Origin of the sequence: Sinomonas sp. ASV322 (assembly GCF_030908245.1) — a bacterium.
Classification (GTDB): Bacteria; Actinomycetota; Actinomycetes; order Actinomycetales; family Micrococcaceae; genus Sinomonas.
This window is the reverse complement of the sequence record NZ_JAVFJJ010000002.1, coordinates 230,687-342,655: the sequence shown is the minus strand read 5'-3', so window position 1 is coordinate 342,655 and position 111,969 is coordinate 230,687. Positions and strand designations below refer to the sequence as shown.

Sequence of the window (111,969 nt, the reverse complement as noted above, 5' to 3'; positions counted from 1 at the left end):
GTGACCCTTGAACGGGTCGCGCGTTCGCCGTCGCCCCTCGGTCACCTTCTGTGCGGCGCGAGGGCGCGGCCGACGACGGCGGCCGCCACGAGCATGAGCACCGCGCCGATCGCTGCGGTCACCCCGACGCCCGAGTCGAACGCGCCCCGCGCGGACTCGAGGAGCTCGGTGGCGACGGGCCCCGGGAGGAGGGGAGCGGCGTCGACCGCCCCGCCGAGCGTCTCCCGTGCCCGCGCCGCGGCGTCGCTCGGAAGCCCGCCCGGCACGACCACGTTGAGGCGGTATGCCGCGGCGAGCACGCTGCCGAGGATGGCGGTCCCGAGAACTGCTCCGAGCTCGTAGGCGGTCTCCGAGATGGCGGAGGCGGCACCCGCCTTCGCGGGCGGGACGCTCGCGATGATGAGGTCGTTCGAGAGCGTCTCGGCGAGCCCCACGCCCGCGCCGACCACCGCGAAGCCCACGAGCAGCGCGGGCAGCGAGCCGTCGCGGCCGAACGCGAGCACGATCCCATAGCCCGACGCGTTGAGCAGAAGGCCCGTGACCATGACCGCGGGCGCCGAGAACCGCCCGGCGAGGCGGACGGCAGCGAGGCCCGTCGCGATCGTGAGAGCGAGACCGGGCAGCATGAGGAGCCCGGCCCGGAGCGGCGATTCGCCCACGACGAGCTGGAGATGCTGCGAGAGGAACAGCATGAACCCGACGAGGGAGAAGATGCTGAGCAGGTTCGAGGCGAGGCTCGCGCTGAACGCCGGCGTGCGGAAGAGCCGCATGTCGAGCATCGGCCGCTCGCGGCGCAGCTGCCGCCGCACGAACGCCCAGCCGGCCACGAGCCCTCCGGCGAGGATGAGCGCGGCGGGGGCGCCGCCGTCGTGCGCCAGCTCCTTGATCCCGTAGACGACCGCCGTCGCGGCAGCGATGACGAGGAGGATGCTCGGCGCGTCGATGGGCGACGGCGCGGGGTCGCGGGATTCGGGCACGAGGAACGGCGCAAGCACGAGGAGCGGGACGAGGGCCGGCACGGCCAAGAGGAAGACCGAGCCCCATGCGAAGTGCTCGAGGAGCGCGCCGCCCACGAGCGGGCCGAGCGCCGCGCCGCCCGAGTACGCCGCCGCCCAGATCGCGATCGCGAGGCGGCGCTCGGTGGCGTCGGCGAAGATGTTCCGGATGAGCGAGAGCGTCGCGGGCATGATCATCGAGCCGAAGATCCCGATGAGCGCGCGGGCCGCGATGAGCTGGCCGGGGTTCGTGGCGAAGGCGGCCGCCGCGGAGACGGCGGCGAAGCCCGTGGCGCCGATGAGCAGCATGCGGCGGCGGCCGAAGCGGTCTCCAATGCTGCCCATTGGGACGAGAAGTCCGGCGAGGACTAGCGCGTAGACGTCGACGATCCACAGGAGCTCGGTGCTGCCCGGCTGGAGTGCGAGGGAGATCGCGGGGAGGGCGAAGGCGAGCACGGTGTTGTCGACGGCGATGAGCAGCACGGGGAACATGAGCGCGGCGAGCGCGAGCCAGCGTCGCGCGATGCCGGGCTGGGCGGTGCCTGGCTGCGCGGTACGGAGCGCGGGCTGCGCCATCTGGAACACGGGGGACTCCTTTGCGTGGAATCGATTGCTCCGAAACTGTCGTTCTGAAGGGTCAAAACGACTTCTATGGAGCAGTCGATGAAATAACTGTACCGTCTGGACGGTTTAGTTACAACACCGCGTACAGTTTCCTTATGCCCAGACCGCCCAAGGCCCGCGAGGCCCTCGTCGCCGCGTATCGCGACCTCCTCGTCTCCGAGGGCGAACGCGCCGCGACCATGGACGCCGTCGCTGCGCGTGCCAGCGTCTCCAAGGGCGGGCTCCTGTACCACTTCAAGAGCAAGGACGCCCTCGCGGAGGCCCTTCTCGAGGCGCTGCGTGCCGCCGCAGAGGTCGATCGCGAACGCATGGCCGCGGATCCCGAGGGGCCCTCGCGGTACTTCGTGCGGACCTCGGTCAACTCGGGCACGGACATGGACGCGCTTTTCGTCGCGGCGATTCGGCTTGCCCGGGCCGGTCACCCCGGCGCGCTCGCGGTCCTCGAGGAGCTCGACGCCGCGTGGCTGGCCCTGATCCGCCGTGAGATCACCGACCCGGCCGTCGCCACCGCCGTCATGCTCATGGGTGAGGGGCTGTACCACTACTCGTCCCTGGCCGGGACGTGGCCCGAGCGCGCCTTCGGGACCTCGCTCGGGGAGCTGCTCGCCGTCGTCGACCGGCTGAGCGGGCGGAGGGCTTAGTAGTCCTGAAGACGGGCTACGTTCTCAGGCTGGTTCGAGCCCAGTCCTTTGAAGCTGACTTCGTAGCCGAGATCCTCAAGTGCGGCAATGGCTTCGGACGGGGCGTCACGTACGACGCTGCGTGTCTGGGTGCGCCTCCAGGATTCCCGGCCCGCTCGAAGGGCGGCTCGTGCCGCGTCTGGGTGATCGACGCCGAGCTCCGTGATCAGCATCTCCAACACGTCTTCCAGGCATGGGCGGAACCGATGGCCACCGAGCGGAAAATGAAGCTCATCGGATCGGGGCACTTGAGCGGTCTGCTGCCTGCGTCTTGCGCGGCCGGTTGAGTCTCCGCACCGCGCCATCACGTAAGTCAGGGCATCCCTGTGGGCGTGGACATGCAGATGCGCCGCCGGCACGCCGTCGTGCGTGGATCGCACGTACTCGAAGCGAAAGAGAGGCTCTCCTGCTGCGCGGGAGCCGGCGAAGACTTTGATGCTGGATTCATCAACCGCCAGGTATCGATCGTGACCATCCAGCCGGCATCGATACTCTACGGTCAGCGTGAGGAGCGGCTCGTCCCCGACCCTCAGTGCGATGCCCGTATTAGGCGACTGCCTTACCAGAAAACGTTCGCCCGCATCGCTGCTCAAAGACGTTGCTGCGAACGCAGCGATGCCGGGCACCACATCGCTAACGGTTTCCGTGAGGTCCTCGGCGAAGCGCTCAGCCTGAGCCTCGAGCGACGCTGAACTCAACGGCCGAGCAGGTAGTCGAGTCCCTCGAGTTCGTCGAAGAGTGCCAGCTCGCGGGCATCCAAGGAGTATGACTCGGCGCGTGCACGCAGCTGCTCTTCATCGCAGCCAACTTCGCCAATGATGGCGGCGCGCCGCGCTTCAGCTTCTGCAACGGACAGTTTGATGATCGTTACCGAGCTCACGTATCCCCCTCTGTGGTGGTTGTCGATGCTCTCATGCTAGGTGGGGCGTCCGACATTTTCTGAGACTTGAATCGTCGTGCTCATTTCGCCCTTGACCTTGACCTTGACGCAGCGTCAACTTCTACCCTCGAAAGGGCAAGGAGGAAACGCATGGACTGGAGCATTCAGGAAGTCGCCAGGCTCGCCGGGACGACGAGCAGGACGCTGCGCCACTATGGGAGCATCGGCCTGCTTGAACCGAGCCGCGTGGGCCACAACGGATATCGGTATTACGACGAGGAGTCGCTCGTGCGGCTCCAGCGCATCCTCCTGCTTCGCGAGCTCGGGCTGGGCTTGCCGGCCGTTGCGGAGGTCCTCGAGCAGCAGGCGGACCAGGCCGGAGCGCTGCGCACGCATCTCGCGTGGCTTCGGCAAGAGCAGGAGCGGCTCGCGCGCCAGGCGCGGGCCGTCGAGACAACCATTCAGCAACTCGAAGGAGGCGGCCAGCTCATGGCACAGGACATGTTCGACGGCTTCGATCACACGCAATACAAGGACGAGGTCGAGGCCCGCTGGGGCGCGAAGGCGTATGCCGACAGCGACACGTGGTGGCGCGGTCTCGGTGACGAAGGCCAGCGGGAGTGGAAGGGCCGCCTCGCGCGGCTCATGGAGGACTGGCGCGCCGCCGCGGCCAGCGGAGCCTCGCCCGAAGGCGACGCGGCCCAGGCACTCGCCGGTCGGCACGTCGCCTGGCTCCGCGATATCCCCGGGACGCCCGGATACCCCGGAGGGCCGGCGAAGGCCTACGTGCTCGGCCTCGCCGACATGTACGTGGCGGACGAGCGTTTCGCGGCCAACTACGGCGGCGCCGAGGGCGCGACTTTCGTGCGCGACGCCCTGCACGCCTACGCCGAGCGCGAGCTCTAGCCCGTGGTTGCGCCTGCGGCGAGGGGGCGCCCGGGGGGGGGGCCCCCCCGCGGGCGCGGCCCCCCCCCCCCGGGGGTTGGGGGGGGTGGCCCGGGGGGCGGGGGCCGGCGGGGGGGGCCCCCCCCCCGGCCGCCCCCCGCCACGGCCACGGGTTGTGCGAGAGGTGGCCACGGGTCGCCAGCAGCACGACGCGTGGCCAGATCTCACCTGACGCGTGGCCGAGCCCTGGGGGGGTCAGGTGCTGGCGCCCCCGGCGCGCCGCACCCGCCACCACCGCGGCGCGACCGCGATGAGGAGCCCCGCGACGGCGACGGCCGTGCTGAGGCCGAGGCCCGGTCGGAACACGTCGAGCATGGCGGCCGCCGAGGCGTGGCCGTCGTGCCCGCCCGAGCCCACGAGCGCCGTCGTCACCGCAAGCACGAGCGCCGCTCCCACCTGCGTGCTCGTCTGGATGAGCCCCGCGGCGAGGCCCTGTTCGGCGTCGTGGATCCCCGCGGTCGCCTGCACGTTGATCGACGGGAAGCCGAGCGCGAAGCCGACGCCCAGGAGGAGCACCGACGGGAGGATGTCGAGGGCGTAGGCCGGCTGCGTGCCGATCCGCAGGAACAGGATGTACCCGAGCGAGAGCGAGAGCAGACCTGCGACGACGAGGCGCGTGGCCCCGAAGCGGTCGATGAGCCGGCTCGCGAACGGCGCGCTGCCCGCCACCATGAGCCCCGCGGGAAGGAGTGCGAGGGCCATCGCGAGCGGTGCCCAGCCGAGAACTGACTGCAGGTACAGCGTCACGATGAACTGGAAGCTCAGGTAGGAGCCGAAGAGGGCGACGGCGGCGAGGTTGGCGCGCGCGACCCAGCCTTCGCGCAGGATTCCGAAGCGGATGAGCGGGTGCTTGACGCGAGTTTCGATCCATCCGAAGGCCGCGAGCACGGCCGCCGACGCCGCGAAGCCGCCGATCGTCTGCGCGGAGCCCCAGCCGGCGTCCGGCGCGGAGACGAGCGTGAAGACGAGCCCGAGCATGCCGGCCGAAAGGGTGACGGCGCCCCAGACGTCGTGCCCGCCGTCGCCCGCGGAGTGATCCCGAGGGATGAAGCGCAGGCCCAGGAGCACGGCCGCGACGGCGATCGGCACGGAGAAGAGGAACGTCCAGCGCCAGCTGAGCGCCGTCATGAGCCCGCCGACCACGAGCCCGAGCGAGAAGCCGCTCGCGCCGAACGTCGTGTAGATCGAGATGGCGCGGTTGCGCTCGCGGCCTTCGGCAAAGTTGGTCGTGATGATCGAGAAGCCCGTCGGCGCGGTGAACGCGGCGGCGAGGCCCTTGATGAAGCGCGTCGCGATGAGCAGCGTCGGGTCGCTCACGAGGCCGCCGAGGAGCGACGCCGCGGCGAACACGGTCAGTGCGATGAGGAAGATCCGGCGGCGCCCCAAGAGGTCTGCCATGCGGCCTCCCAGGAGCAGGAGCGAGCCGTAGCCCAGCACGTAGCCGGACACGATCCATTGGAGCGCGCCCGTGCCGAGGCCGAGCTCCCGGCCGATCGAGGGGAGCGCGACGCCGACCATCGAGACGTCGAGGCCGTCGAGGGCGAGGACGACGCACAGGGTCACGAGAAGGAGCCATTGCGCCCTGGTCCAACGGGCGTCACCGCTCGGCCCAGTGGCAGGCCGAGTAGAGGTCTGAGGGGAGGCCAAGTCGGTCAGCGTGGAAAGGTCTTGTGCCATGCCACGGACATTACATGACGCATCATTCAATGACAAGGAAAAAGATGATGTGGAATTAGATTCCGCGTCGAGGTAGAATCGGGGCATGTCCACGGAGGCCACACAGGAGCTCGTCGAGCAATGGCGGGCGCTCCAATGCGCCTATCTCAAGACCTCGAACGCGCTCGACCGCGAGCTGTCCTCACGCCACGGCATTGGCCTCAACGAGTTCGAGACGCTGGACCTCCTCGCCGAGCACCGCGCCGAGGGGTGCCGCATGAAGGACCTCACCCTGGTCTCGCCGATGACGCAGAGCGCGCTGTCGAAGATCGTCGACCGGCTCGAGAAGGCCGGCTACGTGCAGCGCGCTGCGTGCGCCGAAGATCGCCGATCGCTCTACGTGGAGCTCACCGAGGCCGGCGCTCACCTTCACGACGAGGCGGCCGGGACCCATCGTGAGCTGCTCGAGGCCAACCTCCCGGCGTAACGGGAGCTGGCCACGCGTCGTGTCGGGCGGGACGTGGCCACGCGGTCTGTCAGTGGTAGTGGCGCGGGTCCGCCTTGACCTTCTTCTGGGACTTGGCCGCTGCCGCCTCCCGCACGCGCTTCTGCTCCTCGCGCACGGCCGCCATGTTGGCGCGCTCGTCGACGAGCCACTGCGGCCGGTTCTGCAGGAGCTCTGAGATCTGCTCGGTGGTGAGCGCCTCGGAGACCCCGCCGCGCGCCAGCCCGCTGATCGTCACGTTGAGCTTCTGTGCGACGACGGGCCGCGGGTGCGGGCCGGACCGCCGCAGCTCCGCGAGCCACTCCGGCGGGTTCGCCTGGAGCTCGCTGAGCTGCTCGCGCGTCACCTCGCCCGCCTGGAACTCGGCCGGGGTCGCGGGCAGGTGCACACCCAGCTTCTTGGCGGCCGTGGCCGGCTTCATGGACTGAGGCTTGGGGGAAGTCATGGATCAAGCGTAGCCGGGCTACGCGTGCGCCTGGCGGGCAGCGCGCTGACGACGCCACCCATGGACCCCCTCATGACTTATCGGGCTACGGTTGACGCATGGATTCCGAGAGCCCCGTCCCGGCTGGTCTTCGTGTCGCCTTTGTCGCGGGAGTCTCGCCCGGCAAATGGTTCCGCCGGTGGGAAGAGCGCTTCCCTGAGACTCCGCTCGCCTCGGAGATGGTCGACGACGGCGCCCAGCTCGCCGCCGTGCGCGAGGGCCGCGCCGATCTCGCCTTCATCCGGCTCCCCGCGGACCGCGAGGGCCTCCACGTCATCCCCCTCTACGAAGAGGTGCCCGTCGTCGTCGCGCCGAAGGGGCACGAGATCCAGGCGTTCGACGAGGTGCCCTTCGCCGAGATCGAGGACGAGCTCTTCGAGTACGACGGCGGGGCCTCCGAACGCCTCGACCTCGTCGAGGGCGGGGCGGGCCTTGCGATCCTTCCCATGAGCGTCGTGCGCCACTTCAACCGCAAGGAGCTTCGCTACCGGCCCGTCACGGGGGTTCCGGGATACGAGGTGGGTGTCGCGTGGCTCCGTGACAACGAGAGCGAGACGGTTCAGGAGTTCATCGGGATCGTGCGGGGGAGGTCCGCGAGCAGTTCCCGCCAGGCCTCGGTCCAGCGCGACCAGCAGGAGGCAGCGAAGCAGCGACGCTCCGATCGTGCCTCGTCCCAGTCGGCCGAGGCCAAGGCCAGGAATGAGGCGAGCCGGGCCGCGAAGGCCGCCCGCTCAGGGAAGCCCGCGCGTGGTACCGGAAAGCCCGCAGGGCAGGGGAAGCCCGGTGCTGCGGGAGGCAGGTCGAGACACTCGGGCGCGGGCCGCCGTCGTCCGCGGTAGGGCCGGAGCAGAGCCCGGCGAGAGCTGACCACGCGTGGGGTGGAGGTGACCACGCGCTACCCGGCGGCGAGGGCTACGACGCCGTCGAGCGTTCCCACGAACACCCTCCCGCCCGAGAGCGTCGGGGTCGCGAAATGCGGCACGGGGCCGAGCTGCGCGTGCTGCCGGACGCTCCCGCTCGCGGGGTCGAGGGCGTAGAGGTCCCCGGTCTCGTAGTCGACGACCCACACCGCCCCGTAGCCCGTCACCGGCGAGCCGGCCGCGCGCACGGGAAGCCGCCAGCCGAGGTGGATTCCGGCCGGTGACACCGCGGTCACCTGCTGCAGCCCGCCGCGGCACGGGACATAGAGGGTCATGTCCGTGACTGCCGGGGCGCCGAACGCCCGGCAGACCGAGGCCTGCGCGAGGGCGCCGCCGATCCCTCCGAAGTGTCCCGCATCGAGCAGGTAGGCGGTCCCGCTCTTGCCGTCCGCGAACACGTAGGGCCCCACCCGGACGGGAGTGAGCGAGCCGAGGTCGGCGTCGCCCGCATTGTCTTGCCTCCAGGTGGACGGGGCGAAGAAGTCGATGCGCTCGAGCGAGGCGCTGAGCGCGAGGAGGGAATCGGAGCCGTCGTAATCGGTGGTCGAGGACCCGTTGCCCACTCCCACAAGCAGGCGCGAACCGTCCACCGTGGGCCCGCCGGGCGCCCAGATGCCGCCTTGACGGCGGGTCGGCACGACGTAGGCCTCGATGGGCCCGCCGCCCGTGGTGGGCACCGACAGCACCGTGCCGGTGTAGTCGGCGCAATCGCCGTAGAGCCCGCCATAGGCGATGTAGATGCGATCGTTCAGGAGGGCGAGGGCGGCGCGCTGCTGGTACGCGATCCGGTCACCGTGGGGCGGCTCGACCTCGCGCCGCACAACGAGCGAACCGTCGCCCGCGTCGACACCCACGAGTTCGTGGCGGCCGTCGGAGAGTTCCCCGACCGCGAACACGAGGTCTGTGGCGGCGTCGTACACGGGCGTTCCCGTGATGCCCAAGGGGTCGATGTTCCCGCACGGCAGCGCCGAGGCACGCATCGGAGCTCCGAGGTTGCGCTGCCACACGACCTGACCGTTTGTCGCATCGAGGGCATACACGGTGTTCGCTTCAGTCGCCGCGATCACCCGGCCGCGGACGACGAGCGGCTCGGCATAGACCGCGCCGTCGAGCCGCGCGTGCCAGGCGCTGCGGAGCTGGCCGAGCGTGTCGAGGGCGGGCGACGCCGGCCCCGCGCCCGTGCGGGCCGGGTCGCGGTGGTAGGTGGGCCAGTCGTCCGGCTCGAGAGGCCCCGGGGTGCGGGAGCCGGGGGCCGCGGTGAGGGGCGCGGGTGGGGTGGGCGGGAAAGCCGGGGTGGGCCCCGCCGTCGTCGGCCCGGTGCACGCGGCGAGTCCGGCGCAGGCGGCGACGAAACAGGCGACGGCGGCGGCCAGCCGAACCGGGCGCCCCGCCCGGCGTGGCCGTGTTCTCGTCATGGTCCCGTCCTCTCCGAGACCGGGGTGCTATCCCGCCTCGTGCTCGGGGCGCAGCGTGAGGGTCCAGACGTTGGCCCCGTCGTGCCGCTCGCACGTGATCGTCGTGAGGAGCTGTCGTGCGAGCGCGAGGCCGCGCCCCGCTTCGGCCTCGGGGCCGGGCATCTCGCCCGAGCCCTCGGGGATGATGGCCGGCCAGGCCCCGAGCTCGAAGAGGCGCGCGAGCAGGAGGTCGGCCCGCACCTCGACCTCGAGATCCAGCTGGACCTCGCCGCCCGGCGGGCGCGCGTGCTTGACCGTGTTCGTGACGACCTCGATGACTGCGAGCTCGAACGGGAGCCGGTCCCCGGGACCGATCACCATCGCGTCGATCCACATGCGGGCCAGCTCGTCCTGCACCGCGTCGACGATCTGCGGCGTGGCCGAACCGCGCACATGCCCTTCGGCGAGCAGGTCACGCATTCCGGTATGCATCCTCGACGGCGGGGTACGGGGTGAGGATCCGGTCGATGCTCGTGAGTTTGAGGACCATCTGCACCTGCTCTCCGACATTGGCGATCCGGAGGTCGCCCCCGGCTTGGCGGGCCGCCTTGAGGCAGCCGACGAGCGCCCCGAGCCCCGAGGAGTCCATGAATTCGGTCTCCCCGAGATTGAGGACGAGCAGCTTGTGCCCCGACTCGAGGGCATCCGAGACGGCGGCCTTGAGCAGGGGAGCGCCCACCATGTTGAGCCTCCCCTGCGCCGTGACCTCGGTGTAGCCTGCCCGTTCCTCGACGGCGAACTTCATCTTTCCTCCTCGCCCCCGGTCTGCGTGTGGAACCCCTGGTAGCGTGCCGCCCCGACGAGCACGCTCAAAAGTGTGAGATCGAACACCGCCCAGCCGACGTTGACAACGGTACCGACATCCGTGGCCAACCCAAGAATCCACCGCGCCGCGCCCACGATGCACGCGATGGCGAGGCCGGCCGCGAACACCCCCTGGGGCCACACGAGCCGGAGGGCGTGCCGGCCCGAGCGCTGGCGCTGGTTTTCCCGCTGACTTTCCTCCCGGGGTTTTGGCGTCACGACGAAATCGAGCGGGCGCCCGAACCAGACGTTCGCGGCCGCGGACGTGCAGGCTCGGATCCACGTCGGGAACAGCGCGAGGTTGTACTGCTGGCCTCGCCACGTGCGCGCGCCGTTGGCGACGATGAGGAACATCGCCTGATTCAGCACCATGAACGGGACGAAATGCGAGAAGAAGTCGACGTTGAGGGCCTGGACCGGGAGGACCCCTGCGAGCAGGTACACGAGCGGCCCCGCGAAGTACACGACCGCAGCGAAGCCCGAGAGGTAGCTCCACATCGTGCCGAAATACATGAGGCGCTGACCCCACGAGAGGCCTCGCATGGTCAGCGGATTCTCCTGGAGCATGACCTGCACCGTGCCCTGCGCCCAGCGCATGCGCTGCGAGAGCATCGAGGGGAGGTCCTCGGGCGCAAGCCCGACGGCGAGCAGCTCATCGTGGTAGACGCTGCGCCAGCCCGCTGCGTGGAGGCGCATCGACGTCGACATGTCCTCCGTCACGGAGATGGTCGAGAGCGGCATGATCGGCTGTGCCTCGTGGAGCCGCTCGACGCTGACCTGGTCGAGGACGTCCCGCACGGATTCGAGGGCGCCGAGCGGGGAGAGGTCGCGGGCCGCGAGGCGTTCGACGGCGGCGGCCAGGTCCGCGGGCCGCGCCTCGGCCCGGTGCCGGGCCCCGGATTCCGCGGCGATTCCTGCGCTGAATTCCGCGATGAGCGCCGCGGCGTCCGCCGTGACGAGCTCGAGATCCTGCGCGACGAGCGCGCGGACTGCGGCGTCGACGGTCGACTGGACGGCGAAGGTCGCGTCCCCGATCGACGCACCCGCCGCAAGCCGCCGCGAGCCCTCGGCGAGGGCCTCGTCGACGCTCGCGAGCAGCGCGGCGACCTTGGGATCCTCGGCGCCGGGCCGCCGTCGTGCGCTGTGGACCGCCTGCCGCCCCGCGACGAGCGCCCGGCGCACGCGACGCTCGATGTCCCCCACGTAGCCCGTGAGGCCGAGCTGCATGAGCGCCTCGCGGCGAAGGATGCCGTTCGAACCGCAGAAGAAGGCCGCGTTCCAGCCGTCCTTGCCCCGCTGGATGGGACCGTAGAAGAGCGGGGCCTGGCTCCCGAGGGGATCTGACTCGGGGACGTTGCCGAACCACTGGGGCGTCTGGACGAAGGCCACGCGGCGGTCGTTGAAGTAGCCGAGGGTGCGGTCGAGGATTTCGGGGGTGGGCACCTGGTCCGCGTCGAGGATGAGGATGAACTCGCCCTGGGTCTGCTCGAGCGCGTTGTTGAGGTTTCCGGCCTTCGCGTGGCGCGGCTTTCCGTGCCACTCTTCCCCGCGGGATACGTAGCCGACGCCGATCCGCTCGGCCTCCGCGCTCAGCGCGGTGCGGGCGCCGTCGTCGAGGATCCACGTGCGGTGGGGGTAACGGATCGCCTGGGCCGCGCTGACCGTCGTGAGCACGAGCTCCGGGTCTTCGTCGTAGGTCGTGATGAAGACGTCGACGCGCAGGCCCTCGGGCGGTGTGGGCGGGACGCGATGCGCGGGGACGCGCCACACCGTGATCGCGAAGAGGGCGACGTCGATGAGTGAGTACGTCTCCGCAACGACGAGCGGGAGGGCGATCCACCAGACGTCCCAGTTGACCGAGGCCTCCCACCGCCACAGGATGTAGTTCGCGCCGGTCAGGACCGTGAGGGTCGCGACGGCGCGGACTATAACGTGCCTCACCCCGTCCCCTGCGGGGAGGCGCCCGCAGGCGCGCGACGGACGACGATGACGGTCGTGTCATCCTGATTCGTCGAATCAAGGCTGATGACCGAGCTAACGGCCGCCGCGGCGTCCGGCGCCCCGACGATGGCCGCCGTGGCGGCATCGAGCGCCTCCTCGACTCGGGCGTACCCTTCGAGCAGCCCGTCGCTCAGGGCCACGAGGGTGCCACCGGGCTCGAGCCGGCCGTCGCGAGCCGTCCACTCGGCGCCCTGGAGCAGGCCGATCGGGGGCCCGGACGTCTCGAGCCGCTCCCACATGCCGTCCGGGTGGATGAGGACGCCGAGGCCGTGCCCCGCGTCGACGTACGTGAAATCGCCCGTCGCGGCATCGAGGCGTGTGTGGAGGAGTGTCACGAACGATCCGAGCCGGAGCAGGTCGGGCTCGAGCGCCCTCGCCGCCGTTCCCACGAGGGCCCCGGGCCCGTGATCGAGGCGGCCCGGGCGCAGCACAGCCCGGGCGGTGGCCGCGACGAGCGCGGCCCCCATGCCCTTGCCCATCGCGTCCGCCAGCGTGAAGGCGATCGAGGCGCCGTCGCTCTCCCAGTCGAAGAAGTCGCCGCCGACGCTCCGCGACGGGTGGCACGCGCCCGCGATGTCGTAGCCGGGCACATCCGGGGCGCGGTCCGGGAGGAGGCCACGCTGGACGCGTGCGGCCGTCTGGAGCTCGGTCTCTGGTGCCGCGGCTGCGCGCGGGCGGCGGAAGAGCGCCTCGACCCGCGCCTGGAGCTCGCGCGGGCTGAACGGCTTGGGGAGCACGTCGTCCGCACCACGGTCGAGCGCCTCGAGGCGGTCGGCCTCCGCGGCGCGCGCCGTGACCACGAGGATGTACGCGTTGCTGAACATGCGCAGCGTCCGGCATACCTCGAGGCCGTCGAGATCGGGGAGCCCGAGATCGAGGGTGATGAGGTCCGGCTCGATGCGGCGCGCGGCCTCAAGGGCCGGGTAGCCCGCGCCGGCGCTGGTGGCGTCGAACCCCTGGCGGCTGAGCGTCGCTTCGAGGAGGCGCCGGATGTCCGGATTGTCCTCGATGACGAGTGCGCGACGTGTCATGTTCTCCTTTTTACATGTCCGCTCCAGCATTTCCGAGGTCTGTGTCACAAACTTGTCTGGGGAATACAAAGAATGTGACTGGAGAGCCGTGGAAAAGCTTCTGGAGGTCCTGCTGGCGGGCCGGCGCCGATTCGACGGACTCGGCCCCCGGGGCCGGGTGATCCTCGCCCAGCTCCCCCTCAACATAACCCTTTTGCTCATCTACGTGGTCGTGACGCTCGCGGGCATCAGGCCCGTCTCCGAGGGCGCCTTTGCAGCGGGCCAGGCCATCGCCGTCGTCATCTTCGCTGCCTGCGCCGTGATCCCGTGGCGCCGCCTGCCCTCGTGGGCACCGCTTGCCATCCCCCTGCTCGACTTCGTTCCCGTCGGGCTGGTCCGTGCGGCGGAGACCCCGGTCCTCTCGGGGCTCGCCCTCGTCGCCGTGTTCCCCATCATGTGGCTTTCCGGGTCGGGGTATCGCCCACGGCTTGTCGTAGGGATCGGCGCGTTGGCATCGGTCGTCATGGTGTGGACGCCGCTCCTCATCGTCGGGTCGGCGGCTCCCCACTCGTTCATCGCGGAAATCGTCGCTCCGCTCATGCTCATCACGGTCGCCGTCGTGATCGCCGCCATGACATCGCGTGGCGTCGCGCAGCAGGCTCGCGTCGAGGAGCTCCTCGCGCGGAGCGAGACCCGCGAGCGGCTCCTCGACACGGTGCTCGAGACCGTCGACGTCGGCGTGCTCGTGATCGACGACCAGGGTGAGAACATCTTCCTCAATGCGAAGCAGCGCCAGCTCTACCTCGTCGCGCTTCCCGAGGGCCGCGCCTCGGCCCTCGAAGGTGATCTGCTCGTCTTTCGCGAGGGTGGCGAGCCCGTGGCCGCGGACGAGCGCCCCCTCGCGCGGGCCCGGTCCGGGGCCACCCTCGACCACGAGATCTTCCGGCTCGGGAACGGACCGGACGCGCGCATGGTCGCCATCTCGGCCCGCGAGTTCTCCGACCCCGCGGGCGCGCACGCGGGGATCGTGCTGGCGTCGTCGGACGTGACCGAGGTCGTGGCGGCCGTGCGGGCGAGGGACAGCTTCCTCGCGAGCATGTCCCACGAATTCCGGACGCCGCTCACGAGCCTCCTCGGCTACGCCGAGCTCCTCCAAGAGGATCCGTCCCTCAGCCCCGAGGCGCGTTCCGACCTTCAAGTCATGAGCCGGAACGCGCGCCACCTCCGGAAGATGGTCGACGACATCCTCGCCGCGTCGGTCGAGGGCACGACGGCGGAGGTTCCGCGCACAAGGCTCGACCTCGCGCGGCTCCTCACGTATGCGGCCGCCTCCGCGGCGCCCGACGCCGAAGGGAGGGGTATTGCCGTCAGCGTCGCGGCGGACATCGAACTCCCCGTCATGGGCGACCGCACCGGGCTCGTCCGAGTGCTCGACAACCTCGTCTCCAATGCGCTCAAGTACTCGGAATCCGGCACGAAGGTCGCGCTGCGTGCGTCGCGCGACGGCGACTGGGCCGTGTGCACGGTCGAGGACCAGGGCCTGGGGATTGCACCCGAAGACGTCCAGCGGGTCTTCACGCGGTTCCAGCGCAGCACGGCAGCGATCCGGTCGGGCATACCCGGGACGGGGCTGGGACTCGCGCTCGCAAAGGAGGTCGCCGTCCAGCACGGGGGCGAGCTCGAATGCGCGAGCGAGCTCGGCGTCGGGAGCGTCTTCACGCTGCGCCTGCCCATCGCGTCCGCTGCGCTCTAGCCCTCGCGGCACCCCCGGGCGTAGGGTCCGAGCTGAAGGGCGCCGCACGAACGCTGAGAACCTCTTCAGGAGCAGCAATGGGCATTGTTTCTTCGGGTTTCATGGGCCGCAGGAAGAGGGACGTCCCAGGACTCCCCCCGGGTCAGTACCTGACCGAGGACTTCCCCGTGCTCTCGGCGGGCCCGACGCCTCGGATCGAGCGCGACCAGTGGGTCTTCTCGTTCGCCGCGGACGGCAGCAGCCGGCATTGGGACTGGAACGGCTTCATGTCGCTCCCTCAAGAAGACATCCTTGCCGATCTCCACTGCGTGACGAGCTGGTCGAAGCTCGGCACGAGGTGGCGCGGGGTGCCCGTCGATGCACTCTTCGAGGGCGTCGAGACGGACGCGGAATACGCGCTCTTCCATTCCTACGGCGGATACACGACGAACCTTCCGCTCGACGACGTGCTGGGCGGCAAGGCGTGGATCGTCCATGAGTACGACGGCGGGGAGATCCCGCCCGAGCATGGCGGGCCGGCGCGGCTCCTGGTGCCACATCTGTACCTGTGGAAGAGCGCCAAATGGGTCAGCGGTCTCGAGCTCATGGCCGAGGATGAGCCCGGCTTCTGGGAGAGCCGCGGGTACCACCTCCACGGTGATCCGTGGCGTGAGGAGCGCTACGGGTGAGCGGCGCATGGAAGGCCGCCGACGTCGTCGGCCTTCGGGAGGAGACGACGACGGCGCGCACGATCCGCCTGCGCCTCCCCGCACCCGTCCCTGCCCTCGCGGGGCAGCACATCGACATCCGCCTCACGGCCCCGGACGGCTACCAGGCTGTCCGCTCGTACTCCGTCGCCGGGGCGACGCCCGACGGATTCGAGATCACCGTCGAGGAACTGCCCGACGGCGAGGTCTCCCCGTATCTCGTGCGGGATCTCGCCGTCGGCGATCAGCTCGAGGTGCGCGGCCCCGTCGGAGGCTGGTTCGTGTGGCGGGCCGAGGATTCCGGGCCGGTTCAGCTCATCGGAGGGGGCTCCGGCGTCGTGCCCCTTATGGCCATGGCGCGGGCGCACGCGGCCGCCGCACACCCCGCGCCGTTCCGGCTCCTCTATTCCGTGCGCAGCCCGGAGTCGGTGTTCTACCGCGAGGAGCTCGAATCGCTCGCGGAGCGCGAGACCTTCGACGTCACGTATGTCTACACGCGGAAGGCGCCCGACGGCGAGCCCGCGGGCCGGCTCGACAAGGGAACGCTCGCGCGGCACGTGCTCGACGGCGGCTCTGACCCGGCCGTGTTCATCTGCGGCGCCACCGGCTTCGTCGAGGCGGTCTCGGGCTGGCTCCTCGATCTCGGCCACGCCCCGGACCGCATCAAGACGGAGCGGTACGGGGGGATGGGAGGAACATCGTGAACGTGTGGACGGGCCAGCCCCGCGCGCAGGCCCTCGAAGACGACTACCTCGACGGCAACGCGCTCGCCGGCCCCCTGTCCGAGGTCTTCTCGATCGACATCACCGCCGCGCTCGGCACGTGCGGCGGTTGCGGGGCGGAGGGCGCCATCGCCGAGGCCCGGCTGTACGTCAACGCGCCCGCCAAGATCCTTCGCTGCCCGTCGTGCGGGGCTGTGCTCCTCCGTCTCGACGAGCGCGAAGGCCGGCTGATCCTCGACCTCAGCGGGTTCAAGAACGTCACCATCCGGCTCGAGTGAGATCTTGTCACAGGCCGTGGGCCGCGGCGTAGTCGTCCAGTCCGTCTGCCGCCAAGGCCGCGGCAACCTCCTCGATTCCGCCGTAGTCGGGGAGCACGATGGACTGGCCGCCCGCGGAGAAGCCCGTGCCGGCCGTGGGCAGGGTGAAGAACACCGCTGCGGCGGGATCGGTCCCGCGCAGGGCGTACGCCAGGGCCGCCATCGCGGTCGGGTCGAAGCCGGAGTCCACCGTGAGAACGGGCGAGGCCAGGGCGATGAGGGCGATCGCATTGACCGCATCGCGCGCCCTGCCCGAGCTGAGGATGAGGGCCATCATCGCGCGGACGAACGCCTGCTGGTTGCGCACTCGTTGATAGTCGCCGTCAGGGAAGGCATGGCGTTCGCGGACGAATTGGAGGGCGGCTTCCCCGTCCAACCTGTTCACGCCCTTCGTGAAGGTGTGCTGGGTCTCGAAGGTTGCCGTGTAGGGCACGGTTGAGGTGAAGGGCACTGGGACGTCGACGTCGATTCCGCCGACGGCATCGACGAAGGCCTTGAAGCCGCCGAAGTCCGTCATCACGTAATGGTCGATGTGGGTGTGCAGCAAGGATTCAACGGTGGCGACAACGAGCTTGGGCCCGGCCAGCTGAAGGCCCGCATTGATCTTCATGACGCCATAGCCCGGGATGTTCACCCAGTTGTCGCGCATGATCGAAATCCCGAAGACCTTGTGCCGGTCGGCCGGAATGTGGATCAGCATGATCGTGTCTGCATCTTGGGGCTCGTGTTCGCCGGTGGCCTCTTGGCGTTCCGTCGCCTCGCGCGCGCTTCCGGCGATATCGCTTCCGAGCACCAAGATGTTCATCGGCGTGTGAGGCAAGTCCGGAAGAGATGGGGGCGGTGGCGGCGGTGGAGGCGTGGGGGTTGGCGTCGGGGTTGGCGTCGGTGTCGCGCTCGGGCTTGGGCTCGGGCTCGGGCTCGGGCTCGTGGAACTGGGTGTCGCCGTCGGCGGGGCAGAGCGCTGTGAAGTGACGATGAACGTTGCGAAGACCGCGCCCCCGGCCAGGATGAGCGCTGCCGCGGCGGCGATCAGGCGCCGCCGAAGTCGGCTTCGTGCCGCGTCATCAGGGGGTTGAGCACCAGCTGCGTCGCTCATGGCGCCACCATGACATCAGTTCTCGCTGTGAGCAATGGTCCGTCGGCCGCGGTTCATGCCCCCGGAGAGGCGCCACTGATCTCCTGGAGGAGGGCATCGAGAATCGGGAGTTGGCCCGAGACGAGCTTCTCCCGCGCGTCGGGCAGCGCGAACCACGCCGCGTCGTCGATCTCGGGGAAGTGCTCGACGCGGCCCGATCCCTTGGGCCATTCGAGTGGGAACGTGTTGCTCTCGATGCGCTCGGGCGCGAAGTCCGCCTCGGCCGTGAAGACCGTGATGACCTTGCGCGACGGCTGGCGGAACTCGCCCAGCAGGCGGTACTCCGCGGACGGCGGCGCCGTGCCGATCTCCTCCGTGAACTCGCGGATCGCGGCCGCAAGCGGATCCTCGGGCTCGGCGAACTCGCCCTTCGGGATCGACCAGGCGTGGGCGTCCTTGCGGGCCCAGAACGGGCCGCCCATGTGCGCGATCCAGACCTCGACGCCCTCCGCGGCCGGGCTCGCCCCAGCGATGCGGCGGTACAGGAGGAGGCCAGCGCTGCGGACGGTCATGAGTTCAGGCTACGGCTGGCCGCGGCGCCGCGCCCCCGTCCGTTTCTTCCGCCCCGAAACCGAGTCGCGGCGCGACACGCCGCGGCGCCGACTGATTGGAACTTCGCAACCGGACGGGAGCGTGGCCAGACCCCGGCTCAGCCCCGCGCTGCCACGTGCCGCGCGGCCCGCCCCTCGACGCGCGCCAGCACGGCCCGCAGATGCTCGGCGCTCCGCCGGACGAACGCCTCGCCGTCGTACGGCTGCGCCCGGAACTCGGCGATGGTCGGCACCTCGCCCCGGAGCGCCCGCTCGTCGTAGTCGCGCGCGAGGCGCACCAGTTCGGCGACCTCGTCCGGATCGAGATCGGGGTGGAGGGCGCGCCACGTCTCGTCGGAGAGGCCGATCGGCATCTGCATCGTCGGAGCGGCCGGCTCGATCGACGCCCACAGCTCGGGGTTGTGCTCCCACAGGGTGCCCAATACGCCGTCCCAATCGATGACGCCGAGCCCACACGGCGAGAAGCTGCGGGCCAGCCCGAAGTCGGTGATCGCGAGGACGGAGTCGCGCAGGTGCGTGGCCCGGACATACGGCGCCGCGCGGCGCGTGGCCGCGATCGGATCCTCTCCTCGGGCGAGGACGTTCGCCGTGTCGAGGGTGATGCCCAGGACGTCGGGCCCGACTGATTCGACGAGCCGCACGACCTCGGTGGTCGTGATCTCCTCGTGCGTCTCGATGTTGATGTGCACGTCGAGGTCGCGGGCCGTCGGGGCGAGCTGGTGGAGGAACTTCTCGATCGCCATGAGCTGGTCGGGCCACGGAGCATCGGTCCGGAAGCGGTCGTTCGCGTAGTAGCCCGGAAGATTCGGCTTGTAGTTGCCGCACGCCGCCCACAGCTCCCCGCAGCCGGCCCCCTCGCGGCACGCCTCCATCATCCTCGCTATGCCCAGGGTGTAGTCCCCTTCGCCGAGAACCCGGACTTCGGGCGCCTCCGCCGCGGCGTAGGGGTTGACCTTCGCGAGGCCCATCTGGAGGTATAGGCCGAGGGCGTCCGCGTGCTGGCGTACTTCCCGCAGCACGCCGCGGTCGAGAGTGGGCGTGATGTCGAGGACGGTGCGGAAGTAGACGCCCTCCATGCCGAGGGAGGCGGCGTGGTCGAGGATCTCGAGCGGTGTGTGGTCTGCGGCGCCGGGGATCTTCCGGCCGTCGACTCCGATTTTCATCTCTTCTCCTTTGAAAAAGATCTGGGGCGAGGGTGCGCGGGAGCGGGTCCCGCCGTCGTCGTCCGCGCCTCTTCGCGGCGGGCGACTTCCGGACGACGACGGCGGGCTGGCCAGCGCGGCCTACCGGCCCCAGTCCGCGAGGCGGAAGTTGGGGGCGTAGGCGAAGTGCTTGACGTCAGGGCTTACGACGGCGGTGAACTTGGCCCGGTAGAGGATGATCGTCGGCGAGTTCTCAAGCCACTTCTGCACGAGGGCGTCGACGATGGGCTGCTGGGCCGCGGGGTCGGCCGTGGTGTTGAGCTTGTCGAGGAGCGGCATCGTGCCCGGGATGCAGATGTGCTGGTTGTTGGTCGCTGCACCGCACGTGAGCTTCTTGCGGAGCTCGTAGCCGCCGATCGGCGTGCTGTTCTCGAACAGCAGCGCGGACTGGTACTTGCCCTGGTTGAACAGCGTCGTGAAGTCCGCCGGGGGCTTCGCGTCGATGTTCACGGTGACCCCGATCTGCTGCCACGCCGACTGAAGCAGCGTGGCGATGTCGGAGACGCCCGGGGCCGTCGGGTTGATCATGAGATCGAGCGTCGGCGAGCTCACGCCAGATTCCGCGATGAGCTGCTTCGCCTTGCCGGGGTCGTAGGCCCTCGCGGGCTCGAGCGACGCGTTGTAGCCCGCCATCCCGGGAACGACCGGCCCGTAGTACGAGTCGCCGTAGCCGTACGCGACCTTGCTGATGATGTCGCTGTACGGGACCGCATAGGTGAGAGCCTCGCGGAACTTCTCATTGTTCGTGAGTGGGCCCTGGTAGTTCATCGACACGGTCACGGGAGTGGGGCTGTCCGCGGTGATGACCTTGCAGCACGACTGCGTGCTCAGGTTCTTCACCGCCTGCGGCGGGAGGCCCAGCGTGACGTCGGCCTCGCGGCTCTGCGCCTGCACCTGCAGAGTGGGTACCGCCGTGATGAAGTTCACGCGGACGGTCGGCTCAAGGGCGGGGGTCCCGTAATAGTTGGCGTTGCGCGTGAGCACCGCGTGGTTGCCCGGCACGTACTCGGAGAGGACGTAGGGCCCGCTGCTGCTGGCCGTGTGGCTCTGAAGCCACTGGTTGGGCGAGTTGGCCTGCACGCCGCCGTTGGCCTCGATTTCTTTGGGATCGTAGATCGAGCCGCGGCTCTGCCCGAGGCTGTAGAGGATCGCCGGGTACGGCTGAGTCATATGGATGACGACGGTCGTCGCGTTGGGTGCCTCGACTCCCGTGATGAGCGGGGGCTGAGTGATGCCGAGCTGGAGCGAGAGCGCGCCGCACGCACCGATCTTGAGCGTGCGGTCGAGCGAATATTTGACCGCCGCCGCGTCGAGCGGGTCGCCATTGGCGAACTTCTTGTCCGCCTGGAGCGTGAACGTGTACGTCTTGCCGCCGTCGGAGACGTCCCACTTCGTCGCGAAGTCTGGCTGGACCTTGCTCGGGTCGGGGTCGATCTGCGTCACGCCGGGGCTCGTCTCAGTGGTGGCGAGCTTGACGAGGCGACCGTAGAAGTTGCTCGCGAAGCTGTTCTCGTCACCGGGGCACGAGAACGCTGGGTCGAGGCTCGTGATATTCGTCGCCCAGTTGACGGTGAACGGCCGGTTCGCCGTCGGAGCGCTCGCGGAGCTCGATGCGTTGCACGCCGAGAGGGCGCCGGCGGCGAGGGCGAGTGTCACGCCGATCGCGGCGCGCCACAGGGGGCCGCGCGCAGGCTTGCTTCGTGCCATGGGTATTCCTTCCTAGCCTCGATAGATGGTTCAGGGGTTCAACGGAGATTCGGGGATGGCGGTATTGGCGAGCGGCGCCGCGACGGCCGCCTTCAGCTCGCCGGGATAGTGGCACGCGACCAGATGGCCGGGTGCGACCTCGCGGAGCAGGGGCCGCTGGCTCGAGCACTCGGGACGGTTCATGCCCACGGGGCACCGGGGCTGCAGGGGACAGCCTGGCCCGGGCTTCGAGCCTGCCGGCGCGGTGGTCCCGAGAGCCGTGCGGCGGCCCGCCATGACGTCCGGATCGGGGACCGGAGCCGCCATGAGGAGCGTGACGGTGTACGGATGGAGCGGGTTGTCGAAGAGCTCCTGAGAGCTCGCCATCTCGACGATCTCGCCCAGGTACATGACCGCGATGCGGTGACACAGGTACTGGGCGACCGCGAGGTCGTGGACGATGAAGAGATAAGTGAGGTTCAGCTCCTTCTGAAGTTCCGTGAGCAGGTTGAGGACCTGCGCCTGCACTGAAACGTCGAGGGCCGTCACGGGCTCGTCGAGGACCACGAGTTCCGGGTTGAGCACGAGGGCCCGCGCGATCGCGATGCGCTGCCGCTGGCCGCCGGAGAACGCGTGGGCATTCAGCTCGGCCTGCGAGGCCGAGAGCCCCACTCGCTCGAGCATCTGCAGTGCCCGTTCGCGCCGCGCCTTCTCATCGCGGAGGCCGTGCACGAGGAGTGGTTCCTCGACGAGCTCGCGGACCGAGAAACGTGGGTCCAGAGAGCCGTAGGGATCCTGGAACACGATCTGCATGCGCGAGCGGAGGCGGCGCAGCTCGGCCTTCGAGAGGGCCCGGACGTCGACGCCGTCGAACGTCACACTGCCCGAGTCGGGCTCCGTGAGGCGCAAGACGCACGAGGCGGCCGTCGACTTCCCCGAGCCCGACTCGCCCACGAGGCCGAGCGTCTCGCCCCGCATGACGTCGAAGGAGACCTCGCGGAGCGCCTTGACCTCGTTCGCGCGGCGCAGGCGCGCCGACACGGACTTCGAGCGGTAAGTCTTCGTAAGCCCGTGTACTTCGAGCAGCGGGCGGGCGCCGCGCTCGACGGCGCTGCCGGAGCCCAGGCGCATGCCGCGTTCGACGGCGTCGCCGTCGCCCGGGCGGACCGTGCCGCCGTCGTCGTTGATGGTGGTCATCGCTCCTCCTTGAGCTCGAGCTGTCCGGCGAAATGGCACTTCGCGAGTTGGGTCCCGTGGGGCCCCTCGACGGCGACGACCGGTGGCTCCGTGCCGCGGCAGAGCGGGTTGCCCTTGCCGAGCGGGCACCGCGGCTCGAACGAGCATCCCGTGAACGGCTGCGTCGGGTCGGGGAGCGTCCCCGGGATGGTCGAGAGCAGCCCGTCCTGGCGGCGGTCCGTGCGGAGCACGCACTTGAGCAGCTCGCGCGAATAGGGGTGGGCGGCGCCCGCGAACAGCGCGCGGCTGTCGCTCTCCTCGATGAGCTGCCCCGCGTACATGACCTTGACCGTGTCGCAGAAGCCCGCGACGATCCCGAGGTTGTGCGTGATGAGCATGAGCGCCGCGCCTCGGTCTGTCACGAGCTTGTCGAGGAGCTCGAGGACCTGCGCCTGCGTGGTGACGTCGAGCGCCGTCGTCGGCTCGTCGGCGATGACCAGCTCGGGTGAGTTCGCGAGCGCCATCGCGATGAGGACGCGCTGGCGCATGCCGCCCGAGTACTGGTGCGGATAGTCGGCCAGCCGGCTTGACGCGTTCGTGACTCCGACTTCGCCGAGGAGGTCCGCCGCCTGCCGCCGCGCCGCGCCCTTGCTCACGGGCTGGTGCGCGCGGATGTTCTCGATCATCTGCGCACCGATCGTGCGGATGGGGTCGAACGCGCTCATCGGGTCCTGGAACACGAGCGAGATCCGGTTCCCTCGGATCTCAGAGAGCTTCCGGTCAGGGAGGCCGCGCAGATCTGTCCCGCCGAGGCGGATCTCGCCGGCCGTCACCCGTCCGGGAGGCTGGATGAGGCCCACGATGGACATCGCCATGGCGGACTTGCCCGAGCCGGACTCGCCGACGATCGCGAGGCGTTCGCGCCGCCGGATCGTGAAGCTCACATCCCGCACGGCGGCCACGCGTCCGCGGGAGGTCTGGAATTCGGTCCGCAGTCCCCGCACGTCGAGGAGGGTCTCCTGGTCTGCGGGGGTGCGGGCGGCGTCGATGGACATGGTGCTTGTGCTGCCTTCGGTGGTCATGTCACTTGGCTCCTGCCCGGATGCGGGGATCGACGACGACGTACACGATGTCCGCGAGGAAGCTCACCGTCACGTAGAGGGTTGCGCTGAGCAGGATGACGCCCTGCACGACGGCGAAGTCCTTCTGCAGGATCGCGTCGACGGTCATTGAACCGACGCCGGGCCAGCCGAAGACCTTCTCGACGAGCACGCTTCCCGTCATCGTCTCGGCCGTGAGCATCGCGGTGGCCGCGACGAGGGAGAGGAGCGAGTTCGGCACGGCGTGGCGCAGGAACACCGAGCCGCGCGTGAGCCCGCGGCTGCGGGCGACGACGATGAACGGCTCCCGCATCGTGTTGCGCAGCTGCGAGCGGAACAGCCGGCTGAGGAACGCGAACGGGCCGACGGCGATCGTGAGCGCGGGCAGGATGAGGTGCCGCGCGGCGTCGACGAACGTCCCGAACTGGCCGGACAGGAGCGAATCGACTGTGTAGAAGCCCGTGACGGTGGGCGGCGGGGCGAGGCTCGGCGAGAGGCGTCCCTCGGGCCCGGGGAAGATCCCGAGGTTCACGGAGAGGAGCAGGATGGCCACGAGCGCGAGCCAGAACGGCGGGGAGCCCATCGCAAGCGAGGACGCGACGCGCAGCGACACGTCCGCGCCGCGCTTCTTGCGGTAGACCGCGATCGCCGCGAAGACGGTCGCGAGGAGGACCGCCGTCACGACGCCCGTGACGCCGAGCTCGACCGTCGCGGGGAGCCGCGTCCGCACGAGATCGCTCACGGGCTGCCCGGTCGAGTAGGAGAAGCCGAGGTCGCCGTGGAACGAAGCTGAGATGTAGTTCCAGAACTGCTGCGGGAGCGGCGAGTCGAGGCCCATGGAGTGACGCAGGGACGCGATCGTCGCCTCGTCCGCGAGCTCCCCGCCGACGAGGCGCGCCGGGTCGCCGGGCAGTTTGCGGAGGAGGAAGAAGGAGAACAGGCTCGCGCCGAGGATGGTGGCGGCGGCGACCCCGAACCGTTTGAGGATGAGCTTGAGCATGAGGGGCTCCTAGTCCGCGACGATGTACTCGCCGCGCGGGTCGAGCAGCTCGCGCGCGCGGTCCGCGACGATGGTCGTGAGGGTGACGGCGATGAGCAGCACGAGGCCGGGGAACGCAGCGAGCCACCACTGGCCGGTGAGGAAGAACTGCTGGCCCTCGGTGATCATGGCGCCGAGCTCCGCGGTGGGAGGCTGGGCGCCCATCCCGAGGAAGCCCATCGCCGCGAGGGAGAGGACCGAGGCGCCGAACACGGCCGCCATCTGGAGCACGATCGTCGAGATGAGGTGCGGGAAGATGTGCCGGAACAGGATGCGCCCTTGGGTCGCGCCGATGGCATTGGTCGACTTGACGAAGTCGAGCGCTGCGATGCGCATGACCTCGCCGCGGATCGTCCGCATGTACCACGGGAATGAATGGATCGAGAGCCCGATCACGACGGCCGGGATGCCCGGCTTGAGCGCCATGACGACGGCCATCGCGAGCATGATCGACGGGAAGCACAGGATCGAGTTCGTGAGCCACGTGAGGGCCGTGTCGACCATCCCGCCGAGCGCGCCCGCGAGGAGGCCCGTGACCGAGCCGAGCACCGCGCCCGCGACGACGACGACGGCGCCCGCGCCGAGCGAGGTGCGCGCGCCGTCGAGCACCCGGGCGAGCAGGTCGCGCCCGAGGTTGTCGGTTCCTAGCGGATGATCGGCCGACGGCGCCGCGAGCTGCGCCGTGAGGTCGGCGGCGTTGGCATCGTAATGCCAGAGGAACGGGCCGGCAACCACGATGAGGGCGATGAGCGCGAGGCCCGCGAGGGCTCCCACGAGCACGCGATCGCTCTGGACGATGCGGCGACGCGCCACCGCGATCCGCGGTTCGGCGACGGCTACTGCCATGATGACCTTCCGATCGTGTCGAGGGTGTGACGCAGCCAGCGGGCGCTCTCGGCGAGCTCGCCGCGGCGCGCGAGGTGACCACCGTCGTCGTCGTACGCCGCGAGGGAGGGAAGCTCGCCCGCGGAAGCGCGACGCTCGCAGTCGACGGCGTGCCTGAACAGCACGGCGAGCTCGCGCGCCGTGACGTGCGGCTCAGCGTCGAACCACGCGGGGTCGAAGACGTCCAGGTCGAAGCGGCCCGCATGCTGTTCGAGCGTGAGCCGCCGCGCGGGGGATTCTTCGGCGAGCGTCCGCAGGATCGCGGCCCAGTCGAGGACCCCCGCGCCGCACGGGCGCAGCCGCCGGCGGAGCCCGCGTTCGACGATGTAGAGCGCGACGTCTTCGAAATGGGTCTGATGGACGTGCGGGGCGAGGCGGCGGGTCGCCTCGACGGGGTCCTCGCCGCGCACGACGAGGTTCGCGACGTCGAGGCTCACGCCGACCACATCCGTCCCGGACTCGTCGACGAGTCGGAGGACTTCGTGCGAGGAGAGGTCCTCGTGGGTCTTGAGGTTGAGGCGGAGCCCCTCATCGCGGAGGCGGGGCGCCAGCGTCTCGAGGGTCTTCTGGACGGCGGCGAGCTGGACCGCGTGGGGGACGCTCGCGTGGTGCCGATCCGTGCGCGTGTACGCGAAGAACTCGCGGCACCCTGCCGTCGCAGCGGCGTCAATGTGGGCGTTGAGCTCGGCCAGGCGCTCGCCGGCATCGCCGAACGGCCCGAGGGAGCCGATCCCCACCTCGAGGTAGAGCCCTCGCTCTGCGGCGAGCTCGCCCGCTTCCTTGAGGGCCACGCCGTCGAGCTCTGGGCTCATGGCCCGCGGTGTCGCAAAGAGCACGCCGTCGTACCCGCCCGAGCTGGCCCACACGAGGGCCTCCTCGGGATGACCGTCTTCAAAGCCTTGGAGACGGCCGCACATGACGCCGATCCTCATTGACCGGCGCTTCCCGCCGCCTTCGGAAATCCGAGGGCCCGGGGTCTGCGACTTTGTGGTCGTCATGTCATATGATTATCAGGCGTCTGATGTTTAGGGAAGAGCCTGTGGAGAACTTCTCAGGCCGAACTCGAGGCATGGGGCGCACGTTGAGCAGCGTGCTCCAAGTCACGAGTCACCATGGAGCAGGTTGTGAGGCTATTGTGCATCGCAGCAAGAACGGCCCTGGTGCGCCGGCAGCAGGTTCGTCCGAGACCGTGAAGGGGGTCCGAGGATGCTCAAAGTCAACCGCGTGTCAACGGTCGACGCCGTGATCGAGGAGATCCGGGGGCGCATCCGCGACGGCGAATGGTCGCCCGGGGACAGGCTGCCGTCCGAATCGGAGCTCACGCAGTCGTTCGGAATCAGCCGTGCTTCCCTCCGCGAGGCGACGCGCGCCCTCGTGCATGCCGGGCTCCTCGTCGTGCGGCAGGGGGACGGAACCTACGTCGATGCGGTCGACGAGGCGGCCGTAGCCCTCAATCGCAAGGTCACCAACAGCAAGATGGCGGAAGTGATCGAAGTCCGCCGCGGGCTCGACGCGCTCGCGGTCTCGCTGGCCGCCGCGCGCCGCACGAGGGAAGATCTCGCCGCGATGCGCAGGGCGCTCGACGACCGCAACGCGGCCGCGGCACGCGGCGACCTCGCCGCGTTCATCGACGGCGACCTTCGCTTCCACATGTCCCTCGCGAGCGCATCGCACAACGACCTTCTGAGCGACCTGTACGAGAGCCTCAACATCGCGTTCCGCAAGTCGATCGGGCACGCCATGGGCCAGGGCACCGAGGACCACGAGGCGCTCTACCATGCGATCGAGCAGCGCGACACGGCCACGGCGACGGAACTCTCCCTCGCCATCATCGCCCGGATGGAGGACATGGAGGCTCACGCCCACGAGCCCGAGAACCTGCCGTGAATGCCTGCCCGCACGTGCTCAAGGTGGCCCTGCTGGGGTGCGGGACCGTGGGGAGCCAAGTGGCGCGGATCCTGCGCGAGGATGCAGAGGCGCTCGCGGCGCGGTCGGGGGCCCGGCTCGAGCTCGCGGGGATCGCAGTGCGGAACCCGGGCGCTGCGCGGGACGTCGAGCTTCCGCGGCGGCTGTTCACGAAGGACGCGGACGCCTTGGTGGATTCGGCGGACCTTGTCGTGGAGCTCGTGGGAGGGATCGAGCCGGCGCGGTCGCTCATCCTCCGGGCGGTGCGCAGGGGCGCCTCGGTCGTCACGGGGAACAAGGCGCTGCTCGCGCAGGACGGGCCGGCGCTGTTCGAGGAGGCCGCGCGGCACGGCGCGGAGCTGCGCTTCGAGGCCGCAGTGGCCGGGGCGATCCCGATCATCCGCCCGATGCGCGAGAGCCTCTCGGGAGACCGGATCACGCGGGTGATGGGGATCCTGAACGGGACGACGAACTACATCCTGGACCAGATGGACACGACGGGGGCGGCGTTCGCGGACGCGCTCGCGGAGGCGCAGCGGCTCGGCTATGCCGAGGCGGACCCCACGGCGGACGTCGAGGGCCACGACGCGGCGGCAAAAGCCGCGCTACTGGCGACGCTCGCGTTCCACACGCCGGTGAGCCTGGCCGAGGTGCAGTGTGAGGGGATCACCCGGATCACGACGGGGGACATCGCCGCGGCGCAGGACTCGGGGCTCGTGATCAAGCTCCTCGCCGTCGCCGAGCTGGGCCCGGCCCAACGCCCAAGCCACCCCGTGGCCACCTCCCGCCTAACCCGTGGCCACTTGTCGCACCACGGGGGCGAGAGCTGGCCACGCATCTGGCGAGACCTGGCCACGCGTGCGGCGAGACCGGGCCACGCTTTGGGTGGGGAGGATGGCGAGACCGGCGACGGCGGCGGGGCGCGCCTCGTCGAGACCGGCGACGGCGGCGGGGCGCGCTTCGTCGAGACGGGCGACGGCGGCGGGGCGCGCCTAGTCGAGACCGGCGACGGCGGCGAACGCCTGAGTGTGCGCGTGCACCCGACATTGTTGCCGCGCGAGCATCCGTTGGCCGCCGTGCGCGGGGCCAACAACGCGGTGTTCGTCGAGGCGGACAATGCGGGCCAGCTCATGTTCCACGGCGCGGGGGCGGGCGGTCGGCCCGCGGCCTCGGCGGTCATGGGCGACCTCGTCTCCACCGCGCGCCGCATCGTCGCTCGCCAACCGGCCGCGCGTCGTCGTCCGCCCGCTGCGCGCGATCACATAACCGTCGCCTAGCGGCATAACCGTCCCTCAGAGCGCGTCGCGAGGGACGGTTATGCCCGTGAGGGACGGTTATGCGAGGAGTGGTGCTTGGTTTGTGACCGGCGGGCGAGCTCAGTCGTCGTGGCCCTCCGTGCCGCTTCCGTGCTCCTGCTCGTGCTGGTGCTCCTGCTCGTGCGAGGACTCCTTGACGGGCTGCTGAGCGGCGGGGGCGACCGGGGCGACGGCGGGCTGCTGGACGGGAGCGACGGCCGGCTTCGCCTCGTCCTGATCGCCGTGCGGCCCTTCGTTCTGGTCTTCCTTGTCTACCGCAGCCGGGGCCGGCGCTTCGGTTTCAGCCGGCTCAGCGGCGTCTTCGGCGTCGGTGGGCTCGGCCGTCTCGGTGGGCTCGGCCGTCTCCGTTGGCTCGGCGGTTTCGGTGGGCTCGGCCGTCTCCGTTGGCTCGGCGGTTTCGGTCGGCTCGGCGGTTTCGGTGGGCTCGGCGGTTTCGGTGGGCTCGGCCGTCTCCGTGGGGTCGGCGGTCTCAGTCGGCGTCGCCGTGCTCGTTGCGGTGCTCGTCGTGTCCACGTCGGGCACTACTCCCTGGACGGCGAAGGCCGCGGCCCCCGTGCCTCCGATCACAAGCGCCCCCGCTGCGAGGACGCCCAACGCAACGCTTCGCGGAGAGAAGCGGGTAAACCATGACATGAGACCTCCCGAGGTGTCCCCAATAGATAGTGATAGCCCATCCATCCTCCATGACTGAACCTGTCAATGTCACGCGATGGTGTGACAGTTTTTGAAAAGTTAAGACTCGTCGCCGCTTGGCGCTGGCGCGTTTGTCGCGCAGCGGGGCGTCAGAGCTCTACAGCCTCGACGACCGGATTCGGATTCCCGAACCGGTGCGCCGTGAGCGAGACCGCCTGCTCGTGCAGGAACGGGAGGAGCTCCACGCGTCCGGCGCCGACGACGGGGTGCGAGTACACCGCGACGTCGGGCGTTCCGTCGACGGCCTCCGCGAGCTCGACGGCGGCAGTCCCCAATCCTGACACGAGCCGGATCCGGCCCGAGCCAAGGCCCACAGCGCGGCGGAGCCACTCGGCGTCGTTCTCGACCGCGAGTGTCGCGCCGTGGCGGCGCAGGACCTCCGCCGCGCGTCCCGGGAGGTCGACGGCGCTGCTCACCGTGAGCGGTGAACCCGCGAGTAGGCCCGCCGCGGCTACGCGCACGAGCTCGGCCACGCCGTGGCCCGACGTCGCGCCCTCGAAGCGGATCGTCACGGGCACGGCCCGGTAGCGGAACACGTTCCGCTCGCACGAGAGCCCGCTCACGTCCTTCGCAATGCCGAACTCCGAGGACCACGCCACGGCGTCGGAACCGAGCGCGGCGGCGAGCCATGCGGAGTCCTCTGGTGAGAGGGCGTCGCCCACGGCCGCGAAGAGCTCCGCGGCGGGCCCACTCGGGTGGGTAGCGCCGTCGTCGTCCGCCTGGGGACGCGAGACGGGCGCGTCAACCCACGAGCCCAGCCCCACGAGGTAGTTGGGCCCGCCCGCCTTCGTGCCAGCGCCGATCGCGGACCTCTTCCACCCGCCGAACGGCTGCCGCCGCACGATCGCGCCCGTGATGCCGCGGTTCACGTAGAGGTTGCCGGCCTGGATGGTTGAGGTCCAGCAGTCGATCTCGGCGCCGTCGAGCGAGTGCAGGCCGGAGGTGAGCCCGTAGTCGATCGCGTTGACGAGCGCGACCGCCTCCTCGAGCGTCGCGGCGGTCATGACGCCGAGGACCGGCCCGAAGTACTCGACGCGGTGGTACTCCGACCCCGGTCGCACCCCGGCCCGGATGCCAGGGCTCCACAGCTTGCCGGAGTCGTCGAGCTGGCGCGGCTCAAGCACCCAGTGCTCGCCCTCGCCGAGCTGCGTGAGGCCGCGGCGGAGCTTCTCGCCCGGAGGCTCGATCACGGGTCCCATCTGGCTCCGCGCGTCCCACGGGTACCCCACGTGGAGGGACTGCACGGCGTCGATGAGCTGGTTGCGGAAGCGCTTGGACTTCGCGACCGAGCCCACGAGCACGACGAGCGACGCCGCCGAGCACTTCTGCCCCGCGTGCCCGAAGGCCGAGTACGCGACGTCCTTCGCCGCGAGGTCGAGGTCCGCGCTCGGCGTCACGATGATCGCGTTCTTGCCCGACGTCTCCGCGAGCAGCGGCAGGTCCTTGCGGAACGAGCGGAAGAGCTGGGCCGTCTCGTAGCCGCCCGTGAGGATGACGCGGTCCACGTCGGGGTGGGCGACGAGCCGCTGCCCGAGGGCGCGGTCCTCGAGCTGGACGTACTGGAGGACGTCGCGGGAGACGCCCGCAGAGTCCAGGGCGTCCCAGATCGCCTCGACCATGACCGCGCCCGAGCGACGTGCCTGCTTCGCGGGCTTGATGACGACGGCAGAGCCCGCCGCGAGGGCCGCGAGCGTCGAGCCCGCGGGGATCGCCACGGGGAAGTTCCACGGCGGCGTCACGACCGTGAGCTTGCTCGGGAGGAAGCGTGCGCCGTCCACGGCGTCGAGCTCGCGGGCCAGGCTTGCGTAGTAGTGCGCGAAGTCGACGGCCTCGGAGACCTCGGGGTCGCCCTGGTCGAGGGTCTTGCCGCATTCGCCCGCCATGACCTCGAGCAGCTCCGCGCGGCGCCGCTCGAGCGAGCGTCCCGCCTCGTCGAGGATCGCCGCGCGCTCGGCACCGCTCAGCGCGCCCCACGCCTCCCCAGCGGCGACGGCGGAATGGACGACGGCGTCAAGCTCGCCATCCGTGCCGAGCGTGTGGCGCGCGACGGTCTCGTCCCCGAGGCGCGAGTGCTCCGCGCGGGAGAGGATCGCGCGGCCCCATGCGCGGTTGCCCGGAAGATCCGGATCGGTGTCGGGCGTGTTCGCGAAGGCGGGAGCGTTCGCCGAGGCGCCGTGCGCGCGCGAGGAGGCGGCGCCGTCGTACGTTTCGTGCCGCCGGTCCTGAATGCGGTGTGGCGCGGGGACGGCGCGCCCGAAGGGCGCGTGGCCCAGCGCGTCGAGCGAGGCGAGGAAGCGCTTCTTCTCGCGCTCGAACAGGACCTCGTTGCCGTCGAGCTCGAAGACCGCGCTCATGAAGTTGTCCTGGCTCGCGCCCTCCTCGAGGCGCCGGATGAGGTACGCGATGGCGACGTCGAACTCGCCCGGGTGGACCACGGGCGTGTAGAGCAGGAGGTGGCCCACGTCGGCGAGGACCGCTTGGGCCTGCCCCGAGGCCATGCCGAGGAGCATCTCGAACTCGATGAGACCGGATCCGGCCCGCACCCCCGTATCGACGCCGCGCGCCTTCGCGAGGAGCCACGCGAGCGCGACATCGAACAGGTTGTGCCCTGCTACGCCGATGCGCACGTTCGCGAGCCGTTCCGAGTGGAGGGCGTAGTCGAGGACGGCCTTGTAGGACGTGTCGCTCTCGCGCTTCGAGCCCCACGTCGCCGCCGGCCAGCCGTGGATCTCGGCGTCGACGTGCTCCATGGGAAGGTTCGCGCCCTTCACGACGCGGACCTTGATCGGCGCGCCGCCGGCCGCAACGCGCCGTGCCGCCCACTCCTGCAGGCGGATCATCGCGCCGAGCGCGTCCGGGAGGTAGGCCTGGAGCACGATCCCGGCCTCGAGCCCGCGGAACTCCTCGCGGTCGAGGAGGCGCGTGAAGACTTCGATCGTGAGGCCGAGGTCCTTGTACTCCTCCATGTCGAGGTTGATGAACTTGGGCTTGCGCTCCTTGGTGCTCTCGGCGGCGAGCCGGTACAGCGGCGCGAGGGAGTCGACGATGTCCGCGACGGCCTCGTCGAACGCCCAGTGGTTGTGCGGCGCGACGGTCGCGGAGACCTTGATCGACACGTAGTCGACGTCGTCGCGCTCGAGCAGCCGGCGGGTGCCCTCGAGGCGGCGGGCGGCCTCGCCCTGGCCGAGGATCGCCTCGCCGAGGAGGTTCATGTTGAGCCGGATCCCGGGCTTGCGGATCTTCTTGATGGCCGGCCCGAGCTTCGCGTCCGACGCATCGACGATGAGGTGGCCCACCATTTCACGCAGCACGCGCCGCGCGATCGGGACGACGACGCCGGGGGCCACCGGGGCGAGCGAGCCGCCGAGCTGGATTGCACGCTTGAGCGGCCACGGGAGGAAGGCGGGGGCCTTCGGGGCGAGGTCGCGGAGGTTGCGGGCCGCGACACCGAGATCCTCGGGGCGCACGACGCCGTCGACGAAACCGACCGTGAACTCGAGCCCGTTCGGGTCCTTGAGCACCTCGGCGAGCTGCGCGGCGGCCGGGTCGACGGGGAGCTTTGCGGCGGCGTCGAGCCAGCGGTGCACCTGCGCGACGGCCTCGTCGGCGAGGTCCTGGGGGCGGATGTGGGCGCTCTCGGGGGCCGGGAGAGAGGGGTCTGAGGCGTGGCTCGGCGGGGTCATTGCTGCTGGGTCCTGTTCGGTCGGTTGCGGAGTCTCCTGCCAGTATGTGCCGCGAATTACAGAAGCAGAAGTGATTGTTTCTGACGCATAATGGTGGGGAAATTCGAACTATTGGGAGACGCCCATGCTTGAGATCCGTCGACTTCGCCTCCTCCGCGAGCTCAGCATCCGCGGAACCTTGGCCGAGGTGGCCGACGCGCTCGCCTACAGTCCCTCCTCCGTCTCCCAGCAGCTCGCGCTCCTCGAGAAGGAGGTCGGTGCCGAGCTTCTCCGGAAATCCGGACGGCGCGTCGTGCTGACGCCGCAGGCGCTCGTGCTCGTCGAGCACACGAGCGAGCTCCTCGACGCGCTTGAGCGCACCGAGGCCGCGCTCGCCGCGAGCCAGAGCGAGGTCCGCGGCACCGTGCGCCTCGCCGTGTTCCAGACCGCGGCGCTCGCCCTCATGCCCGTCGCGCTCCGGACTCTGCGCGAGCGCCACCCCGCGCTGCGCGTCGAGATGGTCCAGCACGAGCCCGAGACCGCACTGCACGAAACGTGGGCACGGGACTTCGACGTCGTCGTCGCCGAGCAGTACCCCAACCATGCCGCGCCGCACTACCCGGGCCTCGACCGCGAGCACCTGACGCGCGACGCGATCCGGCTCGCCGTCCCGCCGGCCGGCGCGGGAGAAGCGTTCGACGGCGTGCGGCGGCTTTCCGACGCGGCCCACCTCCCGTGGGTCATGGAGCCGCACGGGGCCGCGTCGCGGCATTGGGCCGAACAGGCGTGCCGCTCGGCCGGCTTCGAGCCGGACGTGCGCTACGAAACCGCCGACCTCCAGGCCCACGTCCGGCTCGTCGAGTCGGGCAACGCCGTCGCGCTCCTCCCCGACCTCGTCTGGATCGGCCGGGCGCCGCAGGCCCGTCTCGTGGAACTCGCTCACGCCCCGCACCGCACGGTCTTCACGTCGATGCGGGCATCGAGCGTCGGCCACCCGGTCATGCAGGCTGTGAGGGCCGTTCTCGAGGAAACGGCCCGCGCGCTGCTGCCCTGACCCGGCCCCCGCCCCGCGCGCTGCTGCCCTGACCCGGCCCCCCGCGCGCTGCTGCCCTGACCCACCTCGCGCTCCTGCCCGGTTGTAAAGTCCCAATCACTCCGAAACCCGGCGCGTTGCCCGACGCCACGTTTTTTCGTGCCGACAAGTGGGCTGGAGCGCAGGCCAGAGGCACACTGGAACTCGCGGAGCTAACCGGGAGGCAAGAATGAGCGCGAAATCAGGACCGCTCGACCGTGAATTCACGGCCGTGCTCCAGCTCAGCCCCAGCAAGGGCGGCTGGACCTATGTCGTGATGCCGGATTCGGCGGAGTTCTTCGGCACGCGCGGCCTGGTCAAGGTGCGGGGAACCATTGACGGGCACCCGTTCCGGAGCTCCTTCATGGCCCTCGGAGACGGCACCCACAAGTTGCCGGTCAAGTCCGAACTTCGCGACGTGCTCGGCAAAGAGGCCGGAGACGCGGTGACGATCCATCTCGAGGAGCGGCTCTAGAAGGACACCGAGTCGCGCCATTGACCGGCGGAGATCGGCGGGTTTACGCTCCCGCCGTCGGCAGACGTGGTCGCAACGGGGAGTCGTGCTCGGCGTCTCATGTCACGCTGATCAGGAGGTCGTCCCCATGTATCGACTCCGTTCTGTCTCCATCGTCCAGTACGGAAAATTCCGCGAATTCGCTGGCCTCGTGAAGAGGCTCTCGGACGTCTGCGAGGCCAAGGGCTGGGTTAAGCCCCGGTTCCTGGTTCCCACCGCCGGCCCGAACAATGAGGCCGTCATCGAATTCGAATATCCCGACCTTGCCACGTTCCAGGCCGAGAATCGCGCGCAGATGACCGATCCCGAATTCATGGGGCCGTTCCGCGAGTCCGCGCAGTACGTCTATCCGCAGACCTCGCGCACCGAGATGTACGAGGACGCGTTCGATATTGCCTAGCCGCCCGTGACGGCGGTGGGTGCGCAGCTGGCGCGGGTCAGGCGGCCTGCGCCAGCTGCACAATCAGCCGACCGTCAGATGCACACGAGGGTCCGGAGCCCCAGGTCAACCTGGACGAGTGCTGAGACGGATGCGGAGTTCGGCGCCGCCGTCGCCGGGTTCGCCGGATTGTCGCTCCCGTTGAGCTGGAGCGTGAACGTGTAGATCAGCCCGACCGTCAGGAGACCGCCCATGAGGTCGAGCGTGACGGAGCTGCCCTGCTGAAGCGGCGCAGTGAGCGTGAGAAGGGCCGAACTGCTCCCGAGCACCGAAATTGCCACGAGGGAATTCGGGCTCGCAACGAGCGCGCTCACATTGAGCAGCGAACTCGAGCTCAGCGTGAAACTCGTTCCAGTCGGAACGGTTCCTTGGGCGGCTGTGATGGTAAACGAGAGTGCGGCTTGGCCCAAGATGCCGAGCAGGCCGGTTGAGCACTTGCCCGTCACGGCGACGTCCCACGCAGGCGTCGAGGCTGCGGCGGCGGGGACGAACGCCGCCCCCGCGATGGCGGGCGCGCTCCACGCGGCACCCCTGACGAGTTCTCGGCGTCCGATCTTAGGCGCCGCGTCGATTTCCGGAATTGTCCCTGTCATGGTCCCCCGACCTTCCTGAGTTGGGTGGGTCCTTCTCTGCGGACCCACCCCCAGTTTTATCGGATAGGAACGCTATCCTTCGAGGGTGATATCCGTCACGACGTCACATTTCGGGGTTACGGGGTCGACGTCGTCGCCTTCTCGGCAGAGACCATCTAGGCAAGTTTCTCGAGCTGGAGCAGGATCTGGTTGAGGATGTCCGTTGTCGCGGCGTCGTCCGTTTCGACGGCGCCGTAGACTCCGCGGACCGTCGCGCACGTCGCCTCGAGCGCGGCCACGATGGAGGCGATCGCGTCGCCCGTCGTGGCGAGGCCTTCGGGCACCTCGGCGAGGCTTGTGGTCTTGGAGACGGTCGACGACCGCCCGTCGGGGACCGCGTGCAGGGCGCGGATTCGCTCCGCGACCTCGTCGGCGTGGAGGCGCGCTGCAGCCACAACCTCGTCCAATTGAAGGTGCACATCGCGGAAATTCGGCCCCACGATGTTCCAGTGGGGGGGCGGATCGGCGCGCGCAGGCCGAACGCAAGACGCCTTGTGGTCGCCAGGACGTTCTCAGGCCGTCTCGTCGACCACACGGCGTCTTAGCGTCACCGGTACCGCTCGATCTGCTTGAGCCGCCGCTGGAGGCTGTCGCGCCGCGGGTGGGGTGCGGCGTCGGCCGGCTCGGCGGTGAGCTCGATATGGGCGCGGCCGAACCGCCACAGCAGGAGATCGTCGAGGAGTCGGTCGGGGCCGGGCGAGTAGCGGTGGTCGAGTGCCTTGCGCACCTCCGTGATGCGTTCGGCGTCGAGCAGCTCCACAAGCTGCCACGTCTCGGTGAGCCCATGCGCGGCGACGAGCTCGGCTGCCCAGCCCCAATCGTCGTCGACCTTGCGGTCCACGTGGGGGAGGAGGGTCTGCCAGACGTCCCGGATGCGGTCGGGCGTGAGCGGGAGGGCGCCCTCGCCGGATTCGTCCCAGAAGCTTCGGACTTTCTCGTACCGCTCGTTGAGTTCCGCGAACTCCTTCTCGACGACCTCGAGCATCGCGGCCGTCGCCGTGAACTGTCGGTCGAACTGCGGGCTCCAGGCCCTCGGGTCCTGGCTCTTGAACCGGATATCGTGCTCGATTTCGCTCCACGCATGCGCGAAGATCGTGCGGATCTGGCACTCGAAGAAGTAGCTCCCGTTCGCGGGCAGATCCGGGTTGAAGACCGCTTGATATTCCCTGACGGCCTCGTTCTGGATCGTGCGCAGGATGAGATGGCGGCTCGCATAGCCGTACGTGCCCGACTCGATCGAGCCGATCGCCTTCTCGCGGTCGCCGCGGCAGTCGAAGATGTCGCGCTGGCGTTTGATGAGGTTGGCCGCGACGGCGTTGTCCCGCGGGAGCTTCGTGATGACGCGGACGCCGACCATGTCGTTGAGCGTGCGGAACGGGTCCGGGAACTTGAGGGTGGGCGACCCGCCCGGTTCGGCGGGTGGGTCGATGCGCGAGATCTTCTCGCGGAACGATTCGACCGTCTTGGTGCGCCCCGTGATGAAGAGCGACTCGGCGTCTTCGGCGTCCTTGAACATCTCGCGGAGAGTGTAGAGGACGTCATTCGTGACGCCCTTGAGGGCCGGGCGGACACGGGCGTACGTCTCGACGGACGCGTCGACGATCGCGCGCTGCCCGGCGTCCAGCCGGTCATAGTTGCTGGCCATGCCATCACGGTAGCAACCGGGGCTGACACTGGTACCTCCTCCGGCGCAACGGCCCGTCCGAAGGTCACGTGGCGCGGGTGGCCGAGCGACAGTACCCGCGGGAGCTGACCCTTGGACCGGGTGGGACCCGCGGGAGCTGACCTTTGGACCGGGTGGGGGCCGTAGGGTGGGCTCCGTGGTCACGCGAGAGCGCATCCCCTACGGACCTCACCCAGACCAATGGGGCGAGCTGTTCCTGCCCGATGGCGTCGGGCACGCCGCCCCGCCCCGCGGGACCGTCGTCGTCATCCATGGCGGCTACTGGCGCGACCTCTGGACCGCCGAGCTCGGCGTCCCCACCGCGCTCGACCTCGCCGCACACGGCTACGCGGTGTGGAACCTCGAATACCGCCGGGCGGGGGACAACAGGCCCGGGGCGGGTTTGGGCGGAGGGGCGGGTTTGGGCGACGGCGGCTGGCCGGCCACGTTCCGCGACGTCGCCATGGGCATCGATCAGCTCGCGACCCTGGCCAACCTCACGGGACGCAGCGTGGACCCCGAGAAAGTGGTCGCGCTGGGCCATTCGGCCGGCGGCCACCTCGCGGTCTGGGCCGCGGGCCGCGCCGCCCACGCGGCCCGCACGGGAGGCGGGCCTCCCGCCGTCGTGCTCGCAGGCGTCGTGAGCCAGGCCGGGATCCTGGATCTCTCCGCCGCGCACCGCCTCAAACTGAGCGACGACGCCGTCGCGAACCTCATGGGCGGCTCGGAAGCCGAGCTCCCCGAGGAGTACGCGCTCGCGGATCCGATGCGTCGACTGCCCATCGGCGTCCCGGTCCATGCGGTGCACTCGCGCGCCGACGAGGACGCGCCCTTCGAGCTCTCGGAAGCCTACGTCGCGGCCGCCCAGAAGGCCGGCGATCCCGCGGAACTCCACGAGACCACGGGCGACCACTTCGCCCTCATCGCCCCAGGCGAGGAGGCCTACGAAACCTGCCGCGCCCTCATCGCCAGACTGCTACCGTAGGGCCCATGCTGACTGTCATCGGCGAGGGCCTCATCGACGTCGTCCACAAGCCGAACGGCACCGAATCACATCCGGGCGGGAGCCCCCTCAACGTCGCGGTCGGCCTCGCGCGCCTGGGCCACCCGGTCCAGTTCCTCGGCCGCTACGGCGACGACGCCAACGGGCGCCAGCTGATCGATCACCTCAAGGCCTCGGGCGTGCTCGTTCCTCTTCCGCCGGACGCCTCGCCCACGTCCACGGCGATCGCAGAGCTCGACCACAAGGGCGCCGCGACCTACACGTTCGACCTCGACTGGCACCTGCCCGATCTGCGCGAGCGCCTCTCGACGATCCTCGGCGCGACGACGCTCCTGCACACGGGCTCGATCGCGACGGTCCTCGAGCCGGGCGCCGCCCAGGTGCTCTCCGCCGTCGAACGCGCCCGCCCGCGCGCGACGATCAGCTTCGACCCCAACTGCCGCCCCACGATCACGACCGACCGCGAGGCCGTGCGCCCGCTCGTCGAACGCTTCGTCGCGCTCGCCGACGTCGTCAAGGCCTCGGACGAGGACCTCGCGTGGCTGTACCCCGGCGTCGACCCGCTCGCCTCGGCACGGCGCTGGAAGGGCCTTGGGGCGCCGGAGGGGCCCGCGATCGTCGTCGTCACGCGCGGCGGCGACGGCCCGTGGGGGATCTGCGCGGCCGGCGAGGCCGAGGTCCCGGCGGCGAAGGTCACGGTCGCGGACACGGTCGGGGCGGGCGACTCGTTCATGTCCGCCCTCCTGAGCGGCGTCGTCGACCGCGAGCTCGACGGCGCGCAACGGCGCCCGGAGCTGCGGCGTGTCGAGAAGGACGACCTCCGCCGCATCCTCGAGTTCGCGGCCCGCGCGGCCGCCATCACGGTGTCCCGCCCGGGAGCGAACCCCCCGACCCGCGCCGAGATGAGAGAGCAGGAGCGCTGATGGCCAAGCACAATCCCTATGACGACCTTCCGCAGGTCGAGTCGTTCGCCGTCGCGTCGGCGAATTTCCTCGATGGCGAGACGCTCGCGGCGAACCAGGTGAGCGCGTACTTCGGGGTCCCCGGCGGCAAGGACTTCTCGCCGCAGCTCGCGTGGTCCGGCGCGCCCGGCGGGACGAAGAGCTACTGCGTCACGGTCCTCGACCCGGATGCGCCGACGGGGAGCGGCTTCTGGCACTGGGCGGTCGCGAACATCCCGGCCACCGTGGGCGAGCTGCCCGAGGGCGCGGGCGGGAGCCCTGACGGGACGGGGCCGGCGGCGTCGGGCGCGCGCCTTCCCGACGGCGCCGTCGAGCTCAAGAACGACGGCGGGTTCGCGGGCTTCGTGGGCGCCGCGCCGCCCGAGGGGCACGGGCCGCACCGGTACATCGTGACGGTCCACGCGGTCGACGTCGAACGGCTCGACGTGGGCCCGGACACCCCGCCCGCCCTCATGGGATTCCAGCTCTTCTTCCACTCTCTCGGCCGGGCCCAGCTGACTGGCTACTTCGAGATCCCGTGAGGCTCGTCGCGAGCGACATCGACGGCACGATCCTCGACCGCGAGGGCCGCATCTCCGAGCGGACGGCCCGGGCCTTCGCGGCGTGCGAGGCGGCCGGGATCGCCGTCGTCTTCGTCACGGGCCGCCCCGCGCGGTGGCTCACGCCGCTCATCGACCAGCTCGGCCACAAGGGCACAGTGATCTGCTCGAACGGCGCCCTCGTGTACGATCTCGCGACCATGTCCGTCGTGGCCTCGCAGGGCATCCCGCGGCACACGATGCTCGAGGTTCGGGACATCATCCGAGGGCTCTTCCCCGAGTCGGCGTTCGCGGCCGAGACGACGAGCGAGTTCGTCATGGACACGAGCTACGCCTACCCCCGCCACCTCCACCTTCTCGACCAAGTGCGCCACGGCGACGTCGCTGATCTCGTCACCGGGGACGAGGTCGTGAAGTTCATGGCGAAGATCGAGGGCCTTACGCCCGAGGAATACTTCGACGCCGTCGCGCCGCACGTCGGGCACCTGGTTTCGGTGACCCATTCGGCGTTCGACGTCACGCTCCTCGAGATGGCGCCGCTCGGCGTCAACAAGGCGGTCACGCTCGCCGAGTACGCGCACACCCTCGGCATCCCGCCCGAGGAGGTCGTCGCCTTCGGGGACATGCCGAACGACGTCGAGATGCTCTCGTGGGCGGGCGAGGGCTACGCGATGTCCTCGGGCCACCCGCAGGCTCTTGCGGCCACCGAGCTGCACGCGCCCGGGATCGAGGACGACGGCGTCGCGCAGGTTTTGGAGCGCAAGCTCGCCGAGGTGCGCCGGGCGGGCTGAGGGCCGCCGGGATTCCGACCACGATTGACTCCCGGAAACGCAGAATCGGCGGCGCGTCGCGAAGACACGCCGCCGAAGCTACGTCAGTTGTGGTCGGAATCGAGTCAGGCGCGTGCCATGAGCTCCTCGACGACAGCCTTGACGTCCGCCATCTCGAGCATGAGGGCGTCCTCGAGGCCCGGGACGCGAAGGAGCTCGGCCGTGACGCCGGCGTCGGAGAGCGTGTAGGAGACGATTCCGAGCTGGTGGGTCACCGGCTTCCCGAACGCCATCTCGTCGGTGCCAGCCATGAAAGCGGTGGCCGGCGCCCAGACCTCGAGGATCTCGCCGCGCTGCTCCGTGCGGAAGCAGTGGAGGTGGCCGGTGCCCACGGACTTGAGGTTGATCTTGCCGAGGAGCTCGAGCAGGCGGGTGGCCGATTCGCGGATGTCGAGGTTGTGGTCGCTGTTCTCGATGACCGTCCAGATCGGCTTGTGCTGGAAGAGCATGACCGGGGTCTCGGGGCCGATCTCGGCGACCGTCTGCTCGATCCACGCCCACTGCGCGGCCTCCTCGTCGATCCCCGAGCCGAAGAGCTCGCTGTTGAGGCCGAGCAGGACGGCGCCGTCGAGGTCCACACGCCACTGGGCCGGGCCGAACACCGAGGTGAACGCCTCGACGCGCTCGGCCGTGATGTTCTGGCCATTCCACGCGTGCTCGGCGGGCTCGCCGATGTCGTGGTTGCCCGGCAGGACGCGGTACGGGGTCTTGAGGCCCGAGAGCACGGCCTGCGCGTGGTCGCGGTCCGCCGCGTTGTCCGGGTCGATCACCTGGACGTCGCCCGTGTGGACGACGAAGTCGGGCTTGAGCACGTCATCGATGTAGCTGATGACCTTGCGGACGGCCTCGGTGGTCGAGCCGACAGTCGCTCCGAGGTGGGTGTCAGAAATCTGGACGATCTTCATGTCGAGCCTTTCTAGGGGGATGGCTACTTGAGCCCTGAGCGCACGAACGCGTCCACGACGTAGCGCTGCAGGAAGATGTAGATGAGGAAGATCGGCAGGCACGCGATCGTGCTCGCCGCCATGATCGCGCCCCAGTTGTTGCCCTCGGCCCCGAGGAACGCCCGGATGCCGATCTGGATGAGCGCCGTCGACTTCTGCATGATGAGCGAGGGCCACAGGTATTCGTTCCACGCGCTGATGAAGAGCATGATCGCGAGGGCCGCGAGGGCCGGGCGCAGATTCGGGACGACGACCTGCCACAGGGTCTGCCACGACGAGCGGCCGTCCATCTGCGCCGCGTCAAGCAGCTCCTTCGGGAACGACTCGAGGTGCTGGCGCAGCATCATGACCGCGAACGCCGAGCACAGCTGCGGCAGGACGACGCCGGCCACGGTGTTGAGCAGGCCCAGCTGTGAGACGAGCAGGTAGTTCGGGATCATCGTGACCTGGAACGGCACGAGCCACGAGCCCACGAACAGGAGGTACAAGACCTTCTTGCCGCGGAAGCTCCAGCGGGCGAACCCGTAGGAGGCGAGGACCGCGACGACGAGCTGGGCCGCCGCGAGCGTGAGGGCCATGCCGAACGTGCTCGCGAGCATGCTCCCGATCGGGATCTGCTGCCACACCGTGAGGAAGTTCTCGAGGCTTACGGGGCCGGGGAGCGGGTTGGTGGACAGCGCGTCGCCCGCGGGTCGGAACGCGGTGACGAACATCCAGTAGACCGGATAGATCGAGACGAGCGCGAGGACGGCGAGCAGGACGTGTGCCGGCGCTGCCGAGATCACCTTGACGCGCGAGCGGGAGGCGAGCCGGTGCTGGGAGGGGGCGACGACGTCGTCCGCCTCGCGGGCGACGCCGACCTGGGCCGCCGCGGTATGGGCGGCGGGGTGGGTATGGGCGGCGGGGCGGGTATGGGCGGCGGGGCGGGTTAGAACGAAAGCCACGGTGGACCCTTTCCGGTCAGTTGTCGTGGAAGCTGAGCTTCTCGGAGAGCTCGACGAACACGAGGGCCACGAGGCCGAAGCCGACGAAGAACAGCATGCCCGCGGCCGAGGAGAGGCCCGCGTCGAAGTTGCGGAAGCCGAACTGGTAGAGCAGGTAGTAGATGTTCGTCGACGAGTTGCCCGGGCCGCCCTGCGTCACGAGGTCGATGATCGGATACGTCCACTGCGCCGAGAGCAGGATGGTCATGAGCGCGAGGAACACTAGCGACGGCGAGAGCAGGGGAAGCACGATCCGCCACGTGATCTGCCGCTGGTTCGCGCCGTCGATCGATGCCGCGGCGGCGTAGTCGGGGCTGATGCCCGCGAGCCCCGCCGAGACGACGAGGACGCCGAAGCCGAGCATCTGCCACCCGACGATGACGATGACGGACATCATCGAGCTGTCCGGGTCGCGGAACACGTTGCCCAAGGGCATGCCGAGCGTCGCCGCGATCGCGGGGATCGTCCCGCCTTCAGGGGCGAACAGCCACCGCCACACGGCGCTCGTCGCGACGGGCGTCACGAGGAACGGCACGAAAATGAGCGCTTGGTAGAACGTGCGTGCCTTGCCCTGGACCTTACGGGAGAGCAGCGCAAACGCGAGCGGCAGCGCGACCGAGATGCCGAGGAACGCGACGATGTACAGCACGGTGTTCGTGAGGGCCTGGTGGAGTTCGGGAAGGCTCAGGACCTTCGCGTACTTCGCGACTCCCACGAAGACCTTGGGCTTCGTCGGGATGAGGTTCCAGTCCTGGAACGAGAGGCCAGCCGTCTGGACCAGCGGCCAATACGTCCACACGAGAAGGAGGATCACTGCCGGGAGGACGTACAGGTACGGGACGAGGCGACGGGCTGCCCGCGCGCGGCGGCCCCCGGCGGGCCGCTCTGGGGCGAGCCCGTCCGGGCCGACGACGAGAGTCTTCGAGGACACTGCCGCCGGCCCGGGGACTTCGGTGAACATGAGGGATTCCTTGGCTCGTGGGAGGTCTTGCGCTCAGTGGGAAGCAGTCATCTGGGCCGTGGCCTCTTCGAGGGTCAGCCCGGCGAACGCCCGCATCTGCTCGGCCGTGACCTCGTAGACGGTCGCGAACTCGCCGATCGGCACGACGGTGTTCACGACGCGGTCGCCGTACGCGTGCACGAGGTTGAACGCCTGTGCGCCGTTCTGGCCGCGCATCGAGCCGGGCTCGACGTTGAGGTCCTGCGTGTAGCACGTGGCCGAGGCCACCGACACCGGCACGTTCGCGAACGTGCTGAACGTCGAGAAGTGGAAATGGCCGGCGAGGATACCGCGGACGTCGGTCCCGCGGATGGCCTCCTCGAGGCGGGCCTGGTCGCGGAGCTCGAACGCCGCGATCATGTCGTGCGTCGAGGGCACGGGCGGGTGGTGCAGCGCGAGGAGCGTCCCGTGCGGGGCGGGCGTCGCGAGGACATCGGTGAGCCACGCGAGCTGCTCGTCGGTGATCTCGCCGTGGTGCAGACCCGGAACCGTCGAATCGAGGGCGATGATGCGGAGGCCGTTGACGTCGTGGACCATGTCCACGGACTCTTCTCCCGCGTCCGAGTCGAGGAGGATGCGGCGGAACGGGGTGCGCGTGTCGTGGTTGCCCATGACCCAGATGACCTTCGCGCCGATCGCGGCCGCGGCCGGCTCGACGAGGTTGCGGAGGCGCGCGTACGCGTCCTCGCGGCCCGTGTCGGCGAGGTCTCCCGTGAAGACGATGGCCTCGGGGCGGGCCTTCGACTTCGCGAAGTCCTCGAAGAGCTGGCGGAGGTTCGAGTCGCTGTCCACGGAGCCGTGGAGGAGCTCGTTGTCGGCGACGAAATGCGTGTCGCTGATGTGGAGGATGAAGTGCTCGGGGGCGGGGTACTGGGCAGTCATCGTTGTCTCCTGGTGGTCGTGTGCCGGAATGCAGCTGGCTAGCGGGTGGGGGCCGTGAGGACGTCGCGGAGCCGGGCGAGGTCCGCATCGGTGAAGCCGTGTGCCCGGAGGAGGCCCGCGGCGCTTCCGTGCAGGGCATCGAGCACGTCGAGCGCTTCGGCGAGGACCTCCGCGGGGCTCGCGGTCACGAGCTCGCGCGTCGTCTCGTCGATCGAGCCGCCGACGTGCCGCTCGACGGCGGCGAGCATCGCGTCCGCCCACGCGCCGCTCAGGTTCTCGCCGCTCGCTGCGTAGTCGGCCAGCACCTGCTCGCGGTCCACGCCCACGGCGAGCAGGGCCGTCGCGACGACGAGGCCCGTGCGGTCCTTGCCGGCGGTGCAGTGGACGAGCACGGCGCCGTCGCCCGAATCGGCGATGTGCCGCACCGCGGCTGCGAGGCGGTCGGCGTGGCGCTCGACGATGAGCCGGTACACCTCGCCGAGGCTCGTGACGGCGGCGATCCCAGGAACGCGGACGGAGTCGAAGATCGGCGTGTGGGCGATCGTGAGGGGGAGGCCGCCGACGGCGCTCGGCGCGCTCTCGAGCTCGCTCGCGTCGCGGAGGTCGATCACGGTCGTGATGCCGAGGTCCTCGACCGCCGAGCGGCCTCCCTCCGTGAGGCGATGCAGCGCGTCCGAGCGGAACAGCTTGCGCTCGCGGACGGTGCGGTCGCCGGCGGCGTAGCCGCCTGCGCTGCGGAAGTTGTGAGTTCCGTCCACGGGGATGACGGGATTCGCGGCGGCGGGGGTCGTCTGGGTGGTGGGCGCGGTGGCCATGCGTGTTTCCTTAGGGCGGGGGGTGGGGCGCGTGGTTCAGGGGCTACTTGATGAGGTCCTGAGCCCGCTGCTGGGCGTCCTGCATCGTGCTCTTCGGGTCCTTGCCGTAGTAGACGACAGCCTCGACGGCCTTCCCGAGGACGTCGTCGACCTGCACGTAGCTGTTGCCAGGGTAGGAGACCCACGGCTGGAGCCGGTCGAGCTGGGCGAGGTTCGGGGCGAGGAGCGGGTTCTTCTGAGCCCAGTCGTAGAGCGAGCCGCCCTGCTGTGTGAGGCTCGTGCGGAGCGGGAGGTAGCCGATCTTGGTCGAGATCTGCTCGTACGCGTGGTCGCTCGTCATGAACTTGATGAACTCCCACGAGGCGCGCTGCTTGGCCGGGTCCTGGGACAGGATGAACAGGGCCGAGCCCGAGTTCGTCGGAACGGCCGGCTTCGAGCCGAACGCCGGCATGCCGGCCGCCTTGAGCTTCCAGCCGCCCTTCGCGGCGGCCTGCATGAGCATGCCCTGCACCGCCGAGGACTGTAGGAGGAACGCGGAGTCGCCCTTCGCGAGACCCTCGAGCTGCGAGTTGGCGTCCGCGTTGCGGAGCACGCCGTCCTTCGTGAGCTGGGCCATCTTCGTGACGGTGTCGATCGCGGCGTCGGAGCCGAACTGGATCGTCTTGCGGTCGTCGGAGAGGACCGAGGCGCCGTTCGACTTGAAGATGCCCTGCATGCACCAGTTGCCGCCGATGCTCGTGCACGCGACGTCGAGCGAGGGCTTGCCGGTCTTCGCCGAGACGGCCTTCGCTGCGGCCTCGACCTTGTCCCACGTCGAGAGGTCGGTGTCGGCCGGGACGCCGGCCTTCTCGAGGGCGGTCGCGTTGTAGAAGAGGACCGGCGTCGAGAAGACGTACGGGATGCCATACGTCTTGCCGTTCCAGTCGGCGAGGTGCATCGCCTTCGGGTGGAACGGGTGCGCGCCGCCGAGCGCGTCGTCGATGGCCTTCTGGCCCACGAGGTCGCTGATCGGCTGCGCGCCGAGCTGGGTCGCGGCGAAGTCGAGGCCGTCGAACGTGAGCTGCGCGACCTCGGGGGCGTGGCCTGCGAGGAGCTGAGTCTGGACGCTGCTGATCGTGTTCGATCCGGCGGGGCCGCTCCCGCCCTGCGGGGGCTGCGCGTGGACCGTGATGTTCGGGTGGGCCTTCTCGAAGTCGGCGACGAGCCCCTTCACGGTGTCGGTCCAGACGCCGGCCTGGGTGAGGTTGTAGCTCTCGAACGTGATCTCGACCTTCTGGTCCGGCGAGAGCTCGGGGATCACGGCCGACGCGGTCGAGCCCGACGACGAGCCGCCGCACGCGGAGAGGGAGAGGGCCCCCACGGCCGCGAGGGCCGTGAGCGCGAGGGCGCGGGGTTTGAACATGGCTGATCGATCCTTCTGGGGTAGGTGCACGGGGGAATGCAGGGGTGGGCGCAAATGGGGTGGCTGGGCGGGTGTAGGGGCGGCTGGGCGGGTGTGGGGTGGCGGCGGTGCTCAGGCGGGCACGACGGCGGCGCGGCGCCCGCTCGAGTGAGCGGCGTCGTCGTTCGCTGCGGGCGCGGAAGCGAGCGTGGGCTCGGCCTGCCATTCGAGGCGGCGCCCGCTCGCGCGGTCGAAGAGGTGCAGGTGCTCGGCGCGGGCGGCGAGGACGACGGCGGTACCCGCCTCCCAGCGCTGCTCCCGCGGGCACATCGCGGTGATGCGCAGCTCGCCGACGCGGCAGTGCACGAGCTGCTCGCGGCCGAGGTTCTCGGAGAGCTCGACGACGCCGCGCAGGGCTGCGTCCGCGGCTGCCGGCTCGATAAATGAGCGGGCGTCGAGCTCCTCGAGGACGAGGTGCTCGGGGCGGATGCCGAGCACGATCTCACGCTCGGGCGTCTCCCCTTCCCAGAGGGCAGCTTCGACGTCGGGCGCCGTGACGGTGATCTTCCCGTCGCGGCTCGCGAGCCGCGCGTCGATGAGGTTGGTCGCGGGCGAGCCCATGAAGCCTGCCGCAAAGACCGAGGCCGGCTTGTCGTAGAGTTCGTCCGGCGTACCGACCTGCTCGAGGCGGCCGCCATTGAGGAGCGCGATCTTGGTGGCCATCGTCATGGCCTCGATCTGGTCGTGCGTGACGTAGATGAACGTCGCGCCGAGGCGGCGGTGGAGGGCGGCGAGCTCCTGGCGGGTGGCCGTGCGGAGCTTCGCGTCGAGGTTTGAGAGGGGCTCGTCCATGAGGAACGCCTTGGGGTGGCGCACAAGCGCGCGGGCGACGGCGACGCGCTGGCGCTGGCCGCCCGAGAGCTCCTTCGGCTTGCGGTCGAGCAGGTGGCCGATCTCCACCATGTCCGCAACTTCGGCCACTCGCGCGGCCACCTTTCGGCGGTCCGCGCCGCGCACCGAGAGCGGGAACGCGAGGTTCTTCGCGACGCTCAGGTGGGGGTAGAGCGCGTAGCTCTGGAACACCATCGCGAGGTCTCGGCGGCGGGACGGGACGTCCGTGATGTCGCGGTCGTCGAGTTCGAGCGTGCCCGAGGTCGGATCGAGCAGCCCAGCGATCATGCGCAGAAGGGTTGTCTTGCCGCAGCCGCTCGGGCCGAGGAGGACCAGGAAGTCGCCGTCTTCGACGACGAGGGAAATGTTGTCGACAGCCTTCACGTCCTTGAACGAGCGTGAGAGCTGGTTGAGCACGAGCCGGCCCATCGGCACCTCCGAGGAAATTGTTTTTCCTGATTTCTTTCCATCAGGAAACTCTCTACCTCGAAGGGTGGGGGCGCTGGGTTAACTCACGACTACGTGGACGCGAACCCGCGGGGCTGCGCGGTGGAACTTTCGGGAGGGCGGGTGGGTGCTAGCGGGGTGCTCGGCGCGTCCTCGTCCTCGACCATCGTGAGGACCTCGCGGAACACCTCGGCATGCGCGGCGGCAGCCTCGGGGGAGTCGCTCGTCGCGGCGACCTGGAGTGCCGAGAGCAAGAGCATCTGCACGATGTTGCCGATCATGGTGTCGTCGTTCCACGTGTGGAACTCCGCCCCGGCCACGAGGGTGTGCGTTGATACCGCGGCCAGCGCCGACTTCGCGTAGCTCGTGACGCCGATGACGGTGGCCCCCTGCTCGGCCGCGACCCGGGCCGAACGGAGGGTGAACATGTTCATGCCGCTGTCGCTCACGGCGAGGCACACGTCGTCGGGAGTCAAGAGCTTCGCGGCCACCTGCTGCGAGACGATGTCCGCGGGGGCCTCGCACACGAGTCCGCTCGTCAGGAAGCGAAGCGCAATGGACTGCGCGGGGGGCAGGGAGGCACCGTTGCCCACGATGAAGAGCCGGCGGCATGCGCGGATAGCCTGAGCGGCGGCCTCGAACTCGGCGTAGTCGAGGGCGGCGAGGGCCGTGCGGATTTCGCCCGCGGCGCGGGAGAAGATGCCGGTCACGAAATGTTCGGTCGAGCCGGGCTCCCCTGTCTGCTCTTCGTGCCCGTTGGCCGTGCCCCACGCGGCGGCGCCGAGATCGCGGAGAAGGAACTGTCGCAGATGCTGAAACCCGTCGAAGCCGAGCCGCTTGCACGCGCGCACCACCGTCGCTGGGGACGTCTCGGTGCGCTGGGCGAGCTCCGAGACGGACATCTGCGCGACCTCATCCGGGGCCGTGACAAAGAGCTGGGCCACACGTCGCTCGCTCGGGACGAGGGAAGGCAGGAGCGACTGCAGATAGGCGCGAGTCCCGCCGACTGGGGGCTCGGCGCGTTGTTGAGTCATGTGGCTGTCATAGCAGACGAAGGAAAACGCGAGGAAACTGACGCGTTCTACACCGGCCGACGGCGCCCCACGAGATACACGATGAACATGATGACGGCGATGACGAGGAAGAGGTGGATCCCGCCGCCGATGTTGGCGATCACACCGAGGACCCACAGGATGGTCAAGATCAATGCGCCCCAAAGGAGCATGGCGGACCTCCTTGCCTGGACTTCCGAGCACCATTGTCCGCGCAGGCCACCGCGGTGGCCATAGCCCACACGGGCTCCGCGGAGGGACCATGGAACGGGGAGAGGAGGAGAAATGTCAGCCCTCACCAACACCATCGAAATCAACCGCCCGCCAGAAGAGGTGTTCGGCTATGCGAGCGACCCCCTGCACTTCTCGGAGTGGCAGGCTGATGTCGTGGAGATCCACTTCGAGAGGGGCGGGGGTCCCGAGGTGGGGGCGCGGTTCACGACCACCCGCCGTATCGGGCGCATGGAGCGCACGATGACCCAGGAGATCACCGAGGACGAACCGCCGCGGCGATTCGCGGCACACGGCGTCAGCGGTCCGATCCGCGCTAACGCGAGCATCGACGTCGAGCCGATTGACGACGGCGCGAGGTCACGCGTGACGTTCGAGCTCGATTTCGAGGGACACGGATTCGGCAGGGCCCTCGTTCCGATCGTCCGGCAGCTCGCGGCGAAGGGTGCGCCGATGAGCCACAGGCGGCTCAAGGAGCGGCTCGAATCCGGGACGTAGGGCGGGGGCAGGATTCTGTCGGCGGTCGTAGGCAGGGCAAGAATCTGGGTCCGTTCGCCTTCGGCAATACCGGGAATCGTGCCCACCCGGCCTTCGTTCGATATGGCGTGGAAGAGGAAGAAGTCCTGGATGCCTATTCCCAGGTCGTCACGAGCGTCGCGCGGCATCTGACGCCGCGGGTCGCGTCGGTGCGGACGGAGCGCGGGTCTGGCTCCGCCGTCGTACTGAGCGGCGAGGGGCACCTCGTCACGAACGCGCACGTGGTCGGCCGCGTCGCTCGCGGCGAGGTGGCCTTCGCGGATGGCATGAGCGGACCCTTCGTCGTCGTCGGGCGGGATCCGCTTTCGGACCTCGCCGTCCTGCGGACCGGCCTCCCCGTGCCGGAACCGCCGGATTTCGGCAACGCCGAACACCTCCTTGTGGGCTCGCTCGTCGTCGCCGTCGGCAGCCCGCTGGGGCTCGAGGGCAGCGTCACCGCGGGGGTCGTGAGCGCGCTCGGGAGGTCGATGCCGGCCCGCGGACGCACCGCGTCACGGATCATCGAGGACGTCATCCAGACCGACGCCGCGCTCAACCCCGGCAACTCGGGCGGCGCGCTCGCGGATTCGCGGGGACGCGTCGTCGGCATCAACACGGCGGTCGCGGGGATTGGCCTCGGGCTCGCGGTGCCCATCAATCCGACGACGCGGCGCATCCTCCATTCCCTCCGCGAGGACGGCCGCGTGCGCCGCGCGTATCTCGGGCTCGTGAGCGTTCCGACGCCCCTCAGCGAACCGTGGGCTGCCCGGACCGGCCGGCGGCGCGCGCTGCGGGTCGCGGAAGTCGTCGCGGGGAGCCCGGCCGCGATGGGCGGGATTCGGCCCGGCGACCTCCTCCTCGCGATCAACGGCCACGCGCTCGCGGATGCACAGTCCCTGCAGAAGCAGATGTTCGACGACGCGATCGGCCGCCGCACCGAGATCACCGTCCTGCGCGGGGAGGCAATGGTCGACGTCGTAGCCGAGCCGACGGAGCTCGTGGACTAATAAGACGGTGCTGGCGGGAGCCGATAAGTCGGTCGGCGATTAGTGCCCCATTCGGCACTGCAGAGCCTCTGGCTGACGGACTGGCTACCCGGGATTGTCTGCATCCGTGTCGCGGGCGCAACAAATGCGGCTAAGCGGTTGTCTACATTGTCACGGGGATTGCGTGGACATTCGAGAGACCTCTTGTGCGGATAGCGGTGCGGGGTTAGGGTGCAGGCATCACTAGCCGCGATTGGGGCGCCAGGGGATGGTGTTTCGCCGGCTTCGCACCTTTTGCGCGAACCAGCGACGGCGATTGCATTGGAATCCCGTCCGGACATTCAGGGGGAAGCGTTGAAAACTCTAAAATCCGCCGTGGTCTGCTTCTGTGCGGCACTGGCATTGGCAACAACATCCGCGGTGCCCGCGCAGGCAGCAACGACGAGCGTCAGCGGCTCGCTCAGCTGCCCCTCGGGTCAGGTCGTGTGGGTCTACGTGACGACTGAGTACAGCGCACCGGCCGCGTTCTACTCCGGCACCGCCCGGCGCTACACGGACTCCGGCGGCACTACCCATGTCCTCAACTACGGGACCAGGACAGTGAACTGGAGAGTGGAAAGCGATGGGAACATCTTGACGGCGAGCGACTGGTGCGGACCCAACGCGATGCGTGCCCAATGACCGGACCCATCAAGGCTGAGGTCGCGCGCATACTCGCCGCAGTCCCGGTCCGTGCGTCCCGCCGGATGACCTCAACCGAATATCAGTTTCGCGTGAGCGAGATCCTCAGGCTTTTTGACGTCGATGCAGTGGGCGACGAAACGGGCGTGTATTACGGGGACAACGGCGTTGAGCTAGAAGATCAGCCATTAGTCGATGCCATTCGCGTACTCGTTGCGAGGCGATTCGGCATCCCAGAAGCAATATGAATGGGCCAGGCCGAGGTCCGCCTATCTGTGACCACCTCCGTTCGCACCTATCGAAGGGGATTCGTGTGAAGAAGCAACTCGCAGCACTCCTGGCCGGCGGCATGCTCGCGGGCGGAATGCTCCTGAGCAACGGGCCCGTAGCCGAGGCCGCCCCCAGCACGAACTGCTGGGCCTACGCCGGCGGCAACTCATCATGGGGATCGTGCCTCGGCAGTCCTTTCGGCGGCACATACTTCCGCGTCCACACGAAGTGCGCTTGGTCCTACTGGGCCTGGGACGCTCCGAGATCAAACGTTGGCTACTCCCCGGCCTACCGCGCAGGCGCCTCGCAACAGGGAGGCAGCTGCGGGTGGGGGAGGGCGACAGGGGCTTGGGTGGAGTCCTGGTGAGTTGTAGACCCCGCCTGGAAGGACAGTGAACTGAAGAGTGGAAGGCGATGGGAACATCTTGACGGCGAGCGACTGGTGCGGACCCAACGCGATGCGTGCCCAATGACCGGATCCATCAAGGCTGAGGTCGAGCGCAAACTCAGCACAATTCCGGTCCGTGCGTCCCGCCAGATGACCTCCACCGAATACCAGTTTCGCGTGAGCGAGATCCTCAGGCTTTTTGACATCGACGCGGTGGGCAGCGAAACGGGCGTAATTTACGGGGACAAGGGCGTTGAGCTAGAAGATCAGCCATTAGTCTGGGCCGTTCACGCACTCGTTGCGCGGCGATTCGGCATCCCGGAATCGCAAATGTGAACGAGCCAAGGCCCGAAGCAGATCCCGTCCGGCGGGCGCTGACAGGGCTGGAACGCCGACCGAGCCCATCCGTTCACCTGGACCAAGACCGCCGAACAGATCCTCGCAAAAGCGAACCGTACAACAACTTCGAACTCAGGCCACTAGACTCCAGGCCAGAGGATTCGATGGCGCGTAGAAAACGCCCGCCTCTTTCGGCAATTGGGGGTCAGCTGGTGCTATTTCGGGGGAAACGAAAGCTTCATTCAATTCTTCTTGGCCTGATATGTGCGGCCGCCGTCAGCGGTTGCATTCCGCCATATTCTGGCCCGGAAGTCAGCCCCACATTAACGCCGGCCGAGACATCCTCAAGCGCCCGCCCAACCGCGGATTCGGAAGCGACCTGTGCCACCATCGGTTTGCGTCTTGAAGAGGTCCGGAGGATCGTGGGGTTCCCCTTGGAGATCGTGCGAGACTTGCCCAAGGGTTGCTCCTACAGAACAGATCAAATCGGGTCGACCACGACGGTCCAGATTTCCGGCACACAGATCACAACCCACGCCGCATTCGAAGCAGCCTTTGCGCAGCTCTCGCCAGATATCTCCGCAACGGGACCTTGCGTCTGGGAAAGCCCGGAGCACCTCGCGTTCACCTGCATAGGAACGTTCAACGCAGACACGAAAGCCTTCAAAGGCGCAAGCCTCTCGATGGTTTTTCTCGGCGATCATGCCATGCAGTTCATGGTTGGAACGGATGATCCGGCGTTCGTGGGCGGGGCCGAAGCCGGAGCGTGGAAACTCGCCCAAGAGGCGCGTCGACGCAACTTGTGAGCCCAGAACGCGACGCGCCTGGGCCCGCGGAGCCGGATCCGTCGTCGTGCACAGCGGCAATGGCCGCGTCGTCACGCGGTCCGGAGGGCAGCCCACGCGTTGTAGCCGCCGACGACGTCTCGCACATGGTCGTACCCGTGCTCCCGCAGATAGCTCGCCGCGACTGATGAGCGCCATCCGCTCGCGCAGTAGACGACGACGTCGGCGCCCCTCGGGATTTCGCCCAGCCGGCGGGGCACCTCGGCGAGCGGGATGTGTGCCGATCCGGGTACCCCGCCGTCCTCTCGCTCGAGCGGGTTGCGCACGTCAACGACGAGAGCGCCTTGGCCGATCGCGGCATCGAGCTCGCTGGCCTCGATCCGCTCTGATCGTTCGCTCGGCAGGGAATCCAGCGCCCCGGGCATGCCGTCGAGGTACCCGACCACGTTGTCGAAGCCGATCCTGGCAAGCCGGAGGGCGGCTTCGTCTTCGCGCCCCGGGTCGGCGACGACCAGGATGCGATCGCGGGCCTCGAAGACCATCCCCGCGGTTTCGGCGAAGCGCCCGCCCAAGCCCACGTTGACCGCCCCGGGAACGTGGCCGGCGGCAAACCGTCGCGGCGAACGACCGTCCACCACGCGGGCCCCCTCGTCGCGCAGCCTCATGAAATCGCCGCCCGGGAGCGCGCGCGTCTGAACGTCGAGTCCCAGCACAGCTCGCGTGGTGCGGTTGAGCTCGGCATCGAACGCGAAGTATGCGGGCACTGCGGGCTGGCCGGACATGAGCTGCCGGACGAACTCGTCCTCGTCCTCCGTGGCCGCGAGTGGATTCATGAAGCGCTGGGCGCCGATCGTGCTCTCGAGCTCCTCGGAGAGATTCTTGCCGCACGCGCTGCCGGCGCCGTGGGCAGGCAGGAGGCGGGTCTCGGCAGGGAGCGCCATGAGCGTTCGGATGGAGCCGAACTGGGCGTGGGCGAGCTCGAGCGGATCCGCACCCACGGCGGCCGCGAGATCCGGCCGCCCGACGTCGCCGATGAAGAGTGCGTCCCCCGTGAGAACGGCCGACGGCGCGGGGTCGCCCGGACGCTCGAAGACGAGCAGCGACGTGGATTCCCACGTGTGGCCGGGCGTCTCAAGCGCCTCGAGCCGGACCTCGCCGAGGGAGATGCTATCGCCCGTGCGGAACCGGCGGATGGGGTAGCCGGCCTCTGCGCGAGACCCGTAGCCGATCCACGCGCCGGTCGCAGCCGCAAGCTCGAGATGACCCGCGACGAAGTCTGCGTGGAAATGCGTGTTGAAGACCCCCACGATCGTGAGGCCGCGCACGTGTGCTGCGTCGAGATATTCGCGGATGTCGCGCCGAGGGTCGACGACGACGGCCTGTCCCGTGGTCTCGTCGCCCACGAGGTAGGACGCATGGGAGAGGCAGCCCAAGTAGTACTGCTCGAGGATCATAGGTTGAGTGTGCGCTCGTTTCCGTTCCGTGCGCGTTCCCCGAAAGAGGCTTCGGCGCGGCCGGCGGCACTGGCCAGGCAGCGTTGCTCGTCTTGGCGCCTGCCGAGCTCGGCGAAGCTGGCCGCTGCCTCCCGAAACATGGCTATGGCTTGATCGTCGTGGCCTTCGGCCTGCCGAAGAACGCCTCGTGCTTCCCAGAGGGCGGCATGCCACGGTCCACCCGGCCACATCCCCGCGACCTGTTCGGCGGTGGCAAGCCTGCGGCGCGCGGCGTCGAGCCTCCCGGCGAGCGCATAGTTCGCCGCCGCGGCGACCTGGTAGCCCATGGAGCACGGTGGACAGACGTTCCTGCCCGCGAGGGCCGCATCGGCTCGCTTGATGATTCGGACGGCTTGCGCGGGAGACCCGGCCGCCTGGACCAGCACCGCGTACAGGCGCACGACGAGGTGCGGCTCGAGCCATGCCGACGACGCTGCCGCGAGGAGGCTGCTCGCCGTGCGGGCGGCCTCCTCGCGGCGGCCCTGCAGCAGATCAAGCTCGGCGAGCCGTTGCTGTGCCACGATCTGGCCGGCCGAACCTCCGGCCCTCCGGTACAGCTCAAGCGCGGACTCGAGGAGGTCCCGGGCGTCGTTGAGCTCTCCCGAGAACAGCGCCGCCTCCCCGAGCAGCAGGTCGGCGATGGCCTCCCCATGCACCGAGCCCGCTCGTTCGGCGGCTGAGCGCAGCCGTGCCGCGCGTCGTGTGATGTTCCGGTGCCCTTCGGGCCCGCACATGCAGATCTCCGCGAGGCACAGCTGCGAGTCGAACATGTAGCTGGAGCGCGTGGCATCATGCCGCACGAACTCGACGAACTCAGCCTCGAATACTTCAGGCCACCGGTGCTGCATGGTGGCGGCGATTCCCAGCACCGCGCTCGCCTCGCCGACTTCGCGGCCGAGGTTCGCCGCAATGGCCAACTCGCGCGCACGCTGCGCTTCTGACGCGGCTGCGGCCGGATCCCCGCTGTTGAGCGCGACGAGCGCCCGCGCCAACGTGGCCCGCGCGCGATTCTCTATGCGTCGGCTGTCGTCGGCGATGGCCTTCTCGTAGACGGCCACGGTAGCGGCGCTCGGGCCGACGCCCAAGTCGGCGTGCAGCCGCTCACACAGCCGCTCGAACTGGCGGATCGCGCCCTGGCGATCACCGCCGTCGAGCGCCCTCGTCATGATCGCGCGGTGGGCGTCTTCGTCCGCCGGCTCTGCCTTGAGCACGTCGTCCCACCGAGCCGCCGCTTTGAGCAGACGCAGGTGGAGCGACCGCAGCCGGTCGCGGGGATCCTCGGCCCACGCGGCGAATCTGTCGTCGGGAAGCAGCTCACCCCGGTACAGGGCGAGCGCCTCGGCCACTCCGCTCAGCGAGTAGAGCGCGGCGCTGGCGTCGGCCTCGAACCGTTCCGCGTCGACCGTCACCTCGGCCTCGGGCAGGAGGAGCAGGAGGTCGCCGCGAGCCTCGATGGTTTCTGGCGACCCCAGTGCGGCGCGCGCGAAATGCAAGGCCTTGCGCAGATTTGCGGCGGCGGCTTCTTCACCCAGATCGGGCCACAGCAGATCGGCCACGACTTCCCGATGCAGCCGGTGGCCCTCGGCCAGGGCGAGAATCTTGACCGCCGCGGCCGCCTTGGTTCGATTCCACGCGTCGTCCGGCACAGCCCGGTCGTCGACGACGACCCGGAACCCGCCAAGCATGGCGATGGCGCACGCCGTCACGCCTTGAGCGTAAAGCGGGGAACGTCTGGGGAACAAGGATTCCTTACCGTCAGATGCGCAAGATACGCCCAGGAGGAAGCCATGACACTCAAGCTGGGGGATATCGCCCCCGATTTCTCCGCCAAGACGACCGCCGGTGACATCCGGTTCCACGACTGGCTGGGTGAGTCATGGGGCGTGCTGTTCTCACACCCCAAGGACTTCACCCCGGTCTGCACGACCGAACTCGGCTACATGGCCAAGATCAAGCCCGAGTTCGACAGGCGCGACGTCAAGATCATCGGCCTCTCCGTCGACTCGACGAGCGACCATGATCGATGGGCCGCCGACATCGAGGAGACACAGGGAGCCCGCCTCAATTTCCCCGTGATCGGCGACGACGACTGCACCGTGGCGAAGCTGTACGACATGCTCCCGGCCGCCACCTCCGGGGACGCCAAGAGCCGCACGGCCGCGGACAACCAGACCGTGCGGAACGTCTTCGTCATCGGACCTGACAAGAAGATCAAGCTCATCCTCGTCTACCCCATGACGACCGGTCGCAACTTCGACGAGGTGCTTCGCGTCGTCGACTCGCTTCAGCTCACCGCGAAGCACCGGGTGGCGACGCCGGTCAACTGGAAGCAGGGCGAGGATGTCATCATCGCCGGCTCTGTCAAGAACGACGAGGCCCGCGAGATCTTTGTGGAGTGGAAGGAGCCCAAGCCCTACATCCGGATTGTCCCGCAGCCCGTGTGACATGTTGATACACCGCACGGACCCGCTCAATTGCGAGACGCCCGTCGCCGACCTCGGCGAGTCCGTGACGCCCATCGCGCATTTCTACGTGCGCAACCACTTCCAGGTGCCGGCCATCGACGCGGGCGCCTGGAAGCTCGACGTGGCGGGCCTCGTGGGGCGTCGGCTCGCGCTGAGCCTTCGGGAGCTGATCCGCTTGCCCTCCGAGACCCGCACCGTGACGCTCGAATGCGCCGGGAACGGACGCCGCTACCTGAGTCCCGCCGTCGGCGGCGAACCCTGGGGGCGTGGAGCGGTGAGCACGGCCGAATGGACCGGCGTCCCGCTCGCCGTCGTCCTCGATCTTGCCGGAGTCCTGCCGATGGCGACCGACGTCGTCTTCCGCGGGGCGGACCGGGGAACGGTCGACGGCGGTGCGAGCGAGATCTCCTTCGAACGCGGGCTGTCGCTCGAAGCGGCCTTGGACGGCGCCGTCCTGCTCTCTTATGCGATGAACGGCGAAGCGCTCCCCGTGCAGCACGGCTTTCCCGTGCGCGTGATCGTGCCCGGCTGGTACGGGGTCGCGTCGGTCAAGTGGCTCAGCGCGATCGAACTCACCGATCATCCCTTCGCGGGCTACTACCAGGCGACCAAGTACCGCTACGAGAGCGACGAGACGAGCGAGCCGGTCACGCTGCAGCGGGTCAAGTCGCTCATCACCGAGCCCGTCGACGGCGCTGAACTGCCGCGCGGCGAGACCATTATTCGCGGCATTGCGTGGTCGGGCGCCGCCCCGATCGCCCGTGTGGAGGTCAGCATCGGCCGCGACGGCTGGCGGGATGCCTGCCTGGTGGGCGAGCGACGGCGGCACAGCTGGCAGCGGTGGGAGGCGATCGCGGACCTTGGCCGAACGGGCAACATCGAGATCCGGGCCCGCGCGACGGATCTCGCGGGTCACACCCAGCCTGAGGCGGCCAGCTGGAATCGCTATGGGTACGGGAACAACGCGGTTCACGCGGTATCCGTCAGCGTCGTGGGCGCGAAAACGCTGCGGATCTGATCGCCGTTCTGCCTCCTTTCCCTGCGGGCCTTGACTCGTGATCTGTGACATGTACCATTGCACATATGATGTGACGCCGACCACATCGGTGTCACTCGGAACATCCGTTCCAACTGGTTCACACAGGGAAGACGGTTATGACCCTTTCACCACCTGCGGATTCGAAGCTTGTGCCCCGCCTCGGCATCAAGCTCGACAACATCTCGAAGCGCTATGGGGACCACGTTGTGCTCGATGACGTGTCCCTGCACGTCGAGCCCGGGACCGTGACCGCGCTCATCGGTCCCTCGGGCGCCGGGAAGAGCACGTTCCTGCGCTGCATCAATCTCCTCGAACGCCCCGACGCGGGAACGATCCGCGTGGCAGGCCACACCATCGAGCCCGGCAAGGCCGTGAACGGCCGTGATCTCGCAGCGTTGCGGAGCACGGTCGGCATGGTTTTCCAGTCGTTCAACCTGTTCCCGCATATGACGGCCCTCAAGAATGTGAGCTTTCCACAGCAGCGGGTCCTCGGCCGCAGCAAGGAAGAGGCCGACGCTCGGTCGATGCAGCTGCTCGAGCGCGTGGGCCTCAAGGAGAAGGCGGGCCAGCACCCCGGGAGGTGCTCGGGTGGGCAGCAGCAGCGCATCGCCATCGCAAGGGCCCTCGCGCTCGATCCCAGCATCATGCTCTTCGACGAGCCAACCTCGGCCCTCGACCCGGAGGTGGGTCTCGAGGTCCTCTCGGTCATGCGCGAACTCGCCGCGGACGGGATGACGATGGTCGTGGTCACCCATGAGATGCAGTTCGCGCGGGACGTCTCGGACACACTCGTGGTCATGGCGGACTGCAAGATCATCGAGCAGGGCGATCCGAAGGCGATCATGAGCGACCCGGCCGAGGCGCGCACACGGCGCTTCCTGCGCGCGGTCCTGGAGCGCTGACATGAACGCCTTCACCGCCGTCCTCGAGGGCCTGCCTCTTACGGTCGGCCTCACGCTCGCGGCCTTCGCGATCGGGATCTCCGGCGCTGTCCCGCTTGCGCTCGGCCTCTCGTCGCCGGTCGTCCCGCTCCAGCTCGCGTGCCGGCTCTTCGTCGATCTCGTCCGCGGCGTGCCGATCATCGTGTGGCTGTTCCTGCTCAAGTTCGGCATCCAGATCGGCACGTTCAAGTTCAATCCTGTGGGCGCGGCGATCGTTGGTCTCGGTGTCGTCTCGGTCGCGTACCTCGCGGAGATCTACCGCGGCGGCCTCCAGGCCGTCCCGCGTGGCCAGCTCGAGGCCGCCCACGCGCTCGGCCTCCCGCGGGGCAGCACGTTCTTCCGCGTCGTCGTCCCCCAGGCGTTCCGGATTGTCTCGCCGTCCATTGCGACGTATCTGGTCGGCCTCCTCAAGGACTCCTCGATCGCCTCGACGATCATCGTGGCCGAGATGGTCTTTCAATCCCAGTCGTTCGCTCGGCAGCACCCGACCGTCGAGGGGATCCTGCCCTACGTCATCGTCGGCGTCGTCTACATCGCGCTGAGCCTGCCGGTCGCCTATCTGTCGAGATGGCTCGACGCCCGCATGAGGAAGGTCGTGCACGTATGAGCTGGCTCACAGCATGGGCGGGATACCTCCCGCAGATGATGTCCGGGCTCGGGGTTAGCCTCATGATTGCGGCGGTTTCGATCGTGGCCGGCTATCCGCTGGGACTCGTCCTGAGCCTCATGGTCCGGGCGAAGAACCTCGCGGCGCGCACCCTCGGCCTCGCGCTCGTCGAGGTCGGGCGCGGCGCACCGGCCCTCGTGATCCTGTACCTCTTCTACTACGGCCTGCCGAAGTTCGGCATCGCGTTCGAGAGCATCACCGCCGCATGCCTTGCGCTCATCTGGAACGCGGCGGCGTACTCGTCGGAGATCATCCGGGCCGGCATCCAGTCGGTACCGCGCGGTCAGCTCGAGGCCTCGAACGCTCTGGGGCTGTCGCAGCGGGACACGTTCTTCCGGATCACCATGCCGCAGGGCATGCGCTCGGCCATCCCGGGCCTCATGGGCGTGGCCATCCAGATGTTCCAGGGCACGTCGCTCGCGTACGGGATCGCCGTCCCCGAGCTCATGAAGACCGCCTACAACATCGGCAGCCAGGACTTCAACTACCTGCAGATCTTCACGCTCGCGGGCCTGTGCTACGCCGTCATTTCGATGCCGGCCACGTGGATCACTGTGTTTTTTGAAAAGCGCATGGCCCGCCACGCCTGACGGCAACCCACCCACCCGCTCGGACCAGCGCATGGCCCGCCACGCGTAAGCAATCCCCAACCCACCCACCCTCCCCGAATGAGAGGAACCCCCCCATGAAGAACCACACCCTCAAGCGCTCCGGCGCCCTGGCCGCCGTCGTCCTTGCCGCCGGCGTCACGCTCACCGCCTGCGGCGGATCGTCGTCCGCGTCCCAGTCCAACTGCGCGCCGAAGCACGACGGCGTGCAGACGGTCGCGCAGGGCAAGCTCACCATCGGGGTCATCGACATCCCGCCGTTCAGCAGCTACAACAGCGGCAGCCCGACAGGCATCGACATCTCGATCGTGAACAAGATCGCGAAGGACGAGTGCCTCACGCCGGTCTACCAGCAGGCCACGTACGCGGATGCCGTCCAGTCGATCTCGGGCGGGAACATCGACCTCGCGCTCGGCACGATCGACGCGACGGAGAAGCGGCTCAAGGCCGTCGACTTCTCGGCCTCGACGTACCTCGACGGCATGGGCATTGCCTCGAAGTCCGGAGCGGCCACGGTCGCGGACCTCGAGAAGGTCGGCAAGGTCGGGACGATCGACGGCTATCTGTGGGTCGAGGACCTCAAGAAGATCCTCGGCGACAAGCTCGTCACGTATCCGAGCAGCGTCGAGCTCAAGGCCGACTTCGACGCCGGCCGGCTCCAGGCCGACGTCGACGCCTACGGAGTGCAGGTGCTCCAGTTCAAGGGCGCCCAGGGTGTGACGGTCTCCCTCGCGAACGACCACCCAGACCAGCGCGTCGGCGCCATTACGAAGGCGCCCGAAGCGGCGTTCCCGCTCACCAAGGGCAACGCGAACCTCAAGAAGGCGCTCGACGACGGCATTGCGGCCCAGCGCAAGGACGGCACCATTACGAAGCTGCTCACCGACGCTGGCCTCTCCGCTGGCCTGGGCAAGGTCGCCGACAAGCAGTACGTCGTTCCCGCTAGCTAGACCCCTTGCCGGGGCAAGAGCTTCGGTATACCATTTTGATCTGTGCAATGTCACATGGCTGGTGAGGTGTCCCACTTCTCCCGGTGCGAGCGCCTCACTCGAAAGGACCGAACATGACCGCAAACCGCAAGCCCTGGCACGGCGTCCTCGTCGCCACGGCCCTTCCGTTCAATGAAGACCTCAGTGTCGACTTTGACGCCTACGCCGAGCACATCCGCTTCCTGGCTGGCGCCGGGTGCGACGGCGTGGCCCCCAACGGCTCGCTCGGCGAGTACCAGACCCTCAGTGACGAGGAGCGCGCACGCGTCATCACGACGGCGGTCGAGGCCGCCCCCGAGGGCTTCACCGTCATGGCGGGTGTCGGCGCCTACGGCGGCCTGCAGACGCAGCGCTGGGCCGAGCAGGCAGCCGAGGCCGGGGCGCATGCGCTCATGCTCCTTCCCCCGAACTCGTACCGCGCCAACGACGAGGAAGTCGTTGACCACTACCGCCGCGCCGCCTCCGTGGGCCTGCCGATCGTGGCCTACAACAACCCCATCGACACGAAGGTGGACCTGACCCCGCAGCTCATCGGGCGCCTCCACGGCGAGGGCCTCATCGTGGGCGTCAAGGAGTTCAGCGGCGACGTGCGTCGGGCCTACGAGATCAAGGAGCTCGCCCCCGAGGCGGACGTCCTCATCGGCACTGACGACACCGTCGTCGAGCTCGGCCTCGCGGGCGCGGTCGGCTGGGTGTCCGGCTACCCGAACGCCCTCCCCGAGTCCACGGTCGAGCTGTACCGCCTCTCGACGTCGGGCCACGTTGCCGACCTCGAGCGGGCCCGCGAGATCTACCGCGACCTGCATTCGCTCCTACGCTGGGACAGCAAGACTGAGTTCGTCCAGGCGATCAAGCTCTCGATGGACGTCGTGGGCCTCAAGGGCGGCGGCTGCCGTCCGCCCCGGGGACCGCTCTCGCCTGAGGCGCGCGACGCCGTCGTGCGGGCCACCGAGGCGGCCCTCGCCAAGGGCTACAAGTAACCTCCTGGTTCATCGATTGCTCCGTAACTGTCGTTATCAGCCTCCAAAACGACAGTTACGGAGCAATGGATCCACACGACGAAGGGCACCAGCATGAGAACGAGCCGCATCTTCCACGCCGTCGACTCGCACACCGAGGGCATGCCCACGCGCGTCATCACGGGCGGCGTCGGGACGATCCCCGGTGCCACGATGGCCGAGCGGCGCCTGTGGTTCATGGAGCACAGCGACTGGATCCGGACGCTCCTCATGTACGAACCCCGGGGCCACGCGTCGATGAGCGGGGCAATCCTCCAGCCGCCGACACGTCCGGACGCGGACTTCGGCGTCCTGTTCATCGAGGTCTCGGGGCTCCTGCCGATGTGTGGCCACGGGACGATCGGCGTGGCGACGGTTCTTGTCGAGACGGGGATGGTCGAGGTTGTCGAGCCCATCACGACCGTCCGGCTCGACACCCCGGCCGGCCTCGTTGTCGCGGAGGTGGCCGTCACGGACGGCCACGCCGATTCGGTGACCATCCGCAACGTGCCGTCGTTCGTCGACCGGCTCGACGCGGCCGTCGAGGTGCCCGGCTACGGCACCGTGCCCTACGACCTTGCGTTCGGCGGCAACTTCTACGCGATCGTGGACCTCGACGCGCTCGGGCTGCCGTTCGAGCGCTCGCGGAAGGACGACCTCCTCAAGGCCGGTCTCGCGATCATGGACGCGATCAACGCCGCGGGCGAGCCCGTGCACCCCGAACGTGCGGACATCCGCGGCTGCCACCACGTCTACCTCAAGGCCCCGGGCTCGACGGCGGAGTACTCGCGACACGCGATGGCCATCTACCCGGGCTGGTTCGACCGCTCGCCGTGCGGCACCGGCACGAGCGCGCGGATGGCCCAGCTCCACGCGCGGGGCGAGCTCGCCCTGGGCGCGGACTTCGTGAACGAGTCCTACATCGGCTCGCGCTTCATCGGCCGGCTCGTCGAGGAGACCGAGGTCGCCGGGCGGCCTGCCGTCGTCCCCACGGTCACCGGCCGCGCGTGGCTCACGGGCACGGCGCAGTACTTCCTCGACCCCACCGACCCGTTCCCGGAGGGGTTCCTGCTGTGAGCCTGCCCTATTTCGACGCCGCGGCCGTGCGCGCGGCGGCGCCGTGGACGACGGCGGTCGCGGCCCTCGAGCGCGCCCTCCTCGACGGCGTGGACCCCGAGGAGGACAGCCCGCGGCTGTTCAGCCCAGCGCCGGGCGGCGAGTTCCTCATCATGCCCGCGACGGGCCGCACGTACGGCGGGGTCAAGGCCCTCACCGTCGCCCCGGGCAACCCGGCCCGCGGGCTCAAGAAGATCCAGGGCGTCTACGTCCTCGTCGACTCGGACACGCTCGCGCCGCTTGCCGTCATGGACGGCACCGAGCTCACGGCGATCCGCACCCCCGCGACGACGCTCCTCGCGGTGACGAGAATTCTGGCAGCGCCCGACGGCGCGCCCGGGGCGGGCCGCGGCCACGTGGACGCGGGCGGCGACCCGAGTTCCCCGCAAACCCGATCTCGGCTTGACGGGACCCGATCTCGGCTCGACGGGACCCGATCTGGGCTCGACGGGACCCGATCTGGGCTCGACGGGACCCGATCTCGGCTCCGGGTCCTCGTCTTCGGGGCTGGCGTTCAGGCGCTCAACCACCTCCGCGCGGCGCACGCGCTCCTGCCCGGGGCGAGCTTCGCCGTCGTCGGCCGCCGTCCCGACAGCACGCGCGACCTGAGGGCGACGCTCTCCGCGGAAGGCATCGACGTCCGCGAGGGAAGCGTCGCCGACGTGCCGGAGGCCGACGTGGTCTTGTGCGCGACATCGTCGCGGACCCCGCTGTTCGACGGCGGTCTCGTCGCCCCGGGCGCCGTGGTTGCCGCCGTCGGGCAGCACGGGCTCGACGCCCGGGAGGTGGACTCGACGCTCGTGCGGCGCAGCGACGTCGTCGTCGAAGGCCGCGCCTCGGCGCTTCGCGAGGCCGGGGACCTCATCCCCGCCCGCAGCGTCGAGGAATGGCAGGCCCTGCGCCCCGCCAACCTCCGCGAGCTCGTACTCGGGGAGTTCGAGCGCGTGCCGGGGCGACCGTGCCTGTACTCCGGCGTGGGCATGGCCTGGGAAGACCTCGTGACGGCGGCCTTGGTGTATGAAGGGGGCACGAGAGAATGACGCCCGTCCAAGGAGTGTCCGACGTGTCCACGAGTCACAACCTTCCCATCGCCCCGCTCGGCCCCCAGCGGAGCCTGCGCGAGTCTGTCACCGAATCCCTGCGGGCCGCGATCATCGCGGGCACCCTCGAGGAGGGCACGCTGTACTCGGCGCCCGCGCTCGGGGCGGCGTTCGGCGTCTCCGCGACGCCCGTGCGCGAGGCGATGATGGACCTCGCCCGGGAGGGCCTCGTCGAGACCGTCAAGAACAAGGGCTTCCGCGTGACGCGCATGAGCGATCGCGAGCTCGACGAGATCACGGAGATCCGCCTGCTCCTCGAACCGCCCGTCGTGGGCGACGTCGCGGGCACGGTCCCGCCGTCGGGCATCGCGGCCCTGCGCTCGCTCGCGGACGCGATTGTCGCCGCGGCCCGCGAGGGCGACCTCGCCGCGTATCTCGCCGCCGACCGCGACTTCCACGCCGAGGTCCTGCGCTACGGCGGCAACAGCCAGCTCGTCGACCTCGCGACGAGCCTTCGCATGAAGACCCGCATGTACGGGCTCAAGAGCCTCAGCGAGTCCAACCGGCTCGCCGATTCGGCGCAAGAGCACCACGAGCTGCTTGACCTCCTCGAGGCGGGCGACGGCGCCGCCGCCCTTGCGCTCATGCGTCGCCACATCGGCCACGCGCGCGGCCTGTGGGCCACGGGTGAGCAGGAGCCACCCGGGGAGAGCCCGTGAGCGCGCCATCCAACGCCGCCGTCAGCGACATCGTCGTCATCGGCGCCGGGGTCATCGGGGCCGCGACGGCCTATTTCGCGGCCCGCGAAGGACTCAGCGTCACGGTCCTCGACAAGGGCCTCCCCGCGAGCGGGACCTCGTCCGCGTGCGAGGGCAACATCCTCGTCTCGGACAAGGAGCTCGGGCCCGAGCTCGAACTCACGCGCTACTCGCTCGGCGTGTGGCACGGCGACCTCGCCGAGCACCGGCACCTGTGGGAGTTCGAGGCCAAGGGCGGCATCATCGTCGCCTCGCGCGAGAGCAGCCTCGCGTCGCTGCATCGGGTCATGGCTGTCCAGAAGGGCTTCGGCGTGGCCGTCGAGGAGCTCGACCCCGACGCCCTGCGCGCGGCCGAGCCGAACATCTCCCCGGACGCCCTCGGCGGGGCCTTCTACCCCGAAGACTGCCAGGTCCAGCCCATGCTCGTCGCCGCCCACCTCGTCCGGCTCGCCGTGGCCGCGGGGGCGCGCTTCCACGCGGACACGACCGTCACGGGCTTCCTTCGCTCGGGCGAGCGCATCGCCGGCGTGCGGACGACGCGCGGCGAGTTCTCGGCGTCGTCAGTGGTCAACTGCACGGGCACGTGGGCCGGGGAGCTCGCCGCCCTCGCCGGCGTGGACGTGCCGGTCATGCCGCGGCGCGGCTTCGTCATGGTGACCGAACCGCTTCCGCCCATGGTCCACCACAAGGTGTACGCGGCCGAGTACATCGACAACGTCGGCAGCTCCGACGCGGGGCTCCAAGCCTCGCCCGTAGTTGAGGGCACGCCGAGCGGGACGATCCTCATCGGCTCGACGCGCGAACGCGTGGGCTTCGACCGGACCGTGAGCACCGACGCTCTGCGGCTCCTGGCCCGCAACGCCGTCGGGCTCTTCCCATTCCTCGCCGCCGTCAAGGCGATCCGGCACTACCACGGCTTCCGGCCCTACTGCCCGGACCACCTGCCCGTCATCGGGCCCGACGAGCGTGCGCCCGGCCTGTGGCACGCGGCCGGGCACGAGGGCGCGGGGATCGGCCTGTCCGTCGGCACGGGCAAGCTCCTCGCCCAGGCCCTCGCGGGCCGCGAGCCGGACCTCGACCTCACCCCGTTCGCCCCCGCGCGCTTCGGTACCGCGCCGAAGGACCAGTCCGCTCCCCGTGAGGAGGCCTCCGCATGAGCAAGCCCCCCAGCGCTTCCGGCACGCCCGCCGTCGCATTCAGCTTCAACGGCGCGCCGTTCGAGGCCGCGCCCGGCCAGACGGTCGGCGCCGCGCTTGTGGCGGGCGGCGTCCCTGCGTGGCGTACTACGCGCAAGGGTGGCCGCCCCCGCGGCCTGTTCTGCGGCATCGGCGTGTGCTTCGACTGCCTCGTGACGGTCGACGGCGTGGCCAACCAGCGCGCGTGCCTTGTCGAGGCGCGCGAAGGGCTGTGTGTTGAGGGCTCGGGCACTGCGATCGAGGGAGGCTCGGCGTGAGCGGGATCGCGGCGCGGGACGTCGCCGTCGTCGGCGCAGGCCCCGCGGGGCTCGCCGCCGCGGTGGCCGCCGTCGAAGCTGGGGCGCGTGTCGTCGTCGTCGACTCCGCGGCCCAGCCGGGCGGGCAGTACTGGCGCCACCGGCCGGAGAACGTCGTCGCCGCGGACGGCCGCGGCCACCACGACTGGGGCGTCTACCTCGACCTTCGCGCGCGCTTCGACGCCGCGCGCGCGACCGGGGCGATCGAGTACGTGCCCGGTCGTCAGGTCTGGATGGCGCAGAACGACGACGGCGGCTTCACCCTCCGCACGACCCCCACCGTCGCGCCGTCGGTTGCGCCGTCCGCCTCGGTTGCGCCCCCCGCCTCGGTTGCGCCGTCAGATCCGGCGGGTGCGCACCCCGCAGACGTGACGGCGCAACGGGAGAGCGTCTCGACGATCCGCGCGCGCCGCCTCGTCCTGTGCCCCGGAGCCTACGACCGCCAGCTCCCCGTGCCTGGATGGGACCTTCCCGGCGTCATGGCCGCCGGAGGCATCCAGGCGTTCATCAAGGCCAACGGCGCGCTGCCCGGTCGGCGCTTTGTCGTCGCGGGAACCGGGCCCTTCCTCCTCCCCGTCGCGGCGAACATCGCCGAGGCGGGCGGGATGGTCGCCGCGGTGCTCGAGTCGTCGTCGCCCGTCGCGTGGTTCCCGCACCTGGGGGCGGCCGCCGGCGTGCCGGAGAAGGCGCTCGAGGGCCTCGGCTATGCGGCCGTGTTCGCGCGGCACCGCATCCCGTACAGGACGCGGACCGTCGTGACCGAGGTGCTCGGCGAGGACCGGACGCGGGCCGTGCGCACGGCCCGCGTCGATCCGGGCGGGCGCGTGGTCCGGGGGAGCGAGCGGCTGCTCGAGGACGTCGACGTCGTCGGCTTCGGCTGGGGGTTCACGCCACAGCTCGAGCTGCCCGTCTCGTTGGGCGCCGAAACCCGCGTGGACGCCGACAGGTCCCTCGTCGCCGTCGTCGACACGCGGCAGGAGTCGAGCATCCCGGGCCTCTTCCTCGCGGGGGAGGTCACGGGCGTCGGCGGCGCGGCGCTCGCCGTCCTCGAGGGGCGCGTCGCGGGAGCCTCGGCTGCCGCCCGGGCGAGTGCGTTGTCGCCCGCCCACGCCTCCCCGCAGGACCGGGACCAAGGTGAGGCGCCGCCGTCGGACGCCCTCCCGCCGGCTCTGTCCCCGGCGGATGCCGCACGGGTCGCGCGGTACCGGCGCTTCGCCCAGGCGATGCACCGCGCCCACCCCGTCCCGGACGCGTGGCACGAATGGCTCACCCCCGAGACGACCGTGTGCCGCTGCGAGGAGGTCACGGCGGGTCAGATCGCCGAGGCCCGCGACGCCCTCGGCGCCGCCGACGCGCGCTCTCTCAAGTCATTTACCCGTGCCGGAATGGGCTGGTGCCAGGGCCGCGTGTGCGGCTTCGCGGCGTCGTGCCTCGGCGCGGGAGGCGGGGCGCACCCGAGCGAGGCCTCGCTCGCGGCGTCGGCCAAGCGGCCACTTGCGGCTCCCGTGAGCATCGGCGAGCTCGCCGCCCTCGAACCCTCCACCACCACGAAAGGAACGCCGGCATGACCGCGCAGTCCGCAACGTCCACCCGCACCACGAGCGCGGCCGAAATCGAAGCCCTCCTCGCCGCGGCCCACGCCGCCGCCCGCCCGCTCGCGGCCCTGCGCCCCTCCGACCGCGGCCGGCTCCTGGACGCCGTGGCCGATGCGCTCGACGGCGCCGCGGACGAGCTCGTGCCCGTCGCCCAGGCCGAGACGCACCTCGCCGAGGGTCGCCTCCGCGGCGAGCTCAAGCGCACGACGTTCCAGCTCCGGCTGTTCGGCGAGCTGCTGCGCGACGGCGGCTACCTCGACGCCCGCATCGACCACGCTGACCCTGAGTGGCCCATGGGCGCGCCCCGCCCCGATCTGCGGCGCGTCCGCGTGCCGCTCGGCCCGGTCCTCGTGTTCGCGGCGAGCAACTTCCCGTTCGCGTTCTCGGTCGCGGGCGGGGACACCGCGTCTGCCCTCGCGGCGGGCTGCCCCGTGCTCCTCAAGGCGCACTCCGGGCACCTCGAGCTCTCACGCCGCACGGGCGACGTCGTCGCTGGAGCCCTCGCAGCCGCGGGCGCGCCGGCGGGGACGTTCGGTCTCGTCGTCGGGACCGCCGCGGGCGCCGCCGCTCTGCGCGATCCGCGCATCGCCGCGGGCGCGTTCACGGGCTCGATCCCGGGTGGCCGCGCGCTCTTCGACATCGCCTCCTCGCGCCCCGACCCGATCCCGTTCTACGGCGAGCTGGGCAGCAACAACCCCGTGTTCGTGACGGAGGCGGCTGCCGCGGCTCGCGGGGCCGAGATCGCCGAGGGCTTCGTCGGCTCGTTCACGCTCGGGGCGGGGCAGTTCTGCACGAAGCCCGGCACGCTCGTCGTGCCGGCGGGATCCGGCCTCGTCGAGGCGCTCCGGCGAGCGGCCCTGCCGCCTGCCGCGCCCCTCCTCAACGACCGCATCCAGGCCGGGTACGCCGAGGTTCTCGAGGGCCTCGAGGCCAATCCGCGGCTCGAGGTCCTTGCGCAGGGCCCGTCGCCGCTCGCCGACCCGCCGAGCCCGACCCTCCTCCTCACGACCGTCGCGGACATGCTCGCCGAGCCGCACGCGCTGCAGGCCGAATGCTTCGGGCCCACCGCCGTCGTCGTGACGTACGACGACGAGGCCCAGCTCGCGCCCCTCGCCGAGACTTTCGAGGGTCAGCTCACGGCGACGATCCACGGAACCGACACGTGCGCCGTCGCCGGTCTCGTCGAAGTGCTGTCCCGCAAGGCCGGCCGCGTGCTGTGGAACGAGTGGCCCACGGGCGTGTCCGTGACGTATGCGCAGCAGCACGGCGGACCGTACCCCGCGACGACGGCGGCCGCAACGACGTCCGTGGGCACGGCCGCAATCGAGCGGTTCGTGCGGCCGGTCGCGTACCAGGGCTTCCCGCAGCACCTCCTGCCCGAGGCCCTCCGCGAGGACAACCCGCTCGGCGTCCCGCGGCTCGTGGACGGCGCGCGGGAGGGGTAGTGCAGTTACCTCGTCGCAGACGGAAGTCCCCTTATCGCTTCGGAAGTTCCCTTGAGGGTAACTTGCCGACCAACAAGGTGACTGCGGTCCGCCAGAAGGTGACCCCAAGCCGGGCCGCGGCGCGGCCTCGGCCACCGAAGTCCTACAGCGCGACGGTCCCGCGCACCCCGACCACGGTGTCCCCACCGATCCACACGTCCGGACCGTCCGAGGTGACCCGGACCAGCCCCCGCCGCCCGAGCGCCGTCCCCTGCTGGGCGACGTACGACGACGGCGCGCGCCCGCTCCCGATGAGCCACTGGGCGAGCCCGGCGTTGAGGCTTCCCGTGACCGGGTCCTCGGGAACATCGAGGCTCGGCGCGAAGCCGCGGACCTCGAAATGCGCCCCCGAGTCCCAGGAATCCTCGGGGTAAGGCCCGACGACGCCCACAAGGTAGTCGTCCATCGCCGCGAAATCGGGCCGAAGTCCGAGCACCGTCTCGGCGTCGTGCAGGAGCAGTCCCACCCATCCCGGCCCGTTGTCCACCCAGGCCGCGTCGACGACGTCGTCTGCCCCGAGCCCGAGCGAGCCCGCCACCACGGCGAGCTCGGAAGGCTCGACCGGCCCTGAGCGCCGCAGCGGGGGTGCCGCGAAGGCGAGCCGGCCGTCGTCGTCCTTGAGAGTCACGAGGCCGACCCCGCATTCCTGCACGATCTGACCTGGGGCCGCGGGCACGCCGCCCGCCTCGAGCCACGCCCGCGCGGAGCCCAGCGTCGGGTGGCCGGCGAACGGGATCTCGCCGCCCGGCGTGAAGATCCGGAGGCGGTAGTCGGCCCCGGGCTGCGTGGGCGGGAGGAGGAACGTGGTCTCGGAGAGGTTCGTCCAGCGCGCGAACGCGGCCATGTCCCCGGTCTCGAGGCCGTCGGCGTCGTGCACGACGGCGACGGGGTTCCCGCGCAGGAACTCGGACGTGAAGACATCGATCTGGCTGAACGGCCTGCTCACAGGACCTCAACCCCGTCCTCAAGCTCGAGCGTGCGCTTCTCGGCGAGGCCCGTGAGGGCGGCCCGAACGTGCTGTGCGCCATGCTCGCCGAAGTGGGACTCGAAGTCCTCGGGCGCGAGGAACTTCCATTCGGTGAGCTCCTCCTCCTGCAGGGACACGCGGGCGCCCTCGGGGAGCAGCCCGCCGTCGTACAGGAAGGAGAGGCCGTCGCCGACCGGGTCCGGGAACGCCGAATGCGCGATGAGGAGCAGCGGGCCCGGCTCGATGTCGAGCCCGAGTTCCTCGCGGCCCTCACGGCGGGCCGCCGTGCGCGGGGCCTCGCCAGGATCCACGGTGCCGCCTGGGAGGAGCCAGCCCTCCTTGTAGTTCGGCTTGACGACGAGCACGCGGCCCTCGTCGTCGCGGATCACGAGGCCGGCGGCGACGCGGCGCCGCGGAAGCGTGCGGAAGTACTCCCGGCTCACCGGGCTCAAGTGCTCCATGCCTTCGAGCGTACCGCGACCAGTTTGCGCGGAGCCGCGGTACGGTGGCCGCGTGAGCTACCTCCGCCCCGCGCCCATGGCCTTCGCGCACCGAGGCTTCTCCCCGGGCGGGCTCGAGAACACGCTCACGGCCTTCCGCGCGGCGTGGGACTTGGGCTTCACTCACCTGGAAACGGATGTCCACGCAACGTCAGACGGCGTCCTCGTCGCGTTCCACGACGACACGCTCGACCGCGTCACGGACCGTGCGGGGCGGATTGCCGAGCTCCCGTGGGCCGAGGTCTCCGGGGCGAGGATCGGCGGCGTCGAGCGTGTGCTCCGATTCGAGGAGCTCGCCGAGGCCCTCCCCGACGCGTGCCTCAATGTCGACGTCAAGGCGGCCTCCGCCGTCGTTCCCTTCGCGGCCGCCGTCGAGCGCCTTGGACTGCACGACCGCGTGCTCGTCGCGTCCTTCTCCGACGCGCGGCGCCGCGCAGTCCTTTCGCGGCTCTCGCGCCCGGTCGCGTCGTCGGCGGGGATGAGGACGACGGCGCTGCTCGCCTTCGGCGGACCGGCGCTTCCCGCCGGGGTGCTCGCGCGGCTCGTCCGCGACGTCGACTGCTTCCAAGTCCCGGAGCGGCAGGGCCAGCTACGGGTTGTGACGCCGCGCTTCGTCGAGCGGGCCCACGCCCTCGGGAAGCAGGTCCACGTGTGGACCGTCAACGAGCCCGCGGACATGGACCGACTCCTCGACCTCGGCGTCGACGGCCTCCTGACCGACCGGGCCGACGTGCTCCGAGCCGTGCTCGCGGCCCGCGGTGCCTGGCCACCCGCGTAGTCTGGGGCCCTCTGAGCCGGCTGCTAACTCGGCCGCGTGGCCAGGTAGTACGTGACTTCGCCCATGATGCGGAGGCGCTCGGAGGTCACCTCGGTGCACTCAAGCCCGGCGTTGGCCAGGAGCTCCTGGATTCCGGCCTGCCCCGGGTCGGTCAGGTGGGCCGAGTTCAGGCGGCTCGAGAGGAACCCATGCACGCCGTGGGCCTGACCGGTGAAGTCGACGAGGTGCGCACTGCCTCCGGGGCGGAGCACCCGCCGGATTTCGGCGGCGGCCTGGGCCCGGGCGTCCTCGTCGAGATGGTGCAGCATGAGCGAGGAGAGCACTCGGTCGAAGGAGGCATCGGGGTACGGCAGGCGCTGCGCGTAGGCGAGGTCGAAGCTGATTCCGGTGAGGCCCCGGGCCTTCCGCCGTGCGATGGCCAGCGCGCGCGGGTCGGGGTCGGTGCCGATCACCTCGGCGTTCGGCGCGGCACGGATCGCCCGAATGGTGAGGTTGCCGGTTCCGCAGCCGATCTCGAGCACCTTGTTTCCGGGCGCTATCCGGGCCCGGTCGATGAGGGTGCGATGCACCGTTCCCGCCCCGAACGCGGCCGTGAACACGTCGTAGAAGGGGAGGAGGGCATCGCGGCCTGCTGCGGGGACGTAGTCCCGCTGCGGGGGTTCAACGTTGGTAGGACGGAATTTCATCATGTTCCCGATGGTGGCAGCTCCGGGTCCCGGAGAACCGGGTGATCGTTCGCAGAAATGGGACTATTTTTAGATCGTGACCCATGTGGCCAGACCCGTTCGGTTCAGCGAGGGCGTCCCCGTCTATCGCTACCGCACGGAACCCGAGACACCGCCCGTCGAGGTTCTGCGGTTTCCCGGCGACGGCCTTTCTGAGCACGCGAGTCGAATCATCCACGATTTTCCGGCGCTCCTGTACATCGAGCGGGCCGGCGAGCCCCCGGGGCCGTCACGGGAGGGCGAGGTCTATGCGGCCGCCGCTGGTGCGGCGATCGACCCGAGCATCGTGCGGCCCATCGGCGCTGCCTGCGGCCTGTTCTTCAATCCCGCCTTCCTCGACAGCGAGGGTCAGACGGCTTGGCCGACCTGGCGGGCCCACCCGTTGCTGTTCCCGTTCCTCCACGGAGTCCCGGGCGGCCTGCTGCGCCTTCGCGTTCCGGCCGAACGGCGGCCGCTGTGGTCAGCGACGATCGCCGCGATCGAACGGGAGCTGGCGGATCGCGAGGAAGGATACCGGCAGGCGGTCAGGGCGCATCTGACGCTGCTGCTCGTCGATGTCGTGCGGATGGCCGAGGGCGTCGCGGGCGAGCTTCGGCGAGCGGACGAACCGCTCCTCGTCGCGGTGTTCGAGGTCATCGAAGAGCGACTCGGCGAGTCCCTCTCCCTATCCGACATCGCGCAGCGCATCGGGATGAGTCCCGCCTACTTGACCACGGTCGTCCGCAAACGCACCGGGCGTACCGTCATGGGTTGGGTCCACGAGCTCCGCATGGCGCACGCGCGGAAGCTCCTCGGCGAGACGGACCTGCCGATCGGCGAGATCGCCCGCCGCGTGGGGATGCCCGATCCGGCCTATTTCGCGCGGAGCTTCCGCCGCAGCAGCGGTGCAACGCCGAGGGACTGGCGGCACGCCGCGGCCACCGGCGCAGGTGGCCGCGACACCTGACCGAGGCCGTCAAGGAGAGCATCCTCGGAGTTCCCTCGCAGTTCCCCGTGAAGTCAGCAAAGCCCAGCCGAAATCTCAGAGAACTCTCTCGCCTCTGCTGCCGCGCGCCGTCGTCCGCTGGCAGGATCCTCACGGGCCGCCCTGAGCGGCCGGAGGCACGGGGCGCCGCGGGGCGCCGGAACGGAGAACCATGAAGACCAGCACGAAGCGCGCCGTCGCCGCGGTGTTCGGCGCGGCCCTCGCCGCGACGACCGTCGCGACGGCCGCCGTCGCATCTCCCGCGGCGTCCACGGGTGATGGCCCGCAGCGGGCTAACGCGGGCAAGCACGTCCTCCTCCTCTCGGTGGACGGACTGCACCAGTCCGACCTCGACTGGTACGTCACGACGCACCCGAGCTCCGCGCTCGCCACCCTCGTCGGCCACGGCACGAGCTACACGAACGCCCAGACCCCGGTGCCGTCCGACTCGTTCCCCGGCATGGTCGGCCAGGTCACGGGCGGCAACCCGGGCACGACCGGCGTGTACTACGACGACACCTGGAACCGGAAGCTGCTTCCGGCCGGCACGACGAACTGCGCGACGGCGACGCCCGGCGCCGAGGTTGCGTACACGGAGGGTGCGGATCGCAACCCGGACGCCCTCGACGCCGGCCAGGGCCTCGCGGGCCTCCCGAACAGCATCCTCCAGATGACGGGCAACGCCGCGTCGCTGCTCGACCCGAGCCAGCTGCCTGTCGACCCGGCGACGTGCAAGCCTGTCTACCCGCACGAATACCTCAAGGTGAACACCGTGTTCGAGGTCGCAAAGCAGGCCGGCCTCCGGACCGCGTGGTCGGACAAGCACGTGGCCTACGACATCCTCAACGGCCCCTCCGGCACAGGCATCGACGACCTCTTCGCGCCGGAGATCAACTCGGCCGCCTCGATTGCCGGCTTCAAGGGCGATTGGACCAAGGACAACGCCGCGACCCAGCAGTACGACTCCTACAAGGTCCAGGCCGTGCTCAACGAGATCGAAGGCAACGACCACTCCGGCGCCCGCGCCGTGGGCGAGCCCTCGGTGTTCGGCATGAACTTCCAGTCCGTCTCGACGGCGGAGAAGCTCCCGACGTCGGACGGCCTCGCGGGCGGCTATCTCGCCGACGGCGTCACGCCCGGCCCGCTGCTGTCCAAGGCGCTCGACTTCGTCGACGCGCAGGTGGGCAAGCTCTCGGCGGCGATCGCGAAGACCCCCGACGCCAAGAAGACCACGGTGATCCTGTCCGCGAAGCACGGCCAGTCCCCGATGGAGCCCTCGGCGCTCAAGCGCGTCGACGACGGCCCCATCGTCGACGGCCTCAACGCCGCATGGCGCGCGGCGGGCAACACGGGCGACCTCGTCGCGTTCTCGACGAACGACGACGTCATGCAGCTCTGGCTCACCGTCCACACCCAGGCGGCGGCGGACTTCGCGAAGCACTACCTGCTCACGCACTCCGCGGCGGGCAACGACATCACAAAGGCGCCCATCACGGTTCAGGCCTCAGGCCTCGCGACCGTCTACGCCGGCTCGCAGGTCGCCGAGTACTTCCACGCCGCCGCGAGTGACGAGCGCACCCCGGACATCTTCGGCCTCGTCCAGCACGGCGTCGTCTACACGGGCGGCAAGGGCAAGATCGCCGAGCACGGCGGTGCCGACGCCCAGGACCGCCACGTGCCGATCGTCGTCTCGGGCGGCACGGATTCCGGTGCCTCCTCGGTTTCGGCCCCGGTCGAGACCACGCAGATCGCCCCGACGATCCTGCGCGCTCTCGGCCTCGACGCAAACGCCCTTCAGGCGGTCAAGATCGAGGGGACCCAGGTCTTGCCGCAGCGCTGACCCAGTTCCGGGGCTGAAACCGACCCCGCGGACCACTTCCGCCGCGCTCCTGACCGGTTGTGATTTCCCAATCGGTCGGGAGCGCGGCGCGTTTCGGGGCGGCGCGGATTTGCGGGGGAAATAAACGGGCGGGAACGCGGCGATGTCCCCGAAACGCGGCTACTCGGGCTCGCTCTGCCCCGCGACGGCCCGCTCGATGCGCCGATCCGGCACGATCCAGAGCGCCGCCACGGCCACATACGCGGCCACGCTTACCCAGACGGACAGGAACGCACCCGCGCAGCCCACCACGTAGATGGCCATCGACCATTTGCCCTTGGCATCGTTCCGTATGGCCTGCCGGAGTGGGCTCTCCGTGCCCTGGATCCGGATGAGCCGGGCTTGGAGGATCGTGTACGAGATCGCCGCGAGCAGGAGGTTGATCCCGTACAGGAGCACGGGCAGCGTGCTGAGGCTGCTCTCGTCCATCCATCGCGTGGTGAACGGCACGATCGAGAGCCAGAACAGAAGATTCAGGTTGGCCCAGAGCGCCCCGCCGTCCACCCGGTTGCTGAGGTGCATGAGGTGGTGGTGGTTAGTCCAGTAGATCCCGATGTAGATGAAGCTCAGCACGTACGTGAGCAGGGTCGGGAGGACCTCGAGCATTCCGTGCAGGTCCGGGGTGTTCGGGGTCTTGAGCTCGAGCACCATGATCGTGATGGCAATGGCCAGGACTCCGTCGCTGAACGCCTCGACGCGATTGGTTTCCACGGTCACATTGAAACACTCAGCGCTCCGAGGGCGCGGCTGGCAGGATGGTGGAATGCGCATTCTGATCGCACCCGACAAGTTCAAGGGCTCCCTTACGGCGGCCGAGGCCGCGGACGCGATGGCCGAGGGCGCCCTGCGGGTCTACCCGGACGCCGAGGTGACGCGGGTGCCGATTGCCGACGGCGGAGAGGGCACTCTCGAGGCGGCCGTCGCCGCGGGATTCGAGGAGCGCAACAACGCTGTGGTCGGGCCGATCCTGCGGCCCGTGGGTGCGTCGTGGGCGATCAAGGGCACGACGGCGGTCATCGAGACGGCCCAGTCCTCGGGCCTCGCGCTGCTCGACGGCGAGCCCACTCCGGAGGCCGCGCGACGGGCCCACTCGTACGGCGCGGGCCAGCTCGTCGCCGCAGCGCTCGACGCCGGCGCCACCGAGATCGTGCTGGGCCTCGGCGGCTCCGCGATGACCGACGGCGGCTCGGGCGCCCTGCGCGCGCTCGGCCTCAAGCCTCTCGACGCGGTCGGCAACGTCGTCCCGCTCGGCGGCGCTGCGCTCGCCGACGTCGTCTCGATCGATGCGTCGGACCTCGATCCCCGCCTCGCCCGCACGCGGTTCCGCATCGCCGTCGACGTCCGGAACCCGCTCCACGGCCCCGACGGCGCGGCTCACGTCTTCGGCCCCCAGAAGGGTGCGGACCCCGAAGCGGTCGAGGCGCTCGACGCCGGCCTCCGCACGTGGGCCCGCGTCCTCGCCGAGGGGACGGGCCGCGACGTCGACGTGCCCGGCTCGGGCGCAGCGGGCGGCTTCCCCGCGGCGTTCCTCGCATACACGGAGGCGGAGCTCGAGAGCGGCTTCGGGCTCGTCGCGGACCTCGTCGGCCTCGACGCGAAGCTCGCAGGGGCCGATCTCGTCATCACGGGTGAGGGCTCGCTCGACGGCCAGTCGCTCACGGGCAAGGCCCCGATCGCGCTCGCGGACCGGGCCCGGGACCGCGGAATCCCGGTCGTGGCTGTGGCCGGTCGCATCCTCGCGACCCCCGAGGAGCTCGCCGAACACGGCATCGAGGTCGCGGGTGCGTTGGTCGACCTCGCGCCGAGCCCGGCCGAGGCGATGGCCGACGGCGCGGGCTACGTGAGGCGCGCGGTCGCGGAGCTCCTCGCGGGCGCCTAAGCGGCCGGTCCCCGACGACTGGCCACCTCCCACCAACCCCTGGCCACGTCCCTAGCTGTACGCGTACACGAAGGGGCATCATCGAGTGGCGCGCTACCCAGGAGGTCGATCTTGACATCGCCTGATCCCTCGCAGCTCCGCACGACGGCGACGCCGGACGACGCCGAGCGGGCCAGGGTGCAGAAGCGCACCCTCCGTGTCGTCGTCGTCGGGCAGGTCCTCGGCGGGGCCGGGCTCGCGGCCGGCATTTCCGTGGGCGCCCTGCTCGCGCAGGACATGCTCGGCACGGACGGCCTTGCGGGCCTCCCGACAGCACTGTTCACCCTCGGCTCGGCCCTCGCCGCCTTCCTCGTGGGGCGGCTCACCCAGCGTTGGGGCCGCCGGATGGGCCTTGGGCTCGGGTTCGCTGCCGGCGGCCTGGGGGCCATCGGCGTCGTCGCGGCCGCGATGACCGGCTCGGTGCCGCTCTTGTTCGCGTCGCTCTTCGTGTACGGCGCGGGCACGGCCACCAACCTTCAGGCCCGCTATGCCGGAACGGATCTGGCCGGCCCGTCCGGGCGCGGCAAGGCCGTGAGCGTCGCGATGGTCTCGACGACCCTCGGCGCGGTGGCCGGCCCCAACCTCATCACGCCGCTTGGCCAGTTCGCCGCGGGCATCGGCGTCCCGCCGCTCGCGGGCCCCTTCCTCCTTGCGGCGGCGGCGTACCTCGCCGCGGGGCTCGCACTGTTCGTCCTCCTGCGGCCCGACCCCTACCTCCTCGCCCGCGCGATCAACGCGGCTGCGAAGGACGACGACGGCGGGCGGGCGTCCGCCGTCGTCCCGCGCCCGGGCGGGGGTGCCTATGCGGGGGCGACGGTCATGATCCTGACCCAGATCGCGATGGTCGCGATCATGACCATGACCCCGATCCACATGCGGGCCCACCATCAGGGCCTCGCGGCGGTCGGACTCGTCATCGGCCTGCATATCGCCGCGATGTACCTGCCCTCGCTGCTCACGGGAGCGCTCGTCGACAGGATCGGCCGCACCCCCATGGCCATCGCCTCGGGCGTGACGCTGCTCGCGGCGGGAGTTGTGGCGGCCTTCGCGCCGGGCGATTCGCTCGGGATGCTCATCCTCGCGCTCATCCTGCTCGGCCTCGGCTGGAACTTCGGCCTCATCTCGGGAACGGCCCTCGTCATCGATGCGACCGTGCCGGAGAATCGCCCGCGGGTCCAAGGCTCGATCGACGTCCTGATCGCCCTCGCGGGGGCCGGCGGCGGCGCGATGTCCGGCGTCGTCATGGCCTCGTCGAGCTACGAGACGCTGTCCCTCTCGGGCGGATTCCTTTCGCTGCTCCTGGTTCCCGTCCTGCTCTGGACGCGGAGGCGTGCCGCCGTCGCCGCCTAGCCGCCTCCCGCCCAACCCGTGGCCAGATCCCGCGGCCGCCCGCCGTCGTCCGTCGTGTGCGCTAAGCGCCCGTGGCAACCCGACGCCCAGCGACGAACCAGAACGAGACAGCCGCGAGCACCGCCGCGGCGAGGGTGACGACGCCGAGGGCCGTCGCATCGTGCTCGCCGCCGAGGCCCACGAGAGGAGCGGCGACGCCGCCGAACGCGAAGCGCGTGAGCCCGAGGAGGGAGGACGCCGTGCCCGCGATCTCGCGGTAGTGCGAGAGGGCGAGGGACGTCGACGGCGGTGCCGTCATCGCCATCCCGGAGACCATCGTGAAGAGGGACGCGATGACCGCGATGAGCGGGAGGTGAAGGACGGCCGTGACGAGCAGGAAGCCCGCGCCCGCGACCCCCATCACGAGGCCGAGGGCGAGCGTTCCCCGTTCCGACCAGCGCTCGGAGAGGCGCCCGGAGACGAAGCCGAACACCATGTAGCCGAGGGAGTTGAGGCCGAACGCGAAGGCGTATTCCTGCGGGGTGAGGCCGTAGATTCCCTGCAGCACGAACGTCGCGCCCGCGAGGTAGGCGAAGATCACTGCGCCCGCGAATCCCGTCACGAGGAGCGACGCGACGAACACCCGGTCGGCGAGCAGCCGAGCGAAACTCTGCAGCGTGTGCGAGAGGCTCCCGGGTGCCCGGAGCCCCGTCGGCAGCGTTTCGCGGAAGATGAACGCGGAGGCCGCGAGGATGCCGATTCCGACGATCCCGAGGAAGACGAAGGTGCCTCGCCAGTCCGTGAAGGCGGTGAGCTGGCCGCCGATCACGGGGCCGATAATCGCCGCGAGGCCGCCGAGCACCGCGAGCCTCCCGTAATAGCGCACAAGCTTGCCGCCCGAATACAGGTCCCGACCCGCGGCCTGCGCAATCACGATCCCCACCGATCCCGCGAGGCCCTGCACGAGTCGCGCCCCGATGAGTGCTTCGATCGAGGGGCTCGCCGCGCACAGCGCGCAGGCGGCGACGTACGCGACGACCCCAATGAGCAGCGGGCGACGGCGGCCGAACCGGTCCGAGAGCGGCCCAGCCACGATCTGGCCGAACGCGAGCCCGATGAGGCATGCGGAGACGGTGAGCTGCGCCGTCGACGTCCCCGCGTGGAGATCCGCGGTGAGCGCCGGCAGCGCGGGGAGGTAGAGGTCCATCGAGATGGGTCCGAAAGCAGTCAGCAGGCCCAGGACGACGGCGAGCGGGCGGCTCACAGTGCGCTGCGTCGGATTCGGTGGGGCTTGGGTCGTGGCCACAGTGGTCCTGTCGTTCGAGGTGTGACCTCAGCACATCAGAGCGCGCGCAACCGGGGGAGTGCCCTGTCGTTGCAGGTACTGCCAATACCCCCTTCGCCGCCCGTACCCCCTCGTTGCGCCGTCACGTTCGCAGGGTGCACACCCACCAGATGTGAGGGCGCAACGCGTCAGACCCGCTCGGTCTCCGGCTCCCGCACGGTGCCGCGCCAGCGCGCGAGCGCCGTCATGCCGTGGTAGACGATGAGCGCGGCCGCGGAGCCGAGCGCGATCCCCGCGAAGCTCAGCTGACCGACGGTCCACGTGTAATCCGCGATCCCCACAATGAGCGCGACCGCCGCCGTCGTGATGTTGATCTGGTTCGAGAAGCTGACCCGCCCCTGGACCCAGATCTTGACGCCGAGCACGCCGATCATGCCGTAGAGCATCGTCGCGGCGCCGCCGAGCACGCCCTGCGGGACCGTCGCGATGAGCTCGCCGAACTTGGGCGAGAAGCTCAGCACGAGCGCGCAGGCGCCCGCGACCCAGTACGCCGCGGTCGAGTACACCTTGGTTGCGGCCATGACGCCGATGTTCTCGGCGTACGTCGTCGTGCCGGAGCCGCCGCCGAGGCCCGCGAGGACGGTGGCGACGCCGTCGGCCATGAGCGCGCGCCCCGCCACGCCGTCGAGGTTCTGGCCCGTCATCGCGGAGACGCTCTTGACGTGACCCACGTTCTCCGCGACGAGCACGAGGACGACGGGGACGAAGAGCCCGAGGACGCCTACGTGGAACTCGGGAGTCTGGAAGTGCGGGAGGCCGATCCATGCCGCGGCGTCGACTTTCGAGAAGTCCACTTCGCCCCGGGCGACGGCGACGACGTAGCCGATCACGACGCCCACGAGGATGCTCAGCCGTCCCAGGATGCCGCGGAACAGGACGCTCACGAGGATGATCGCGACGAGCGTCACGAGCGCGGTGACTGGAGCGGCGGTGAAGTTCTGCTTCGCGGCCGGCGCGAGGTTGAGCCCGATGAGGGCAACGATCGAGCCCGTCACGACCGGAGGCATGACGATGTTGATCCAGCGCGCGCCGAACTTCTGCACGATGGCGCCCACGAGCGCGAGCACGATTCCGGCCGCGACCACGCCGCTGAGCGCGCCCCCGACGCCGAACTGCTGCTGCGACGCGAGGATCGGGGCGATGAACGCGAACGACGAGCCGAGGTAGCTCGGCACGCGTCCCTGCGTGACGACGAGGAATAGGAGCGTCCCGATGCCCGAGAAGAAGAGCGTTGTTGCGGGCGGCATGTGCGTGAGGATCGGCACGAGGAACGTCGCGCCGAACATTGCGACGACGTGCTGCAGCCCCACCCCGACGGTGAGGGGCCACGAGAGCCGCTCTTGGGGTGCCACGACTTCTCCGGGCCGGACGGAGCGGCCGTCCCCGTGGAGCTTCCATCTCGTGCCGAGCAGGCTCATGCGCGCGCCTTCCAGTGCTGGGGTGGGGTATCAGGGGGCATCCTACTCGCGCCGTCCGACACCCCTGGCCTGCCCGAGAGCGGCGCCCGCGCCGTGTGTCGAATCTCACCGTCCGGGGCGGAAGGGGAGCGGGCGACGGCGGGTTCTACCTCTTGGAGCGCGGCGCGATGGGCCGCGTACACGGATTGAGGAGATTTGGCATGAGCATCGCCCACGAAGAAGCCGCTCTGGACGCCGCGGCCGTCGACGCCCTGTTCGTCGAGGCCCGCACGGCGAATTCGTTCACGGGCGAGGTGACGGACGAGCAGGCGCAGGCCATCTACGAGCTCACGAAGTTCGGTCCGACGGCGTTCAACAACCAGCCGCTGCGCATCACCTATGTGCGCTCGCCCGAGGCACGCGAGCGGCTCGTCGCGCACATGAGCCCCGGCAACCAGGAGAAGACGCGCCAGGCCCCGCTCGTCGCGCTCCTCGCGTTCGACACCGAGTGGCACGAGAAGTGGGGGCAGTTCCTCCCGGCTGCGTTGCGCGCGAAGGCGATGTTCGACGACGACGAGTCGCTCCGCCACGGCACGGGACGCGACAACGCCCATCTCCAGGCGGGCTACTTCATCCTCGCGGTCCGCGCGCTCGGCTTCGCGGCGGGCCCGATGACCGGCGCGAACTTCGGCGCGATCGACGCCGAATTCTTCCCCGACGCCGGCCGCAGGAGCTTCCTCGTGGTCAACATCGGCCTCCCGGGCGCCGAAGCGTTCGGCCCCGCGAAGACGAAGTTCGCGTTCGAGGACGTCGTCGAGACCCTCTGACTCCCCCCGTTCAGGGGTCACCTCCCGCGGGTGAGTGTCCGTCCAGGGGTCACCTTCCGCGGGTGAGTGTCCGTCCAGGGGTCACCTTCCGCGGGTGAGTGTCCGTCCAGGGGTCACCTTCCGCGGGTGAGTGGCCGTCCAGGGGCCACCTCCCGCGGGTGAGTGGCCGTCCAAGGGTCACCTTCCGCGGATCGAACCCGCGGAACGTGACCCTTCGAATGCACGAGGGTGACCGCCGTCATATACTTAGCCAAGCTAATGAGCTAGGCTAAGTATCGATATGACGCGACAGACTCCTGAACCCCGAACCGAAACCGAAGCCCCCACCCCGGACGCCCCCACCCCGGACGCCCTCGCCCTCGACGACCTCGCCGTCGAACTCCGCATCGCCGTCATGCGCACGTCCCGGGTCCTGCGGACCCAAGCGAGCAGCGACGCGGTGACCGCAGGGCAGAACACGGTGCTGGGCATTATCGCGAAGCGCGGACCCCAGACCATGCGGCAGCTCGCCGACGCCGAACGGGTGCAGGCGCCGAGCATGACGCGAACGGTCAATGCGCTCGCCGCCCAAGGCCTCGTGACGCGGACCGACAGCCCGACCGACGGGCGGCAGGTCGTCGTCGACCTCACCCGCGAAGGCCGCGCGGTGCTCGAGGAGTCCCGCCGCCTCCGCTCGGTCTGGCTCGCGAGCCGGCTCGAGGACCTCTCCGACGCCGACCGGGCCACGATGCACCGCGCCGCCGAGATCCTCGTGGAGATGTGCGCCCGGTGAGCAAGACGTTCAAAGCCCTCCGCCACCCGAACTATCGCCTGTGGGCAGCCGGCGCCCTCGTCTCGAACATCGGAACGTGGATGCAGCGCGTGGCCCAGGACTGGCTCGTCCTGACGGAGCTCACGCAGCACGACGCCGCCGCCGTCGGCGTCACGACCGGGCTTCAGTTCCTTCCCATCATCGTGCTCGGCCCGTATGCGGGCGTCCTCGGGGATCGCCTCGACAAGCGCAGGCTGCTCATCGGAACGCAGTCCGCGCTGGGCGCGCTCGGCCTTCTCCAGGCCGTGCTCGTCCTCTCTGGCACGGCCCAGCTGTGGGAGGTCTACGCGATCGCGCTCGGCCTCGGCGTCGCCAGCGCGTTCGACGCTCCGCCGCGACAGGCCTTCGTCTCCGAGCTCGTGGGCCGCGCGGACGTTCCGAATGCCGTCGCCCTCAATAGCGCCTCCTTCAACCTCGCGCGCCTCGCGGGTCCCGGCATCGCGGGCGTGCTCATCGGGCTCATCGGCACGGGCTGGGTCTTCCTGCTCAACGCCGTGACCTTCGGTGCCGTCCTCGCCTCGCTGACGAGGCTTCGCACGGACCTTCTGCACCCGGCGCCTCCGGTTCCGCGGGGCAAGCACCAGATCCGCGAAGGCATCCGCTATGTGCGCGACCAGCCGCGGATCCTGCTCATCATGGCGATGGCCGGCCTCGTCGGGACGTTCACCCTCAACTTCCAAGTCACGAACGCCCTCATGGCGGCCGACGTCTTCCGTGCTGGGCCCGACGCCTATGGGCTCCTCGGGTCCGTCATGGCCGTGGGCACGCTCACCGGCGCCCTCCTCGCGGCGCGACGGAAGACTGCCCGCATGAGCCTTCTCGTGGCCGCCGCGGTGTTGCTCGGCCTCGCCACGATCGTGGCAGCGGCGATGCCCGGCTACATCTGGTTCGCTCTCGCGCTCGTGCCCGTCGGTCTCGCCGCGATCACCTTCCTCAACCTGTGCAACACGATCGTCCAGCTCAGCACGGAGGCCCAGTACCGCGGGCGGGTCCTGGCGCTCTACATGGTGGTCATCCAGGGCGGTACCCCTATCGGGGCTCCGCTCGTGGGCTGGATCGCGAACACGGTCGGGCCGCGATGGTCCGTGGTCGCCGGCGGCTTGGCCGCCGTGATCGCGGGTCTGCTCGGTGTCGTTGCGCTCAGCCGCCGGAGCGACGGGACCCTGCGCGACCAGCTGCGGGCTGCGTGGGCGACGCGGCGTGCGACGACGCCGCCCACCGCTGCCGTCCCCGTCGTGCCGTCACCTTCGCAGGGTGACTTCCAGCCACAGACGACGACGGCGCAACCGGCCGCGCACGTGACGGCCCCACCAACTGCTACGCAATCACCGAATCGACGAGCGCCTTCGCCTCGGCCTGAACCTGCTTGAGGTGCTCCTCGCCCTTGAAGGACTCGGCGTAGATCTTGTAGACGTCCTCCGTCCCGGACGGCCGCGCAGCGAACCACGCGTTCTCGGTCGTGACCTTGAGGCCGCCGATCTTCGCGCCGTTGCCTGGCGCCTCTGTGAGCTTCGCGGTGATCGTCTCGCCCGCGAGATCGGTTGCCGTGACGTCCGCGGCGGAGAGCTTGCCCAGCTTGGCCTTCTGCTCGCGGTTCGCGGCAGCGTCGATGCGGGCGTACGACGGCGACCCATACTTCGCAGCGAGGTCGGCGTAGCGCTGGGACGGGCTCTGTCCCGTGACCGCCTGGATCTCGGACGCGAGGAGGCACAGCAGGATGCCGTCCTTGTCGGTCGTCCACACACCGCCGTCCATCTTGACGAAGCTCGCGCCGGCGCTTTCCTCACCGCCGAACGCGCCCTCGCCAGTCAGGAGGCCGGGCACGAACCACTTGAACCCGACGGGCACCTCAACGAGCTTGCGGCCGAGTCCAGCGGCGACGCGGTCGATCATGGATGAGCTCACGAGCGTCTTGCCGACCACCGAATCCTGCCGCCAGCCGGAACGGTTTCGGTACAGGTAGTCGATCGCAACGGAGAGGTAGTGGTTCGGGTTCATGAGGCCGGCGTCCGGCGTGACGATGCCATGGCGGTCGGCATCGGCGTCGTTGCCGGTCGCGATGTCGAACTTCGTCTCGCCCGAATTGACCTTCGCGATGAGCCCGGCCATCGCGGACGGCGACGAGCAGTCCATGCGGATCTTCTCGTCCCAGTCGAGGGTCATGAACGCCCACTGGGGGTCGACGATCGGGTTCACGACCGTCAGGTCGAGATGGTGGCGCTCCCCGATCTCGCCCCAGTAGTCCACGGACGCGCCGCCCATCGGGTCGGCTCCGATGCGCACGCCCGCGTCTCGGATCGCTGCGATATCGAGAACGAGCGGGAGGTCGTCGACGTAGCTGGAGAGGAAGTCGTACTGACCGGTCGTGTCCGCGGCGAGGGCGTCCTGCAGCTGGATGCGCTTGACGCCGCTCAGCTCGGCTTCGAGAAGCTCGTTGGCCCGGCTGGCGATCCACCCGGTCGCGTCGGTGTCCGCCGGGCCGCCGTGCGGCGGGTTGTATTTGAAGCCGCCGTCGGCGGGCGGGTTGTGACTTGGCGTCACAACAATTCCGTCCGCCCGCGCGGGGTCGTCCTCGGCGCGGCCCGCGTTGTACTTGAGGATCGCGTGGCTCAAGGACGGAGTCGGCGTGTACCCATGGCGGGCGTCGACGAGGACCGTGACGCCGTTGGCCGCGAGCACCTCAAGAGCCGTGTTCGTGGCGGGCTCGCTCAGCCCGTGGGTGTCCCGGGCGAGGAAGAGAGGCCCGCGGATGCCCTGACCGGCGCGGTACTCGACGATCGCCTGCGTGATCGCGGCGATGTGTTTCTCATTGAACGAGGCCTTGAGGCTCGACCCGCGGTGGCCCGACGTGCCGAACGCGACGCGCTGGCCGGGGTCGCTCAGATCGGGGGAGACGTCGTAGTAGGCATCCAGGAGTGCCGTGACGTCGACGAGATCACTGGGGAGGGCTACAGTGCCCGCGCGGTTAGCCATGCCCATAGCTAAGCAGAGAACGCCAACAGTGGGTTGCCTCTGCGTGAAGATTTCCCGTAGTGACGCCGCGCTTTCCCGTTCGTGCTTTCCCGTTCACTCATCATGCGACGACCCTACGCAGGGGGTCTGACATTCTTGGCGGGGGCTGCCGAGACCGGTCCCCGTCGGATCACGCGAGTAGGCTGGTTCGTGCGTGCAGGGGACATGCGCGTGGGGACGGAGGGGACATGGCAGAGACCCACGACGGCGGCGCCGCGCCTGAGGAGGGCCGGGAAGGCCAGGCATCTGAAGGCAAGGCACGTGAGGACGGGAGTCCCGCGGAAGCGGCCGCGCCGGTCGGCCAACCCGCAGCGGGAGATCGCCCTGCGGCTGAGTCCCTGCCGACATCCTCAGACCGCCCCACCGAGCCGATCGCGCGCGCGAACGCACACCCGACCCGCAAGATCTCGCCGGTTCCGCCCGTCCCACAGGCGCCGCGCGTCGTCCGCACCTCGGCAGCTCCCCAGCCGCCGGCCGCTGGCCCAGGACCCAAGCCGGGTGGCGGCCCTTCCGGGCCGGGATACCCTGGCGCTCCGTACGGCGGCCCCCAATACGGCGGCCCCCAATACGGCGGCCCCCAATACGGCGGGCAGCGTTACAACGGGCCCGAGGGCAACCCCGAGCCGTACGGCAACCCCCAGCAGTACGCCGGTCCCCAATACTCCGGCGCCCATTATCCCGCCCAGTACAACTCTGCGCCGTACGGGCAGCCACCGTACGGGCAGTCACCGTACGGACAGTCACCGTACGGACAGACGCCCTACAGTCCGCCCCCGGGCCAGCCAGGGTACGGCCAGCAGTACGCGTACCCGCCGGCCTACCCGCTGAATCCGATGAGCGAGCCCAAGGGCCTGAGCGTCGCGTCGATGGTGTGCGGCATCGCGTCGATCCTGGGTTTCGCGGCCTTCCTCCTCCCGACGATCGCCGCCGTCGTGCTCGGACACCTCGGCCTCGCCCGCGAGCCTGCCGGGAGGGGCTTCGCGATCGCGGGCCTCGTCATGGGATACCTCTCGCTCATCATCACGATCGTCGTCGTGGCGTTCTTCGTCATCGCCTTGGCCTCGATCAGCCCGTACGACTACTGAGCGCGCCCGGGGTCTCGAGGAGCCTCGCGAGCGCGAGGAGCAGGCCTTCCGAGCCTGCCCGGCCCACGAGCTGCGCGCCCATGGGCAGGCCCGTTTCTGTCCAATGCGTCGGCACGCTCACAGCCGGGAGCCCGCACACGTTCACCATCGACGACCACGGCGCGAACTCGCACTGGCGCGCGTAGTCGTCGTCGGCCGTCGTCTGCCACTCGGTTCCCGAGAACCAGCCGACGGGTCGCGGCGTCTGGGCGAGCGCGGGCATGAGCATGACGTCCCAGCGGGCGTATTGGGCGATCGTGTCGTGCTCGAACATGTGTAGGAACGCGAGGGATTCGTCGAGCTTGGAGCGGCTCCGCTGCTGTGCGCGGCGGCGGAACGCCCGCGTGAGAGGGGTGAGGAGCGGTTCGCGCTCGGGCCCGATCCGCAGGCTTCCGATGCCTGCCGTCCACGCGGCCGTGAACGCGTCGGGGTAGCGGTTGTCGTAGCGGACGTCGGCTTCCTCGACGAGATGCCCGGAAGCTTCGAGCCGGGCGACGGCGGCGGTGAGCGCGGCGAGCGCGTCCGGTTCGGGGTGGACGCGGTACCGCTGGTCCCACGGGCTTGCGAGGGCCACGCCGATGCGCTGGCGCCCCGGCTCGCGTCGCGCCGCATCGACGTACGACGCCGCGTGGCGTCCCTGGTGCCCCGCGTCGCGCGGGCGACCCCCGCCGAAGGCGACGAGCGCGTCGAGGAGGAGTGCGGCGTCGTCGGCCGTTCGCGCGAGCGGGCCTGCGACAACGAGACGGGCCGCGTCCCCGGCGCTCTGGCCCACGGCAATGAGCCCGCGGCCCGGCTTGAGACCTACGATCCCGCAGGCGGCCGCGGGGATACGGATGGAGCCGCCCCCGTCAGTGCCCGCCGCGAACGGGAGCATGCCGGCCGCGACCGCTGCTGCGGAGCCGCCCGAGGATCCGCCCGAGCTCAGGCCGGGCGCGTGCGGATTGCGCGACGGTGGGGCGACGCGGTTCTCGGAATACGCGGTGAGCCCGAACTCAGGGACCTGTGTCTTGCCGAGGGAGATCACCCCCGCGGCGCGCAGAAGCGCGACGAGGGGGCCGTCGCCCGGTGCGGCACGGTGCTCGACCGCGGAGCTCCCGTGCGTCGTGGGGACGCCTTCGACGTCGACGAGGTCCTTGAAGGCTGTCGGCATTCCGTGGAGGGGCGGCAGCTCGTCGAGGATCCCCTTGCGGCGCGCGGCCGCGTGCGCCGCGTCGACGGCGATGGCATCATCGAGGGCGCGCTCGGCCGTGACGGCCACGAACGCCCCGAGATGTGGGTTCGCGGTGTCGATCGCTTCGAGGAAATGGCCGACGGCGTCCCTCGCCGAGAGCTCTCCGGAACGGAGCGCGTCACGCAGCGCTACCGCGGACAAGCGGCCGACGGTGGGGTCCACGGGCTTCCTCTCTGTCGCGGCGTTCATGAAAGCCACATCACTATAGGCTTGACGCAGAACGGCGTTTCACCAGGAGGCACCCATGCCCAGCTTCGAATCCGTCCGCATCGGCGAGCTGCCCGCGGGCACTCTGCTCGACGTGCGCGAGGACTACGAGTGGGAGGCGGGCCACGCCGAGGGAGCGCTGCACATCCCTATGGATCAGCTCCCGGCGCGCCTCGGCGAGCTCGATCCCGACGAGGACCTGCTCGTCGTGTGCCGAACGGGCGGCCGGTCCGCCCGCGTCACCGGTTGGCTCGTCGACCAGGGGTACTCCGCGATGAATGTCGTGGGCGGAATGGACGCATGGCTTGAGGCTGGACGGCCGATCGTGTCCGAAAACGGCCAGCGGCCAACGGTCCTCTAGTGATCTACACGTTCCTCGGTCCCGAGGGGACCTTCACCGAGGCCGCCCTCCTCAAGGTGCCTGGTGCGCGCGATGCGGCGCGGATCCCGTCGAGCAACGTCAACGAGGCGCTCGACCGCGTCCGGGCCGGCGAGGTCGACGCTGCCATGGTGCCGATCGAGAACTCCGTCGAGGGCGGCGTCACGGCGACGCTCGACGCGATCTCGACCGGGCCGGAGTTGCGCATCGTCCGCGAAGAGCTCGTGCCGATCACCTTCGTGCTCGTGGCCCGCCGGGGCACGCGCGTCAGCGACGTGAAGCGTGTATTCACCCATGGGCATGCGTGGGCGCAGTGCCGCTCATGGGCCGCCGCAAACATTCCGAGTGCGGAATATGCCCCAGCCTCCTCGACGGCGGCGGGCGCCATCTCGCTCCTCGAAGATGGCTCGCTGCCCGGCGACGCCGCGATCTGTGGCCCCATCGTGGCCGAAGAACATCCCGAGCTGAGCGTCCTCGCGTCCGACATCGGCGACAACCCTGGCGCCGTGACGCGCTTCATCCTCGTCTCGCGTCCCGCAGGGCTCCCGCCGCGGACGGGCGCGGACAAGACGACCATCGCCGTGCCGCTTCCCGAGGACCACCCGGGTGCCCTCATGGAGATCCTGTGGCAGTTCGCGTCGCGGGGTGTCAACCTCTCTCGGATCGAATCGCGGCCCACGGGCGAGTACCTCGGCCACTACTTCTTCAGCATCGACACCGAGGGCCACGCCCAGGACGCGCGCGTGGCCGACGCTCTCGCGGGACTGCACCGCATCAGCCCCGAGACGCGCTTCCTGGGCTCGTACCCGCGCGCCGACGCGGTCGAACCCGCCGTCGGTTCCGTCAACGCGGACGAAGCGTTCGAGGCGAGCCGTGCGTGGGTGAGCGGGATCCTCGGCGACTGACGCTGGAAGGCATGCGCCGCCGTCGTCCGATCTAGCCCGCAGGTGGCTCAGCCGGCGACGCGGACGAGCAGCGAAAGCGGGCGCACTTCGACCCGGATGTCGGTCGCGGGGCCGGTCGGATCGCCGTCGACCTGAGTCTCGACCGGCTGGGCGCTTCGGATTCGAACGCTCTGCGCGCCGTAGAAGGACATGACGGGAAGCGGCCGGTTGTGCTGGAACGTGATCTTGAGCCACATCTCAAGCCAGCCGAGGAGGCTGCGCGGGCTCATGACGACGATGTCGAGGACGCCGTCGTCGATGTACGCCTCGGGGATGAAATCGACGCCGCCGGGGAGCTTGCTGCAGTTCGCGAAGAGGACGCTGCGCACGCTCCGTGTCTGGAAGTCGCCGTCGTCGAGCGCGACGTCGACCTTCTTGCGCCGGCGCCCCGGCATGTGCCGGATGCCCGCTTCGGTGTAGGCGATCCACCCGACGGCCTTCTTGAGGTCCTCGTTCGTGTCGCCGAGGATCTCGGCGTCCATGCCCATGCCTGCGATCACGAGGAACGTGTGCTGGGACTTCGCTCCGGTCGCGCGGTTCTCGAGGGCCATCGTTGCCGTGTCGATCCGCCGCTGTCTGCCGAAGAGTGCCGTATGAACGCACTGCGCGAGGCGCGTGAGGTCCAGGTCGAGGTTCCGGGCGAGGAGGTTTCCCGTGCCGAGCGGGACGAGGCCGAGCGCGACGTCCGTGCCCGCGAGGGCCTCCGCGACGACGCGCACCGTGCCGTCCCCGCCGCACGGGATGACGACGTCGGCGCCCGCCTCGAGTGCCGCGCGCGCCATCGAGTGGCCCGGATCGTCCGCCGTCGTCTCGAAGACGAGCGGGCTAGGCCAGCCGGCCCCGCGGCATGCCGCTTCGATGAGCATCTCCGCCTCGGACGCGCGCGCCTTCGTGGGGTTGAGGATCACCGCGACCTGCTGCGGCCCGGGCTCAGGCATCTGCGCCGGCTCGGCGACGGCGCTGCGGCTGTGCTGCTCCCGGAGTCTGCGCACGCCCCACCAGCTCGTGACGGCGAAGGCGCCGGCTGCAGCAAGGGCACCGGCGATGATCCAGTTGCGCATGGTTCCTTCACTCTATCCCGCACGCGTTTGAACTGGGCCCTGCCGCCGATCTGCATGCCCATTCAACTCGGCTGGCCCGTTAGGCTAAGGGGCGTGATTGACGTCAGAGAGCTCAGCGAGCATCCCGAGAAGTTCCGCGCGAGCCAGCGTGCGCGCGGTGCGGACGAGTCCCTCGTCGACAGGCTCCTCGCTGCTGATTCCCGTCGCCGGGCTGCCCTGACCGAGTACGAGACGCTGCGCGCCGAACAGAACGCGTTCGGCAAGAAGGTCGCCGCCGCAAAGGGCGAGGAGAAGCAGGCGCTTCTCATGGAGGTCAAGGAGCTCGCCGCGAAGGTCAAGGCTGCCTCCGTCTCGGCGGACGAGGCGCAGGCCGAGCAGGACGAGCTCATGCGCGTCTTCCCGAACCTCGTGATCGACGGCGTCCCGGCGGGCGGCGAGGACGACTACATCGTGGTCAAGACCGTCGGGACCCCCCGCGACTTCGCGGCCGAAGGCTTCGAGCCCCGCGACCACCTCGAGATCGGCGAGCTCATCGGGGCGATCGACATGGAGCGCGGCGCGAAGGTCTCCGGCGCCCGCTTCTACTTCCTCAAGGGCGTGGGCGCGCGGCTCGAGCTCGCGCTCCTGCAGATGGCCCTCGATCAGGCCATCAAGGCGGGCTTCACGCCCATGATCACCCCGACGCTCGTGCGTCCCGAGACCATGCAGGGCACGGGCTTCGACGTCAAGCACGACGCCGAGATCTACCGGCTCGCCGAGGACGACCTCTACCTAGTGGGCACCTCCGAGGTCTCCCTCGCGGGCTACCACTCCGACGAGATCCTCGATCTGTCCGGCGGCCCGGTCCGCTACGCGGGCTGGTCCTCGTGCTACCGCCGCGAGGCCGGCTCCCATGGCAAGGACACGCGTGGCATCATCCGCGTGCACCAGTTCAACAAGGTCGAGATGTTCTCCTACGTCCCGCTCGAGGAGGCCGAGGCCGAGCACGCCCGCCTGCTTGCGTGGGAGGAGGAGATGCTCGCGAAGGTCGAGCTCCCGTACCGCATCATCGACACCGCTGCGGGCGATCTCGGCATGAGCGCGGCCCGCAAGTTCGACTGCGAGGCGTGGGTCCCGACGCAGGGCCGCTACCGCGAGCTCACCTCAACGTCGAACTGCACGGGCTTCCAGGCCCGGCGGCTCAACATCCGCGAGCGGATGTTCGACGACGACGGCGCCGCCAAGGGCACGCGCAGCGTCGCGACGCTCAACGGCACCTTGGCGACGACCCGGTGGATCGTCGCGATTCTCGAGCACCACCAGAACCCTGACGGCTCCGTCACGGTTCCGGCGGCCCTCCGCCCATACCTCGGCGGCCTCGAGGTGCTCCCGGTCCTCTAGCCCCGGGTCCTGTGGCCCCGGGTCGGGCCGCGCCCCGGTTCCGTTCCGCGCAAAGACGCGTTGTGGCCGACGAGACGGCTTCAGGCGATCTTCTCAGCCACAACGCGTCTTTCCGTCGGGCGTAGCCCGGCTTCGATGAGCTTCGCGCGGAGCCGGACGGGTCTTTCGAGGTCTGCCCAGTCCCATCGCAGCACGGGGTGGCCAAGCGCGAGCAGCCGGTTCTCACGGCGCTTCTCCCGCCGGATGATCTCTCGCGGGTCTTCGCCATCGGTCAGTTCTTGGTCGAAGTACTTGCCCCATCCGTCGAACTCACCCACAGGAGACGGTTTCCCGTCCCAGGCAAAGTCGGTCCGGCCGATGAACCCGCGGGAGTCATGGTGTTCCCTCTGGAGCTCCGGCTCCGGGAACCCGAACAGAAGCATGAGGGCTCGGCTCACAGATTCCCCGGGGGATTCCGCGCCTGATCGCGCCAATGAGGCGACGGTTTCGGCCCGGGATCGTTGGGTCTGGTGCTTGAGGGCTGCCATCGCGCTCGCGATGTCTGGTCTGTCGAGAAGCGCGACGTCCCCGCCTTGACGGAGAACCGCGTCGGCAACCGTGAGCGCCCGCGCGAACTTCCCGGTGCTGAGAACATCGGCCAGGGCTTCGGCCAGCGGCACGGCGGAGAAAGCGCCCGCGTCCTCTGCTTCTATGCGTGCAAAGAGGCGCCGTCGGATACGCGGAGGCGGGAGCCGACGTACGAGAATCGCGGTTTCGGAGCTGCCGCGAACTGCGAAACTGCTCGGCTGCAGCCCGAGCCTTCCGTTCGAGGTTGTCGCGACGTCGATCGTCGCGGGGGCTTTGACGGTGGGGACTCCTCGAAGGAATAGGGCAGTCTCTCCGCAGAAGACTGCGCTCGGGTTCGCCCACGCATGAGCTTCGAGGGCAAGCGAGAACCGTTCGTCCGGACGAGCCTCGCGCCAGGTGGCCACCGGAACGTAGAAGCCTCGACGCAGTCGCACCAGGCTGCCCGATGCGAAGCCGCGGCGCGCGTCCGCCATGGGCCCCAGGATTTGGCGCAGCGATGTGTTGATGAGGCAGTCGGCGGTGTCCATAGCGCGAGCATTCCAAACGACCCGAGGGCCAGGCCACGAACGGTCGTGATATGTGGACAAGAAGGCCACATCCGTGACGCCCGAGGGGTGTTGAGGGACAAGGCGAGGGACAGCGCCTCGCTCGACAGCCCTCGGAGCAGGCGCAGACGCCTTGCGGCCCAGAAGATCAACCGAGCGCGTCTTCTCGGCCACAACCCGTCTTCGGAAGCGTCCCTGCGACGGGGCAAGGTGAACACTCACACTGTGCGGAACCCTGTGAGTATTCACCCCGTGTTCACGAGCCGTCCGGGGTCAGTCCGCGGCAGTGTCGGTGGCAAGTGGTTCACTAGATCCATGACAACAACGCTGAACGCTGGCATCGATGACCAGCTCGGAACTCTTGACCGTAGGCTCGTGGCGCTCGACGTGGACGGTACCCTCGTCGATCACTACGGCCACATGCGCCCCGCCGTGCGCGAAGCCGGCCAGGCCCTCGTCGCAGCCGGACACGAGGTCGTCGTGGCGACCGGCCGCTCCCTCGGCGCGGCACTTCCCATCGTCGAGCTACTCGGCGTCGAGCGCGGCTACATCGTCTCGTGCAACGGAGGCGTGGTCGCCCGCATCGATGTCGGCGTGAATGGCGGCTACGAAGTGATCGACCGCCGCGTCTTCGATCCGTCCCCCGCCCTCGAGGCGCTGCGACACCGCCTTCCCGGCGCGAAGTACGCCCTCGAGGACGCCGAGGGGAATTTCCTCTCCACCGAGCGCTTCCAGGACTCGAGCTTCGGGGTCGAGGCCAAGGGAGTGACATTCGAGGAGCTCCTCGGGGTTTCGGCCGTGCGCCTTGTCGTCTTTTCGACCGACGCCACCGCCGAGGAGTTCGGCCGCGCCGTCGAGTCGATCGGACTGCACGGCGTGACCTATTCCGTCGGCTGGACGGCATGGCTCGACATCGCCGCGAAGGGCGTCACAAAGGCGAGCGGGCTTGAGCACGTTCGTGCCCTTCTGGGCATCGACGAGGCGAAGACGGTCGCGGTCGGCGACGGCCGCAACGACATCGAGATGCTCCAATGGGCGCGTCGTGGCGTCGCAATGGGCCAGGCCCCGGATGAGGTCAAGGCCGCCGCGAACGAGGTCACGCTTGCCGTCGAGGAGGACGGCGTGGTCGCCGTCCTGCGCTCGCTGCTCTCGTAACCGGGCAACCAGACGGCTCAGCGCACCTCGAGCATGAGCCGGAGGAGCCGTGCGGCTGCCGGTCGGGCGTCGTGCTCCTCAGTCCACAGGGCCCGCGCGATGGCTTTCGACACCGCCTGCGCCGTGATGCCGAGCGCCTCCGCGACGGCTTTCTGCTGGCCACGCACGCCCGGTGTGAGGAGCTCGAGGACCCGCCATTCCGCCGTCGTCCGCCTTGCCACGGTGAGCGCGAGCAGACGGAGGATCGCCCCGGCCTCAGCGGCGAGCGCGCGGTCGGGGCCGTCGACGGCGATTGCGGCCTCGTCCTTGATGTGCTGGGCGAGTTCGACGGCGCGGCGCGAGTAGACGAGACCGAGTCCGGTGACGTCGTGCATCGTTTCGGGAAGGGGCTCGCCGAGAGGCCCGACGCCGATTCCGACGTTCCAGCGGACCCCGCCGCATGCGTCGGCGCGCATCGCGGCCAGCCCGGCGTCGATCGCGCCGGCCGGGGAGGAGAAAACGCCCTGGACCTCGTCGCCGACGCTGCGTGTGAACGGCACCTCCGGGCGCAGCCGGCCGAGCGCCCGCAGAAGCTCGGGCACGCGATCACCAGATTCGCGGTCGCGCTGATTGATCGTGACCGTGTACATGGCCCGAGCCTAGTCCCCACCGGCTCCCGCCCCTCGCAGGCTGAAGGGCGGGTCCCTCGCCGGCGTGGCCCCACCCACCGGCTCCCGCCCCTCGCAGGCTGAAGGGCGGGTCCCTCGCCGGCGTGGCCCCACCCACCGGCTCCCGCCCCTCGCAGGCTGAAGGCGGGTCCCTCGCCGGCGTGGCCCCACCCACCGGCTCCCGCCCCTCGCAGGCTCAGGGCGGGTCCCTCGCCGGCGTGGCCCCAGACCCACCGTCGAACGGGCCGCAACACGAAGGACGGGACCCCAGGTCGCGGGATCCCGTCCTTGAGAGGTGAGGCGTCAGTGGCTGTCAGTGCCCGTCGCCGAAGCGCTTGATCGATGCCTCGAGCTCGGCCTCGGCCGCGGCGCGGTCCGACCAGCCGGCCGGCTTGACCCACTTGCCCGGCTCGAGGTCCTTGTAGCGGCTGAAGAAGTGCTCGATCTCCTTGACGAGCCACTCGTCGAGGTCCGACGCCTCCTTGATGTGGTCGAAGCGCTTGTCGGCCGGGACGCACACGAGCTTGGCGTCGCCGCCGGACTCGTCCTCCATGTTGAAGATCGCGATCGGGCGGGCTTCGAGCAGGATGCCCGGGAAGAGGTCGACGTCGGGGTACCACACGAGCGCGTCGAGCGGATCGCCGTCCTCGCCGAGCGTGTTCTCGAAGTAGCCGTAGTGCGTCGGGTACTGCATCGAGGTGAACAGGACGCGGTCGAGGCGGACGCGGCCCGTCTCGTGGTCCACTTCGTACTTGACGCGGGAGCCGCGGGGGATCTCGATCGTGACGTCGTGCTTCATGGTGCTCCTTGGCTGGCAGCGTGCAGGGCGGCCGCCCGTCCACGCGTGAGGACAGCCCGGCGGCAACTAGTATTGAGGATATCCGCACTGGGGGGCGTGCTCTCCACTCGCATGCCGCCGACAGGCCCGGACTCGCAGGACTATTACCGATGCCCCAGCCCTTTACCCGCGCTCAGCGCGCCGTGACGTGGGTCCTCGCCTCTTTCTTGCTCGTGCTCGCCGCGGCGATTGGCGGCGCGATCCTCGCGCCCGTCTTCCCGGGGCCGCTTCTTGCCCACTCGGCACCCGACCCGAGCGTGCCCGCGTGGCTCAAGGCGCCGTCGTCGCCCGCTGTGCTCCGCGGGGCGACCTCCCTCGCAGACTCGGCGCCGACGCCCGCTCCGGCGGCGCTCGCGAAGGCGATCGATGCGCAGCTCGGCCCGGACAACGGGACGTTCGGCGCCGTTGTGCTCGACGGCGCGACGGGGCAGTCGCTCTACAGCCGGGCGGGCGCTCAGCCCGTTGCGCCGGCGTCCAACCTCAAGCTCCTCACAGCCGCGGCCGTGCTCAGGACGCTCGGCCCGAACGCGACCCTCACGACCAGGACTGTGCGGGGAAGCACGCCCAACAGCATCGTGCTGATCGCGGGCGGAGACGTGTTCCTCGGCAAGGGCGAGTCGCAGCCGGACGCGGTCGAGGGGCATGCCGGCCTCGCGACCCTCGCCCGGGCGACCGCGGCAGCCCTGGGACCCGTCCACGGGACGGTGTCGGTGCAGCTCGACGATTCCCTCTTCACGGGGCCGGCGCTCAACCCGGCGTGGGCGGCAGAGGACGTCGCTGCCGGCGAGATCGCTCCGATTGCGCCGATCGCGCTCAACGTCGGCCGGACCCAGCCGGGCGGCAGCGGCTCCCGCCCGGCCGATCCCGCCCTCGCCGCCGCGGCGGCCTTCCGCGAGGCGCTCGCCGCCGCGCTCGGGAGCGATGCGACGATCGCGACCGGGGTCGCCCGGACGACGGCGAGCGGTGCCGCCGAGCTCGCGAGCGTTGCATCGGCGTCGGTCGCGGACCAGCTCGCGTACACGCTCCGCGAGTCGGACAACTATTCGGCCGAGACGCTCGCCCGCCTCGCGGCCGCCGCGACGGGCCGCCCTGCCAGCATCGACGGCGCCCGCGCCGCGCTCGAAGACACGGCGCAGCGCGTCCTCGGCTCCACGTCCGGCATCGACCTGCGCGACGCGTCCGGCCTCGCGATCTCGGACCGCATCCCTGCGGCGAGCCTTGCCTCCCTTATGCGCGCCATGACAGCGGGCGACGACGCGCGGCTGCGGCGAGCGCTCGACGGGCTGCCTGTCGCGGGGCTCACGGGAACCCTTGCGGCGCGCTATGGGCAGGGCTCCGCGGGCGCGGGGTTCGTGCGCGCCAAGACGGGCACACTCAACACGGTCGTGGGGCTCACGGGCTACGTCGTCGACGCCGAAGGGAGGCTCCTCGTGTTCTCGTTCGTCGGCAACGGCCTCGCCCCCGCGGCGCGCCCGAGCGCGGCAGCCGCCGTCGACGGCGCCGCATCCGTGCTCGCGGGCTGCGGGTGCCGGTGACGCTCGCCTCGTCCCTGCAGCCCTGAGCGAACACACGGCGGAGCAAGAAAGGGGCGACGCCGGGCGCGGTGTGTTCTGGCGGTCCCGTGTGGTCTGATGGGGATATGGATGTCCACGAGACGGCACCGCAGCTCATCAATTGGGATCTCGCGGCCGCCACGGCAGCGCGCCTCGCCCCGCCGGGTCCCCAGCTTTCGCCCGGCGAAGCCGCCGACGCCGTCGCGAGCCTTCGCCGCCTCGCCGACGCGGCCGTCCCGCACGTCCACCGCATCACGGGTCTCGCGGCCGCGGAGAACCTCCGCGATTCGCAGGTGCTCGTCGTCGACCGCGGTTCGTGGGCGAAGGCGAACACCCAGGGCTTCCAGGTCATGCTCGGCCCCGTCCTGACCCATCTCGTCGAGAAGAAGGCAAGCGAACTCACGCCGTCGGCGGCGCGCATGGGCGGCGCGATCACGGGCGCCCAGCTCGGCGCCGTCCTCGCGTTCCTCTCCAACAAGGTGCTCGGCCAGTACGAGCCGTATGCGGCCCTCGCCCCCGGCTCGACGATCCCCGAGGCCGGACGCCTGCTGCTCGTCGCGCCGAACATCGTGCAGATCGAGCGGGAACTCAACGTCGAGCCCGAGGACTTCCGCCTGTGGGTATGCCTCCACGAGCAGACCCACCGCGTTCAGTTCGCCGCGGCGCCGTGGCTCCGCGGCCACATCCTCGACCAGGTCGCCCAGCTCTCCGACAGCCTCCTTGGCAACATGGATTCCCTCATGGAGCGGGCGACGGCGGCCGCCAAGTCCCTGCGCGACCGGCCGTGGGCGGGGGTCGGGCAGCCGTTCCCGAGCCGCGGCGCGATCCTCGACCTCCTGCAGGACCCAGCCGAGAAGGCCGCGATCTCGCACCTCACCGCGATCATGAGCCTCCTCGAGGGCCACGCGACGGTCGTCATGGACGCCGTCGACGCGGACGTCGTCCCGACCGTGAAGACCGTCCGCCAGCGCTACACGGCCCGCAGCGAAAACCGCGGCGTGCTCGAGACCTTCGTGCGACGGGTGCTCGGCCTCGAGGCCAAGATGCGCCAGTACACGGACGGGGCTAAGTTCGTCACGGGCGTCGTGGACCGCATCGGCATGGACGGCTTCAACCGCATCTGGGAGCGCCCCGAGAACCTCCCGACCGAGGAGGAGATCCACGCGCCCGAGGCCTGGGTCGCGAGGATGGGGTGAGCTCGCGGGACTTCGCCTCGCCCGCACGCCGACGGCTGCATCCCGCCGTCGGCCGGGCCCGCAACGCCGTCAAGGCCGCGCTTGAGGAAGCGGGCTGGCCGTCGCGTGTGCTGGTGGCGTGCTCGGGCGGGCCGGATTCGCTCGCGCTCGCGGCCGCCGTCGCCCATTTCGCCCGACGCGGCGCCGTGGACGGACACCCGCTTGAGGCGGGCGCCGTCGTCGTCGACCATCGCCTTCAGGAAGGCTCGGGCGAGGTTGCGCGGACGACGGCGGCCGTGCTGGGGGAGCTCGGGCTCGCGCCCGTGCAGGTGGTCGCCGTCGAAGTCCGTTTCGCAGGCGAGGGGCCGGAGGCCGCGGCGCGCTCGGCGCGGCTCGGGGCGCTCGAGGCCGAGGCCGCCGCGTGGGGAGCGGGTGCGGTTCTGCTGGGGCACACGCTCGATGATCAGGCGGAGCAGGTCCTCCTCGGCCTCGCGCGCGGCTCGGGGCCACGTTCGCTGGGCGGCATGCGAACCGTGCGCGGACTGCAGGTCCGGCCGTTCCTCGGCCTGCGCCGCGCGGACACGCTCGACGTGTGCCGCGCCGAGGGGCTCGAGCCGTGGTTCGACCCGACGAACTCTGATCCGCGGTTCATGCGTTCGCGCGTGCGGGTCGGGATCATGCCGTTCCTCGAGGCCGAGCTCGGGCCGGGCGTCGCGGAGGGGCTCGCCCGGACGGCCGCGATCCTCGGGCAGGACGCCGATTTCCTCGACGCCGAGGCCTCGCGCGCCTACGCGGAATGGGTCGAGCGCCCCGCCGAACCGGGAACCCTGTTGCTCCCGGGCGAGGCCGTTCGGTCGCTCCCCCCGGCCCTCCGGAGCCGTGTCCTCGCGCTCGCCGTCGCCGAACTCGGCGGCCAGCCGACGTTCGAGCGGCTCGCTGCCGTCGAACGGCTTCTCGAGCGCCGCGGCTCGGCCGGGCCCGTTGAGGTTCCCGGCCACGTGACGGTGCGTCGCCAGCCCCGGCGGAAGGATGCGCCGCGCGGAGCCGAGTATGGGAAGCTAGTCTTTGTATCGTACCGCTGACGCTGTGCCTGCGGCAAGTGCCACTGTGGCGCTGGCCGGGCGGCGTCCGAGACCCGAATTCCAGGAGCACAGGTGGATTCTCACGACGTCCAGGCAGACCTCAAGCACGTTCTTTATGACCGCGAGCAGATCCAGCGGCGGATCGCCGAGCTCGCGGCCGAGATCGACCGGGACTACGCGGGCAGGGACCTCCTCATCGTCGGCGTGCTCAAGGGCGCCGTCATGGTCATGGCGGACCTCGCCCGCGAACTGCACAGCCACGTGACGATGGACTGGATGGCCGTCTCGTCGTACGGCTCGGGAACGCAGTCCTCCGGGGTCGTCCGGATCCTCAAGGACCTTGACTCCGACCTCATGGGCAAGCACGTCCTCATCGTCGAGGACATCATCGACTCCGGCCTCACGCTCTCGTGGCTCAAGACGAACCTCGAGTCCCGCGGCCCCGCGTCCGTCGAGATCTGCGCGGCCTTCCGCAAGCCCGACGCCGCCAAGGTCAAGATCGACGTCAAGTACGTGGGCTTCGACATCCCGAACGAATTCGTAGTGGGCTACGGGCTCGATTACGCGGAGAAGTACAGGAATCTCGACTTCGTGGGGACCCTCGCGCCCCACGTCTACGAGTAGCCGCCCCTCCCTGTCTCCTCCCGCCCACCTGCGTCCCTTCCAGTACGCGTACTCGAAGGGACGCCACGCAAGAACCCTGGGATTCCGGGGTTCTTGTGTGTTGAGAGGTCCCGGGGTCGACCACTTTTTCGGAGAACCCGTACAGTTCAGCACGGGTCCGCTGTGCGCGGGCCCGGATCATCGCGGTGTGGCGCCGATCGCAGCGTGGATTGCCGCGATCATGCGCTCGGGGTGACGGATGACGTCGTCGTAGGTGAACCGCAGCGACCGCAATCCGTGCCCCGCGGCCGCGTTGTCCCGGTGGCGGTCCTTCGCGAACTGCCGAGGCGAGAGGTGGAACTCGAGGCCGTCGATCTCGACGATGATCCGCCCCTCGATGAGGAAGTCCACCCACCCTACGCCGTCGATATAGACCTGCGTCTCGACTTCGAATCCCGCCATGCGGAACAGGACGCGCGCGACCGTCTCAAGAGGCGAATCTGAGCTGGGGTCGACGTGGCGAAGGAGCCTCCGCCGTCGTCCATTTCGCCCACCCGGAAGCTTTTCCCGCACGAGGTCGAGATCGAATCCAGCCTTGGCCGCTGATTCAAGAACGACCAAGGCATCCAGCGAGGGCAGGCAGTGCAAGGTGTGGACGAGGACTTGCAGCTTTGTGGCGATGAGTCCATGTCCCGGCCTAAGCTCCGGATAGTGGGCGCGGACGCTATGGGGGAGGCGATGGTGATTCGCGGCGAGATGGATCTTGTCGGGGTTGTTGAGCCGCCAGAGCCCGTAGTGCTCCGTTGCCGAGGCGCAGGTGAGGGCCGCGCGGTGCTCGGCTGCGAGGGCGACCGCGGTGGGGATGCCGGGGAGGGCGACGACGCCGCGTCGTGGGGCCCCCACGATCCCGGCCGCTCGGGCAGCGGCGATATCCCGCTTCGTGAGGCCAAGAGCGATCAGTTGGCCGGTGCGCGCGGCCCCTCCAAGTGAATTGAGAGTTTCGAGAATCCCCATCGCTCCAGCCTCAACGAGGGTTGGGGACGACAGAGTGGGTCCGAGGCCATATGTGGACGCAACGCCGCGATGAATGCTGTTGAGGTGCAACGAGGCGTGCCGTCCTGTACGCGTACACGACAGCACGGGTGCCGTCGTGTACGGGTTCCCCCGGCATGTGGCCCAGCGCGGCCTCGTGCGGAGGGGCGAGCCGCGACTTCTTGGGGCTTTCGGAGGTCCAACACGCTGGTCCCTTCCAGTACGCGTACTGGAAGGGACCAAGAAGACGGCGTGCCATTGTGTACGCGTACTGGGAGGGCCGCCGGACGGGTGATTTTCCCGTTTTCGCCAGGTCACTTCCCCCCGGAGGGAACTTTTGACTCCGACTGTGCGTGATGCTGTCCGAACGGTATAGCTTGTTGCGGTACTGCTTGACAGCGGCGTGCTGCATGGCAGCAGCACACACGGCGGGGGAACTCAGCGCCACTGGCGCCGCGGCACAACAGAAGGGACGGGGCTCGGCCCCGATTTCATGAACGTCAAAAGCTTCGTCAAGGGTCCGGGGATCTGGATCCTCGTCGTGATCGCTCTTCTTCTCATTGCCTTCGGCACGTTGGCGCCCGGCGGAAGCGCGACGGTCGACACGCAGGTCGGCCTCCAGCTCCTCAAGGACGGCAAGGTCGACTCCGCAAAGATCTACAACGGCGAAGAGCGCGTCGACATGGTCCTCAAGGACAACTACGTCGACAACGGGCAGAGCAAGGGCAAGAACGTCCAGTTCTACTACGTTGACCCGCGCGGAGGCGAGGTTGTCCAGGCTGTCGAGAACGCGAACCTGAAGACCTACAACGATGTCCCGACCGGCAACAACTGGTTCGGCTCGATCCTGTCCCTCATCATCCCCGTCCTCCTGCTCGGCGCACTCTTCTGGTTCCTGCTCTCGCGCATGCAGGGCGGCGGCTCCCAAGTCATGAAGTTCGGCAAATCCCGGGCGAAGATGATCACGAAGGACATGCCCCAAGTGACGTTTAGCGACGTCGCGGGCGCCGACGAGGCCGTCGAGGAACTTCAGGAAATCAAGGAGTTCCTCCAGGAGCCCGCAAAGTTCCAGGCCGTCGGAGCGAAAATCCCGAAGGGCGTCCTGCTCTACGGCCCTCCGGGAACCGGCAAGACGCTCCTGGCTCGTGCCGTCGCCGGCGAGGCTGGCGTCCCATTCTTCTCGATCTCGGGTTCCGACTTCGTCGAGATGTTCGTCGGCGTGGGTGCGTCCCGCGTCCGTGATCTCTTCGAGCAGGCCAAGTCGAACGCGCCCTCGATCATCTTCGTCGACGAGATCGACGCCGTCGGCCGCCACCGCGGAGCCGGCATCGGCGGCGGGAACGACGAGCGCGAGCAGACCCTCAACCAGCTCCTCGTTGAGATGGATGGCTTCGACCCCAAGGCGAACGTCATCCTCATCGCCGCGACCAACCGCCCCGACGTCCTCGACCCGGCACTCCTCCGCCCAGGCCGATTCGACCGTCAGGTGCCGGTGGAGGCGCCGGACCTCGTGGGCCGCGAGCAGATCCTCGGCGTCCATTCCAAGGGCAAGCCGATGGCAGGCAACGTGGACCTCAAGGCCGTCGCGAAGAAGACCCCGGGCTACACGGGTGCCGACCTCGCGAACGTCCTCAATGAGGCCGCGCTCCTCACGGCGCGCTCGAACGCGCAGCTCATCGATGATCGCGCCCTCGACGAGGCGATCGACCGCGTCATGGCCGGCCCGCAGAAGCGCAGCCGCGTCATGAAGGACCTCGAGCGCAAGATCACGGCCTACCACGAGGGCGGCCACGCGCTTGTGGCGGCCGCGCTCCGCAACTCGGCCCCCGTCACGAAGATCACGATCCTCCCCCGCGGCCGGGCGCTCGGCTACACGATGGTGGTCCCGGAGAACGACAAGTACTCCGTGACGCGCAACGAGCTCCTCGACCAGCTTGCCTACGCGATGGGCGGTCGCGTCGCCGAGGAGATCGTGTTCCACGATCCGTCGACGGGTGCGTCGAACGACATCGAGAAGGCCACCTCGACGGCCCGCATGATGGTCACGCAATACGGCATGAGCGAGCGTGTCGGCGCGGTCAAGCTCGGTCAGGGCGGCGGAGAGCCGTTCCTGGGCCGTGACGCCGCGCACGAGCGCAACTACTCGGACCAGGTCGCGTACGTCGTGGACGAGGAGGTGCGCCGTCTCATGGACCAGGCGCACGATGAGGCCTACGCGATCCTCACCGACAACCGCGACGTCCTGGACCGCCTCGCGGCCTCGCTGCTCGAGCACGAGACCCTCAACCAGCGTGAGATCGCCGAGATCTTCACGGACATCCGCAAGCGCGACTTCCGCGAGGTGTGGCTCTCGAAGGAGTCCCGCCCGGTGCAGAACATCCCGCCGGTCGAGACCGAGAACGAGCGCCGCGAGCGCGAGGCCCGCGCCGCGAAGACGCGGCAGGACCACGACCAGGCCACGGACGCCGAGCGCAGGGCCCAGGAGGAGGCCGCGGCCGCGCGCCGGAACCAGCCCCTCGATGCTCAGCATCCGCACGTCCACACGGGCGGAGAGCAGGAGTTCTCGGGCGGTTCCGCGGCCCCGCACGACGGTCACGCAGGCGACTCGCGGCCCGGCGCGTGAGGCGGCCCCGCTAGGATCATGCCGTGACCCACATTGACGACGACGACGTTGCCGCCGCCGACGGCCTCGACACCTCTATCGACCTTCCGCGGATCGAGGCGGCCGTCCGGGAGATCCTCATCGCGGTCGGGGAGGACCCCGATCGGAGCGGACTGCGCGACACCCCGAAGCGGGTGGCGCGCTCGTTCGCCGAGACTTTCGCGGGTCTCCACCAGACACCCGAGGACGTCCTCGGCGTGACCTTCGACCTCGATCACGAGGAGCTCGTTCTCGTCAAGGACATTCCGTTCTACTCGACCTGCGAGCACCATCTCGTCCCGTTCCACGGAGTCGCCCACGTCGGGTACATCCCCTCGCACGATGGGCGCGTCACCGGTCTGAGCAAGCTCGCTCGGCTCGTCGACGTCTACGCCCGCCGGCCGCAGGTCCAGGAGCGCCTCACGACGGATGTCGCCGAGGCCCTCGTGGAGCACCTCAAGCCGCGCGGTGTCATCGTCGTCGTCGAGTGCGAGCACATGTGCATGTCGATGCGCGGGGTTCGCAAGCCCGGCGCAAAGACCGTCACAAGTGCCGTCCGTGGGCAATTGCACGATCCCGCAACCCGCGCTGAGGCCATGAGCCTCATTCTCGGAAGGTAGACCATGGACACCCTCGCCGCCGCGCCCGGGACCGGGCCCAACACCTCGCCCCTTCCCGTTCTCCGCAAGCCCCGCCCGAGGGCCACCTTCGAAGCACTTCCGACGGACCGCGCGGTCGTCATGGGCATCCTCAACGTGACGCCGGATTCCTTCAGCGACGGGGGTCAGCATGCGACGGCGGATACTGCCATCGCGGCCGGCCTGCGCATGTTCTACGGCGGAGCAGACATCATCGACGTCGGCGGCGAATCGACGCGGCCCGGTGCCGCGGAGGTGCCCGAGGACGAGGAGCAGCGGCGCGTCCTTCCCGTGATCGAGGCGCTCGTGAAGGCCGGGGCGCTCGTGTCTGTCGACACGCGGCGCGCGAGCACGGCAGCCAAGGCGCTCGATGCGGGCGCGCTCATCGTCAACGACGTCTCGGGCATCACCGTGAGCCAGGAGATGATCGACGTCGTCGCGGGGCGCGGCGCGTACTACATCCTCATGCACAACCGCGGCCCGTCCCGCGTCATGGATTCGCTCTCCGAGTACGGCGACGTTCTCGAGGACGTCCTGGCCGAGACGACGAAGGTCCGCGATCGCTTGCGCGAGGCCGGCGTCGAGGACGAGAAGATCATCGTCGATCCGGGCCTCGGCTTCGCCAAGACCGCCGACCACAATTGGGCCCTCATCGCGGGGATCGAGCGCTTCCTCGGACTCGGGCACAAGGTCCTCGTGGGGGCGTCCCGCAAGCGCTTCCTCGGGGAGCTTCTCACGACGGCGGGCAAGGCCGCTGCGTTCGAGGAGCGCGACGCCGCAACCGCCGCGATCACCACCCTTACCGTCGCGAAGGGCGTGTGGGGCGTCCGCGTCCACGACGTCGCCTCGAACCTCGACGCCGTGAGAGTCGTCGCGCGGGCGAGGGGCTGAGGGCTCGCGAGTGGGCACCCGAGCCGACCTCATCACACTCCGGGGCGTTTCCGCCGTCGGCTATCACGGCGTTCTCGACTTCGAGCGCCGCGACGGCCAGACGTTCGTCGTCGACGCCGTCCTGCACAGCGACTTCGCCGAAGCCGCCGCGAGCGATGATCTGGCGCATACGGCGAGCTACGCCGAGATCGCGGAGCGGATCACGCAGATCGTCGAGGGGGATCCGGTAAACCTCATCGAGACGCTTGCGGTCCGGATTGCCGAGATGGTCCTCGGCGAGTTCCCCGCGATCGAGGCGGCCGAAATCACGGTCCACAAGCCGAAGGCCCCCATCGAGGTCCCGTTCGACGACGTCGCCGTCACGGTTTTCCGGGGACGCCAGGCATGAGCGCAGCCCCCGTGGCCGGCCGAGCGTCGGCGAGCCGCTCTGAGTACACGCGCGCCGTCCTCGCCCTCGGGAGCAATCTCGGCGAGCGGGCCGAGACGCTCGCCGAGGCCGTCTCGGACCTTGTGGACCGGCCTGAGGTGCGCCTTGTGGACGTCTCACCGGTCGTGCAGACGAAGGCCGTCGGCGGCCCCGAGGGCCAGCCGGACTTCCTCAACATGGTCATGATCGTGCTGACGAGCCTCAGCCCGTACGAGCTGCTCGCGCACTGCCAGGCGATCGAGGCCAAGCACCACCGCACCCGCGAGGTCCGCTGGGGCCCGCGCACGCTCGACATCGACATCATCACGTACAACAAGCTGAGCCAGGACGATCCGCTGCTCACGCTTCCGCATCCGCGCGCGTCGGAGCGCGCGTTTGTCCTCTACCCGTGGCTCCTCATCGATCCGACGGCCGTGCTCGAGGGGCACCCAATTGTCGAGCTCCTCGAGGACTGCGCGGATGCCGACGGCGTCGAAGGCTACGATCTCCTCGACGAGGGGCAGCCGTGAAGCCGCTCCGCGTCACAGTGCTCGCGATCATCGGCGTCGTCCTCGGCCTCGCCGGGTTCGCCGCAACGGAGCTCTCCGACCGCTCGTCAGGCACGACGCCGGTGCTGCCGTACAGTGCGCTCGGGAGCATGGCCGTCATCGCTGTCTTCACGCTTGCGCTCGGGATCCGCGTGCTGCGCTGGCGGAACAGCGAGAAGCGCACGCAGATGCTCGATCCGATCTTCGCGGCGCGCACACTCGTCCTCGCGCACGCGTGCGCGTACGCGGGTGCCGTGCTGCTCGGATGGCACGCGGGCGTCATCGCCGACCAGCTTCCGGTCTGGGCGGTGCGCTCGACGAGCCCCGTAGTCCTCCAGGCGGTCGCGATGATGGGCGGCGGCGTCATCATGGTGGCGATCGGCCTGCTCGTCGAGCGCTTCTGCCGGGTGCCTCCCGAGGAAGGCGAGGAGCCGAAGAACGGACGCGAGGCCGGGCCCAACCGGGCGGGCGACGCCGAGGGCGGCTATGCGTGAGGATCCCCGCGCGCGCAGGCAACTGAGGAGCGCGGCGTGACGCGTCCCGGACGACTCGGCGTCGGCGTCATCGGGGCGGGCAAGGTGGGCGCCGTGCTCGGTGCGGCCCTGCGCGCGGCCGAGCACGCCGTCGTCGGCGTCTCCGCGGTCTCGGAGGCGAGCCGCGAGCGTGCGGAGACTCTTCTCCCCGGTGTGCCGATCCTCGAAATCCCGGATGTCGTCGAGCGGTCGGAGCTCGTGCTGCTCGCCGTCCCGGACGATGCGCTCGGCTCGCTCGTCGAAGGCCTCGCGAAGCTCGGCGCGTGGCAGCCCGGCCAGCTCGTGGCCCACACGTCCGGCCGGCACGGCGTGGGCGTCCTCGCCCCCGTGCGTGCGGCGGGAGCGATCCCGCTCGCGATCCATCCGGCCATGACGTTCACGGGCATGAGCCTCGATCTGGGACGGCTCATGGACTGCCGCTTCGGCGTCACGGCGGATCCGGCGATGCTCCCGATCGCCCAGGCCCTCGTCGTCGAGATGGGCGCCGAGCCCGTCGTCATCGCCGAGGCGGACCGCGTGGCCTATCACGCGGCCCTCGCCCACGGTTCGAACCATCTCGTGACGATCGCCGCGCAGGCTGCCGAGATCCTCGCCCGCATCGGCGTCGCCGAGCCCGACCGGCTCCTCGGCCCGCTCCTCCGCGCGTCGCTTGAGAACGCGCTCTCGGCCGGCGAGTCCGCGCTGACGGGGCCAGTCGCCCGCGGCGACGTGGGCACCGTCACGGCCCACGTTGAGGCGCTTGGCGAGCTGGCGAACGACGGCGGTTCCCCAGATATTTTCGAGGCCTACCGAGCGATGGCGCGCGCCACGGCACGACGCGCGGAGCGGCGCGGGCTGTTCGGCGCCGACGTGCGCGCGCGGCTCGAAGAGGCGCTCGCCCCACGCGAGGACGACGGCGGGGCCGCACCCGATCCGCGAGAGGAACCTTGATGCCCATCACCGTCGTCCAGACGAAGGCCGAGCTGCGTGCCGAGATCGCCCGCCTGCTCGCGGAACACGCGGGACGGAGGGGGAGCGGGGCCTCGCTCGGCCTCGTCGACCCCCTAGCCCCCAGGGCTTCGCTCGGCCTGGTCCCCACCATGGGCGCCCTCCACGACGGCCACCGCCGGCTTGCCAAGGCGGCCGTCGCCGCAAACGACGTCGTCGTCGCAAGCATTTTCGTCAACCCGCTCCAGTTCGGCGACCCCACGGACCTCGAGCGCTACCCGCGCACCCTCGACGCCGACGCGGCGCTCCTGGAGGGGGTCGGCGTCGACCTCGTCTTCGCCCCCAGCGTGGACGAGATGTACCCCGGCGGCGATCCCCTCGTCCGCGTGACCGCGGGGCGGCTCGCCGAGAAGTGGGAGGGGGCCTCCCGCCCGGGGCATTTCGACGGCGTGCTTACGGTCGTCGCGAAGCTCTTCCATCTCGCGATGCCCGGTCCCGTCGCGGGGCAGCCCGCAGCCTTCCGGGCCTACTTCGGGCAGAAGGACGCGCAGCAGCTCGCGATCGTGCGCCGCATGGTCAGGGACCTCGACTTCCCGGTCGACGTGGTCGGCGTCCCGATCGTGCGGGCCGCCGACGGCCTCGCGCTCTCGAGCCGAAACCAGTTCCTGAGCGACGAGGAACGCGACGCGGCGCTCGTCCTTTCCCGCGCACTGCTCCTCGTCGACGCCCGCGCGGCGGCGCACGAACCGCTCATGCCGGACGACGCCGTCGCCCTCATCGAATCCCAGCCCGGCGTCGAGCTCGACTATTTCGACGTCGTCGATCCCGATACCCTCGAGCCGCTCGCGTTCGCCTGCCGCGAGACCCCGTTCACGGGCGAGGCACTCGCGATCGTCGCGGCGCGCGTCGGCGACGTCCGGCTCATCGACAACATGCCCCTCAAGGCCCGCTGACTCAAAGCCCGCTGACGCGAATTGTCCTCTGCGCAGGGTCAAGCGGTGCAGAACCCTGCTCAAGCCAACAATTGCGCAGCGTCAGCTCGAGAAGAACTCGGCGAGCCGGTCCACGAGGGCCTTCGCGGGGCGCTCCGGTGCGTCGTGGGCAAGCTTCGGGAGGACGTCGAAGTCTGAGGCGGGCAGCACGCCGTCGAGCTTTTCGGCGGCCTCTGCGAAGTATTCGGGGCTCGCGCCGCCCACGAGGAAGAGCGTCTCAAGCGGGAGCTGGTCGAACGGCTCGGCCTTCGAATCCGCGGCGACGATGGCTCTGATTTCGCGCGGCCCGGTCGGGAGGAGCTTCGTGAGCACCTTGCCGGGCTGAGTACGGCTTCCGATCCGGTTGAGGACCGTGAGGATGGGGAGCGGGAGCTTCGAGATCGGGCCGGCGGTCTGGAGTCCGCGGAGGAGCACGGCGAGGGCCTTCTCCTCGTCCTTATGGCTGAGCGCTGATTCGTAGTCGTCGAGCCAGTCGGCGTTGTAGCTTCCGTTGAACGAGATGATCGGGTCGTAGACGGCGAGCTGCCCGATGTCGAGCGTGCGGCCCGCGTGGAGGGCGATGCAGCCGCCGTAGTTGTGCCCGAAGACCGCCTGCGATCCCGTGTGCTCGAGGACGGCTCCGAGGTCCGCGATCTCCATCGCGAGCGAGTAATTCGCAGGCTGGGGCGACGACGCCCCGCGTCCGCGCCGGTTGTAGACGTGGACCGGCGCGCGGAGAGCGTCGGCGAGGCGGAGGGCCAGCTCGCGGTACAGGTCCGCGGTCACCATGGAGCCATGGACGACGACGACGCCGCCCTCCGTCCGCCCGTTGCCTGCCGGGGCGGTCAAGAGCTCGAGGACAGCACCGTCCCCTGTCGAAACAGTCGTGGCGAGGATCTGGGAAGCTGCCATGGCACGAGCCTAGCCCACGGGGTGGAGGCTCATGACTTGAAGTTAGAATGGAACATTGTGACTGCAGAGAACTCCGCTCCCGGAATGGAGCCAGCCGACGCCAGCGAGCAGATGCATATTCGCATCGAAAAGCGCGGAAAGCTCCTTGCGAGCGGCGAGGAGCCGTATCCGGTCAAGCTCGACCGCAGTCACTCGCTCGCCGAGATCCGCGCGAAGTACCCCGATCTCGAGCCGGACTCCACGACGGGCGACGTCGTCGGCGTCGTCGGCCGTGTTGTCTTCGTGCGCAATACGGGCAAGCTGTGCTTCGCGACCCTCCAGGAGGGCGATGGCACGCGCCTCCAGGCCATGCTGAGCCTCGCCAACGTGGGCGAGGAGCGCCTCGCCGACTGGAAGGCCCTCGTTGACCTCGGCGATCACGTCTTCGTGCATGGCGAGGTCATCTCCTCGAGGCGCGGCGAGCTCTCGATCATGGCGGACGAATGGAAGATGGCCTCGAAGGCCCTCCGTCCGCTCCCCACCCTCCACGCCGAGCTCAGCGAGGAGACGCGGGTCCGTCAGCGGTATGTCGATCTGCTCGTGCGCGACGAGGCGCGCCAGATGATCTACACGCGGGCCAATGTCACGAAGTCGGTTCGCGAGACCCTCGATTCCCATGGCTACGTGGAAGTCGAGACGCCCATGCTCAACCTCATCCATGGCGGTGCGACGGCCCGGCCGTTCGAAACGCATCTCAATGCGTTCGATCAGCGGATGACGCTCCGCATTGCCACTGAGCTCTACCTCAAGCGGGCCGTGGTGGGCGGAATCGAGCGCGTCTACGAGATCGGTCGCGTGTTCCGCAACGAGGGCGTCGATTCGACCCACAGCCCGGAATTTACGACTCTTGAATGCTACGAAGCGTACGCCGACCAATTCACGATGGCCGAGCGGATGAAGGAGATCATCCTCAACGCCGCTGATGTCGTGGGAACGCGCCAGATCGAGACTCCGCAGGGAACCATCGATCTCGACGGCGAATGGCGCTGGCTCGGTGTTTACCCGGGCCTCTCGGAAGCTGTCGGAGAAGAGATCACGCCCGAGACGCCACTTGAACGACTTCTTGAGATCGGCGACAAGTGTGGCGTTAAGACGGATCCTTTGTGGACGACTGAAAAGGCCGTCATCGAGCTCTTCGGGGATATCGTCGAACCGACCCTTCTGAATCCGACGTTTGTCTACGATTACCCGCCGTCGGCGCAGCCGCTCGCCCGCCCGCACCGTGACGACCCACGCCTCATCGAAGCGTGGGACCTCATTATCGGAGGAATGGAACGCGGAACCGCGTTCTCCGAGCTCATCGACCCGGTGATCCAGCGCGAGCGGCTCACCGAGCAGTCCCGGCTTGCGGCCGAAGGCGACGACGAGGCCATGCAGCTCGACGAGGACTTCCTCCGCGCCCTCGAATACGGGGCCCCGCCCATGGGCGGAATCGGCCTGGGCATCGATCGCCTCGTCATGCTCTTCACGCAGGCAGGCATTCGCGAAACGATCCTCTTCCCACTCCTCAAGCCAGAGGCGAACTGACATGGATTACTTAGCCGTCCTTCTCCCGCCGATCGTGGTCGGCCTGATTTTCTGGTTCGCGATTCGGGCGATTTTCAACGCGGACAAGTCGGAGCGCGAGGCGTTGGCGCGTGCGGAAAGGGAAGCCGAACGCCGAGAGGGCGGGAATAGTTCCCCGTCGCTTGGGTGATTCGTTTTGACGCGCCGCTGAGCCAGAAGCATAATGGAAGTGCAATAGCGGCGGCCTGATCGGGCAGTTAGATCTC

The 111,969-nt window shown here is 69.7% G+C and carries 112 protein-coding genes; 63 read left to right on the top strand and 49 right to left on the bottom strand.

Features of this window, described 5'->3' with window-relative positions; all coding sequences use genetic code 11:
* Positions 1–41 precede the first annotated feature (41 nt).
* Positions 42–1,571 (bottom strand): MFS transporter, encoded by a 1,530-nt coding sequence (locus RBS12_RS04225; RefSeq protein ID WP_307964922.1) that lies wholly within the window; start codon positions 1,569–1,571, stop codon positions 42–44.
* 143 nt (positions 1,572–1,714) lie between these two features.
* Between RBS12_RS04225 and RBS12_RS04220 the strand changes: the two genes are divergently transcribed.
* Positions 1,715–2,260, top strand: coding sequence for a TetR/AcrR family transcriptional regulator (locus tag RBS12_RS04220; RefSeq protein WP_307964815.1), 546 nt, complete (start codon positions 1,715–1,717; stop codon positions 2,258–2,260).
* Here RBS12_RS04220 and RBS12_RS04215 read toward each other — a convergent pair.
* Both RBS12_RS04215 and RBS12_RS04210 read right to left on the bottom strand, forming a co-directional pair.
* Positions 2,257–2,997 (bottom strand): hypothetical protein, encoded by a 741-nt coding sequence (locus tag RBS12_RS04215; RefSeq protein WP_307964814.1) that lies wholly within the window; start codon positions 2,995–2,997, stop codon positions 2,257–2,259. The genes RBS12_RS04220 and RBS12_RS04215 overlap by 4 nt on opposite strands.
* Complete coding sequence (locus RBS12_RS04210) at positions 2,994–3,179, bottom strand: hypothetical protein (protein ID WP_307964813.1); 186 nt, start codon at positions 3,177–3,179, stop codon at positions 2,994–2,996. Before RBS12_RS04210 ends, RBS12_RS04215 begins: the two co-directional genes overlap by 4 nt.
* A gap of 150 nt (positions 3,180–3,329) precedes the next feature.
* Between RBS12_RS04210 and RBS12_RS04205 the strand changes: the two genes are divergently transcribed.
* Entirely contained in the window at positions 3,330–4,085 is a 756-nt protein-coding gene (locus RBS12_RS04205) for a MerR family transcriptional regulator (RefSeq protein ID WP_307964812.1), read from the top strand.
* A gap of 234 nt (positions 4,086–4,319) precedes the next feature.
* Here RBS12_RS04205 and RBS12_RS04200 read toward each other — a convergent pair whose 3' ends face one another.
* Positions 4,320–5,801, bottom strand: a complete 1,482-nt coding sequence (locus RBS12_RS04200) for an MFS transporter (RefSeq protein ID WP_307964811.1) — start codon at positions 5,799–5,801, stop codon at positions 4,320–4,322.
* A gap of 85 nt (positions 5,802–5,886) precedes the next feature.
* On the opposite strand from RBS12_RS04200, the gene RBS12_RS04195 reads away from it, so the two are divergent.
* Positions 5,887–6,267: a MarR family transcriptional regulator gene (locus RBS12_RS04195; protein ID WP_307964810.1), complete on the top strand. Its 381-nt coding sequence runs from the start codon at positions 5,887–5,889 to the stop codon at positions 6,265–6,267.
* Between the two features lie 49 nt (positions 6,268–6,316).
* Here RBS12_RS04195 and RBS12_RS04190 read toward each other — a convergent pair whose 3' ends face one another.
* Complete coding sequence (locus RBS12_RS04190; RefSeq protein ID WP_307964809.1) at positions 6,317–6,730, bottom strand: DUF5997 family protein; 414 nt, start codon at positions 6,728–6,730, stop codon at positions 6,317–6,319.
* Positions 6,731–6,828: 98 nt separating this feature from the next.
* On the opposite strand from RBS12_RS04190, the gene RBS12_RS04185 reads away from it, so the two are divergent.
* Complete coding sequence (locus RBS12_RS04185) at positions 6,829–7,608, top strand: LysR family substrate-binding domain-containing protein (RefSeq protein WP_307964808.1); 780 nt, start codon at positions 6,829–6,831, stop codon at positions 7,606–7,608.
* A gap of 56 nt (positions 7,609–7,664) precedes the next feature.
* Here RBS12_RS04185 and RBS12_RS04180 read toward each other — a convergent pair whose 3' ends face one another.
* The 5 genes from RBS12_RS04180 to RBS12_RS04160 are packed head-to-tail and all read right to left on the bottom strand — an operon-like array spanning position 7,665 to position 12,979.
* The gene (locus RBS12_RS04180; protein ID WP_307964807.1) at positions 7,665–9,104 is read right to left on the bottom strand and encodes a PQQ-binding-like beta-propeller repeat protein; all 1,440 of its coding nucleotides are present in this window, start codon (positions 9,102–9,104) and stop codon (positions 7,665–7,667) included.
* A gap of 27 nt (positions 9,105–9,131) precedes the next feature.
* Positions 9,132–9,563, bottom strand: coding sequence for an ATP-binding protein (locus RBS12_RS04175; RefSeq protein WP_307964806.1), 432 nt, complete (start codon positions 9,561–9,563; stop codon positions 9,132–9,134).
* Positions 9,556–9,888, bottom strand: coding sequence for an STAS domain-containing protein (locus tag RBS12_RS04170; protein WP_307964805.1), 333 nt, complete (start codon positions 9,886–9,888; stop codon positions 9,556–9,558). Before RBS12_RS04170 ends, RBS12_RS04175 begins: the two co-directional genes overlap by 8 nt.
* A complete protein-coding gene (locus RBS12_RS04165) occupies positions 9,885–11,888 on the bottom strand; it encodes a glycosyltransferase (RefSeq protein WP_307964804.1) in 2,004 nt (667 codons plus the stop codon). Before RBS12_RS04165 ends, RBS12_RS04170 begins: the two co-directional genes overlap by 4 nt.
* A complete protein-coding gene (locus RBS12_RS04160; RefSeq protein ID WP_307964803.1) occupies positions 11,885–12,979 on the bottom strand; it encodes a SpoIIE family protein phosphatase in 1,095 nt (364 codons plus the stop codon). Before RBS12_RS04160 ends, RBS12_RS04165 begins: the two co-directional genes overlap by 4 nt.
* 88 nt (positions 12,980–13,067) lie before the next feature.
* Between RBS12_RS04160 and RBS12_RS04155 the strand changes: the two genes are divergently transcribed.
* The 4 genes from RBS12_RS04155 to RBS12_RS04140 all read left to right on the top strand — a co-directional run bounded on the left by RBS12_RS04155 (position 13,068) and on the right by RBS12_RS04140 (position 16,397).
* Positions 13,068–14,711, top strand: a complete 1,644-nt coding sequence (locus RBS12_RS04155; protein WP_307964802.1) for an ATP-binding protein — start codon at positions 13,068–13,070, stop codon at positions 14,709–14,711.
* Positions 14,712–14,788: 77 nt separating this feature from the next.
* Positions 14,789–15,379, top strand: coding sequence for a molybdopterin-dependent oxidoreductase (locus RBS12_RS04150; protein ID WP_307964801.1), 591 nt, complete (start codon positions 14,789–14,791; stop codon positions 15,377–15,379).
* The gene (locus RBS12_RS04145; RefSeq protein WP_307964800.1) at positions 15,376–16,101 is read left to right on the top strand and encodes an FAD-binding oxidoreductase; all 726 of its coding nucleotides are present in this window, start codon (positions 15,376–15,378) and stop codon (positions 16,099–16,101) included. Before RBS12_RS04150 ends, RBS12_RS04145 begins: the two co-directional genes overlap by 4 nt.
* Positions 16,098–16,397, top strand: a complete 300-nt coding sequence (locus tag RBS12_RS04140) for a DUF6510 family protein (protein ID WP_307964799.1) — start codon at positions 16,098–16,100, stop codon at positions 16,395–16,397. Before RBS12_RS04145 ends, RBS12_RS04140 begins: the two co-directional genes overlap by 4 nt.
* A gap of 7 nt (positions 16,398–16,404) precedes the next feature.
* On the opposite strand, the gene RBS12_RS04135 is transcribed toward RBS12_RS04140, so the two are convergent.
* The 9 genes from RBS12_RS04135 to RBS12_RS04095 all read right to left on the bottom strand — a co-directional run bounded on the left by RBS12_RS04135 (position 16,405) and on the right by RBS12_RS04095 (position 26,208).
* The gene (locus RBS12_RS04135) at positions 16,405–17,241 is read right to left on the bottom strand and encodes an LCP family protein (protein WP_307964798.1); all 837 of its coding nucleotides are present in this window, start codon (positions 17,239–17,241) and stop codon (positions 16,405–16,407) included.
* Between the two features lie 344 nt (positions 17,242–17,585).
* Complete coding sequence (locus RBS12_RS04130) at positions 17,586–18,083, bottom strand: NUDIX domain-containing protein (protein WP_307964797.1); 498 nt, start codon at positions 18,081–18,083, stop codon at positions 17,586–17,588.
* Between the two features lie 137 nt (positions 18,084–18,220).
* Positions 18,221–19,285: a TIM barrel protein gene (locus RBS12_RS04125; RefSeq protein WP_307964796.1), complete on the bottom strand. Its 1,065-nt coding sequence runs from the start codon at positions 19,283–19,285 to the stop codon at positions 18,221–18,223.
* A gap of 120 nt (positions 19,286–19,405) precedes the next feature.
* Positions 19,406–21,031: an ABC transporter substrate-binding protein gene (locus RBS12_RS04120; RefSeq protein WP_307964795.1), complete on the bottom strand. Its 1,626-nt coding sequence runs from the start codon at positions 21,029–21,031 to the stop codon at positions 19,406–19,408.
* Between the two features lie 30 nt (positions 21,032–21,061).
* Positions 21,062–22,207, bottom strand: a complete 1,146-nt coding sequence (locus RBS12_RS04115; protein ID WP_307964794.1) for an ABC transporter ATP-binding protein — start codon at positions 22,205–22,207, stop codon at positions 21,062–21,064.
* Positions 22,204–23,268, bottom strand: a complete 1,065-nt coding sequence (locus RBS12_RS04110; RefSeq protein ID WP_307964793.1) for an ABC transporter ATP-binding protein — start codon at positions 23,266–23,268, stop codon at positions 22,204–22,206. The genes RBS12_RS04115 and RBS12_RS04110 overlap by 4 nt, the downstream gene beginning before the upstream one ends.
* Before the next feature lies 1 nt (position 23,269).
* Positions 23,270–24,286: an ABC transporter permease gene (locus tag RBS12_RS04105; RefSeq protein WP_307964792.1), complete on the bottom strand. Its 1,017-nt coding sequence runs from the start codon at positions 24,284–24,286 to the stop codon at positions 23,270–23,272.
* A gap of 9 nt (positions 24,287–24,295) precedes the next feature.
* Positions 24,296–25,171, bottom strand: coding sequence for an ABC transporter permease (locus RBS12_RS04100; RefSeq protein WP_307964791.1), 876 nt, complete (start codon positions 25,169–25,171; stop codon positions 24,296–24,298).
* Positions 25,162–26,208, bottom strand: coding sequence for a sugar phosphate isomerase/epimerase (locus RBS12_RS04095; protein WP_307964790.1), 1,047 nt, complete (start codon positions 26,206–26,208; stop codon positions 25,162–25,164). Before RBS12_RS04095 ends, RBS12_RS04100 begins: the two co-directional genes overlap by 10 nt.
* 208 nt (positions 26,209–26,416) lie before the next feature.
* On the opposite strand from RBS12_RS04095, the gene RBS12_RS04090 reads away from it, so the two are divergent.
* Positions 26,417–27,097 carry a FadR/GntR family transcriptional regulator gene (locus RBS12_RS04090; RefSeq protein ID WP_307964789.1) on the top strand — a complete coding sequence of 227 codons (681 nt, stop codon included), beginning with the start codon at positions 26,417–26,419 and terminating at the stop codon, positions 27,095–27,097.
* Positions 27,094–28,392, top strand: a complete 1,299-nt coding sequence (locus RBS12_RS04085; protein ID WP_373886474.1) for a homoserine dehydrogenase — start codon at positions 27,094–27,096, stop codon at positions 28,390–28,392. Before RBS12_RS04090 ends, RBS12_RS04085 begins: the two co-directional genes overlap by 4 nt.
* 99 nt (positions 28,393–28,491) lie before the next feature.
* Here the strand turns inward: RBS12_RS04085 and RBS12_RS04080 are convergent, their stop codons facing one another.
* Together RBS12_RS04080 and RBS12_RS04075 are read right to left on the bottom strand one after the other, a co-directional pair.
* Positions 28,492–29,064, bottom strand: coding sequence for a hypothetical protein (locus RBS12_RS04080; RefSeq protein ID WP_307964788.1), 573 nt, complete (start codon positions 29,062–29,064; stop codon positions 28,492–28,494).
* Positions 29,065–29,213: 149 nt separating this feature from the next.
* Positions 29,214–32,807: a proline dehydrogenase family protein gene (locus tag RBS12_RS04075; protein ID WP_307964787.1), complete on the bottom strand. Its 3,594-nt coding sequence runs from the start codon at positions 32,805–32,807 to the stop codon at positions 29,214–29,216.
* Positions 32,808–32,931: 124 nt separating this feature from the next.
* On the opposite strand from RBS12_RS04075, the gene RBS12_RS04070 reads away from it, so the two are divergent.
* The 3 genes from RBS12_RS04070 to RBS12_RS04060 all read left to right on the top strand — a co-directional run bounded on the left by RBS12_RS04070 (position 32,932) and on the right by RBS12_RS04060 (position 34,772).
* A complete protein-coding gene (locus tag RBS12_RS04070; RefSeq protein ID WP_307964786.1) occupies positions 32,932–33,840 on the top strand; it encodes a LysR substrate-binding domain-containing protein in 909 nt (302 codons plus the stop codon).
* 208 nt (positions 33,841–34,048) lie between these two features.
* On the top strand, positions 34,049–34,333 hold the full coding sequence (locus RBS12_RS04065) for a DUF1905 domain-containing protein (RefSeq protein WP_307964785.1): 285 nt from the start codon (positions 34,049–34,051) through the stop codon (positions 34,331–34,333).
* 190 nt (positions 34,334–34,523) lie between these two features.
* Positions 34,524–34,772, top strand: a complete 249-nt coding sequence (locus tag RBS12_RS04060; RefSeq protein WP_307964784.1) for a hypothetical protein — start codon at positions 34,524–34,526, stop codon at positions 34,770–34,772.
* A gap of 74 nt (positions 34,773–34,846) precedes the next feature.
* On the opposite strand, the gene RBS12_RS04055 is transcribed toward RBS12_RS04060, so the two are convergent.
* The 3 genes from RBS12_RS04055 to RBS12_RS04045 all read right to left on the bottom strand — a co-directional run bounded on the left by RBS12_RS04055 (position 34,847) and on the right by RBS12_RS04045 (position 37,088).
* Complete coding sequence (locus tag RBS12_RS04055; protein ID WP_307964783.1) at positions 34,847–35,404, bottom strand: hypothetical protein; 558 nt, start codon at positions 35,402–35,404, stop codon at positions 34,847–34,849.
* Positions 35,405–35,559: 155 nt separating this feature from the next.
* Positions 35,560–35,883, bottom strand: coding sequence for a ferritin-like domain-containing protein (locus RBS12_RS04050; RefSeq protein ID WP_307964782.1), 324 nt, complete (start codon positions 35,881–35,883; stop codon positions 35,560–35,562).
* A gap of 107 nt (positions 35,884–35,990) precedes the next feature.
* Positions 35,991–37,088 carry a (p)ppGpp synthetase gene (locus RBS12_RS04045; RefSeq protein WP_307964781.1) on the bottom strand — a complete coding sequence of 366 codons (1,098 nt, stop codon included), beginning with the start codon at positions 37,086–37,088 and terminating at the stop codon, positions 35,991–35,993.
* A 175-nt stretch (positions 37,089–37,263) separates the two neighbouring features.
* Between RBS12_RS04045 and RBS12_RS04040 the strand changes: the two genes are divergently transcribed.
* The 4 genes from RBS12_RS04040 to RBS12_RS04025 are packed head-to-tail and all read left to right on the top strand — an operon-like array spanning position 37,264 to position 40,401.
* Positions 37,264–38,091: an alpha/beta hydrolase gene (locus RBS12_RS04040; RefSeq protein ID WP_307964780.1), complete on the top strand. Its 828-nt coding sequence runs from the start codon at positions 37,264–37,266 to the stop codon at positions 38,089–38,091.
* Positions 38,092–38,096: 5 nt separating this feature from the next.
* Positions 38,097–39,032 carry a carbohydrate kinase gene (locus tag RBS12_RS04035; protein WP_307964779.1) on the top strand — a complete coding sequence of 312 codons (936 nt, stop codon included), beginning with the start codon at positions 38,097–38,099 and terminating at the stop codon, positions 39,030–39,032.
* Positions 39,032–39,592, top strand: a complete 561-nt coding sequence (locus tag RBS12_RS04030; RefSeq protein WP_307964778.1) for a YbhB/YbcL family Raf kinase inhibitor-like protein — start codon at positions 39,032–39,034, stop codon at positions 39,590–39,592. The genes RBS12_RS04035 and RBS12_RS04030 overlap by 1 nt, the downstream gene beginning before the upstream one ends.
* On the top strand, positions 39,589–40,401 hold the full coding sequence (locus RBS12_RS04025) for an HAD family hydrolase (protein ID WP_307964777.1): 813 nt from the start codon (positions 39,589–39,591) through the stop codon (positions 40,399–40,401). Before RBS12_RS04030 ends, RBS12_RS04025 begins: the two co-directional genes overlap by 4 nt.
* A gap of 104 nt (positions 40,402–40,505) precedes the next feature.
* Here the strand turns inward: RBS12_RS04025 and RBS12_RS04020 are convergent, their stop codons facing one another.
* The 9 genes from RBS12_RS04020 to RBS12_RS03980 all read right to left on the bottom strand — a co-directional run bounded on the left by RBS12_RS04020 (position 40,506) and on the right by RBS12_RS03980 (position 49,008).
* Positions 40,506–41,345 carry a metallophosphoesterase gene (locus RBS12_RS04020; RefSeq protein WP_307964776.1) on the bottom strand — a complete coding sequence of 280 codons (840 nt, stop codon included), beginning with the start codon at positions 41,343–41,345 and terminating at the stop codon, positions 40,506–40,508.
* A 23-nt stretch (positions 41,346–41,368) separates the two neighbouring features.
* The gene (locus RBS12_RS04015; RefSeq protein WP_307964775.1) at positions 41,369–42,328 is read right to left on the bottom strand and encodes a carbohydrate ABC transporter permease; all 960 of its coding nucleotides are present in this window, start codon (positions 42,326–42,328) and stop codon (positions 41,369–41,371) included.
* Between the two features lie 16 nt (positions 42,329–42,344).
* On the bottom strand, positions 42,345–43,328 hold the full coding sequence (locus tag RBS12_RS04010; RefSeq protein ID WP_307964774.1) for a sugar ABC transporter permease: 984 nt from the start codon (positions 43,326–43,328) through the stop codon (positions 42,345–42,347).
* Positions 43,329–43,361: 33 nt separating this feature from the next.
* Positions 43,362–44,249 (bottom strand): phosphodiesterase, encoded by an 888-nt coding sequence (locus tag RBS12_RS04005; RefSeq protein ID WP_307964773.1) that lies wholly within the window; start codon positions 44,247–44,249, stop codon positions 43,362–43,364.
* Positions 44,250–44,287: 38 nt separating this feature from the next.
* A complete protein-coding gene (locus RBS12_RS04000) occupies positions 44,288–45,064 on the bottom strand; it encodes a tyrosine-protein phosphatase (protein WP_307964772.1) in 777 nt (258 codons plus the stop codon).
* 43 nt (positions 45,065–45,107) lie between these two features.
* Entirely contained in the window at positions 45,108–46,466 is a 1,359-nt protein-coding gene (locus RBS12_RS03995; RefSeq protein ID WP_307964771.1) for an ABC transporter substrate-binding protein, read from the bottom strand.
* Between the two features lie 111 nt (positions 46,467–46,577).
* Positions 46,578–47,765, bottom strand: a complete 1,188-nt coding sequence (locus RBS12_RS03990; protein ID WP_307964770.1) for an ABC transporter ATP-binding protein — start codon at positions 47,763–47,765, stop codon at positions 46,578–46,580.
* An 89-nt stretch (positions 47,766–47,854) separates the two neighbouring features.
* Entirely contained in the window at positions 47,855–48,817 is a 963-nt protein-coding gene (locus tag RBS12_RS03985; protein WP_307964769.1) for a MurR/RpiR family transcriptional regulator, read from the bottom strand.
* Between the two features lie 47 nt (positions 48,818–48,864).
* Entirely contained in the window at positions 48,865–49,008 is a 144-nt protein-coding gene (locus RBS12_RS03980) for a DUF5670 family protein (protein WP_307964768.1), read from the bottom strand.
* Between the two features lie 112 nt (positions 49,009–49,120).
* On the opposite strand from RBS12_RS03980, the gene RBS12_RS03975 reads away from it, so the two are divergent.
* The 6 genes from RBS12_RS03975 (at position 49,121) to RBS12_RS03950 (ending at position 53,052) form a co-directional block, all read left to right on the top strand.
* A complete protein-coding gene (locus RBS12_RS03975) occupies positions 49,121–49,564 on the top strand; it encodes an SRPBCC family protein (protein ID WP_307964767.1) in 444 nt (147 codons plus the stop codon).
* 107 nt (positions 49,565–49,671) lie between these two features.
* Positions 49,672–50,589, top strand: coding sequence for a trypsin-like peptidase domain-containing protein (locus tag RBS12_RS03970; protein WP_307964766.1), 918 nt, complete (start codon positions 49,672–49,674; stop codon positions 50,587–50,589).
* Between the two features lie 399 nt (positions 50,590–50,988).
* Entirely contained in the window at positions 50,989–51,249 is a 261-nt protein-coding gene (locus RBS12_RS03965) for a hypothetical protein (RefSeq protein WP_307964765.1), read from the top strand.
* A 92-nt stretch (positions 51,250–51,341) separates the two neighbouring features.
* Positions 51,342–51,497, top strand: coding sequence for a hypothetical protein (locus tag RBS12_RS03960; RefSeq protein ID WP_307964764.1), 156 nt, complete (start codon positions 51,342–51,344; stop codon positions 51,495–51,497).
* Positions 51,498–51,988: 491 nt separating this feature from the next.
* Positions 51,989–52,243, top strand: coding sequence for a hypothetical protein (locus tag RBS12_RS03955; RefSeq protein WP_307964763.1), 255 nt, complete (start codon positions 51,989–51,991; stop codon positions 52,241–52,243).
* A 437-nt stretch (positions 52,244–52,680) separates the two neighbouring features.
* Positions 52,681–53,052 carry a hypothetical protein gene (locus RBS12_RS03950; protein ID WP_307964762.1) on the top strand — a complete coding sequence of 124 codons (372 nt, stop codon included), beginning with the start codon at positions 52,681–52,683 and terminating at the stop codon, positions 53,050–53,052.
* Positions 53,053–53,123: 71 nt separating this feature from the next.
* On the opposite strand, the gene RBS12_RS03945 is transcribed toward RBS12_RS03950, so the two are convergent.
* Both RBS12_RS03945 and RBS12_RS03940 read right to left on the bottom strand, forming a co-directional pair.
* Positions 53,124–54,485 (bottom strand): rhodanese-like domain-containing protein, encoded by a 1,362-nt coding sequence (locus RBS12_RS03945; protein WP_307964761.1) that lies wholly within the window; start codon positions 54,483–54,485, stop codon positions 53,124–53,126.
* Positions 54,482–56,230 carry a BTAD domain-containing putative transcriptional regulator gene (locus tag RBS12_RS03940; RefSeq protein WP_307964760.1) on the bottom strand — a complete coding sequence of 583 codons (1,749 nt, stop codon included), beginning with the start codon at positions 56,228–56,230 and terminating at the stop codon, positions 54,482–54,484. Before RBS12_RS03940 ends, RBS12_RS03945 begins: the two co-directional genes overlap by 4 nt.
* Before the next feature lie 81 nt (positions 56,231–56,311).
* Here RBS12_RS03940 and RBS12_RS03935 point away from each other — a divergent pair, with 81 nt between their 5' ends.
* The 14 genes from RBS12_RS03935 (at position 56,312) to RBS12_RS03870 (ending at position 69,677) form a co-directional block, all read left to right on the top strand.
* Entirely contained in the window at positions 56,312–56,968 is a 657-nt protein-coding gene (locus tag RBS12_RS03935) for a peroxiredoxin (protein ID WP_307964759.1), read from the top strand.
* Position 56,969: 1 nt separating this feature from the next.
* On the top strand, positions 56,970–58,007 hold the full coding sequence (locus tag RBS12_RS03930; protein ID WP_307964758.1) for a sulfite oxidase: 1,038 nt from the start codon (positions 56,970–56,972) through the stop codon (positions 58,005–58,007).
* 137 nt (positions 58,008–58,144) lie between these two features.
* Positions 58,145–58,930: an amino acid ABC transporter ATP-binding protein gene (locus RBS12_RS03925; RefSeq protein ID WP_307964757.1), complete on the top strand. Its 786-nt coding sequence runs from the start codon at positions 58,145–58,147 to the stop codon at positions 58,928–58,930.
* Between the two features lies 1 nt (position 58,931).
* Complete coding sequence (locus RBS12_RS03920; RefSeq protein ID WP_307964756.1) at positions 58,932–59,576, top strand: amino acid ABC transporter permease; 645 nt, start codon at positions 58,932–58,934, stop codon at positions 59,574–59,576.
* Positions 59,573–60,226, top strand: a complete 654-nt coding sequence (locus RBS12_RS03915; protein WP_307964755.1) for an amino acid ABC transporter permease — start codon at positions 59,573–59,575, stop codon at positions 60,224–60,226. The genes RBS12_RS03920 and RBS12_RS03915 overlap by 4 nt, the downstream gene beginning before the upstream one ends.
* A 95-nt stretch (positions 60,227–60,321) precedes the next feature.
* On the top strand, positions 60,322–61,194 hold the full coding sequence (locus RBS12_RS03910; RefSeq protein WP_307964754.1) for a transporter substrate-binding domain-containing protein: 873 nt from the start codon (positions 60,322–60,324) through the stop codon (positions 61,192–61,194).
* Between the two features lie 113 nt (positions 61,195–61,307).
* Positions 61,308–62,213, top strand: a complete 906-nt coding sequence (locus RBS12_RS03905) for a dihydrodipicolinate synthase family protein (protein ID WP_307964753.1) — start codon at positions 61,308–61,310, stop codon at positions 62,211–62,213.
* A gap of 93 nt (positions 62,214–62,306) precedes the next feature.
* Complete coding sequence (locus tag RBS12_RS03900) at positions 62,307–63,308, top strand: proline racemase family protein (RefSeq protein WP_307964752.1); 1,002 nt, start codon at positions 62,307–62,309, stop codon at positions 63,306–63,308.
* Positions 63,305–64,387, top strand: a complete 1,083-nt coding sequence (locus RBS12_RS03895; RefSeq protein WP_307964751.1) for an ornithine cyclodeaminase family protein — start codon at positions 63,305–63,307, stop codon at positions 64,385–64,387. Before RBS12_RS03900 ends, RBS12_RS03895 begins: the two co-directional genes overlap by 4 nt.
* 23 nt (positions 64,388–64,410) lie before the next feature.
* Positions 64,411–65,106 (top strand): GntR family transcriptional regulator, encoded by a 696-nt coding sequence (locus RBS12_RS03890; protein WP_307964750.1) that lies wholly within the window; start codon positions 64,411–64,413, stop codon positions 65,104–65,106.
* Complete coding sequence (locus tag RBS12_RS03885; protein WP_307964749.1) at positions 65,103–66,302, top strand: FAD-dependent oxidoreductase; 1,200 nt, start codon at positions 65,103–65,105, stop codon at positions 66,300–66,302. Before RBS12_RS03890 ends, RBS12_RS03885 begins: the two co-directional genes overlap by 4 nt.
* Entirely contained in the window at positions 66,299–66,598 is a 300-nt protein-coding gene (locus RBS12_RS03880; protein WP_307964748.1) for a (2Fe-2S)-binding protein, read from the top strand. Before RBS12_RS03885 ends, RBS12_RS03880 begins: the two co-directional genes overlap by 4 nt.
* A complete protein-coding gene (locus RBS12_RS03875) occupies positions 66,595–68,205 on the top strand; it encodes an NAD(P)/FAD-dependent oxidoreductase (RefSeq protein WP_307964747.1) in 1,611 nt (536 codons plus the stop codon). Before RBS12_RS03880 ends, RBS12_RS03875 begins: the two co-directional genes overlap by 4 nt.
* On the top strand, positions 68,202–69,677 hold the full coding sequence (locus RBS12_RS03870; protein WP_307964746.1) for an aldehyde dehydrogenase family protein: 1,476 nt from the start codon (positions 68,202–68,204) through the stop codon (positions 69,675–69,677). The genes RBS12_RS03875 and RBS12_RS03870 overlap by 4 nt, the downstream gene beginning before the upstream one ends.
* Before the next feature lie 142 nt (positions 69,678–69,819).
* Here RBS12_RS03870 and RBS12_RS03865 read toward each other — a convergent pair whose 3' ends face one another.
* Positions 69,820–70,662 (bottom strand): PhzF family phenazine biosynthesis protein, encoded by an 843-nt coding sequence (locus RBS12_RS03865; protein ID WP_307964745.1) that lies wholly within the window; start codon positions 70,660–70,662, stop codon positions 69,820–69,822.
* Positions 70,659–71,144: an NUDIX hydrolase gene (locus RBS12_RS03860; protein ID WP_307964744.1), complete on the bottom strand. Its 486-nt coding sequence runs from the start codon at positions 71,142–71,144 to the stop codon at positions 70,659–70,661. Before RBS12_RS03860 ends, RBS12_RS03865 begins: the two co-directional genes overlap by 4 nt.
* 76 nt (positions 71,145–71,220) lie before the next feature.
* Between RBS12_RS03860 and RBS12_RS03855 the strand changes: the two genes are divergently transcribed.
* Positions 71,221–71,961: a glycerophosphodiester phosphodiesterase family protein gene (locus RBS12_RS03855; protein WP_307964920.1), complete on the top strand. Its 741-nt coding sequence runs from the start codon at positions 71,221–71,223 to the stop codon at positions 71,959–71,961.
* A gap of 23 nt (positions 71,962–71,984) precedes the next feature.
* Here the strand turns inward: RBS12_RS03855 and RBS12_RS03850 are convergent, their stop codons facing one another.
* Positions 71,985–72,650 carry a class I SAM-dependent methyltransferase gene (locus RBS12_RS03850; RefSeq protein ID WP_307964743.1) on the bottom strand — a complete coding sequence of 222 codons (666 nt, stop codon included), beginning with the start codon at positions 72,648–72,650 and terminating at the stop codon, positions 71,985–71,987.
* A gap of 82 nt (positions 72,651–72,732) precedes the next feature.
* On the opposite strand from RBS12_RS03850, the gene RBS12_RS03845 reads away from it, so the two are divergent.
* A complete protein-coding gene (locus RBS12_RS03845; RefSeq protein ID WP_307964742.1) occupies positions 72,733–73,632 on the top strand; it encodes an AraC family transcriptional regulator in 900 nt (299 codons plus the stop codon).
* Positions 73,633–73,822: 190 nt separating this feature from the next.
* Positions 73,823–75,490: an alkaline phosphatase family protein gene (locus RBS12_RS03840; RefSeq protein ID WP_307964741.1), complete on the top strand. Its 1,668-nt coding sequence runs from the start codon at positions 73,823–73,825 to the stop codon at positions 75,488–75,490.
* A gap of 159 nt (positions 75,491–75,649) precedes the next feature.
* On the opposite strand, the gene RBS12_RS03835 is transcribed toward RBS12_RS03840, so the two are convergent.
* Entirely contained in the window at positions 75,650–76,240 is a 591-nt protein-coding gene (locus tag RBS12_RS03835; RefSeq protein ID WP_307964740.1) for a TMEM175 family protein, read from the bottom strand.
* A gap of 52 nt (positions 76,241–76,292) precedes the next feature.
* On the opposite strand from RBS12_RS03835, the gene RBS12_RS03830 reads away from it, so the two are divergent.
* Entirely contained in the window at positions 76,293–77,408 is a 1,116-nt protein-coding gene (locus RBS12_RS03830; protein WP_307964739.1) for a glycerate kinase, read from the top strand.
* A gap of 111 nt (positions 77,409–77,519) precedes the next feature.
* Positions 77,520–78,797: an MFS transporter gene (locus tag RBS12_RS03825; RefSeq protein WP_307964738.1), complete on the top strand. Its 1,278-nt coding sequence runs from the start codon at positions 77,520–77,522 to the stop codon at positions 78,795–78,797.
* Positions 78,798–78,858: 61 nt separating this feature from the next.
* Here RBS12_RS03825 and RBS12_RS03820 read toward each other — a convergent pair whose 3' ends face one another.
* Positions 78,859–80,040 carry a multidrug effflux MFS transporter gene (locus RBS12_RS03820; protein ID WP_307964737.1) on the bottom strand — a complete coding sequence of 394 codons (1,182 nt, stop codon included), beginning with the start codon at positions 80,038–80,040 and terminating at the stop codon, positions 78,859–78,861.
* Positions 80,041–80,249: 209 nt separating this feature from the next.
* Complete coding sequence (locus RBS12_RS03815) at positions 80,250–81,539, bottom strand: solute carrier family 23 protein (RefSeq protein ID WP_307964736.1); 1,290 nt, start codon at positions 81,537–81,539, stop codon at positions 80,250–80,252.
* Positions 81,540–81,739: 200 nt separating this feature from the next.
* On the opposite strand from RBS12_RS03815, the gene RBS12_RS03810 reads away from it, so the two are divergent.
* The 3 genes from RBS12_RS03810 to RBS12_RS03800 all read left to right on the top strand — a co-directional run bounded on the left by RBS12_RS03810 (position 81,740) and on the right by RBS12_RS03800 (position 84,526).
* Positions 81,740–82,345 (top strand): malonic semialdehyde reductase, encoded by a 606-nt coding sequence (locus tag RBS12_RS03810; protein WP_307964735.1) that lies wholly within the window; start codon positions 81,740–81,742, stop codon positions 82,343–82,345.
* Positions 82,346–82,625: 280 nt separating this feature from the next.
* Positions 82,626–83,117, top strand: coding sequence for a MarR family transcriptional regulator (locus RBS12_RS03805; RefSeq protein WP_307964734.1), 492 nt, complete (start codon positions 82,626–82,628; stop codon positions 83,115–83,117).
* Positions 83,114–84,526, top strand: coding sequence for an MFS transporter (locus RBS12_RS03800; RefSeq protein WP_307964733.1), 1,413 nt, complete (start codon positions 83,114–83,116; stop codon positions 84,524–84,526). Before RBS12_RS03805 ends, RBS12_RS03800 begins: the two co-directional genes overlap by 4 nt.
* Here RBS12_RS03800 and pgm read toward each other — a convergent pair.
* Positions 84,474–86,129 (bottom strand): phosphoglucomutase (alpha-D-glucose-1,6-bisphosphate-dependent), encoded by a 1,656-nt coding sequence (gene pgm / locus RBS12_RS03795; RefSeq protein ID WP_307964732.1) that lies wholly within the window; start codon positions 86,127–86,129, stop codon positions 84,474–84,476. The two genes, RBS12_RS03800 and pgm, sit on opposite strands and share 53 nt — an antisense overlap.
* A 227-nt stretch (positions 86,130–86,356) precedes the next feature.
* Between pgm and RBS12_RS03790 the strand changes: the two genes are divergently transcribed.
* On the top strand, positions 86,357–87,253 hold the full coding sequence (locus tag RBS12_RS03790; protein ID WP_307964731.1) for a DUF4190 domain-containing protein: 897 nt from the start codon (positions 86,357–86,359) through the stop codon (positions 87,251–87,253).
* Here the strand turns inward: RBS12_RS03790 and RBS12_RS03785 are convergent.
* Positions 87,234–88,712 carry an amidase gene (locus RBS12_RS03785; protein WP_307964730.1) on the bottom strand — a complete coding sequence of 493 codons (1,479 nt, stop codon included), beginning with the start codon at positions 88,710–88,712 and terminating at the stop codon, positions 87,234–87,236. The two genes, RBS12_RS03790 and RBS12_RS03785, sit on opposite strands and share 20 nt — an antisense overlap.
* 55 nt (positions 88,713–88,767) lie before the next feature.
* On the opposite strand from RBS12_RS03785, the gene RBS12_RS03780 reads away from it, so the two are divergent.
* Positions 88,768–89,091 carry a rhodanese-like domain-containing protein gene (locus RBS12_RS03780; protein ID WP_307964729.1) on the top strand — a complete coding sequence of 108 codons (324 nt, stop codon included), beginning with the start codon at positions 88,768–88,770 and terminating at the stop codon, positions 89,089–89,091.
* Complete coding sequence (gene pheA, locus RBS12_RS03775; protein ID WP_307964728.1) at positions 89,091–90,014, top strand: prephenate dehydratase; 924 nt, start codon at positions 89,091–89,093, stop codon at positions 90,012–90,014. The genes RBS12_RS03780 and pheA overlap by 1 nt, the downstream gene beginning before the upstream one ends.
* Before the next feature lie 47 nt (positions 90,015–90,061).
* Here pheA and RBS12_RS03770 read toward each other — a convergent pair whose 3' ends face one another.
* Positions 90,062–91,114 (bottom strand): diacylglycerol kinase family protein, encoded by a 1,053-nt coding sequence (locus RBS12_RS03770; protein WP_307964727.1) that lies wholly within the window; start codon positions 91,112–91,114, stop codon positions 90,062–90,064.
* Between the two features lie 93 nt (positions 91,115–91,207).
* Here RBS12_RS03770 and serS point away from each other — a divergent pair, with 93 nt between their 5' ends.
* Entirely contained in the window at positions 91,208–92,494 is a 1,287-nt protein-coding gene (gene serS / locus RBS12_RS03765; RefSeq protein ID WP_307964726.1) for a serine--tRNA ligase, read from the top strand.
* 80 nt (positions 92,495–92,574) lie between these two features.
* On the opposite strand, the gene RBS12_RS03760 is transcribed toward serS, so the two are convergent.
* Positions 92,575–93,588 carry a hypothetical protein gene (locus RBS12_RS03760; protein WP_307964725.1) on the bottom strand — a complete coding sequence of 338 codons (1,014 nt, stop codon included), beginning with the start codon at positions 93,586–93,588 and terminating at the stop codon, positions 92,575–92,577.
* Between the two features lie 333 nt (positions 93,589–93,921).
* On the opposite strand from RBS12_RS03760, the gene RBS12_RS03755 reads away from it, so the two are divergent.
* Positions 93,922–94,761: an HAD family hydrolase gene (locus RBS12_RS03755; RefSeq protein WP_307964724.1), complete on the top strand. Its 840-nt coding sequence runs from the start codon at positions 93,922–93,924 to the stop codon at positions 94,759–94,761.
* A gap of 17 nt (positions 94,762–94,778) precedes the next feature.
* On the opposite strand, the gene RBS12_RS03750 is transcribed toward RBS12_RS03755, so the two are convergent.
* Both RBS12_RS03750 and RBS12_RS03745 read right to left on the bottom strand, forming a co-directional pair.
* Positions 94,779–95,390 (bottom strand): hypothetical protein, encoded by a 612-nt coding sequence (locus RBS12_RS03750; RefSeq protein ID WP_307964723.1) that lies wholly within the window; start codon positions 95,388–95,390, stop codon positions 94,779–94,781.
* A gap of 331 nt (positions 95,391–95,721) precedes the next feature.
* A complete protein-coding gene (locus tag RBS12_RS03745) occupies positions 95,722–96,207 on the bottom strand; it encodes an inorganic diphosphatase (RefSeq protein ID WP_307964722.1) in 486 nt (161 codons plus the stop codon).
* A 149-nt stretch (positions 96,208–96,356) separates the two neighbouring features.
* On the opposite strand from RBS12_RS03745, the gene dacB reads away from it, so the two are divergent.
* The 4 genes from dacB to hpt all read left to right on the top strand — a co-directional run bounded on the left by dacB (position 96,357) and on the right by hpt (position 100,680).
* Entirely contained in the window at positions 96,357–97,781 is a 1,425-nt protein-coding gene (dacB, locus tag RBS12_RS03740; protein ID WP_307964721.1) for a D-alanyl-D-alanine carboxypeptidase/D-alanyl-D-alanine-endopeptidase, read from the top strand.
* 104 nt (positions 97,782–97,885) lie between these two features.
* The gene (locus RBS12_RS03735) at positions 97,886–98,995 is read left to right on the top strand and encodes a zinc-dependent metalloprotease (protein WP_307964720.1); all 1,110 of its coding nucleotides are present in this window, start codon (positions 97,886–97,888) and stop codon (positions 98,993–98,995) included.
* A 35-nt stretch (positions 98,996–99,030) separates the two neighbouring features.
* A complete protein-coding gene (tilS, locus tag RBS12_RS03730; protein WP_307964919.1) occupies positions 99,031–100,056 on the top strand; it encodes a tRNA lysidine(34) synthetase TilS in 1,026 nt (341 codons plus the stop codon).
* Positions 100,057–100,128: 72 nt separating this feature from the next.
* Positions 100,129–100,680: a hypoxanthine phosphoribosyltransferase gene (gene hpt, locus RBS12_RS03725; protein WP_307964719.1), complete on the top strand. Its 552-nt coding sequence runs from the start codon at positions 100,129–100,131 to the stop codon at positions 100,678–100,680.
* Positions 100,681–100,857: 177 nt separating this feature from the next.
* Here hpt and RBS12_RS03720 read toward each other — a convergent pair whose 3' ends face one another.
* Positions 100,858–101,673 carry a DUF559 domain-containing protein gene (locus tag RBS12_RS03720; protein WP_307964718.1) on the bottom strand — a complete coding sequence of 272 codons (816 nt, stop codon included), beginning with the start codon at positions 101,671–101,673 and terminating at the stop codon, positions 100,858–100,860.
* 511 nt (positions 101,674–102,184) lie between these two features.
* On the opposite strand from RBS12_RS03720, the gene ftsH reads away from it, so the two are divergent.
* Genes ftsH through panC form a run of 8 tightly spaced genes read left to right on the top strand, consistent with a single transcriptional unit; the run spans position 102,185 to position 109,228 of the window.
* Positions 102,185–104,314 carry an ATP-dependent zinc metalloprotease FtsH gene (gene ftsH / locus RBS12_RS03715; RefSeq protein ID WP_307964717.1) on the top strand — a complete coding sequence of 710 codons (2,130 nt, stop codon included), beginning with the start codon at positions 102,185–102,187 and terminating at the stop codon, positions 104,312–104,314.
* A 23-nt stretch (positions 104,315–104,337) separates the two neighbouring features.
* A complete protein-coding gene (folE, locus tag RBS12_RS03710; RefSeq protein WP_307964716.1) occupies positions 104,338–104,952 on the top strand; it encodes a GTP cyclohydrolase I FolE in 615 nt (204 codons plus the stop codon).
* Positions 104,953–104,955: 3 nt separating this feature from the next.
* Positions 104,956–105,861, top strand: a complete 906-nt coding sequence (gene folP / locus RBS12_RS03705) for a dihydropteroate synthase (RefSeq protein ID WP_307964715.1) — start codon at positions 104,956–104,958, stop codon at positions 105,859–105,861.
* Between the two features lie 10 nt (positions 105,862–105,871).
* Positions 105,872–106,249, top strand: coding sequence for a dihydroneopterin aldolase (folB, locus tag RBS12_RS03700; protein WP_307964714.1), 378 nt, complete (start codon positions 105,872–105,874; stop codon positions 106,247–106,249).
* Positions 106,246–106,797, top strand: a complete 552-nt coding sequence (gene folK / locus RBS12_RS03695) for a 2-amino-4-hydroxy-6-hydroxymethyldihydropteridine diphosphokinase (RefSeq protein ID WP_307964713.1) — start codon at positions 106,246–106,248, stop codon at positions 106,795–106,797. The genes folB and folK overlap by 4 nt, the downstream gene beginning before the upstream one ends.
* The gene (locus tag RBS12_RS03690; RefSeq protein WP_307964712.1) at positions 106,794–107,309 is read left to right on the top strand and encodes a DUF3180 domain-containing protein; all 516 of its coding nucleotides are present in this window, start codon (positions 106,794–106,796) and stop codon (positions 107,307–107,309) included. The genes folK and RBS12_RS03690 overlap by 4 nt, the downstream gene beginning before the upstream one ends.
* A gap of 36 nt (positions 107,310–107,345) precedes the next feature.
* Positions 107,346–108,278, top strand: coding sequence for a DUF2520 domain-containing protein (locus RBS12_RS03685; RefSeq protein WP_307964711.1), 933 nt, complete (start codon positions 107,346–107,348; stop codon positions 108,276–108,278).
* Entirely contained in the window at positions 108,278–109,228 is a 951-nt protein-coding gene (panC, locus tag RBS12_RS03680; RefSeq protein ID WP_307964710.1) for a pantoate--beta-alanine ligase, read from the top strand. The genes RBS12_RS03685 and panC overlap by 1 nt, the downstream gene beginning before the upstream one ends.
* A gap of 81 nt (positions 109,229–109,309) precedes the next feature.
* Here the strand turns inward: panC and RBS12_RS03675 are convergent, their stop codons facing one another.
* On the bottom strand, positions 109,310–110,158 hold the full coding sequence (locus RBS12_RS03675; RefSeq protein WP_307964709.1) for an alpha/beta hydrolase: 849 nt from the start codon (positions 110,156–110,158) through the stop codon (positions 109,310–109,312).
* A gap of 84 nt (positions 110,159–110,242) precedes the next feature.
* On the opposite strand from RBS12_RS03675, the gene lysS reads away from it, so the two are divergent.
* On the top strand, positions 110,243–111,724 hold the full coding sequence (lysS, locus tag RBS12_RS03670) for a lysine--tRNA ligase (protein ID WP_307964918.1): 1,482 nt from the start codon (positions 110,243–110,245) through the stop codon (positions 111,722–111,724).
* Positions 111,725–111,969 lie beyond the last annotated feature (245 nt).

Bases quoted from the DNA above. Each gene is read 5' to 3' on its own strand.
- RBS12_RS04225 (WP_307964922.1), bottom strand. From the start codon at position 1,571: ATGGCGCAGCCCGCGCTCCGTACCGCGCAGCCAGGCACCGCCCAGCCC.
- RBS12_RS04220 (WP_307964815.1), top strand. From the start codon at position 1,715: ATGCCCAGACCGCCCAAGGCCCGCGAGGCCCTCGTCGCCGCGTATCGC.
- RBS12_RS04205 (WP_307964812.1), top strand. From the start codon at position 3,330: ATGGACTGGAGCATTCAGGAAGTCGCCAGGCTCGCCGGGACGACGAGC.
- RBS12_RS04200 (WP_307964811.1), bottom strand. From the start codon at position 5,801: ATGGCACAAGACCTTTCCACGCTGACCGACTTGGCCTCCCCTCAGACC.
- RBS12_RS04195 (WP_307964810.1), top strand. From the start codon at position 5,887: ATGTCCACGGAGGCCACACAGGAGCTCGTCGAGCAATGGCGGGCGCTC.
- RBS12_RS04190 (WP_307964809.1), bottom strand. From the start codon at position 6,730: ATGACTTCCCCCAAGCCTCAGTCCATGAAGCCGGCCACGGCCGCCAAG.
- RBS12_RS04185 (WP_307964808.1), top strand. From the start codon at position 6,829: ATGGATTCCGAGAGCCCCGTCCCGGCTGGTCTTCGTGTCGCCTTTGTC.
- RBS12_RS04180 (WP_307964807.1), bottom strand. From the start codon at position 9,104: ATGACGAGAACACGGCCACGCCGGGCGGGGCGCCCGGTTCGGCTGGCC.
- RBS12_RS04175 (WP_307964806.1), bottom strand. From the start codon at position 9,563: ATGCGTGACCTGCTCGCCGAAGGGCATGTGCGCGGTTCGGCCACGCCG.
- RBS12_RS04170 (WP_307964805.1), bottom strand. From the start codon at position 9,888: ATGAAGTTCGCCGTCGAGGAACGGGCAGGCTACACCGAGGTCACGGCG.
- RBS12_RS04160 (WP_307964803.1), bottom strand. From the start codon at position 12,979: ATGACACGTCGCGCACTCGTCATCGAGGACAATCCGGACATCCGGCGC.
- RBS12_RS04150 (WP_307964801.1), top strand. From the start codon at position 14,789: ATGGGCATTGTTTCTTCGGGTTTCATGGGCCGCAGGAAGAGGGACGTC.
- RBS12_RS04135 (WP_307964798.1), bottom strand. From the start codon at position 17,241: ATGAACATCTTGGTGCTCGGAAGCGATATCGCCGGAAGCGCGCGCGAG.
- RBS12_RS04130 (WP_307964797.1), bottom strand. From the start codon at position 18,083: ATGACCGTCCGCAGCGCTGGCCTCCTCCTGTACCGCCGCATCGCTGGG.
- RBS12_RS04125 (WP_307964796.1), bottom strand. From the start codon at position 19,285: ATGAAAATCGGAGTCGACGGCCGGAAGATCCCCGGCGCCGCAGACCAC.
- RBS12_RS04120 (WP_307964795.1), bottom strand. From the start codon at position 21,031: ATGGCACGAAGCAAGCCTGCGCGCGGCCCCCTGTGGCGCGCCGCGATC.
- RBS12_RS04115 (WP_307964794.1), bottom strand. From the start codon at position 22,207: ATGACCACCATCAACGACGACGGCGGCACGGTCCGCCCGGGCGACGGC.
- RBS12_RS04110 (WP_307964793.1), bottom strand. From the start codon at position 23,268: ATGACCACCGAAGGCAGCACAAGCACCATGTCCATCGACGCCGCCCGC.
- RBS12_RS04105 (WP_307964792.1), bottom strand. From the start codon at position 24,286: ATGCTCAAGCTCATCCTCAAACGGTTCGGGGTCGCCGCCGCCACCATC.
- RBS12_RS04100 (WP_307964791.1), bottom strand. From the start codon at position 25,171: ATGGCAGTAGCCGTCGCCGAACCGCGGATCGCGGTGGCGCGTCGCCGC.
- RBS12_RS04095 (WP_307964790.1), bottom strand. From the start codon at position 26,208: ATGACGACCACAAAGTCGCAGACCCCGGGCCCTCGGATTTCCGAAGGC.
- RBS12_RS04090 (WP_307964789.1), top strand. From the start codon at position 26,417: ATGCTCAAAGTCAACCGCGTGTCAACGGTCGACGCCGTGATCGAGGAG.
- RBS12_RS04080 (WP_307964788.1), bottom strand. From the start codon at position 29,064: ATGTCATGGTTTACCCGCTTCTCTCCGCGAAGCGTTGCGTTGGGCGTC.
- RBS12_RS04075 (WP_307964787.1), bottom strand. From the start codon at position 32,807: ATGACCCCGCCGAGCCACGCCTCAGACCCCTCTCTCCCGGCCCCCGAG.
- RBS12_RS04070 (WP_307964786.1), top strand. From the start codon at position 32,932: ATGCTTGAGATCCGTCGACTTCGCCTCCTCCGCGAGCTCAGCATCCGC.
- RBS12_RS04065 (WP_307964785.1), top strand. From the start codon at position 34,049: ATGAGCGCGAAATCAGGACCGCTCGACCGTGAATTCACGGCCGTGCTC.
- RBS12_RS04055 (WP_307964783.1), bottom strand. From the start codon at position 35,404: ATGACAGGGACAATTCCGGAAATCGACGCGGCGCCTAAGATCGGACGC.
- RBS12_RS04045 (WP_307964781.1), bottom strand. From the start codon at position 37,088: ATGGCCAGCAACTATGACCGGCTGGACGCCGGGCAGCGCGCGATCGTC.
- RBS12_RS04035 (WP_307964779.1), top strand. From the start codon at position 38,097: ATGCTGACTGTCATCGGCGAGGGCCTCATCGACGTCGTCCACAAGCCG.
- RBS12_RS04030 (WP_307964778.1), top strand. From the start codon at position 39,032: ATGGCCAAGCACAATCCCTATGACGACCTTCCGCAGGTCGAGTCGTTC.
- RBS12_RS04020 (WP_307964776.1), bottom strand. From the start codon at position 41,345: ATGAAGATCGTCCAGATTTCTGACACCCACCTCGGAGCGACTGTCGGC.
- RBS12_RS04010 (WP_307964774.1), bottom strand. From the start codon at position 43,328: ATGTTCACCGAAGTCCCCGGGCCGGCGGCAGTGTCCTCGAAGACTCTC.
- RBS12_RS04005 (WP_307964773.1), bottom strand. From the start codon at position 44,249: ATGACTGCCCAGTACCCCGCCCCCGAGCACTTCATCCTCCACATCAGC.
- RBS12_RS04000 (WP_307964772.1), bottom strand. From the start codon at position 45,064: ATGGCCACCGCGCCCACCACCCAGACGACCCCCGCCGCCGCGAATCCC.
- RBS12_RS03995 (WP_307964771.1), bottom strand. From the start codon at position 46,466: ATGTTCAAACCCCGCGCCCTCGCGCTCACGGCCCTCGCGGCCGTGGGG.
- RBS12_RS03990 (WP_307964770.1), bottom strand. From the start codon at position 47,765: ATGGGCCGGCTCGTGCTCAACCAGCTCTCACGCTCGTTCAAGGACGTG.
- RBS12_RS03985 (WP_307964769.1), bottom strand. From the start codon at position 48,817: ATGACTCAACAACGCGCCGAGCCCCCAGTCGGCGGGACTCGCGCCTAT.
- RBS12_RS03980 (WP_307964768.1), bottom strand. From the start codon at position 49,008: ATGCTCCTTTGGGGCGCATTGATCTTGACCATCCTGTGGGTCCTCGGT.
- RBS12_RS03975 (WP_307964767.1), top strand. From the start codon at position 49,121: ATGTCAGCCCTCACCAACACCATCGAAATCAACCGCCCGCCAGAAGAG.
- RBS12_RS03955 (WP_307964763.1), top strand. From the start codon at position 51,989: ATGACCGGATCCATCAAGGCTGAGGTCGAGCGCAAACTCAGCACAATT.
- RBS12_RS03945 (WP_307964761.1), bottom strand. From the start codon at position 54,485: ATGATCCTCGAGCAGTACTACTTGGGCTGCCTCTCCCATGCGTCCTAC.
- RBS12_RS03935 (WP_307964759.1), top strand. From the start codon at position 56,312: ATGACACTCAAGCTGGGGGATATCGCCCCCGATTTCTCCGCCAAGACG.
- RBS12_RS03930 (WP_307964758.1), top strand. From the start codon at position 56,970: ATGTTGATACACCGCACGGACCCGCTCAATTGCGAGACGCCCGTCGCC.
- RBS12_RS03925 (WP_307964757.1), top strand. From the start codon at position 58,145: ATGACCCTTTCACCACCTGCGGATTCGAAGCTTGTGCCCCGCCTCGGC.
- RBS12_RS03920 (WP_307964756.1), top strand. From the start codon at position 58,932: ATGAACGCCTTCACCGCCGTCCTCGAGGGCCTGCCTCTTACGGTCGGC.
- RBS12_RS03915 (WP_307964755.1), top strand. From the start codon at position 59,573: ATGAGCTGGCTCACAGCATGGGCGGGATACCTCCCGCAGATGATGTCC.
- RBS12_RS03910 (WP_307964754.1), top strand. From the start codon at position 60,322: ATGAAGAACCACACCCTCAAGCGCTCCGGCGCCCTGGCCGCCGTCGTC.
- RBS12_RS03905 (WP_307964753.1), top strand. From the start codon at position 61,308: ATGACCGCAAACCGCAAGCCCTGGCACGGCGTCCTCGTCGCCACGGCC.
- RBS12_RS03900 (WP_307964752.1), top strand. From the start codon at position 62,307: ATGAGAACGAGCCGCATCTTCCACGCCGTCGACTCGCACACCGAGGGC.
- RBS12_RS03880 (WP_307964748.1), top strand. From the start codon at position 66,299: ATGAGCAAGCCCCCCAGCGCTTCCGGCACGCCCGCCGTCGCATTCAGC.
- RBS12_RS03870 (WP_307964746.1), top strand. From the start codon at position 68,202: ATGACCGCGCAGTCCGCAACGTCCACCCGCACCACGAGCGCGGCCGAA.
- RBS12_RS03860 (WP_307964744.1), bottom strand. From the start codon at position 71,144: ATGGAGCACTTGAGCCCGGTGAGCCGGGAGTACTTCCGCACGCTTCCG.
- RBS12_RS03855 (WP_307964920.1), top strand. From the start codon at position 71,221: ATGGCCTTCGCGCACCGAGGCTTCTCCCCGGGCGGGCTCGAGAACACG.
- RBS12_RS03850 (WP_307964743.1), bottom strand. From the start codon at position 72,650: ATGATGAAATTCCGTCCTACCAACGTTGAACCCCCGCAGCGGGACTAC.
- RBS12_RS03840 (WP_307964741.1), top strand. From the start codon at position 73,823: ATGAAGACCAGCACGAAGCGCGCCGTCGCCGCGGTGTTCGGCGCGGCC.
- RBS12_RS03830 (WP_307964739.1), top strand. From the start codon at position 76,293: ATGCGCATTCTGATCGCACCCGACAAGTTCAAGGGCTCCCTTACGGCG.
- RBS12_RS03815 (WP_307964736.1), bottom strand. From the start codon at position 81,539: ATGAGCCTGCTCGGCACGAGATGGAAGCTCCACGGGGACGGCCGCTCC.
- RBS12_RS03810 (WP_307964735.1), top strand. From the start codon at position 81,740: ATGAGCATCGCCCACGAAGAAGCCGCTCTGGACGCCGCGGCCGTCGAC.
- RBS12_RS03805 (WP_307964734.1), top strand. From the start codon at position 82,626: ATGACGCGACAGACTCCTGAACCCCGAACCGAAACCGAAGCCCCCACC.
- pgm (WP_307964732.1), bottom strand. From the start codon at position 86,129: ATGGCTAACCGCGCGGGCACTGTAGCCCTCCCCAGTGATCTCGTCGAC.
- RBS12_RS03790 (WP_307964731.1), top strand. From the start codon at position 86,357: ATGGCAGAGACCCACGACGGCGGCGCCGCGCCTGAGGAGGGCCGGGAA.
- RBS12_RS03785 (WP_307964730.1), bottom strand. From the start codon at position 88,712: ATGAACGCCGCGACAGAGAGGAAGCCCGTGGACCCCACCGTCGGCCGC.
- RBS12_RS03780 (WP_307964729.1), top strand. From the start codon at position 88,768: ATGCCCAGCTTCGAATCCGTCCGCATCGGCGAGCTGCCCGCGGGCACT.
- RBS12_RS03770 (WP_307964727.1), bottom strand. From the start codon at position 91,114: ATGCGCAACTGGATCATCGCCGGTGCCCTTGCTGCAGCCGGCGCCTTC.
- RBS12_RS03760 (WP_307964725.1), bottom strand. From the start codon at position 93,588: ATGGACACCGCCGACTGCCTCATCAACACATCGCTGCGCCAAATCCTG.
- RBS12_RS03755 (WP_307964724.1), top strand. From the start codon at position 93,922: ATGACAACAACGCTGAACGCTGGCATCGATGACCAGCTCGGAACTCTT.
- RBS12_RS03750 (WP_307964723.1), bottom strand. From the start codon at position 95,390: ATGTACACGGTCACGATCAATCAGCGCGACCGCGAATCTGGTGATCGC.
- RBS12_RS03745 (WP_307964722.1), bottom strand. From the start codon at position 96,207: ATGAAGCACGACGTCACGATCGAGATCCCCCGCGGCTCCCGCGTCAAG.
- dacB (WP_307964721.1), top strand. From the start codon at position 96,357: ATGCCCCAGCCCTTTACCCGCGCTCAGCGCGCCGTGACGTGGGTCCTC.
- RBS12_RS03735 (WP_307964720.1), top strand. From the start codon at position 97,886: ATGGATGTCCACGAGACGGCACCGCAGCTCATCAATTGGGATCTCGCG.
- RBS12_RS03720 (WP_307964718.1), bottom strand. From the start codon at position 101,673: ATGGGGATTCTCGAAACTCTCAATTCACTTGGAGGGGCCGCGCGCACC.
- ftsH (WP_307964717.1), top strand. From the start codon at position 102,185: ATGAACGTCAAAAGCTTCGTCAAGGGTCCGGGGATCTGGATCCTCGTC.
- folP (WP_307964715.1), top strand. From the start codon at position 104,956: ATGGACACCCTCGCCGCCGCGCCCGGGACCGGGCCCAACACCTCGCCC.
- folK (WP_307964713.1), top strand. From the start codon at position 106,246: ATGAGCGCAGCCCCCGTGGCCGGCCGAGCGTCGGCGAGCCGCTCTGAG.
- panC (WP_307964710.1), top strand. From the start codon at position 108,278: ATGCCCATCACCGTCGTCCAGACGAAGGCCGAGCTGCGTGCCGAGATC.
- RBS12_RS03675 (WP_307964709.1), bottom strand. From the start codon at position 110,158: ATGGCAGCTTCCCAGATCCTCGCCACGACTGTTTCGACAGGGGACGGT.
- lysS (WP_307964918.1), top strand. From the start codon at position 110,243: ATGGAGCCAGCCGACGCCAGCGAGCAGATGCATATTCGCATCGAAAAG.